Annotated in this window: 99 protein-coding genes and 1 riboswitch (1 of these 100 only partly in view); of the genes, 61 read left to right on the top strand and 38 right to left on the bottom strand. The window is 63.6% G+C overall.

The window, feature by feature from the left end; all coding sequences use genetic code 11:
- Positions 1 to 11 precede the first annotated feature (11 nt).
- Both ASS64_RS04255 and ASS64_RS04250 read right to left on the bottom strand, forming a co-directional pair.
- Positions 12 to 1,283 (bottom strand): phospholipid carrier-dependent glycosyltransferase, encoded by a 1,272-nt coding sequence (locus tag ASS64_RS04255; protein ID WP_067690178.1) that lies wholly within the window; start codon positions 1,281 to 1,283, stop codon positions 12 to 14.
- A 40-nt stretch (positions 1,284 to 1,323) separates the two neighbouring features.
- Positions 1,324 to 1,716 (bottom strand): hypothetical protein, encoded by a 393-nt coding sequence (locus ASS64_RS04250; RefSeq protein ID WP_067690176.1) that lies wholly within the window; start codon positions 1,714 to 1,716, stop codon positions 1,324 to 1,326.
- Positions 1,717 to 1,783: 67 nt separating this feature from the next.
- Here ASS64_RS04250 and ASS64_RS04245 point away from each other — a divergent pair, with 67 nt between their 5' ends.
- The 3 genes from ASS64_RS04245 to ASS64_RS04235 all read left to right on the top strand — a co-directional run bounded on the left by ASS64_RS04245 (position 1,784) and on the right by ASS64_RS04235 (position 5,061).
- The gene (locus tag ASS64_RS04245; protein ID WP_234002314.1) at positions 1,784 to 2,323 is read left to right on the top strand and encodes a TetR/AcrR family transcriptional regulator; all 540 of its coding nucleotides are present in this window, start codon (positions 1,784 to 1,786) and stop codon (positions 2,321 to 2,323) included.
- 40 nt (positions 2,324 to 2,363) lie between these two features.
- Positions 2,364 to 3,569: a PLP-dependent aspartate aminotransferase family protein gene (locus ASS64_RS04240; protein ID WP_067690174.1), complete on the top strand. Its 1,206-nt coding sequence runs from the start codon at positions 2,364 to 2,366 to the stop codon at positions 3,567 to 3,569.
- 145 nt (positions 3,570 to 3,714) lie between these two features.
- A complete protein-coding gene (locus ASS64_RS04235) occupies positions 3,715 to 5,061 on the top strand; it encodes a hypothetical protein (protein ID WP_198147629.1) in 1,347 nt (448 codons plus the stop codon).
- A gap of 84 nt (positions 5,062 to 5,145) precedes the next feature.
- On the opposite strand, the gene ASS64_RS04230 is transcribed toward ASS64_RS04235, so the two are convergent.
- Positions 5,146 to 5,559, bottom strand: coding sequence for a DUF6628 family protein (locus tag ASS64_RS04230; protein ID WP_067690170.1), 414 nt, complete (start codon positions 5,557 to 5,559; stop codon positions 5,146 to 5,148).
- Between the two features lie 93 nt (positions 5,560 to 5,652).
- Positions 5,653 to 5,967 carry an excalibur calcium-binding domain-containing protein gene (locus ASS64_RS04225; RefSeq protein ID WP_067690168.1) on the bottom strand — a complete coding sequence of 105 codons (315 nt, stop codon included), beginning with the start codon at positions 5,965 to 5,967 and terminating at the stop codon, positions 5,653 to 5,655.
- A gap of 54 nt (positions 5,968 to 6,021) precedes the next feature.
- Here ASS64_RS04225 and ASS64_RS04220 point away from each other — a divergent pair, with 54 nt between their 5' ends.
- The gene (locus tag ASS64_RS04220; protein WP_067690166.1) at positions 6,022 to 6,633 is read left to right on the top strand and encodes a 2-hydroxychromene-2-carboxylate isomerase; all 612 of its coding nucleotides are present in this window, start codon (positions 6,022 to 6,024) and stop codon (positions 6,631 to 6,633) included.
- 350 nt (positions 6,634 to 6,983) lie between these two features.
- Positions 6,984 to 7,382: a Co2+/Mg2+ efflux protein ApaG gene (gene apaG, locus ASS64_RS04215; RefSeq protein ID WP_067690444.1), complete on the top strand. Its 399-nt coding sequence runs from the start codon at positions 6,984 to 6,986 to the stop codon at positions 7,380 to 7,382.
- A 3-nt stretch (positions 7,383 to 7,385) separates the two neighbouring features.
- On the opposite strand, the gene ASS64_RS04210 is transcribed toward apaG, so the two are convergent.
- From ASS64_RS04210 to ASS64_RS04200, 3 genes are read right to left on the bottom strand one after another with little or no spacing between them, the layout of a single operon-like run.
- Positions 7,386 to 7,826, bottom strand: coding sequence for a hypothetical protein (locus tag ASS64_RS04210; protein WP_067690163.1), 441 nt, complete (start codon positions 7,824 to 7,826; stop codon positions 7,386 to 7,388).
- A 7-nt stretch (positions 7,827 to 7,833) separates the two neighbouring features.
- Positions 7,834 to 9,366, bottom strand: coding sequence for a Ppx/GppA family phosphatase (locus tag ASS64_RS04205; RefSeq protein WP_067690160.1), 1,533 nt, complete (start codon positions 9,364 to 9,366; stop codon positions 7,834 to 7,836).
- The gene (locus tag ASS64_RS04200; RefSeq protein ID WP_234002313.1) at positions 9,363 to 11,549 is read right to left on the bottom strand and encodes an RNA degradosome polyphosphate kinase; all 2,187 of its coding nucleotides are present in this window, start codon (positions 11,547 to 11,549) and stop codon (positions 9,363 to 9,365) included. The genes ASS64_RS04205 and ASS64_RS04200 overlap by 4 nt, the downstream gene beginning before the upstream one ends.
- A 112-nt stretch (positions 11,550 to 11,661) precedes the next feature.
- On the opposite strand from ASS64_RS04200, the gene ASS64_RS04195 reads away from it, so the two are divergent.
- From ASS64_RS04195 to ASS64_RS04180, 4 genes are all read left to right on the top strand, one after another.
- Entirely contained in the window at positions 11,662 to 12,465 is an 804-nt protein-coding gene (locus ASS64_RS04195; RefSeq protein WP_067690157.1) for a LysR family transcriptional regulator, read from the top strand.
- A gap of 229 nt (positions 12,466 to 12,694) precedes the next feature.
- Positions 12,695 to 14,272 (top strand): pilus assembly protein, encoded by a 1,578-nt coding sequence (locus ASS64_RS04190; RefSeq protein WP_198147628.1) that lies wholly within the window; start codon positions 12,695 to 12,697, stop codon positions 14,270 to 14,272.
- On the top strand, positions 14,269 to 14,892 hold the full coding sequence (locus ASS64_RS04185; protein ID WP_067690151.1) for a TadE/TadG family type IV pilus assembly protein: 624 nt from the start codon (positions 14,269 to 14,271) through the stop codon (positions 14,890 to 14,892). Before ASS64_RS04190 ends, ASS64_RS04185 begins: the two co-directional genes overlap by 4 nt.
- 13 nt (positions 14,893 to 14,905) lie before the next feature.
- On the top strand, positions 14,906 to 15,520 hold the full coding sequence (locus ASS64_RS04180) for a TadE/TadG family type IV pilus assembly protein (protein ID WP_234002312.1): 615 nt from the start codon (positions 14,906 to 14,908) through the stop codon (positions 15,518 to 15,520).
- A gap of 19 nt (positions 15,521 to 15,539) precedes the next feature.
- On the opposite strand, the gene ASS64_RS04175 is transcribed toward ASS64_RS04180, so the two are convergent.
- From ASS64_RS04175 to ASS64_RS04165, 3 genes are all read right to left on the bottom strand, one after another.
- Positions 15,540 to 16,184, bottom strand: a complete 645-nt coding sequence (locus ASS64_RS04175) for a GNAT family N-acetyltransferase (protein WP_234002311.1) — start codon at positions 16,182 to 16,184, stop codon at positions 15,540 to 15,542.
- A gap of 95 nt (positions 16,185 to 16,279) precedes the next feature.
- Positions 16,280 to 16,615 (bottom strand): hypothetical protein, encoded by a 336-nt coding sequence (locus ASS64_RS04170; protein ID WP_157075071.1) that lies wholly within the window; start codon positions 16,613 to 16,615, stop codon positions 16,280 to 16,282.
- Between the two features lie 62 nt (positions 16,616 to 16,677).
- On the bottom strand, positions 16,678 to 17,454 hold the full coding sequence (locus tag ASS64_RS04165; protein WP_234002310.1) for a hypothetical protein: 777 nt from the start codon (positions 17,452 to 17,454) through the stop codon (positions 16,678 to 16,680).
- A 240-nt stretch (positions 17,455 to 17,694) separates the two neighbouring features.
- Between ASS64_RS04165 and ASS64_RS04160 the strand changes: the two genes are divergently transcribed.
- From ASS64_RS04160 to rpmD, 27 genes are all read left to right on the top strand, one after another.
- Complete coding sequence (locus ASS64_RS04160) at positions 17,695 to 18,777, top strand: ATP/GTP-binding protein (protein WP_067690145.1); 1,083 nt, start codon at positions 17,695 to 17,697, stop codon at positions 18,775 to 18,777.
- Positions 18,774 to 19,430: a DUF3226 domain-containing protein gene (locus ASS64_RS04155; RefSeq protein ID WP_067690143.1), complete on the top strand. Its 657-nt coding sequence runs from the start codon at positions 18,774 to 18,776 to the stop codon at positions 19,428 to 19,430. The genes ASS64_RS04160 and ASS64_RS04155 overlap by 4 nt, the downstream gene beginning before the upstream one ends.
- 148 nt (positions 19,431 to 19,578) lie before the next feature.
- Positions 19,579 to 20,205, top strand: a complete 627-nt coding sequence (locus ASS64_RS04150; protein WP_067690141.1) for an SOS response-associated peptidase — start codon at positions 19,579 to 19,581, stop codon at positions 20,203 to 20,205.
- A gap of 463 nt (positions 20,206 to 20,668) precedes the next feature.
- A complete protein-coding gene (rpsL, locus tag ASS64_RS04145; protein WP_006831873.1) occupies positions 20,669 to 21,040 on the top strand; it encodes a 30S ribosomal protein S12 in 372 nt (123 codons plus the stop codon).
- 269 nt (positions 21,041 to 21,309) lie between these two features.
- Positions 21,310 to 21,780 carry a 30S ribosomal protein S7 gene (rpsG, locus tag ASS64_RS04140; RefSeq protein WP_067690140.1) on the top strand — a complete coding sequence of 157 codons (471 nt, stop codon included), beginning with the start codon at positions 21,310 to 21,312 and terminating at the stop codon, positions 21,778 to 21,780.
- Between the two features lie 110 nt (positions 21,781 to 21,890).
- Positions 21,891 to 23,984 carry an elongation factor G gene (gene fusA, locus ASS64_RS04135; protein ID WP_067690138.1) on the top strand — a complete coding sequence of 698 codons (2,094 nt, stop codon included), beginning with the start codon at positions 21,891 to 21,893 and terminating at the stop codon, positions 23,982 to 23,984.
- 95 nt (positions 23,985 to 24,079) lie between these two features.
- Positions 24,080 to 25,255: an elongation factor Tu gene (gene tuf / locus ASS64_RS04130; protein WP_067690137.1), complete on the top strand. Its 1,176-nt coding sequence runs from the start codon at positions 24,080 to 24,082 to the stop codon at positions 25,253 to 25,255.
- 317 nt (positions 25,256 to 25,572) lie between these two features.
- Positions 25,573 to 25,884 (top strand): 30S ribosomal protein S10, encoded by a 312-nt coding sequence (gene rpsJ / locus ASS64_RS04125; RefSeq protein WP_006831877.1) that lies wholly within the window; start codon positions 25,573 to 25,575, stop codon positions 25,882 to 25,884.
- Between the two features lie 279 nt (positions 25,885 to 26,163).
- Positions 26,164 to 27,030: a 50S ribosomal protein L3 gene (gene rplC / locus ASS64_RS04120; RefSeq protein WP_067690135.1), complete on the top strand. Its 867-nt coding sequence runs from the start codon at positions 26,164 to 26,166 to the stop codon at positions 27,028 to 27,030.
- Positions 27,031 to 27,033: 3 nt separating this feature from the next.
- Entirely contained in the window at positions 27,034 to 27,657 is a 624-nt protein-coding gene (gene rplD / locus ASS64_RS04115; protein ID WP_067690133.1) for a 50S ribosomal protein L4, read from the top strand.
- Positions 27,650 to 27,958: a 50S ribosomal protein L23 gene (locus ASS64_RS04110; RefSeq protein ID WP_067690130.1), complete on the top strand. Its 309-nt coding sequence runs from the start codon at positions 27,650 to 27,652 to the stop codon at positions 27,956 to 27,958. The genes rplD and ASS64_RS04110 overlap by 8 nt, the downstream gene beginning before the upstream one ends.
- A 13-nt stretch (positions 27,959 to 27,971) precedes the next feature.
- Positions 27,972 to 28,808, top strand: coding sequence for a 50S ribosomal protein L2 (rplB, locus tag ASS64_RS04105; RefSeq protein ID WP_067690127.1), 837 nt, complete (start codon positions 27,972 to 27,974; stop codon positions 28,806 to 28,808).
- A gap of 6 nt (positions 28,809 to 28,814) precedes the next feature.
- Positions 28,815 to 29,090 (top strand): 30S ribosomal protein S19, encoded by a 276-nt coding sequence (gene rpsS / locus ASS64_RS04100; RefSeq protein WP_067690124.1) that lies wholly within the window; start codon positions 28,815 to 28,817, stop codon positions 29,088 to 29,090.
- Positions 29,090 to 29,467, top strand: a complete 378-nt coding sequence (gene rplV / locus ASS64_RS04095) for a 50S ribosomal protein L22 (RefSeq protein WP_067690121.1) — start codon at positions 29,090 to 29,092, stop codon at positions 29,465 to 29,467. Before rpsS ends, rplV begins: the two co-directional genes overlap by 1 nt.
- Before the next feature lies 1 nt (position 29,468).
- Positions 29,469 to 30,164: a 30S ribosomal protein S3 gene (rpsC, locus tag ASS64_RS04090; RefSeq protein WP_067690118.1), complete on the top strand. Its 696-nt coding sequence runs from the start codon at positions 29,469 to 29,471 to the stop codon at positions 30,162 to 30,164.
- Between the two features lie 21 nt (positions 30,165 to 30,185).
- Positions 30,186 to 30,620, top strand: coding sequence for a 50S ribosomal protein L16 (gene rplP / locus ASS64_RS04085; RefSeq protein WP_067690115.1), 435 nt, complete (start codon positions 30,186 to 30,188; stop codon positions 30,618 to 30,620).
- Positions 30,620 to 30,829: a 50S ribosomal protein L29 gene (gene rpmC / locus ASS64_RS04080; protein ID WP_067690436.1), complete on the top strand. Its 210-nt coding sequence runs from the start codon at positions 30,620 to 30,622 to the stop codon at positions 30,827 to 30,829. The genes rplP and rpmC overlap by 1 nt, the downstream gene beginning before the upstream one ends.
- 10 nt (positions 30,830 to 30,839) lie before the next feature.
- Positions 30,840 to 31,130, top strand: a complete 291-nt coding sequence (gene rpsQ / locus ASS64_RS04075) for a 30S ribosomal protein S17 (protein WP_067690112.1) — start codon at positions 30,840 to 30,842, stop codon at positions 31,128 to 31,130.
- A gap of 65 nt (positions 31,131 to 31,195) precedes the next feature.
- Complete coding sequence (rplN, locus tag ASS64_RS04070) at positions 31,196 to 31,564, top strand: 50S ribosomal protein L14 (protein WP_067464754.1); 369 nt, start codon at positions 31,196 to 31,198, stop codon at positions 31,562 to 31,564.
- Positions 31,564 to 31,884, top strand: coding sequence for a 50S ribosomal protein L24 (rplX, locus tag ASS64_RS04065; protein ID WP_067690109.1), 321 nt, complete (start codon positions 31,564 to 31,566; stop codon positions 31,882 to 31,884). The genes rplN and rplX overlap by 1 nt, the downstream gene beginning before the upstream one ends.
- Positions 31,877 to 32,455 carry a 50S ribosomal protein L5 gene (gene rplE, locus ASS64_RS04060; RefSeq protein WP_067690106.1) on the top strand — a complete coding sequence of 193 codons (579 nt, stop codon included), beginning with the start codon at positions 31,877 to 31,879 and terminating at the stop codon, positions 32,453 to 32,455. Before rplX ends, rplE begins: the two co-directional genes overlap by 8 nt.
- Before the next feature lie 26 nt (positions 32,456 to 32,481).
- Entirely contained in the window at positions 32,482 to 32,787 is a 306-nt protein-coding gene (gene rpsN, locus ASS64_RS04055) for a 30S ribosomal protein S14 (protein WP_067690105.1), read from the top strand.
- Between the two features lie 11 nt (positions 32,788 to 32,798).
- Positions 32,799 to 33,194 carry a 30S ribosomal protein S8 gene (gene rpsH, locus ASS64_RS04050; RefSeq protein WP_067690104.1) on the top strand — a complete coding sequence of 132 codons (396 nt, stop codon included), beginning with the start codon at positions 32,799 to 32,801 and terminating at the stop codon, positions 33,192 to 33,194.
- Positions 33,194 to 33,727 carry a 50S ribosomal protein L6 gene (gene rplF / locus ASS64_RS04045; RefSeq protein ID WP_067690103.1) on the top strand — a complete coding sequence of 178 codons (534 nt, stop codon included), beginning with the start codon at positions 33,194 to 33,196 and terminating at the stop codon, positions 33,725 to 33,727. Before rpsH ends, rplF begins: the two co-directional genes overlap by 1 nt.
- 1 nt (position 33,728) lies before the next feature.
- Positions 33,729 to 34,073, top strand: coding sequence for a 50S ribosomal protein L18 (rplR, locus tag ASS64_RS04040; RefSeq protein WP_067690102.1), 345 nt, complete (start codon positions 33,729 to 33,731; stop codon positions 34,071 to 34,073).
- Positions 34,073 to 34,900 carry a 30S ribosomal protein S5 gene (rpsE, locus tag ASS64_RS16915; protein WP_234002309.1) on the top strand — a complete coding sequence of 276 codons (828 nt, stop codon included), beginning with the start codon at positions 34,073 to 34,075 and terminating at the stop codon, positions 34,898 to 34,900. The genes rplR and rpsE overlap by 1 nt, the downstream gene beginning before the upstream one ends.
- A gap of 5 nt (positions 34,901 to 34,905) precedes the next feature.
- Positions 34,906 to 35,091, top strand: coding sequence for a 50S ribosomal protein L30 (gene rpmD / locus ASS64_RS04030; protein WP_067690099.1), 186 nt, complete (start codon positions 34,906 to 34,908; stop codon positions 35,089 to 35,091).
- Positions 35,092 to 35,163: 72 nt separating this feature from the next.
- On the opposite strand, the gene ASS64_RS04025 is transcribed toward rpmD, so the two are convergent.
- Positions 35,164 to 36,669 (bottom strand): hypothetical protein, encoded by a 1,506-nt coding sequence (locus tag ASS64_RS04025; RefSeq protein ID WP_157075070.1) that lies wholly within the window; start codon positions 36,667 to 36,669, stop codon positions 35,164 to 35,166.
- 189 nt (positions 36,670 to 36,858) lie between these two features.
- Here ASS64_RS04025 and rplO point away from each other — a divergent pair, with 189 nt between their 5' ends.
- From rplO to ASS64_RS03965, 12 genes are all read left to right on the top strand, one after another.
- Positions 36,859 to 37,347, top strand: coding sequence for a 50S ribosomal protein L15 (gene rplO, locus ASS64_RS04020; protein WP_067690097.1), 489 nt, complete (start codon positions 36,859 to 36,861; stop codon positions 37,345 to 37,347).
- Positions 37,348 to 37,454: 107 nt separating this feature from the next.
- Positions 37,455 to 38,819, top strand: coding sequence for a preprotein translocase subunit SecY (gene secY, locus ASS64_RS04015; RefSeq protein ID WP_067690096.1), 1,365 nt, complete (start codon positions 37,455 to 37,457; stop codon positions 38,817 to 38,819).
- 31 nt (positions 38,820 to 38,850) lie between these two features.
- Positions 38,851 to 39,498: an adenylate kinase gene (locus ASS64_RS04010; protein WP_067690095.1), complete on the top strand. Its 648-nt coding sequence runs from the start codon at positions 38,851 to 38,853 to the stop codon at positions 39,496 to 39,498.
- A gap of 68 nt (positions 39,499 to 39,566) precedes the next feature.
- The gene (locus ASS64_RS04005; protein WP_067690094.1) at positions 39,567 to 40,211 is read left to right on the top strand and encodes an SRPBCC family protein; all 645 of its coding nucleotides are present in this window, start codon (positions 39,567 to 39,569) and stop codon (positions 40,209 to 40,211) included.
- Between the two features lie 81 nt (positions 40,212 to 40,292).
- Positions 40,293 to 41,651, top strand: a complete 1,359-nt coding sequence (gdhA, locus tag ASS64_RS04000; protein ID WP_067690093.1) for an NADP-specific glutamate dehydrogenase — start codon at positions 40,293 to 40,295, stop codon at positions 41,649 to 41,651.
- Between the two features lie 283 nt (positions 41,652 to 41,934).
- Positions 41,935 to 42,303: a 30S ribosomal protein S13 gene (gene rpsM / locus ASS64_RS03995; protein WP_067464710.1), complete on the top strand. Its 369-nt coding sequence runs from the start codon at positions 41,935 to 41,937 to the stop codon at positions 42,301 to 42,303.
- 56 nt (positions 42,304 to 42,359) lie between these two features.
- Positions 42,360 to 42,749: a 30S ribosomal protein S11 gene (gene rpsK / locus ASS64_RS03990; RefSeq protein WP_006831904.1), complete on the top strand. Its 390-nt coding sequence runs from the start codon at positions 42,360 to 42,362 to the stop codon at positions 42,747 to 42,749.
- Between the two features lie 109 nt (positions 42,750 to 42,858).
- Complete coding sequence (locus tag ASS64_RS03985) at positions 42,859 to 43,914, top strand: DNA-directed RNA polymerase subunit alpha (RefSeq protein ID WP_067690090.1); 1,056 nt, start codon at positions 42,859 to 42,861, stop codon at positions 43,912 to 43,914.
- Between the two features lie 168 nt (positions 43,915 to 44,082).
- A complete protein-coding gene (gene rplQ, locus ASS64_RS03980) occupies positions 44,083 to 44,502 on the top strand; it encodes a 50S ribosomal protein L17 (RefSeq protein WP_067690089.1) in 420 nt (139 codons plus the stop codon).
- A 155-nt stretch (positions 44,503 to 44,657) separates the two neighbouring features.
- Positions 44,658 to 46,010, top strand: coding sequence for a serine hydrolase (locus ASS64_RS03975; protein ID WP_067690088.1), 1,353 nt, complete (start codon positions 44,658 to 44,660; stop codon positions 46,008 to 46,010).
- Positions 46,011 to 46,143: 133 nt separating this feature from the next.
- Positions 46,144 to 46,740 (top strand): hypothetical protein, encoded by a 597-nt coding sequence (locus tag ASS64_RS03970; protein ID WP_067690087.1) that lies wholly within the window; start codon positions 46,144 to 46,146, stop codon positions 46,738 to 46,740.
- 154 nt (positions 46,741 to 46,894) lie between these two features.
- A complete protein-coding gene (locus tag ASS64_RS03965; protein WP_067690084.1) occupies positions 46,895 to 47,617 on the top strand; it encodes a hypothetical protein in 723 nt (240 codons plus the stop codon).
- Here ASS64_RS03965 and ASS64_RS03960 read toward each other — a convergent pair.
- The 15 genes from ASS64_RS03960 to ASS64_RS03890 form a co-directional block, all read right to left on the bottom strand.
- On the bottom strand, positions 47,614 to 48,234 hold the full coding sequence (locus ASS64_RS03960) for a trimeric intracellular cation channel family protein (protein ID WP_067690083.1): 621 nt from the start codon (positions 48,232 to 48,234) through the stop codon (positions 47,614 to 47,616). The two genes, ASS64_RS03965 and ASS64_RS03960, sit on opposite strands and share 4 nt — an antisense overlap.
- The gene (locus ASS64_RS03955) at positions 48,231 to 48,932 is read right to left on the bottom strand and encodes a PepSY domain-containing protein (protein ID WP_067690081.1); all 702 of its coding nucleotides are present in this window, start codon (positions 48,930 to 48,932) and stop codon (positions 48,231 to 48,233) included. Before ASS64_RS03955 ends, ASS64_RS03960 begins: the two co-directional genes overlap by 4 nt.
- A 15-nt stretch (positions 48,933 to 48,947) precedes the next feature.
- Positions 48,948 to 50,282, bottom strand: coding sequence for an amidase family protein (locus ASS64_RS03950; protein WP_067690076.1), 1,335 nt, complete (start codon positions 50,280 to 50,282; stop codon positions 48,948 to 48,950).
- Positions 50,283 to 50,554: 272 nt separating this feature from the next.
- Positions 50,555 to 51,379 (bottom strand): hypothetical protein, encoded by an 825-nt coding sequence (locus ASS64_RS03945; protein ID WP_067690073.1) that lies wholly within the window; start codon positions 51,377 to 51,379, stop codon positions 50,555 to 50,557.
- Positions 51,380 to 51,425: 46 nt separating this feature from the next.
- Entirely contained in the window at positions 51,426 to 52,844 is a 1,419-nt protein-coding gene (gene lpdA, locus ASS64_RS03940; RefSeq protein ID WP_067690070.1) for a dihydrolipoyl dehydrogenase, read from the bottom strand.
- Positions 52,837 to 53,166, bottom strand: coding sequence for a hypothetical protein (locus ASS64_RS03935; protein ID WP_067690067.1), 330 nt, complete (start codon positions 53,164 to 53,166; stop codon positions 52,837 to 52,839). Before ASS64_RS03935 ends, lpdA begins: the two co-directional genes overlap by 8 nt.
- Before the next feature lie 22 nt (positions 53,167 to 53,188).
- Positions 53,189 to 54,421, bottom strand: a complete 1,233-nt coding sequence (gene odhB / locus ASS64_RS03930; protein ID WP_067690065.1) for a 2-oxoglutarate dehydrogenase complex dihydrolipoyllysine-residue succinyltransferase — start codon at positions 54,419 to 54,421, stop codon at positions 53,189 to 53,191.
- A gap of 28 nt (positions 54,422 to 54,449) precedes the next feature.
- A complete protein-coding gene (locus ASS64_RS03925; protein ID WP_067690062.1) occupies positions 54,450 to 57,281 on the bottom strand; it encodes a 2-oxoglutarate dehydrogenase E1 component in 2,832 nt (943 codons plus the stop codon).
- A gap of 57 nt (positions 57,282 to 57,338) precedes the next feature.
- Complete coding sequence (locus tag ASS64_RS03920) at positions 57,339 to 57,623, bottom strand: GIY-YIG nuclease family protein (protein WP_067690059.1); 285 nt, start codon at positions 57,621 to 57,623, stop codon at positions 57,339 to 57,341.
- Positions 57,624 to 57,724: 101 nt separating this feature from the next.
- A complete protein-coding gene (gene sucD, locus ASS64_RS03915) occupies positions 57,725 to 58,615 on the bottom strand; it encodes a succinate--CoA ligase subunit alpha (RefSeq protein ID WP_067690056.1) in 891 nt (296 codons plus the stop codon).
- Complete coding sequence (locus ASS64_RS03910; RefSeq protein WP_157075069.1) at positions 58,612 to 59,178, bottom strand: hypothetical protein; 567 nt, start codon at positions 59,176 to 59,178, stop codon at positions 58,612 to 58,614. The genes sucD and ASS64_RS03910 overlap by 4 nt, the downstream gene beginning before the upstream one ends.
- A gap of 41 nt (positions 59,179 to 59,219) precedes the next feature.
- On the bottom strand, positions 59,220 to 60,182 hold the full coding sequence (gene mdh / locus ASS64_RS03905) for a malate dehydrogenase (RefSeq protein WP_067690051.1): 963 nt from the start codon (positions 60,180 to 60,182) through the stop codon (positions 59,220 to 59,222).
- A gap of 275 nt (positions 60,183 to 60,457) precedes the next feature.
- Positions 60,458 to 62,308 carry a bifunctional diguanylate cyclase/phosphodiesterase gene (locus tag ASS64_RS03900; protein WP_234002308.1) on the bottom strand — a complete coding sequence of 617 codons (1,851 nt, stop codon included), beginning with the start codon at positions 62,306 to 62,308 and terminating at the stop codon, positions 60,458 to 60,460.
- A gap of 206 nt (positions 62,309 to 62,514) precedes the next feature.
- Positions 62,515 to 62,895 carry a hypothetical protein gene (locus ASS64_RS03895; protein ID WP_234002307.1) on the bottom strand — a complete coding sequence of 127 codons (381 nt, stop codon included), beginning with the start codon at positions 62,893 to 62,895 and terminating at the stop codon, positions 62,515 to 62,517.
- A gap of 78 nt (positions 62,896 to 62,973) precedes the next feature.
- Positions 62,974 to 64,056 (bottom strand): cell wall hydrolase, encoded by a 1,083-nt coding sequence (locus ASS64_RS03890; RefSeq protein ID WP_234002306.1) that lies wholly within the window; start codon positions 64,054 to 64,056, stop codon positions 62,974 to 62,976.
- Between the two features lie 157 nt (positions 64,057 to 64,213).
- A riboswitch (cobalamin riboswitch) is annotated at positions 64,214 to 64,434 on the top strand.
- A gap of 17 nt (positions 64,435 to 64,451) precedes the next feature.
- Here ASS64_RS03890 and ASS64_RS03885 point away from each other — a divergent pair.
- From ASS64_RS03885 to ASS64_RS03870, 4 genes are read left to right on the top strand one after another with little or no spacing between them, the layout of a single operon-like run.
- Positions 64,452 to 66,416, top strand: a complete 1,965-nt coding sequence (locus tag ASS64_RS03885; protein WP_234002305.1) for a TonB-dependent siderophore receptor — start codon at positions 64,452 to 64,454, stop codon at positions 66,414 to 66,416.
- Between the two features lie 8 nt (positions 66,417 to 66,424).
- A complete protein-coding gene (locus ASS64_RS03880) occupies positions 66,425 to 67,240 on the top strand; it encodes an ABC transporter substrate-binding protein (protein WP_067690045.1) in 816 nt (271 codons plus the stop codon).
- On the top strand, positions 67,237 to 68,190 hold the full coding sequence (locus ASS64_RS03875; RefSeq protein WP_067690043.1) for an iron ABC transporter permease: 954 nt from the start codon (positions 67,237 to 67,239) through the stop codon (positions 68,188 to 68,190). Before ASS64_RS03880 ends, ASS64_RS03875 begins: the two co-directional genes overlap by 4 nt.
- Entirely contained in the window at positions 68,187 to 68,915 is a 729-nt protein-coding gene (locus ASS64_RS03870) for an ABC transporter ATP-binding protein (protein WP_067690040.1), read from the top strand. The genes ASS64_RS03875 and ASS64_RS03870 overlap by 4 nt, the downstream gene beginning before the upstream one ends.
- Here ASS64_RS03870 and ASS64_RS03865 read toward each other — a convergent pair whose 3' ends face one another.
- The 5 genes from ASS64_RS03865 to ASS64_RS03845 all read right to left on the bottom strand — a co-directional run bounded on the left by ASS64_RS03865 (position 68,916) and on the right by ASS64_RS03845 (position 75,023).
- Positions 68,916 to 71,075 carry a M3 family metallopeptidase gene (locus tag ASS64_RS03865; RefSeq protein ID WP_067690037.1) on the bottom strand — a complete coding sequence of 720 codons (2,160 nt, stop codon included), beginning with the start codon at positions 71,073 to 71,075 and terminating at the stop codon, positions 68,916 to 68,918.
- Between the two features lie 310 nt (positions 71,076 to 71,385).
- On the bottom strand, positions 71,386 to 72,027 hold the full coding sequence (locus ASS64_RS03860) for a hypothetical protein (protein ID WP_067690425.1): 642 nt from the start codon (positions 72,025 to 72,027) through the stop codon (positions 71,386 to 71,388).
- Complete coding sequence (gene thpR / locus ASS64_RS03855; protein ID WP_067690034.1) at positions 72,024 to 72,569, bottom strand: RNA 2',3'-cyclic phosphodiesterase; 546 nt, start codon at positions 72,567 to 72,569, stop codon at positions 72,024 to 72,026. The genes ASS64_RS03860 and thpR overlap by 4 nt, the downstream gene beginning before the upstream one ends.
- Positions 72,570 to 72,746: 177 nt before the next feature.
- Positions 72,747 to 73,670, bottom strand: coding sequence for a lysozyme (locus ASS64_RS03850; protein WP_234002304.1), 924 nt, complete (start codon positions 73,668 to 73,670; stop codon positions 72,747 to 72,749).
- Positions 73,671 to 73,844: 174 nt separating this feature from the next.
- Entirely contained in the window at positions 73,845 to 75,023 is a 1,179-nt protein-coding gene (locus ASS64_RS03845) for a diguanylate cyclase (RefSeq protein WP_157075067.1), read from the bottom strand.
- Positions 75,024 to 75,181: 158 nt separating this feature from the next.
- Between ASS64_RS03845 and ASS64_RS16615 the strand changes: the two genes are divergently transcribed.
- The 4 genes from ASS64_RS16615 to ASS64_RS03830 all read left to right on the top strand — a co-directional run bounded on the left by ASS64_RS16615 (position 75,182) and on the right by ASS64_RS03830 (position 79,884).
- Entirely contained in the window at positions 75,182 to 75,319 is a 138-nt protein-coding gene (locus ASS64_RS16615) for a hypothetical protein (RefSeq protein WP_157075066.1), read from the top strand.
- Between the two features lie 33 nt (positions 75,320 to 75,352).
- Positions 75,353 to 78,355 (top strand): excinuclease ABC subunit UvrA, encoded by a 3,003-nt coding sequence (uvrA, locus tag ASS64_RS03840; RefSeq protein ID WP_067690026.1) that lies wholly within the window; start codon positions 75,353 to 75,355, stop codon positions 78,353 to 78,355.
- A gap of 125 nt (positions 78,356 to 78,480) precedes the next feature.
- Positions 78,481 to 79,344, top strand: a complete 864-nt coding sequence (locus tag ASS64_RS03835) for a site-specific DNA-methyltransferase (protein ID WP_067690423.1) — start codon at positions 78,481 to 78,483, stop codon at positions 79,342 to 79,344.
- A gap of 3 nt (positions 79,345 to 79,347) precedes the next feature.
- Entirely contained in the window at positions 79,348 to 79,884 is a 537-nt protein-coding gene (locus ASS64_RS03830; protein ID WP_157075065.1) for a hypothetical protein, read from the top strand.
- A gap of 210 nt (positions 79,885 to 80,094) precedes the next feature.
- Here the strand turns inward: ASS64_RS03830 and ASS64_RS16785 are convergent, their stop codons facing one another.
- Positions 80,095 to 80,298, bottom strand: a complete 204-nt coding sequence (locus tag ASS64_RS16785; protein WP_198147627.1) for a hypothetical protein — start codon at positions 80,296 to 80,298, stop codon at positions 80,095 to 80,097.
- Between the two features lie 810 nt (positions 80,299 to 81,108).
- Here ASS64_RS16785 and ASS64_RS03820 point away from each other — a divergent pair.
- The gene (locus ASS64_RS03820) at positions 81,109 to 82,227 is read left to right on the top strand and encodes a hypothetical protein (RefSeq protein WP_067690018.1); all 1,119 of its coding nucleotides are present in this window, start codon (positions 81,109 to 81,111) and stop codon (positions 82,225 to 82,227) included.
- 85 nt (positions 82,228 to 82,312) lie between these two features.
- The gene (locus ASS64_RS03815) at positions 82,313 to 82,765 is read left to right on the top strand and encodes a CHRD domain-containing protein (protein WP_083508152.1); all 453 of its coding nucleotides are present in this window, start codon (positions 82,313 to 82,315) and stop codon (positions 82,763 to 82,765) included.
- Positions 82,766 to 82,778: 13 nt separating this feature from the next.
- Here ASS64_RS03815 and ASS64_RS03810 read toward each other — a convergent pair whose 3' ends face one another.
- Both ASS64_RS03810 and ASS64_RS03805 read right to left on the bottom strand, forming a co-directional pair.
- Entirely contained in the window at positions 82,779 to 83,408 is a 630-nt protein-coding gene (locus ASS64_RS03810; RefSeq protein WP_067690015.1) for a hypothetical protein, read from the bottom strand.
- Positions 83,409 to 83,445: 37 nt separating this feature from the next.
- Positions 83,446 to 84,150 carry a LuxR family transcriptional regulator gene (locus tag ASS64_RS03805; protein ID WP_067690014.1) on the bottom strand — a complete coding sequence of 235 codons (705 nt, stop codon included), beginning with the start codon at positions 84,148 to 84,150 and terminating at the stop codon, positions 83,446 to 83,448.
- On the opposite strand from ASS64_RS03805, the gene ASS64_RS16780 reads away from it, so the two are divergent.
- On the top strand, positions 84,149 to 84,310 hold the full coding sequence (locus ASS64_RS16780; RefSeq protein ID WP_198147626.1) for a hypothetical protein: 162 nt from the start codon (positions 84,149 to 84,151) through the stop codon (positions 84,308 to 84,310). The two genes, ASS64_RS03805 and ASS64_RS16780, sit on opposite strands and share 2 nt — an antisense overlap.
- A gap of 159 nt (positions 84,311 to 84,469) precedes the next feature.
- Complete coding sequence (locus ASS64_RS03800; RefSeq protein WP_067690011.1) at positions 84,470 to 85,102, top strand: response regulator transcription factor; 633 nt, start codon at positions 84,470 to 84,472, stop codon at positions 85,100 to 85,102.
- A 37-nt stretch (positions 85,103 to 85,139) separates the two neighbouring features.
- Here the strand turns inward: ASS64_RS03800 and ASS64_RS03795 are convergent, their stop codons facing one another.
- From ASS64_RS03795 to ASS64_RS03780, 4 genes are all read right to left on the bottom strand, one after another.
- Positions 85,140 to 85,613, bottom strand: a complete 474-nt coding sequence (locus ASS64_RS03795) for a septal ring lytic transglycosylase RlpA family protein (RefSeq protein WP_234002303.1) — start codon at positions 85,611 to 85,613, stop codon at positions 85,140 to 85,142.
- 946 nt (positions 85,614 to 86,559) lie between these two features.
- Positions 86,560 to 87,789 carry an argininosuccinate synthase gene (locus ASS64_RS03790; protein ID WP_234002302.1) on the bottom strand — a complete coding sequence of 410 codons (1,230 nt, stop codon included), beginning with the start codon at positions 87,787 to 87,789 and terminating at the stop codon, positions 86,560 to 86,562.
- A gap of 65 nt (positions 87,790 to 87,854) precedes the next feature.
- Complete coding sequence (locus ASS64_RS03785) at positions 87,855 to 89,102, bottom strand: class I SAM-dependent methyltransferase (RefSeq protein WP_067690009.1); 1,248 nt, start codon at positions 89,100 to 89,102, stop codon at positions 87,855 to 87,857.
- Between the two features lie 12 nt (positions 89,103 to 89,114).
- On the bottom strand, positions 89,115 to 90,452 hold the full coding sequence (locus ASS64_RS03780) for a cyclopropane-fatty-acyl-phospholipid synthase family protein (RefSeq protein WP_067690006.1): 1,338 nt from the start codon (positions 90,450 to 90,452) through the stop codon (positions 89,115 to 89,117).
- A gap of 79 nt (positions 90,453 to 90,531) precedes the next feature.
- Between ASS64_RS03780 and ASS64_RS03775 the strand changes: the two genes are divergently transcribed.
- On the top strand, positions 90,532 to 90,663 hold the start of the coding sequence (locus ASS64_RS03775) for a DUF1801 domain-containing protein (RefSeq protein WP_067690005.1). It continues 306 nt past the right edge of the window; only the first 132 of its 438 coding nucleotides appear in the window; it begins with the start codon at positions 90,532 to 90,534; the stop codon falls past the right edge of the window.

The raw sequence follows: 90,663 nt of genomic DNA, 5'->3' as shown, positions 1-90,663 counted from the left end.
GGGGAGGCCATTCACCTCCAACTGTCCAGCCAGGTCCACACGGCAAAACTATCCGGCCCGACCAGCGGCGCGCCGCTGATGATCGGGTAGAACCAGCCGAACACCAGGACGCTGCCCACCACCGGCGCCAGCGCGGTCTTGCGCCAGCCATTCTGCCACAGCGCATCGCAGGCGAGCGCCAGCGCGGCCAGCAATGCCATGGCGGGCAGGGCATAGTGATAATAGAACTGCACCGGCTTGCTCGCGACGATCCAGAAGCCGAGGCTCACCGCATAGAGCACACTCACGCCCAGCGCGGCCCAGTGGCGGCGGAACATGCCGTGCCAGGCGCACCAGGCCAGCGCGGGCAGGCCCAGCAGCATGGTCAGCGGATTGCCGATCAGCATGATGCCGCGCTGCACGCCCTCGACCGGCTCGTAGAGGTACCAGATCGAGCGGGCGTTCAGCACCCATTGCTCCCAGCTCGACTGGTAGGGGTGGGGCTTGAGCACCTGTTCCTGCTGCGAGAGCATGAACTGGTGGTGGTAGACCAGCCCTTCGGTGATCGGATGGAAGCGGAAGAAGTAGGCCGGCAGGTAGGTTGCGGCATAGACCGCCAGCGGCACCGCGCCGAGCCATAGCGCGGCCTCGACCAGCGTGGTGCCCGGCACCGGCGCGCCCCGGCGGCTGAGGAACAGGCGGCGGCGCCCGGCGGCTGCCCGCGCGAAGAAGAACACGAGGCCTGGCACCATGGCGACCACCAGCGCATTCCACTTCGCGCCCATCGCCAGGCCGAGCGCGATGCCGGTCAGCGCCAGCCGCCAGCGGCCCTGCTCGGGCTGGCGGATCGCGGCGGCGAACTGCCATGCGGCAAGGCTGAGGAAGGCGAGATAGAAGATGTCGAGCATCGCGATGCGCGCGTGGACGAACAGGTGAAAGCCGGTGGCCAGCAACACGCCATAAGCGAGCGTGGCAAAGCGACTGAGCGTACCGAACCACAGTGCGCGCATCCCCGCGAACAGCGCCAGCGTGCCGAACAGCGTCGGCAGCAGGCGCCAGCCCCACGGATTGTCCCCGAAGAGCGCGATGCCGACAGCGATCAGCTGCTTGCCCAGCAGCGGATGCTCGCGATTGGTGAACTCGCCCAGCACCAGCAGCTCGCGCGCGGCGGGGAGGTAATGGACCTCGTCGAAATAGGGTTTCTCGACGACGGTCAGGTGGGGAAGGCAGGCAAGCCAGAAGACCAGCGCCAGCGCGGCGCACCAGCGAATGGGATCCCTCGGTTGCTCGGGCGCGCGGCTCATGGCGCGGCGGTTTAGAAAGCCGCCGCGCCCGCTTCAAGCGCTAAGCTTCCGCGCGCGCACGCTTTTCCAGCCAGAACAGCCGCGCAACCATCGGCAGGAGGGAAATCGATGCCGTCATGCCCACCGCCAGTACCCAGAGAGGGACATTCATGCCCACCGCCCGGGCGCGCGGCACGATGAATACGAGCGCGACGACGACCACGATCACGAGATCGTACCATACCTGCGTGCCCCACAGGTCCTGCGTGTGGTTGGGCAGGAAGCCGAGCACACCGTCCTGTACGATGGGAAAGGCACTGAAGATGATGAAACCGGCGGCAAGCACGGCTGCCATCGACCAGCTTTCTTGCACTCGGCCGCGCAATGCCAGAAGAAGCACGGCAGGCAGCGCTCCGACAGCGCCGAGGACGAAAAGGATTTCAAGCATGGTCATGACGGGCTCCCGATGCGATGTAGCGAGTGCTACAGACCTTCAATGTAGCATGTGCTACATTTAGTCAATGGCCGATCCTCGCCTGTCCCGCGAAACGCTGCTTCCCAAGCTGGCAACCCATGTGCTGGAGCATGGATTGGCAGGGGCCAGCCTGCGCCCGCTCGCCAAGGCTGCCGGCACTAGCGATCGGATGCTGATCTATCACTTCGGATCGAAGGACGGCCTCGTGACGGCGTTGCTCGAACATGTCGCGGGCATGTATTCGGGCGCGCTCGAAATGGCCTATCCCACCGAGCCTGCCACGTCGCGGCGCGACTGTGCGCAGCGCCTGCTGGCGATCGGGCGAGCGCCCATGTTCGCGCCATTCCTGAGGCTGTGGTGGGAAATCGTCGCGGGCGCAGCCCGGGGCGATGCCGCCTTTCGCGCAAGCGCTGCAGCGATGATGGACAGCCAGCTCGACTGGTTTGCCGCTTACCTGCCACCCGACGATCCCGATCCCGCCGCAGGGGCCAAGCTTGTCGCGCTTGCGGTGGAGGGCGCACTGATGTTGGATGCGCTGGGCCTTGGCGATGTCGGCGAAGCGGGACTTGCTGCCTTGGAAGGCTGACCCGCTTGCCGAGCGGGTACGCCGTGCTATCCCGCCCCACATGAAGAAGACCACCGGCACCGACCGCTCGATTACCTCGAAATGGCGCCCCGCGACGCAGGCGGTGCGCGGCGGCACCTGGCGATCCGAGCATGGCGAGACCAGCGAGGCGCTGTTCCTCACCAGCGGCTATACCTATGACGATGCGCAGACGGTGGCCGATCGCTTTGCCGGCGATGCCCCCGGCATGACCTATTCGCGCCTGCAGAATCCGACGGTCGCCATGCTCGAGGAACGCATCGCGCTGATGGAAGGCGCCGAGGCTTGCCGCGCGCAGGCCAGCGGAATGGCGGCGATGACCACCGCGCTGCTGTGCCAGCTGTCGGTGGGCGACCATGTGGTCGGCGCACGCGCCGCTTTCGGCTCGTGCCGCTGGCTGCTCGACCATTTGCTGCCGCGCTTCGGGATCGAAACCACCGTCATCGACAGCGCCGACGACGAAGCCTGGGAAGCCGCGATCCGGCCCAACACCAAGGCGTTCTTCTTCGAAACGCCCGCCAACCCGACGCTCGACGTGGTCGATCTCGCGCATGTCTGCGGGCTTGCGAAGGCGCATGGCATCACCACCGTGGTCGACAATGCCTTTGCCACCAGCGCATTGCAGAAGCCGCTCGATTTCGGCGCGGACGTGGTCGCCTACAGCGCCACCAAGCTGATGGACGGGCAGGGCCGGGTGCTCGCGGGCGCGGTTTGCGGCAGCCGGGAATGGATCGAGGAAGTTTTGCTGCCGTTCCAGCGCAACACCGGGCCCAATTGCGCGCCCTTCAACGCCTGGGTGGTGCTCAAGGGACTGGAGACGCTCGACCTGCGCGCGCGCCGCCAGAGCGAAAATGCGGTCGCGCTGGGCGGCTTCATCGAGCCGCGCGTCCCGAAAATGCTGCACCCCGGCCTGCCGAGCCACCCGCGCCACGCGCTGGCCACCAGCCAGATGGTCGCAACCGGCCCGATCTTCGCCTTCGATGTCGGCGACCGGGCAACCGCCTTCGCCATTCTCGATGCGCTGGAATTGGTCGATATCTCGAACAATATCGGCGATGCGCGCAGCCTGATGTGCCACCCGGCCAGCACCACGCATGCCGGGATGACGCAGGAAGACCGCGACGCGATGGGCGTGACCGAGGGCCTGCTGCGCATCAATGTGGGGCTGGAAGATGTCGAGGATGTGAAGGAAGACCTCGACCGGGCGCTGTCCGCGGCGGGGCTCTAGCGCAGCGAGCAATGGTGAGGTGACGAGCATGGTTTCGCGAAAGAGTATTCGCGATGCTCTATTCGAGGCGGAGAAGGTCTACGCCGATTTGTGGCCGATCATAGCCACATTGAGAGGCGACGGGGAACTCGAGAACCTTTCGGCGTTGCCCAAGTTTCAGGTAAACCTATTCGATGCACTCGCGACGCTTGAAGAGCTCTACAGGTCGCTGAAGCAGGAGGAAAAGCAACGGGTGGCGAGGCGCATGCAGGTCTCACCCAGGTGGTTCATTGCTCGCATGCGCAAGCTCAAGGTCTATCGGCAGCATGTCGTCGATATGATTGATATCGGGCGGGCGCTGGGCGATGCGTTTGCTTGGTGGTTCTACGAGAACGACCGTGAGAAACTGGCCGAGCATACGCGCAAGCAACGCCAGAAGTTGCTCCCGCCTGGAATCGGTCGTGCCGGAGAACGCGCAGTCGTAGAAAACCTGCGCATGTTCGGTGAAAAGATGATGCTGTATCACGGCATCACCGATAGCCTTCGAGTAGGCGATTTTTCGCTGATCGATCTTAGAGCCCGCCGCTGTGTCGGGTTGGTCGAGGCAAAGACGTCGCCGCCTGCCGACGGACGGATCGGCGTGTCGCTCAACATAGTCGCGGAGCAACCATTAGAGCTTCCAGAGGCAGGGCCATCGTCATCAGCCAATGAGGAACGGCCAACCGAACCTGCTGAGAATGCTTCCGAACAAACGATCGATCCACTGTTCATGACTCGGCTACGGCGGCAGATCGAAGAGATGAAGGTCACCTTGCGTGATCCGCAGCAGGTGGACGATATCGACCTGCTGAAATCGGTCGGGCTCCGCGCGTTCAACCATTTCGCCACCATCGATCAGGCAATGCGGGAAATGACACCGGGGAGGGCTGGTTTGGCCAGTACCGACGAGGGTCATCTGTTCGCTGCTGTCCCTATGACTGGCGTCCACCGTTTCGACCCTGCAAGGTCGATGTCGGAGGGAACGATAAATCGCATTTTCGCCGGTTTGGCGGATGAACTGATGGCAGTCATGCTTCCCGACAGGGCGGACAATGCCCTGCATATGTATACGCTCAACGATTGCGTTCGAGGATTTGGTGCACATCGCCTGCCGCTCCAATACTGGCCGCTCGATACGGAGCACGTGCGACGGATCGTTCTGGGCGAGGTCATGCTGGTCGCAGCCTATAATCCGGCGCATTTCCATCGCCGACTCGAAGCCATGGGTTTTGCGCTTGAACTCGACCTGGAAAAACGCCTGACTGCGGCGCGCAAGGTCATCGCCGATCGAGAGTTGCGGCTAGAGGCCTTCAGCTACTTCTACTCCGACCTCGCGACCGGTACGCTCTCGCTGGCCAATATCCAGTACATGTTCGAGCAAATGAGTGAAACGATCGATACGCGTGGCGGCAATCAGCGAGTCGATATCCGACCGGTGATGCATCGCTTCAAGCCGGCCTCGCTCGGTAGCTGAGCATCCCATGGTCGATACAAGGGCGGACGGTTCATTGGCCTCCCTGGACGCCGAGACCGCAAGACTGTGGGGTTGCAGGGTCGCCTAACGCCGCCAGCCGTTGCGGATCGCGATCCGCTCGAGTTCCTCGCCCAGTGCATGCGCGGCGGACATCGCCACGGGGCAGCGTGCATCGTCGGTCAGCACACCATGGACATCGAGACCGGCGCCGCCGATCAGCGCCATCAGCAGGCCTTCATCGCGTGTCATTCCCGCCGCGCAACACGGTGCGAGCAAGATCCGGCGACGCGATGTGCGGGCGAGATCGACCACGAGTGCGCGGGCCAGCAGCAACAATTTGCGGAACTCGCTCCCGGCCGCGTCGAACGCCAACATCGTCGCGCGCGCATCGCTCAGCCCGTGTCCCGCCAGCCTGCGGATGAGCACAAGTCCCAATGTCTGGTGCCGCCGCGCGGGTAGCGGAAGGTCGAGAGTGGTCGAATCATGCGAATGGGCCATGCGATCTCCTTTCCCGCCATGATATGCTACTGCAAATCATTCGCAAGTAAGAATCGAAGAACGCCCTCTCCGATATCTCCTATCTTCTAGGGGCTAGCGTCCGCGATAGGGCTCGCAAGCCACTCCGTCGTTGTCGCGGTCGAGCGCGCGGCGGTAGCCGGGCTGGCCGCGATGGATCGGCGCTGCGCCGGCGGCCCGCGCGGCATCGCAATTCGCAAAATAGACCCCGCCTTCGATCCGCGACGCGGGGGCCTGCTGCGTCGCGCGGCGATTGCGGTGACAATGATAGTCGCCCGTCTTGCGATTGTTGTGACAGCCCTCGGCATTCAATCCGCCCGGATGGGCGAATGCCGGCGAAGGCGGGCTGGCGAGTAGCGCCAGCGGCAAGAGCAGCACGAGGCGTTTCATCCTCGTATCCTTAGCACGAAATCGGTATCGCTCCCAGAAAAGGGAGGCCCATTGATGACCAAGACCATCGAATACATCTTCGATTTCGGCGCGCCGAACGGCTATCTTGCGTGGTATCCGCTCAAGGACATCGTCGCGCGGACCGGGGCGCAGCTCACCGTGACGCCGGTCTTCCTCGGCGGAATGCACAAGCTCACCGGCAATGCCCCGCCGATGATCCGCGATGCCGAAGTCAAGGGCAAGGTCGCCTATGCCGCGCTCGAGTTCCAGCGCTTCCTCGACCGGCATGCGATGGACAGGTTCAGGATGCATCCCGCGCTGCCGTTCAACTCGATCCTGCTCCAGCGCGTCCTGGTCGCCGCGCACGACGAGGCGGAGCGGCACGCGATCGTCGATGCGCTGCTGCCCGCGGTGTGGGAACGCAATATCGATTGCAGCAATGCCGAAGCGGTCGGGCGGGAATTGGCCGAAGCCGGCCTCGACGCCGAACGCCTTCTGGCAGCCACGCAGGACCCCGACGTCAAGACGAAGCTTGCCGAGAACACCGAACACGCCGTGCAGCGCGGCGCCTTCGGTATCCCGACCTTCTACGTCGATGACGAGATGTGGTTCGGCAAGGAACGCCTGGGCCAGCTCGAGGAATATCTCTCGGGCGGCAAGCCCTAGGCGGCGAGGAGCAGCAGCGCGGGATAGGGCAGGGCGAGCGCCAGGGTGGCGATGCAATCGCCGCCGCGATCGCGTTTCAGGCGTCGGATGAAGGCGAATAGCATGTCCCAAGGTCCCCGCTTGCCAAATGTGCCGCCCCGGCAACTCGATGCGACCGACCAGTCGTGTCGGCAGGCCGAATCCGTCGGGGATAGCCTTGCGACAATGCATGGATGGCAGTTAGAATTTTGTCATAATTCGCCGTAAACCCATCTTAACCATTGTTTGAAAGCCCGATTAAACCGTCAGGCAGGGGAAATTTGCCGCGTAGCGCTTGCGCAGCGAGGCTGCGGCTTTAAACTGGACCTGTGATAAAGGAACTCTTCCAGCATGCCGCCATTACCGACGGGATCACCGTCCGGGTGGCGGTCAATTTCCTGCCCGAGCAATCGCGCCCGGATGCGGGCAAGTGGTTCTGGGTCTATCACATCCGTATCGAGAACGGCTCTCACGAGCGCGTCCAGCTGATGACGCGCCACTGGCGCATCACCGATGGCGCGGGCACGGTCAGCCATGTCGATGGTGACGGCGTGGTCGGCGAACAGCCGGTTCTGATGCCCGGGCAGAGCCATGATTATGTTTCCGGCTGCCCGCTCGACACGCCGCATGGGTCGATGGAAGGCTTCTATACCTTCCACGCCGAAGATGGCTCGCCGCTGGAAGTGCGCATCCCCTTCTTCCCGCTCGCGGCGCCTGCCACCGCTGATTGATCGTCAACCGCGCAGCAACCGACGCCAGCGTCGCTGTCGGTGAGCGTAGAAAAAGCGCGCGAAGGCGAGCACGAAGGGCGTGAGGATTCCGGCGGCGACATCGATCCGGTCGGTGTAGTGCGTCCTGCCGCCGGGCGCGGGCCGGATAAAGATCCAGTGATCCCAGGTCTTCGCCAGGTGGCCCGATCCGTTGTCGCGCAGGACCATCCCTTCGGCGCCCTCGGGAAACTCGATCCCGATGGTCTGGCTGCCCAGCGGGATAATGCCGAACAGCCGGAGCGAAGCCCGGTAGCGACCTCCCGCCCACGTCTCGGGAAAAGCGCCGTCATGGGGATGGAAGGCAAGGATCGGCGAGGCGACGAAGTCCAGTGTATCCGACCGGCGAACAAGGTCCCAGACCCGCTGCGGGTCCGCCTCGAACACGCTCGAAACCCGCATTTGCACGGGGGCGCTACTCCTCTTCCTCTTCATCCTCGATACCGGAAAAGTCGAAGCTTCCGATCTTGATCTTCGGCTTGAGGTCGAGCCAGGTTGCGAGGATCTCGAAATCCTGGGTTGCCGGATAATTGGCCAGCGCGGCGCGGCTTTCGTCGAGCCGCAGAACGAGGCTCTTCTTCTTGCGGCGCAATGCGCTGGTGGTGAGCGAGACCCGGCTGCCCCCGCCGAGGCGGCGGGCCAGGCGATAGCCCAGCCCCCAGGTCATGCCCTCGCGCAGATCGTCGTCGCTGGCGAGTTCGCGCAGCTTCTCCGGCAGTTCGGTGCGGCCCATGCTGCCGAACAGGGCGGCGCAGATCATCGCGCGCCCACGCGCGTCGAGGTCGATCCAGCGCTTGCCCAGCGCCCATTCGATCGCATGGCTGACCCTCAGATTGGGCTCCACCCGCTGGAGCGCGCCGGACAGCTGCGCCGCAGCCAGCCGCAACCGCTCGTTCACGCTGCCGTCGCCATCCGCCAGTTCCACCGTCCACGCGACGAGCAGCGTCGCCTCGGTGATCGAGGCATCGCGCGGCTCGGCATAGGCGGTGACCCCGGCCAGCAGCGGGTCGGCCTTCATCTGCGCCGGCTCGAGCCGCTCGTAGAGCAGGCCTTCGCGGATGCCCCAGGAGGAGAACACCAGCTCGTCGGGCTCGATCTCGTCGAGCAGCGGGCGCAGCAGGGCGGCGGCATCGGGCAGGTAATGCGCGCGCATCGGGCTGATCCCGCTGATCTCCATCAGCTTTTCGGGTTTTGCGTCGACCAGCTCCTTGGCCAGGCGCCGCGCGTCGTCCGGAAGCAGCGTGAAGCCGTGCGGATCGGTCAGCGGATAGTCGAAATAGCGCATCGCATAGGCGGCCAGGGCCCGCCAGGTGCCGCCGATCATGTACATCGGCCCGGGATGCGCCGCGGCCCAACCGACCGAGGCTAGATGGTCGTGTACCGCGGCTTCGAAGGCATCTGGCCCGTCGGCGCGCAGCGCGGGAAGGCGCAACGTCCCGAGCGCCAGGCTCGATGCCTCGTGGCACTCGTTATCGGCGACCGATACCAGTTCGAGGCTGCCTCCGCCCAGATCGGCGACCACGCCCTTCGCGCCCGGGAACGCACCCAGCGCGCCCATGGCCGAGGCGCAGGCTTCTTCCTCGCCCGAAAGCAGGCGCGGCTCCAGGCCGAGATCGGCGACACGGCAGAGAAATTCCGCGCCGTTTTCGGCATCGCGCGCCGCCGCCGTGGCGACGGTCTGGACGTCTTCGATTCCCAGATCGCCGATAATCAGCGCATAGCGGGCGAGCGCGGCCAGCGCCTCGTCGGCAGCCTCCTCCGGAATACGCCCGGTTTCAGACAGGTCGCGACCGAGCCGCGCGGCGACCTTCTCGTTCCACACCACTTCGGGGGCGCGCGCGGTGCCTTCGTAGATCACCATGCGCACCGTGTTCGAGCCGATGTCGATCACCGCGCGGGGAGGCTGGATCAGGCGGCGCTGCCATTTGGCCGAACGCGATTTGTTCACTTGCCGGCACCCCGCAGCGTCAGGCGCGGCACTTCATGGTCTTCCAGCGCCGCGCCGCGCCCGGACAGCGAGGGGTTGGCCATGAAATATTCGTGGCAGTTGAAGCCGCCTTCGCCCTGTCGGATGCGCCGATACTGCCCGTCGGGCTCGAGCTCCCAGCTCTGTTCGGTATCGAGAATATTGGCAAGCATGACTTGTCCCAGCACCTGATCGTGGACGGTCTTGTTGGTGATCGGCACCATCACCTCCACGCGGCGCAGCAGATTGCGGCTCATCGCATCGGCGCTGGTGACGTAGACCTTGGCCTGGCGGCTCGGCAGCGCTTTGCCATTGGCGAAGGCCCAGACGCGCGAATGCTCGAGAAAGCGGCCGATGATCGACTTGACGCTGATATTTTCCGAAAGGCCGGGCAGGCCGGCGCGCAGGCTGCAGATGCCGCGGACAACCATGCGGATTTCGACCCCTGCCTGGCTGGCTTCGTAGAGCTTGTCGATCATCGCCTTGTTGGTGATCGAATTGAGCTTCACCCAGATGCCGGCCGGCTTGCCCGCCTCGGCATTGGCGATCTCGCGGTCGATCAGCGCGAACAGCTTTTCCTGCATGCCGTTCGGCGACAGCACGATCCGTTCCAGGTCGTCGGGCTCGATGTAGCCGGTGATGAAGTTGAACATCTTCGCCGCATCGCGCCCCAATGCCGGATCGGCGGTGAAGAAGCTGAGGTCGGTGTAGATCTTGGCGTTGATCGGGTGGTAGTTGCCCGTGCCGAAATGGCAGTAGGTGCGATAGCCGTCTTCCTCGCGGCGCACCACCAGGCTGACCTTGGCGTGGGTCTTCCATTCGGTGAAGCCGTAGATCACCTGCACGCCCGCGCGTTCCAGCTCGCTCGCCCAGTGGATGTTGCGCTCCTCGTCGAAGCGCGCCTTCAATTCGACCACCGCGGTCACCGCCTTGCCCGCCTGCGCCGCCTCGATCAGCGCAGCGATCACCGGCGACTGGTCGCCCGCGCGATAGAGCGTCTGCTTGATCGAGACGACCGCCGGATCGCGCGCCGCCTGGCGCAGGAAATCGACCACCACGTCGAAACTTTCGAACGGGTGGTGGATGACGATGTCTTTCTCGCGGATGGCGGCGAAGCAGTCGCCGTCATGCTCGAGGATGCGCTCGGGATAGCGCGGGCTGAAGGGTTCGAACTTGAGGTCGGGGCGCGGTTCGCTGCAGATCGTGCCGAGATCGGCGAGCCCGAGCATCCCATCGCTCTTGACGATCATCTCCTCATCGACCTCGAGCTGTTCGCGCAGCAGCGCTTCGGCGCCCTCGTCGCATTCCTCGTCGAGTTCGAGCAGCACAACGTGCCCGCGCCGGCGCCGCTGGATCGCGGTGCGGAAAAAGCGCACCAGATCCTCGGCCTCCTCCTCGACCTCGATATCGCTGTCGCGCAGCACGCGGAAGATCCCGTCGCCCAGGATTTTGAAGCCGGGAAACAGCTGGTCCGCAAAGCGCGTCACGAGCTGTTCGATCGTGACATAGACGGCTTTCTGCCCGGGCACGCGGACGAAGCGCGGGGCGCCGCTGGGGATGAGGACCATCTCGATCAGGTCCGCCTTGCGCCGCCCGCGTTTGAGGCGGAAAATCACGCCGATCCCCTTATTGGCAACGAAGGGGAAGGGGTGGCTGGGATCGATCGCCTGCGGCGTGATCAGCGGCAGGATATCGCTTTCGAAATATTCGCCGAGCCACTTTTGCTGGCTCTTCGTCAGATCGTCGATCGCGGCGAGCACGATGCCTTCCTCGGCGAGCAGCCCGCGAAGCGTTTCGAGGCTTTCCTGCTGGCGATCTTCCAGCCTGAGCAACTGCTCGCGGATCGCCGCGAGCTGCTGGCGCGGGCTGGTGCCGTCGATCCCCCGCGTCTCGATACCGCGCTGGACCTGCCCTTCGAGCCCGGCGATGCGGACCATCGTGAACTCGTCGAGATTGCTCGCCGATATCGAGAGGAAACGCAGGCGCTCCAGCAGCGGGTAACGCTCGTTCTCGCTCTCGGCGAGCACGCGGCGGTTGAACGAAAGCCAGCTGAGTTCACGATTGGTGTAGCGATCCGCCGGCGCGACGGGCGCGTCGATTCCGGCGTCGTTTGCCGGGATGCTCGGGGATGCTTCGGCAGTCATGCTGGTGCGGCTTTCGGGCATGGTCCTCGGATATGACGGTTCGGTTACAAGATGCTCTAGCGGCTCGCTAAAGGAAAGGTCTGGCCATCGCATCTTGTTTCCTGCGCGTGCCGCATTTATGTCGCATTGCACCATGAAGCGCACCCATCTGCCTCTCAACGCCCTGCGCGTCTACGATGCCGCTGCCCGGCATCTGTCCTTCACCCGCGCCGCGGACGAGCTTGCGGTAACGCCAGCCGCCGTGGGCCAGCAGATCAGGGCGCTGGAAGATCACCTGGGCACCGTCCTTTTCCGCCGCACCAGCAAGGGGCTGGAACTCACGCAGGAGGGCGCGGCCGGCCTGGACGCCTTGCGTGAAGGATTCCTCAAATTCGAGGAAAGCGTGTCCGCCATGCAGGCAGGGCAGGCTTCCGACAGCTACACCATTGCCTGTCCGCGCGAATTCTATGCGCAGTGGCTCGCACCGCGCCTGGCCAAATTCGGCGAGGAGAACCCGGATATCAAATTCGTGTTCGTCGCCGATGAGAACGCCGATTTCACCGAAGCCAATCTCGATTGCGCGATCCGGCTGGTCGACGGTCCCGGCGATCTCCAGGGTATCGAACTCGACGAAGCCCGCCGGGTTACGGTGGCACGGCCAAAGGATAACGGCGGCGCGCCCGACAAGTGGATCGACTGGGGCCTGCCGTTGCAGGATGGCGTAGCTGCGCATGTCACGGTGTCGAACGCCGGACAGGCTTTGTCTTCGGCACTTGCAGGGCTGGGCAAGGCGATCCTGCCCGAATTGCTGGCCAAGGAATCGATCGACGGCGGCAAGCTCGAAGTGCTCGACGGGCCGGATACCGGTACGCGCGCCTATTGGCTGGTGGCACCGACGCCGCAATGGCGGACCAAGAAGGTCAAGGCCTTGGTTGCGTTTCTATCGCAATCCAAATGACATTCGCGAATTGAGGCGATTTGGCGCGTGGAATCTCCGATCCGCTTGCACGCGGTTTCGGCGTGAGGAGATCCTTTCGGCTCGCTTCGAGCAATTCATGGCATCGATGACTGCGCGGCGGTTTTTCCGGATTTTCGAATTTTAGGAGCCCGTTAACCACACTGGAAAAACTGCCCTTAACGGTGATCCGGCTAGCGCCACCGCACAGGGGGCTATCCGAATGGACCGCATGCTGCGAAGGCTTTGGAAAGACACGAAAGGCAACACGCTGGCGATCTTCGCTGCAGCGCTTTTGCCGCTCGTCGTGGTCATCGGCAGCGGGCTGGACCTCAGCTTCGCCTATATGGCCAAGGCGAAGCTTCAGAATGCCTGCGATGCTGCGGCGCTGGCAGGACGCCAGTCGATGGAAGGCAATACCTGGACAACGGCCAACGAGACCGAAGCGCGCAAATTCTTCGATTTCAACTTCCCCGATGGAACGCTGGGAGCCGAGAATCTGGCTTTCGACATCGACCAGGACCCCGACGACAATTCGCAGATCATCGGCATTGCCAGCGCGGCCATCCCCACCTCGCTTATGCACATTTTCGGCTTCGATACGATCGACATCCAGGCCAATTGCGATGCCAAGCGCGATCTGGGCCACAACGACGTGATGCTGGTTCTCGATACGACCGGGTCGATGACCAATTCCCCCTCGATCGGCGGCAAAACCAAGATCGTGCGCCTGCGCAATGGCGCATCGGGCCTCTATCGCGCGCTGGAAGACAGCGCCAATGGATCGATCACCCGCTTCGGCATCGTGTCCTATTCGCAGACGGTGAATGTCGCGCGCAGCCTGAAGAACCGCGACATCCTGAAAGAGCAATCCTACAATGACGGCACCTTCACATGGTCCGAATGCGACGTGTGGTGGGGCTATCTCTACAATTGCGAAAGCGACGGCGAGGTATACGACACGATAGCCGACACGCCCTATATCGGCTGGAACGGCTCGAAATACGGCACCACGAGCTTCACGCATGTGGGCGAAAAGACAGTCCATATCGACGATACGCAGTGGGCCAGCGCGGGCAATACGACCAACCAGAACCGCCGCGATTTCCGCCAAAGCGGGGATGGATGCATCGAGGAGCGCTCGAGCATCGGGCAGACGGTGAGCCCGGTGACGATACTGCAGACCGTGTCGCAGAACGATATCGACGCCGTTGCCTCGAATGGCAACGACACGACCTATCAGTGGGGCCGCTACGACCCGGAAAGCCAGGAAGGCCAGAGTTCGAGCGCCTGTCCGTCCGAATCGCAGAAACTGGCGATATATGCCTCGGAAAGCGCCTTCAACACGGCGATCGACAATGCGACCGCCAACGTCACCGGCTATACCTATCACGATATCGGCATGCTGTGGGGCGCGCGCTTCCTATCGCCCACGGGCATGTTCGCAGCCGACAATCCGACATCGCATGGCGTGGTCCCGGTCAACCGGCACATCGTCTTCATGACCGATGGCGCATTGGTGACCACGGGCAGTACCTATTCGGCCTATGGTATCGACAATTACCATGACCGGATCGACGGTACGGATAGCTTGCAGAAAAAGCACATCAAGCGGTTTCATTCGATTTGCGACCTGGTGAAATCGACCGGCACCACAATATGGGTGATCGCGCTCGACGTGACCGATACCGAGGATATCGACGATTGCGCGACCAGTTCGGCGCATTTCTACACCTCCGACGGCTCGGATCTGGAGGAAATCTTCGAGAGTATCGGGCGCGGCATCGGAACTCTGAGGCTGACGCGGTGAGGCGGCTACGCGACATAAGGCGCCGTATCTGCGGCGACGAACGCGGTGCGACCATCGTCGAATTCGCGATCGTCTGCGGGCCGATGCTGGTGCTGCTGCTGGGCGGGCTCGAGCTTGGCTACAACAGCTATGTGCGTGCGACCATGCAGGGGGCGCTCAACGATGCGGCGCGTACTGCGGCGGTCGAGTCTCCGGTCATCACCGCGTCCGGCTCGACCATCGAGGAGCAGGTCGAGAACCTGATCAAGGACACGGTCAGGCACGTCGCGCCCACTGCAAAGATCACCGTCACGCAGCAGAGCTATTTCGACTTTTCCGAAATCGGCAATCCGGAAAAGCTGATGACCGATCATAACGGCAACGGCCAGTTCGATGCCGCGGATGGCGATTGCTGGGAAGACGCCAATGGCAATGGCAATTACGACACCGATGCCGGAAAGGCGGGCATGGGCGGAGCGGACGACGTCGTGCTCTACACCGCCAAGATCAGCGCCCCGCGGATCGTGCCGATCCACCACTTCCTGCCTTTCGCCGGGCCGACGATCGACTACACGCTGGAAACCGCGGTGCGCAATCAGCCTTACGACCAGCAGGCAACGGCGGCGGTGGTCTGTGCTTAGGACGCTGCGACCTTTGCGCGCGCTGCGGCGCGATACGCGCGGGCTGGCGCTGACCGAATTCGCCTTCGCCGCGCCGGTCTTCCTCACGCTCGTCCTCACCGGGCTCGAGCTGTCCAACCTCGCGCTCGCGCATTTGCGCGTCAGCCAGATGGCGATGACCGTGGCCGACAATGCCGGGCGCGTGACCACCGGCATCGACGAGGCGAATATCTACGAGGTCTTCACCGGCGCCGAATATGTCGGCAACGGGCTCGACTTCGCCGCCAATGGCCGCGTCGTGCTCTCCAGCCTCGAACACAACGGCCAGACCGGCTCGGACGAGGGGCAGACCATCGTCTGGCAGCGCTGCTGGGGCGATGCCACCACGGTCCAGCCCGCCTATGGCGTGGAAGGCGACGGGGCGGATGACGACAGCCTCGAAAGCGGCCTCGGCTCGGGCACCGACACGATCACCGCGCTGCCCGATACCGCGGTGATGTTCGTCGAGGCGACCTATGCCTACCAGCCGCTGGTCTCGACCGGCTTCTTCACTCCGCCCACGATCCGTTACGAAAGCGCCTTCAACGTGCGCGGGCGGCAGAACAACGCCATCACCAACACGCAAAGCCTCACCGTGATGAGCTGCTGAGCGCTGCCGAGGCGCGCGGTCAGCCCGCCGCCAGCGCATCGAAATAGGCGAATACGTCCGCAACCCCCGGCGGCTCGCATTCCATCCGCAGCCGTTCGAGCGCCGGGCCGATCTCGAGCCGGTATTCCGCCTGCGGCCCGTCCTGCCCAACGTGCTGCGCACCCAGCCGCCGGATGAAGCCGCGCGCGGCATCGTTCTCGGCGAGCACATGCGCGGAAAGCGCCTCCAACCGCCCGCGCGCATCGAGCAGCAGCGTCGCGGTCAGCAGCCGCCCCAGGCCGAGCCCGTGATACTCGTCGACCACGCCCACCGAGAACTCGGCCACCGGGTCGCCCGCATCGGGCCGCATCGCATGGACCACGCCCATCGCGGGCTGCGCCGGGTCCGACAGGTCGATCGCCCCCCAGGCGAGATGCAGCACCCCGTCGACGTCGAGCAGCCGCTCGATCACCCAGTCGGGCGGGCTCGCCCCGCCGGAGAAGAACCGCAAATAGCGCGAACGCGGACTCATCCGCGCGATCCCTTCGCGCAGCCGCCCCTCGTCCTCGGGCGAGACGGTGCGGATGCAGATTGCCCGCCCGTCCTCCAGCCGCGTATTGATCGAGGCCTCGCCGCAGGCGCCCTGCCAGCGCAGGTCTGCGGGAAACTCGTTTTCTTCAGCCATCGAGCCCGGCCTCCTTCAACGCAGCGCGACGCGCCTGCGTGCCACCCGCCATACAGCCTCGCCCGCCGGCATGCGAGCGTGCATCGCGGCGCTGCTCAGCCCCCATCGGGCCCGGTCCGCAGCCAGGCGAGCGCCCCCGGCGCCATTCCCTTGAACTTGGGCCAGCCCCCCGGCGCATCTGCCAACGGCGCGCAGGCGAGCGCGGTGCCTTCGGGCAATTGCCACTTGATCCGGTGGTAGAGCTTCGAGCGCGTCAGCCCCGAGCGCACCAGCCACAGCCCGTCCGCCAGCGGGTGCGCGTCGCCGTGCAGGTCGAGCGGCCCTTCCGGCGCAGCGGCCGGATCGTGCCACAGCAGGTAGAGCGCAGGCGTGGCGGCGGCGTCGTCGGCGTCGGTGTCGTCACCGGGCGGGTCGGTCTCGGCGGATGGCAAGCGCGTGTCTCCTTGCCCGGTCCAGCGCATGGGCGCCGCGCCGGTTCCACGGGGCCTTGCGCTCAGAAGGGCGGGTCCTCCTCCATCTCGGCGAGGATTTCGCGTGCGCGCTCCATCGCGGGACCGGACCAGTCGGGCAACTCGGGACAGCCGTCGGGCCCGCTCGCATCCCACGCGTCCTCGATGGGGCCGGCATTCGCGCCCGCCGCCTGCCGCTGACGCCAGAGCCGGCGGCGCCGGAACACCTGCAGCGCCATCGCGCGCGAGGTCACCTCCGCGCTCATCCGCCGCCGGATTTCGGCGATTTCGGCGCGCGCCTGCCCGGCCAGCTCGTCATAGGCGGGATGCCCCGGCCCCAGCTCCTGCGCCTGCGAGCCGTAGCGCGCGGGCAGGCGGTGCGCGAGGAGGAAGCGCAGCAGCGCATTGTCGGGCTTGTCCCACCAGCCGAGCACTTCGCCGCCCGAGACGATCGGCGTGCGCGTGCCCAGCATGGCGCGCTCCATCGCCATATCCTCCAGCCGCGCCGCCCCGCGCGCGAGCGCCGCGTCCCAGGCAGCCGCAAACCCCTCCGCCCCGGGCCGCGCACGCAGCTTGTAGAGCGCCTCGAGGCTCTTCCCGATCCGCCTGGCGGCGACCTTGACGATTCCGGTCGCGGCGAGCGTGGCGACAAAGCGGCGCTGCAGGTCGGGCGTGATCGAATTGCGGCGCGGGGCCTTGTGGAGGAAGGGAGCGAAGGCGAGGAGGGGATCGTCCTCGTCGGGTTCGTCGCCGACGTAGGCGACGGCGGAGGTGGCCTGACGGGCGATCTTGCGGGAGGGGATAGGGGAGTATGAGGGCATGGCAGGCCACAGGATGCATATTGAGGCGAAGTAGGAAAATGGTTTGGCGCCTTTAGTCGAAATCGAGCGATCATCTGCAGTCTATGTCTCGCGGTGATTGACAAAGAAATGCGCGATTCGATGCCGCTAAGATGAGGATCATTCTGGTTGGAATTGCGGGCGTCAGCTTTCGCGGTGGTTATTGCTAGCCAAGTGGCTTGCTCACAACTAGACTGCAGGGAGGTATATGGGGAAATCGCGATGGCTGCACCGCATTTGAAGAACGTGCAAATCGAAAATTATCGGATTTTCAACCGTTTCTTCATCGATAAATTTCGTCGGCTTAATTTGATTGCGGGCACAAACGGAACGGGCAAAACTACTTTGCTCGAGGCGATTTTTTTTCTTATGGATCGCGGGAATATTATTTCTCTCCTAAGGCCGCTCCAATGGCGCCAGCTTCCGCCAAGCTTAGAATTCGCGCGTGAAACGCTCTTTGGAAGTCTGAACAATGATACGATTCGGCTAGTGGCTGAAACGCGTGAGGGCCGCGCTGAAGTGGAATACAAGTGGGGGCCTCAAAAGCTTCCGGAAAATCAGGTTGTCGAAATAGGAAAGCTAGAAATAGATCGTAGATCTGAAATGGACGCAAAGTCCGAGTCACATGATATTGGGTTTTCTGTTTTGGTAAAATCTGATAATATCGTGAAGATGGCAAGAAATATTATTCCCGATATTGGGGGGATAAAAATTCTTGAGGTTCAGAATGATCTGAAGAAGCTTCCCCCCGCTGTCATGTTGAGTCGGTTTACAATGCATTTTGCAAACGACCTCGCTGAAAGATATAGTAGTATTGCAAGGAGTGGAAAAAAGGAAAAAGTAGTCGAGATTGCTCAGCGTATAAATCCGCAAATACAAGGGGTAGAGCTTTTTCAAGTTGGAAACGCGCCGCTTCTTCACGTTCAGCTTGGGAAGGGTTCAATGGTTCCCGCTTCATTCGCGGGTGATGGGGTGCTTACTATGTTGAGCATCGGCCTTGCGATTATGAATTGTGAAAAAGGTGTCGTAATTTTAGATGAATTCGATGCCGCAATTCATTACTCGCAGTTATCGACGGTGTGGGGCTTCATCGCGGAGATGGCGCGCGAATATGACTGTCAGATTTTCGCAGCGACCCATTCACGAGAGTGTATTGATGCGGCAGTCCAAGGGGTGACCGACAAGAAGTGCCAGAGTGATTTTGCCTACTTCAGGTTGGATCGTGTGGATGAGGAAATCATTCCCACCGCATACGATGCGGATGAGATTATCAGTGCAGCGCAAAATGACTGGGAAATGAGGTGAACTTCGGTCGCGGAAAATTCTTTGGCGAGGCCAAGGGGGGCGTTCTTGATAGCCGCGTTGGCTTATTGGTAGAAGGCAAAGATGATGCGCACCTAGTTGATTTCTTGTTGGATGATCTGGGGGCTGATCCGACTGACGTGAAGTTGGTCTTTTGTGGCGGCACGGGGGAGATGGAGAAATCCATCGCTAGTATAGCTAAGTCTAGGCCATATATTGTTCGCCAACTTAAAAAATTTGGCGTCATAAGAGACGCTGATGTTAACCCAACAGCGACGTGGGAAAGTCTAGGTGACGCTTTTGTCGCTGCTGGGTTGCCGGCAATCCCAAATGGTCAGATTGTGGGCTACGATGAGGGGCGGTCTGCCGGCGCGTTCCTGATACCGGCCTTGGACCAGCCGGGTGCGGTTGAAGAGCTTCTTCTGCAGATTGTCGACGCCGATCCGATCTACAACAGTTTTTTGGGCCCATTTGATGCGGCTAGTGAAGCAGCTGGCGGGCTCGATCGGCGCGCTAAGCGATTGATGCAGATATATCTAGCGACAAAGCACCCTCTGTGCAAAGGTGGAGGCTTAGGTCTGAAGGCTGGGCATTTCGACCAAAATCACGAGACCCTGCATGAGCTTAGGAATTTTCTAGCAGCGTTGATTGCATAGTTTCGCCATTTCCTGTCCCTTGACCCAACCAGCCTCTCGTTAATCCCCCATCGGCCAGATAGATCGGAACATTGTCGGCCATGTCCTAGGCATTTCCATTCTCAGACGCCCCTAGGCACCCCAGCGCCCACACGGTAACCATGCACCCATGTGCAATCTCTACCGCATGAGCAAATCCAATGCCGAAGTCGCGCGCTGGTTCGATGCGATCGAACAGCTTGGTGGCGCCAACTTCGCCGACGACATTTTTCCCGGCACGCCCGGCGCGGTGATCGCCGATGGCGCGCTTATGTCGATGAACTGGGGCTTCCCGCTCCAGCGCAAGGGCGCGAAGGGGCAGGCGCTCAAGCCCAAGCCGGTCAATAATGCGCGTGCCGACAAACTCGATGGCTTCTTCTGGCGCTACAGCTTTACGGAACGCCGCTGCCTGATCCCGGTGACCGCCTGGGCCGAGGCGGAGGGGCCGAAGGGCGGCAAGACGCGCAGTTGGCTGGCGCTGCCCGACGATCCGATCTTCGCAGTCGCGGGGATATGGCGCGACAGCGACGAATGGGGGCGCTGCTATTCGATGGTGATGACCGAGGCTGGCGGGGTCGCGGCGAAGTGCCACGATCGCATGCCGGTGGTGCTCGCTCCCGGCGACTACAATGTGTGGACCGGCGGGGATGCCGAAGCGGCGCGGGCGCTGTGCCGTCCGTGGGAAGGAGAGCTAGCGCTCGACCGCACCGACGAGCCATGGGCGGGCGGGGCGGCGGAGCAGGTTTCGCTGCTCTAGCACCCTTGACCCCGCACCCCCATCCCACTATGTGCGCGGCCATCCGGTGTTGGACCCGCCTCGCGTGATTCCCCCATCGGCCAGATAGAGCTGAACATTGCCGGTCATGTCCCGGGGGCCTGTCGCTTCATGCGTCGAGGCTCTTTTCTATTGCAGCTATCGGATGGGCCCCTGCCTTCGCAGGGGCTGCGCTTCCCGGAAGGGGAGCCTTCCGGGAAGCTTGGGGCAGCCGTCAAAGTAACCCGGTGGCCGTGTGGGCCCGATGGGTGGAGTGTTTCAGCTTAGACGTCATTCCAGCGAAAGCTGGAATCTCGTTCCGCAGGCGCCGACGCTTGTGGATGGCGATCCCAGCTTCCGCTGGGATGACGGGCTAAGCCAGACACACCACCGATCATCCCATTAGTCGTCACCTTCAACGCTTTGGCCCATCCGGGCCGGGCACACGGTGAAGAGAAGAGAATCTATGCCGACGATCAACCAGCTGGTCCGCAAGGGCCGCGTTCCGCAGAAGGCCAAGAGCAAGGTCCCTGCAATGGAGCAGAACCCGCAGAAGCGCGGCGTCTGCACCCGCGTCTACACGACGACCCCGAAGAAGCCGAACTCGGCGCTGCGCAAGGTTGCCAAGGTCCGCCTGACCAACCAGCGCGAAGTCATCTCCTACATCCCGGGCGAAGGCCACAACCTGCAGGAACACAGCGTCGTGCTGATCCGCGGCGGCCGTGTGCGCGACCTTCCCGGCGTGCGCTATCACGTCCTGCGCGGCGTTCTCGACACGCAGGGTGTCAAGGACCGCAAGCAGAGCCGCTCGAAGTACGGCGCCAAGCGGCCCAAATAAGGGGTTTTTGTTGGGTGCGCTGACGACATCCGTCGTCAGCTACGGCACCGGCCCGCTCCCCCACCCGGCCACCCATGGCATTATCCCGTTGGGGTAGCCGGGTGGGGAAGCGGACCGGCACCGAAGCCCAAGAGTTCTAACGCGGGGCCAGCCCTCTCCCCCACCCGGCCACCATGCGAAGGTAGTCTCTGGGTGGCCGGGTGGGGGAGAGGGCTGGAGCCGCAGGGCGCTCACGGAGGTGAGCGACCACTCCGAAGGAGTTAACGAAAATGTCACGTCGTCGTCGTCCCGAGAAGCGGGAAATCCTGCCTGATCCCAAGTTCGGTGATCAGGTCCTGTCGAAGTTCATGAACAACCTCATGCTCGACGGTAAGAAGGCCGTTGCCGAGAAGATCGTCTATGGCGCTCTCGACACGGTCGAAGCCAAGGCCAAGGCCAATCCGGTGGAGGTGTTCCACGCCGCGCTGGACAACATCAAGCCGCAGGTCGAAGTGCGCAGCCGCCGTGTCGGTGGTGCGACCTACCAGGTGCCGGTCGAGGTGCGCCCCGAGCGTGCCCAGGCGCTGGCCATCCGCTGGCTGATCTCGGCCGCACGCGGTCGCCCCGAAACGACCATGTCGGCGCGCCTCTCGGGTGAGCTGATGGATGCGTCGAACAACCGCGGCAATGCGGTCAAGAAGCGCGAAGACACGCACCGCATGGCGGACGCGAACCGCGCCTTCTCGCACTACCGCTGGTAAGGCCTGCCTCGGCGATCGTTTCCGCCTCATCGCGGAACGGTCGCCGGGCGGTCACATTAATGACCCATGGGGCGGCGAAATCGTCACCCCGAACCCACGAGGAATTCAACATGGCCCGCGATTATCCGCTGGAGCGGTACCGCAACATCGGCATCATGGCTCACATCGATGCCGGCAAGACCACCACGACCGAGCGTATCCTCTACTACACCGGCAAGTCCTACAAGATCGGCGAAGTCCACGACGGCGCCGCGACCATGGACTGGATGGAGCAGGAGCAGGAGCGCGGCATCACCATCACGTCGGCGGCGACCACGACCTTCTGGTCGGCCGAAGACGGTGAAGGCCCCAAGCACCGCATCAACATCATCGACACCCCAGGCCACGTCGACTTCACCATCGAAGTCGAACGCAGCTTGCGCGTCCTCGACGGCGCGGTCGCGGTGTTCGATGGCGTTGCCGGCGTCGAACCGCAGTCCGAAACCGTATGGCGCCAGGCCGACAAATACGGTGTCCCCAGGATGTGCTTCATTAATAAATTGGACCGCACCGGCGCCGACTTCTACTACTGCGTGCAGTCGATCATCGACCGCCTCGGCGCGACCCCGCTGGTGCTCTATCTCCCGATCGGTGCCGAAAGCGACCTGCAGGGCGTTGTCGACCTCGTCAACAACCGCGCGATCGTGTGGGAGAACGACGGCCTGGGCGCGACCTTCAACTACGTCGACATTCCTGCCGACCTCACCGACAAGGCGGCCGAATACCGCGAGAAGCTGATCGAGACCGCCGTCGAGCAGGACGACGATGTCATGGAAGCCTATCTCGAAGGTGAAGAGCCGGACGCGGCGACGCTCAAGCGTCTCATTCGCAAGGGCACCATGGAACGCGCCTTCGTGCCCGTGCTGTGCGGTTCGGCGTTCAAGAACAAGGGCGTCCAGCCACTGCTCGACGCGGTGGTCGACTACATGCCGTCGCCGCTCGACGTTCCGGCGATCAAGGGCGTGCTGCCCGACAGCGACGAAGAACAGACCCGTCCGTCCTCCGACGACGAGCCCTTCGCCGCGCTGGCCTTCAAGATCATGAACGACCCGTTCGTCGGCTCGCTCACCTTCACCCGCATCTATTCGGGCAAGCTGTCCAAGGGTTCGGTCCTGAACTCGGTGAAGGACAAGAAGGAAAAGATCGGCCGCATGCTGCTGATGCACTCGAACAATCGCGAGGACATCGATGAAGCATTCGCCGGCGACATCGTCGCGATCGCAGGTCTCAAGGAGACCACGACCGGCGACACGCTGTGCGATCCCTCGAAGCCGATCATCCTCGAGCGCATGGAATTCCCCGAGCCGGTCATCGAGCTGTCGGTCGAACCGAAGACCAAGGCCGACCAGGAAAAGATGGGCGTCGCGCTCAATCGCCTGGCTGCCGAGGACCCCAGCTTCCGCGTCAGCACCGACCACGAATCGGGCCAGACGATCATCAAGGGGATGGGCGAGCTTCACCTCGACATTCTCGTCGATCGCATGAAGCGCGAGTTCAAGGTCGAAGCCAATGTCGGCGCGCCGCAGGTTGCCTATCGCGAATACCTCGGCAAGCCGGTCGACGTCGATTACACCCACAAGAAGCAGTCGGGTGGTTCGGGTCAGTTCGGCCGCGTCAAGGTCAAGGTCACCCCGGGTGAGCGCGGCCAGGGCTTCGTCTTCGAAGACGAGATCAAGGGCGGCAACATTCCGAAGGAATACATCCCGGCGATCGAAAAGGGCTTCCGCGAGCAGGCCGAAAGCGGCCATCTCGTCGGCTTCCCGATCATCGACTTCACCGTCAACCTGTATGACGGCGCATACCATGACGTCGACTCGAGCGCGATCGCGTTCGAAATCGCCGGTCGCGGTGCGATGCGCGAAGTCGCAGACCGTGCGGGCATCAAGCTGCTCGAGCCGATCATGAAGGTCGAGGTCGTGACCCCCGAGGACTACCTCGGCGACGTCATCGGCGATCTCAACTCGCGTCGTGGCCAGATCCAGGGCACCGACAGCCGCGGCAACGCTCAGGCGGTCGACGCCTTCGTGCCGCTGGCGAATATGTTCGGTTACGTGAACGAGCTGCGCTCCTTCACCCAGGGCCGTGCTCAGTACTCGATGCAGTTCAGCCACTATGACGAAGTGCCGGCCAACGTCGCGCAGGAAGTCAAGGAGAAGCTTGCGTAAGCCAGCTTTGAGGTCTAGGGGCGGCGCCTGATTCCGCGGGCGCCGTTTCCTCCCCCGCAGAAATCCCAAATTTTAAGACAGAGGTTATTGGAAAAATGGCGAAGGAAAAGTTCGAGCGCACTAAGCCGCACGTCAACGTTGGCACCATCGGTCACGTCGACCACGGCAAGACCACGCTGACCGCGGCGATCACCAAGGTTCTCGGTTCGGCCGTCGACTTTGCAAACATCGACAAGGCTCCCGAAGAGCGTGAGCGCGGCATCACCATCTCGACCGCACACGTCGAGTACGAAACCGACAACCGCCACTATGCGCACGTCGACTGCCCGGGTCACGCCGACTACGTGAAGAACATGATCACCGGTGCCGCCCAGATGGACGGCGCGATCCTGGTCGTGAACGCAGCCGACGGCCCGATGCCGCAGACCCGCGAGCACATCCTGCTTTCGCGTCAGGTCGGCGTTCCGGCGCTGGTCGTCTACATGAACAAGGTCGACCAGGTCGACGACGAGGAAATCCTCGAGCTCGTCGAACTGGAAGTCCGTGAACTCCTCAGCGAGTACGGCTTCGACGGCGACAACATTCCGATCGTCAAGGGTTCGGCTCTGGCCGCTCTCGAAGGCCGCGATCCGGAAATCGGCGAAAACTCCATCAAGGAACTGATGGAAGCCGTCGACACCACCATCCCGCAGCCCGATCGTCCGGTCGATCAGGACTTCCTGATGCCGATCGAAGACGTGTTCTCGATCTCGGGCCGCGGTACGGTTGTCACCGGCCGTGTCGAAACCGGCGTCGTGAACGTTGGCGACGAAGTCGAAATCGTCGGCATCAAGGACACCACCAAGACGACCGTGACCGGCGTCGAAATGTTCCGCAAGCTGCTCGATCGCGGTGAAGCCGGCGACAACATCGGTGCCCTGATCCGTGGCGTCGGCCGTGACGAAGTCGAGCGTGGCCAGGTTCTGGCGAAGCCGGGTTCGGTTACGCCGCACACCGAGTTCAGCGCCGAAGTCTACGTCCTGTCGAAGGACGAAGGCGGCCGTCACACGCCGTTCTTCGCGAACTACCGTCCGCAGTTCTACTTCCGCACCACCGACGTGACCGGCGAAGTGATCCTTCCCGAAGGCACCGAAATGGTGATGCCGGGCGACAACGTGACGATCAACGTCAAGCTGATCGCTCCGATCGCCATGGACGAAGGTCTACGCTTCGCAATCCGCGAAGGCGGCCGCACCGTCGGCTCGGGCGTCGTTGCGAAGATCACCAAGTAATCTTCGCGCGCAAGCGCACTGAAATCGTGGGCCCGCTCCTCTTCCGCAGAGGGGTGGGCCTTCGCCTTTTAGTGAGGGCATGCAAGCTGCGCTGATGCACGGTTTGTCGCGTCCGGTTCCGTCTCGCAAATTCGGGCGGAATTGAGGGGTTGCCAGATACGCGTCTCACCCGTATATGCGCGCCCACAGACGGGGATTCGTCCCCGGCACACAGTTTCAGTAGGGCCGCCCACTGACGGGAAACCGCAACGTGGGGCCGGCCTTTGTTTTTTGAGGGGCGGAAACGCTCCTTTGGCTCTTTCGCATCGGTGTAGGTAATGGAAGCTCAGAATATCCGCATTCGCCTCAAGGCGTTCGACCATCGCGTTCTCGACCAGGCAACTGGCGAAATCGCAGACACCGCGCGTCGTACGGGTGCTCTTATTCGTGGCCCCATTCCCATGCCGACGCGTATCGAGAAGTTCACCGTGAACCGCGGCCCGCACATCGACAAGAAGTCGCGCGAGCAGTTCGAGGTGCGCACCTACAAGCGGTTGCTCGACATCGTGCAGCCCAACGCCCAGACTGTCGACGCGCTGATGAAGCTCGACCTTGCCGCGGGCGTGAACGTAGAGATCAAGCTCGCTTGATCCGATTCCCCGCGAAGGCGGGGGTTTCAGTCCGCCTGGTAGGACTCTAAACGACCGGGGAGTTCAGAGGTCGCGCCCAGCGGCCTGAGGTTTCTGCCTCCGCAGGAACTCTCGAAGACAAAAGGGATACCGCCGGATCTGATCCGGGCCTGCGTCCCCCGTCTCGCTACCAAGGCATTCTTGCCGCGGTGGCACTCAGCCCGGACGGGGCGACGCATCACAAAACGGGCTGGCAAGCACCTCGGATGGGCCGGGGTGCCTCTGTTTAGGAGTTTTACGATGCGCACTGGCGTTATCGCAAAGAAAGTCGGGATGACCCGCCTCTTCCAGGAGGACGGTCGGCACGTGCCGGTCACCGTTCTCGCGCTGGAAAACTGCCAGGTCACCGCTCACCGCACCGAAGATCGCGATGGTTACTTCGCGGTCCAGGTCGGCTCGGGCGAAGCCAAGCAGAAGAACGTGAACAAGCCGCAGCGCGAAGCTTTCGCCAAGGCCGAAGTTCCGCTGAAGATGAAGGTCGCCGAATTCCGCGTCGACACCGAAGAAGCGCTGCTTCCGGTCGGTGCCCGCATTTCGGCAGAGCACTTCATTGCCGGCCAGAAGGTCGACATCACCGGTCACACCCAGGGTAAGGGCTTTGCCGGCGCCATGAAGCGTTGGGGCTTCGGCGGTCTGCGCGCCACCCACGGTGTCTCGCTCTCGCACCGCTCGCACGGTTCGACGGGTAACCGTCAGGATCCGGGCCGCGTGTTCAAGGGCAAGAAGATGGCCGGTCACATGGGTGATCGCCAGCGCACGCAGCAGAACCTCGAAATCGTGCGCACCGACGCCGATCGCGGCCTGCTCTTCGTCAAGGGTTCGGTCCCGGGTTCGAAGAATGGCTGGCTGCTGGTCAAGGACGCGGTCAAGATCGATCACGGCGAGCTGCCGTTTCCCGGCGTGATGCGTCGCAACGAAGACCAGTTCAAGACCGAAGAGGCCGATGCCGGCCTGGTCGAGAGCGCTGCCGAGCACGAAGTCGGCACGGAAATTTCCGCCGAACAGCAGGAAAAGCTGCTGAAGGAACAGGAAGCCGGTGCCGAAAGCGAAACCACCACCGATACGCCCGCAGCCGACACCGGCTCGGACGAGAACAAGGAGGGCTGATCCGTGAAGGTGAAGGTCCAGAAAATCGACGGCAAGGCGTCGGGCGACATCGAACTGAACGATGACGTGTTCGGTGTCGAGCCGCGTGCCGATATCCTGCATCGCGTTGTCACCTGGCAGCTCGAGAACCGCCGCGGCACCGCCCGCCCGACGCGCGAGCGTTCGGACGTTGCCCGCACCGGCAAGAAGTGGGGTCGCCAGAAGGGCGGCGGCACGGCTCGCCACGGCGACCGCGGCGCCCCGATCTTCGTTGGCGGCGGCAAGGCCCACGGTGCGCGCAAGCGTGACTTCGAGCAGTCGCTCAACAAGAAGGTTCGCGCGCTCGGTCTCAAGATGGCCCTGTCGAGCAAGGCGAAGGACGGCCTCGTCGTCGTCGACAGCCTCGAGCTCAAGGACGCCAAGACCAAGGCTCTCAAGGGTCACTTCGACAAGGCCGGCTGGAACGGCAAGGTCCTCGTGATCGACGGCGAAAGCGTCAACGACGGTTTCAGCAAGGCTGCCCGCAACCTGCCCGGCGTCAACGTGCTGCCGGCCATGGGCGCCAACGTCTACGACATCCTGAAGCACGACACGCTGGTCCTCACCAAGGACGCGGTCGAAAAGCTGGAGGCCCGGTTCAATGGCTAAGAAGCAGGAAGTGGAAGCGCGTCACTACGACGTCGTGCTCGCACCGCACATCACCGAGAAGGCTACGCTGGCGTCGGAAAACAACGCCGTTGTCTTCAAGGTCGCCAACGATGCCACCAAGCCGCAGATCAAGGAAGCGGTCGAGGCGATCTTCGGCGTGAGTGTGACGGGCGTGAATACCATCAACGTGAAGGGCAAGACCAAGCGCTGGAAGGGCAAGCCCTACAAGCGCAACGACCTCAAGAAGGCCGTGGTCACCCTGAAGGACGGCGACTCGATCGACGTCACCAGCGGTATCTGAGGGCAGATAAGAAATGGCACTCAAGAACTACAAACCAACGAGCCCGGGCCGTCGCGGCCTGATCCTCGTCGACAAGTCGGGCCTGTACAAGGGCAAGCCGGTCAAGTCGCTCGTCGAAGGCAAGCGCAAGACCGGTGGCCGCAACAATAAGGGCCACGTCACGTCGCGCGGCATGGCCGGCGGCCACAAGCAGAAGTACCGCTATGTCGACTTCAAGCGTCGCAAGTGGGACGTCGAAGGCACCGTCGAGCGGATCGAATACGATCCCAACCGCACCGCGTTCATCGCGCTGGTGAAGTATGACGACGGCGAGCTGGCCTACATCCTCGCTCCGCAGCGTCTGGCTGTCGGCGACAAGGTCATCGCTGCCGAGAAGGCCGACACCAAGCCGGGCAACGCCATGCTGCTCGGCCAGATGCCGGTCGGTACGATCTGCCACAATGTGGAAATGAAGCCGGGCAAGGGCGGCCAGATCGCCCGCGCCGCAGGTTCCTACGTCCAGCTCGTCGGTCGTGATCGCGGCATGGTCATCGTCAGGCTCAATTCAGGTGAGCAGCGTTACCTGCGCGCCGACTGCATGGGCACCGTCGGTGCCGTGTCGAACCCGGACAACCAGAACCAGAACCTGGGCAAGGCCGGTCGTCGTCGCTGGATGGGCATCAAGCCGCTGACCCGCGGTGTCGCCAAGAACCCGGTCGACCACCCGCACGGTGGTGGTGAAGGCCGCACGAGCGGTGGCCGTCATCCGGTCACTCCGTGGGGCAAGCCGACCAAGGGCGCCCGTACCCGCAAGAACAAGCAGACGGACAAGATGATCATCCGTTCGCGCCACGCGAAGAAGAAGAGGTAATCCGACATGGCTCGTTCCGTTTGGAAAGGTCCGTTCGTCGAGCTCAGCCTTCTGAAGAAGGCCGAGACCGCCCAGGACGCCGGTGGCACCAAGCCGATCAAGACCTGGTCGCGCCGTTCCACCATCCTGCCGCAGTTCGTTGGTCTGACGTTCAACGTCTACAACGGTCACAAGTTCATCCCGGTCTCCGTTTCGGAAGAGATGGTCGGCCACAAGCTCGGTGAATTCGCGCCCACGCGCACCTTCCCGGGCCATGCTGCCGACAAGAAGGGTAAGCGCTGATGAGCAAGCAGAAAGCACCCCGTCGCGTAGCCGACAACGAGGCGCTCGCCGTCGGAACCACGATCCGTGGTTCGGCGCAGAAGCTCAACCTCGTTGCCGAGCTGATCCGCGGCAAGAAGGCCGAAGAGGCGCTCAACATCCTCGCTTTCTCGAAGAAGGCGATGGCGAAGGACGCCACCAAGGTTCTCGCATCGGCGATCGCCAATGCGGAAAACAACCACAACCTCGATGTCGACGCGCTGGTCGTTGCCGAGGCTTCGGTTGGCAAGTCGATTACCATGAAGCGTTTCCACACCCGTGGTCGCGGCAAGTCGACGCGCATCCTGAAGCCGTTCAGCCGCCTGCGCATCGTCGTCCGCGAGCAGGAAGAGGCGTAAGATGGGCCAGAAGAGCAATCCGATCGGTCTGCGCCTGCAGATCAACCGTACCTGGGACAGCCGCTGGTACGCCGAAGGGCGTGACTATGCCAAGCTGCTCAGCGAAGATATCGAAATCCGCAAGCACATCGTCGAGAGCCTGCCGCAGGCAGCCATCTCGAAGGTCGTGATCGAGCGTCCGGCCAAGCTGTGCCGCATCTCGATCTATGCGGCTCGCCCCGGTGTCATCATCGGCAAGAAGGGCGCGGACATCGAGAAGCTGCGGGCCAAGCTGGCGAAGATGACCGAAAGCGAAGTGAAGCTGAACATCGTCGAAATCCGCAAGCCGGAAATCGACGCCAAGCTCGTCGCCCAGGGCATCGCCGATCAGCTGATCCGCCGTGTCGCTTTCCGCCGCGCCATGAAGCGCGCCGTGCAGTCGGCCCTTCGTCTCGGCGCGGAAGGCATCAAGATCGTCTGCGGCGGCCGTCTCGGCGGCGCGGAAATCGCGCGTGTGGAATGGTATCGCGAAGGCCGTGTGCCGCTTCACACCCTGCGCGCCAACGTCGACTATGCGGAAGCCGAAGCGCTGACCGCCTACGGGATCATCGGCATCAAGTGCTGGATCTTCAAGGGCGAGATCATGGCGCATGACCCGACCGCGCAGGACCGCCTCATGATGGAAGCCCAGACCTCGGGCGTCCGTCCGGCGCGCTGATTGCAGGATTAGGAAAGAACCATGCTGCAACCGAAGAAAACCAAGTACCGCAAGGCCTTCAAGGGCAAGATCAAGGGCGACGCCAAAGGCGGCACGACCTTGAACTTCGGCTCCTACGGTCTCAAGGCGCTCGAGCCCGAGCGGATTACCGCTCGCCAGATCGAAGCGGCTCGCCGTGCGATCACCCGTCACATCAAGCGTCAGGGTCGTCTGTGGATCCGCGTGTTCCCCGATGTGCCGGTGTCGAAGAAGCCTGCCGAAGTCCGTCAGGGTAAGGGCAAGGGTTCGGTCGAATATTGGGCCGCTCGCGTGAAGCCGGGCCGCATTCTGTTCGAACTCGACGGCGTCGCCGGCCCGCTGGCTGCCGAAGCATTCGAACGTGCAGCGATGAAGCTGCCGATCAAGACCAAGGTCGTTGCCCGCCTGGGCGACACCGCCCACCTGGGAGGCGAATGATGGCCAAGACCGAAGACCTGCGCCAGAAGTCGGACGACCAGCTGGCCGAAGAATTGACCACGCTGAAGCGCGAGCAGTTCAACCTGCGCTTCCAGTCGGCGACGAACCAGCTCGAAGCGCCGGCCCGCATCCGCGAAGTCCGCCGCACGATCGCCAAGATCAAGACGCTGCAGAACGAGCGTTCGCGCTCGGCCGAAGCGAAGGCTTAAGGAGTAGACCATGCCCAAGCGTATCCTGATCGGGACCGTCACCTCCGACAAGACCGACAAGACCGTGACCGTGCTCGTCGAGCGTAAGGTGAAGCATCCCCTCTACGGGAAGATCATCCGTCGTTCGAAGAAGTACCATGCCCATGACGAGAAGAACGAGTTCACCCTCGGCGACGTCGTGCGCATCGAAGAAACCAAGCCGATCTCCAAGACCAAGACCTGGCAGGTGATCGATCGCGTTACCGCTGGCGGCACGCAGGCTGTCGAGGCCGACCTCGAAGTCGAAGCCGCAGGTAACTGAAGCTAGTTTGACGTAGGAACTGCCGGGCAAACGTCCCGGCAAGCCATTGAGAAGGAACCGGATCGATGATCCAGATGCAATCCAATCTCGACGTCGCGGACAACAGCGGCGCCAAGCGCGTCCAGTGCATCAAGGTACTGGGCGGCTCGAAGCGCCGGACTGCCTCCGTGGGCGACGTGATCGTGGTTTCCGTCAAGGAAGCCCAGCCGCGCACCAAGGTGAAGAAGGGCGATGTCCATCGCGCCGTCATCGTGCGCACGAAGAAGGACGTCCGCCGCCCCGATGGCAGCGTGATCCGCTTCGACAGCAATGCCGCGGTGCTCGTGAACAAGAGCGAAGAGCCGATCGGCACCCGTATCTTCGGACCCGTCGTGCGCGAACTGCGCGGCCGCGGCTTCATGAAGATCATCTCGCTTGCTCCGGAGGTGCTGTAATGGCCGCCGCTAAGATCAAGAAGGGTGACAGCGTCGTCGTCCTGTCCGGCAAGGACAAGGGCAAGACCGGTACCGTCGCGAAGGTCATGCCGAAGGATGGCAAGATCGTCGTTGAAGGCGTGAACGTCGCCGCCCGTCACCGCAAGCCGACCCAGCAGAACCCGCAGGGTGGCATCGACCGCTTCGAAGCGCCGATGGCCATCAGCAAGGTTGCGCTGGCAGATCCGAAGGATGGCAAGCCCACCCGCGTCCGTTTCGAAGAAAAGGACGGCAAGAAGGTGCGCGTTGCCGTGAAATCCGGGGAGACCATCGATGGCTGATTATACGCCCCGCACGAAGCAGCGCTATGACGACCAGATCGTCAAGGCGATGACCGAGAAGTTCGGCTACAAGAACCGTCTCGAAGTCCCGAAGCTGGAAAAGATCACGCTCAACATGGGCGTCGGTGAAGCCAGCCAGGACAAGAAGAAGGTCCAGACAGCTGCCGAGGAAATGGCGCTGATCGCCGGCCAGAAGCCGGTCATCACCAAGGCCAAGAAGTCGATCGCGCAGTTCAAGCTGCGCGAAGGCATGCCGATCGGCTGCAAGGTCACCCTGCGCCGCGACCGCATGTACGAGTTCATGGATCGCCTGGTGACCGTGGCAATGCCGCGCATCCGCGACTTCCGTGGCCTCAACCCGAAGTCGTTCGACGGCCGTGGCAACTACGCCATGGGCCTGAAGGAACAGATCATCTTTCCCGAGATCAGCTACGACCAGATCGACAAGGTCCGGGGGATGGACATCATCGTAACCACGACGGCGAAGACCGACGAAGAGGCGCGCGAACTGCTCCGCCTGTTCGGCTTCCCGTTCCCGGCCGAAGCGTCGGAAGAGAAGGAGGCGGCGTGAGCCGCTAGAAGAGGAACTTAAGTCCAATGGCGAAACTGAGTTCGATCAACAAGAACGAGCGTCGCAAGAAGCTCGTCAAGCAGTATGCGGACAAGTACGCGAAGCTGAAGGCTATCGCGAACGACGAAAGCCTCGATGAGAGCGAGCGTCTTATCGCGCGCCTCAAGATGGCGGAACTGCCGCGCAATGCGAACCCGACCCGGGTGCGCAACCGCTGCTCCACCACCGGCCGCCCGCGCGGCTATTACCGCAAGTTCGGCCTCAACCGCATCGAACTGCGCGACCTCGGCAACAAGGGCCTGATCCCGGGCCTGACCAAGTCGAGCTGGTGAGGTAAAGACAGATGGCTATGACCGATCCCCTGGGTGATATGCTCACCCGCATCCGCAACGGCCAGCGCGCGAAGAAGGACAGCGTCCTTTCGCCCGCCAGCAAGCTGCGTGCGAACGTCCTCGAAGTGCTCCAGCGCGAAGGCTACATCCGTGGCTACAGCGAAGACGCTTCGGCCAAGCACGCACAGCTGCGGATCGAACTGAAATATTTCGAGGGCGAACCTGCGATCAAGCACGTTGCCCGCGTCTCCAAGCCTGGCCGCCGCGTCTATTCGGGTTCGAAGGAGCTCCCGGTTGTGCGCAACGGCCTTGGCATCACCATCGTCTCGACGCCGAAGGGCGTGCTTTCGGACAACGAGGCGCGCACCGAGAACGTCGGCGGCGAAGTGCTGGCGGAGGTGTTCTGATGAGCCGCATCGGCAAAAAGCCGGTGGCGATCCCTAGCGGCGTCACCGCCAATATCGATAATGGCACGCTCAACGTGAAAGGGCCAAAGGGCACCCTCACCATGGGCCTGTCGGACCTGATCGAATACAAGCTTGAAGACGGCGAGATTTCGGTCAAGCCGGCCAACGACACACGCGCTGCCCGCAACCACTGGGGCATGCAGCGCACCATGGTGTCGAACCTGGTCGAAGGCGTGACCGAAGGCTTCACCAAGGTCCTCGAGATCAGCGGTGTCGGTTACCGTGCGCAGGCGCAGGGCAAGAAGCTCAAGCTTCAGCTCGGCTATTCGCACGATGTCGACCTGGACGTGCCGGAAGGCATCGAGGTGAAGACGCCCGATCAGACCACCGTCGAGATCAGCGGTATCGATAAGCAGGCCGTGGGCCAGTTCGCGGCGAACGTCCGCAAGTGGCGTAAGCCCGAGCCCTACAAGGGCAAGGGCATCAAATACCGCGGCGAATATGTCTTCCGCAAGGAAGGGAAGAAGAAGTAAGATGGCAAAGCTCTCTCTCTTTGAACGTCGCCGTCGCCGCGTCCGCACTGCGCTTCGCAACGTGTCGGGTGGCAAGCCCCGCCTGTCGGTGCACCGCACCGGCAAGCACATCTACGCGCAGATCATCGACGATGCTGCCGGCAAGACCGTTGCCGCCGCTTCGACGCTGGGCGCGAAGGGCTCGGGCGCCAATGTCGATGCCGCCAAGAAGGTCGGCAGCGATATCGCCGCTGCTGCCAAGAAGGCCGGCGTGACCACCGTCGTGTTCGATCGCGGCGGCTTCCTGTTCCATGGCCGCGTCAAGGCGCTGGCCGACGCCGCTCGCGAAGGCGGGCTGGAGTTCTGATGATGGCTGACGACAAGAAAACCGAAAACACCGAAGCGGAAACCAAGGTCGAGGAGACCAAGGTTGAAGCGACCGAGGCGAAGGCCGAGACCGAAGCAGCCGTGACCAAGGAAGAGCCGGCAGTAGCCGATACTCCCTCGGAAGCCGCCGCCAACCAGAGCCCTGCTCAGGGTGCCGAAGGGCAGCCGCAGCAGCGCGAAGGTCGTGGCCGCGGTGGCCGCGGCGGCAACGATCGCGGTCGCGGTCGTGGTGGCCGCGACAACCGTCGCGGCAACCGCCGCGAGGAAGAAGACGACGGCATCATCGAGAAGCTCGTCCACATCAATCGTGTCAGCAAGACGGTGAAGGGCGGTAAGCGCTTCGGTTTCGCTGCACTCGTGGTTGTCGGCGACGGCCAGGGCCGTGTCGGCTTCGGCAAGGGCAAGGCCCGCGAAGTTCCCGAGGCGATCAGCAAAGCGACCGCCGCTGCGCGCAAGAAGATGATCCGCGTCGCGCTGAAGGAGGGCCGTACCCTCCATCACGACGGCAAGGGCCACTTCGGTGCCGGCAAGGTCACCGTCCGCACCGCGCCTGCGGGTACCGGTATCATCGCCGGTGGTCCGATGCGTGCCGTGTTCGAGAGCCTCGGCGTCGCCGACGTGGTGACCAAGTCGGTCGGCACCTCGAACCCCTACAACATGATCCGCGCCACTTTCGACGCGCTGCAGGACCAGACTTCGCCGAAGTCGGTTGCCCAGCGTCGCGGCAAGAAGGTCGCCGACCTGCTCGGCCGTGGTGGCGCTTCGGAGGCCGAGGCTGAAGCCGACGCCGCCGCTATCGCGGAGTAAGATCGATGGCCAAAGCGAAAACCATCAAGATCAAGCAGATCGGTTCGCCGATCCGTCGCCCGGAAAGCCAGAAGAAGATTCTGGTCGGCCTGGGCCTCGACAAGATGCACAAGGTCGTCGAACGCCAGGACACCCCCGAGGTGCGCGGCGCGATCGCCAAGATCCCGCATCTGGTAGCGGTGGTCGACTGATCTCGCGCCACCCCAAATGTGAACAGGAAAGCCCCGGCCTCAGCGCCGGGGCTTTTTGTATGTAGCGTTCTGTCATTCGCGGCAGTCGCCCCAGACGGCAATCCTATCGAGCCGGTCCCGCATTGGCATGAGAACCTCGTCGACTTTTCGGCAATTATCACCAACGTATCGCAACACCATACGACGGGTTTCCCAATTGACTGGATATTGGCGGGGCATGGTAGCCAGCACGACGGTGCCCGGTGTGGAGGCGAGGACGTTCTTGACTTCCCGTCGTGTGGAAAGGTGGCTGACATCGCGCTCTATGTCATGGTTGAGGTGGGGAGGGAAAAAGAGGGGGGTCGGAGGTCGGCTTGGTATGGCGTCGTACAATAGGACTGGACCGTCATAGACGAATAGTCCTCGCTCACCGCCGTGCGCGCGGATGCTTTTGGCCATGCGATCAAAGGCGTACTGGGCCATTCGGGTCTGGGCGAAGTCCGTTGGTGGAGTAAGCCAGAAGACAATGGCCAGAGCAGTCGCCGAAGCGAGCGCCGCGGCGATCCAGTTCGACAAAATCGCGCCGGATAGGATTGCGAGTGGCATGAGTATCGGGAGAGCATAATGCGAATAGAAGTTGCGAAGCATAAGCAGTCCGACAAGGGCGGATAATGTCCATATTCCCAAGAGTTTGGCTTCTGGAAGCTTGCGCCATTTGATCCATCCTGCGACCGCTAGAAATGCGAGTGGAGCAATCAGCCGCATCATGAGATGGGCGCGGTCCGCTGCGGTCTGAAAATCATATGCCTTCGATAGATTGGAAACGACCATTGCGTGCCAATAGATATCCCAGTAGCCCACAATCCAGTATCCGGCTGCAATGGCCAGAGACGGTGCTGCGCCGATTAGTGCCCACTTGCCAGCTTGACCGGCCATACTTATCGGGCTTGGGCGGGCAGATCGCCACCAGTTCCAGCTCGCAAAGAGGCCGAGCGCTATCGCCTCGGCTATGACGCTTGTTTTGATGGTAAGCGCCAGCCCTAGCAGCAACATAGATGCCGATGTCGTTCTTGCCGTGCGTGCGAGATCCTCATGCACCGCCGTGCGTGTGAGGAGCAACACGGCTCCGGCGACCAAGGCATTATAGAATATCGGGGTTTGGACCGTATCGCCGCCGAACAGCGGAAGTTGGAGGATATACAGAAGACCCGCGGCTGTGCCGGCAACGTTTCCGAATCGGGCGCTTGTTATCATCGAAAGAATCAATGCGGTCGTGGCCACGAAGGCCATTGCCGCCAATTGAAATGTCGCCGGGTCATGCGACAGTGCGGCGATAGCTGCGAACAGCAGAAAATTGCCGTAAGGTTTGCGATCCCAAACGTCCACGAAGGGGATCGCACCCTGCTGCACTTCAATCCCCGATGCAAAATAGAATGCATCGTCCAGAAAGTAGTCGGGATGGCCCAGCGTAGATGCGCGTATCAGAAGCGTGGTTACAAGAAACAGAGTAAACTGCAGTGCGCATATCCTAGCGCTTAGCGGTTGCCTCACGGGGTTCATCTCGCACCATTGATCAGAGCCGAATTCCGATCGTCCCATCTCTTACCACTATTATAGTTTGGCTATAGATAAACAATAAGATTGGGTGAGATACAGCTAGTCGATGTGATAAAACGTACGGCGCACCAGCCAGGGGGTCGACAAGGTCGTTCAAACCGACTATCGGCGCCGACTTCCCAACAGCGCGATCCCCGTGAAGGGGCGTTAGAAAGCGAAAGCGAGTGCACTATGAAACTGAATGACATCCGCGACAACTCGGGCGCACGCAAGAACCGCATCCGCGTCGGCCGTGGCATCGGCTCGGGCAAGGGCAAGACCGGCGGCCGTGGCCAGAAGGGCCAGAAGAGCCGTTCGGGCGTGGCCATCAAGGGCTTCGAAGGCGGCCAGATGCCGCTGCACATGCGTCTGCCGAAACGTGGTTTCAACAACCCCTTCGGCAAGGACTACGCCGAAGTGAACATCGGCATGGTCCAGAAGTTCATCGACGCCAAGAAGCTCGACGGCAAGAAGGTCGTCGACCACGAAGCGCTGCAGGCCGCCGGCCTCGCGCGTGGTGGCAAGGACGGCGTCCGCCTCCTCGGCAAGGGCGAGATCAAGGCCAAGGTCAGCTTCAAGGTCGCCGGCGCTTCGAAGGGCGCCATCGAGGCGGTCGAAAAGGCTGGCGGCAAGGTCGAAGTGATCGCGCCGAAGCAGGCTGAAAAGGCTGACGCCGAATAATCGGCGGGAAATTCGGGGAGCGGGGTTCGACATTCCGCTCCCCGCTTCCTATCTAGCCTTCCTGTGCCGGGAGGGACCGGCGCCAATTCAGGATTGAACAGATTCCCATGGCATCACGCGCCGACAATATCGCGAGCAATATGAGCCTCGCAAACTTCTCCAAGGCCACCGAGCTGAAGAACCGTATCTGGTTCACTATCGGGGCCCTGATCGTCTTCCGCTTCCTAAGCTTCGTTCCGCTCCCGGGTGTGAATCCGCTGATCCTGAGCGACCTCTACGATCAGACGCGGGGCGGCATTCTCGACCTGTTCAACACGTTTTCGGGCGGCAGCCTTGAGCGCATGAGCCTCATCGCGCTCGGCGTCATGCCCTACATCACCGCCTCGATCGTCGTGCAGCTGGCCGCAGCGCTGCATCCGACGCTGGCCGCGCTCAAGAAAGAAGGCTCTGCCGGGCGGCAGAAGCTCAACCAGTACACCCGCTACGGCACCGTGTTCCTCTGCGCGATCCAGGGCTGGTTCCTGGCTTCGGGCCTGGAAAGCTTCGGCGCGCAGAGCGGCATGCAGGCCGTGGTCGATCCGGGCGTCATGTTCCGCGTGGGCGCGGTCATCAGTCTCGTCGGTGGCACCATGTTCCTGCTGTGGCTGGGCGAGCAGATCACCAGCCGCGGAATCGGCAACGGCGTTTCGCTGATCATCATGGCGGGTATCGTCGCGCAGTTCCCGACTTTCGTCTCGAACCTCGGTTCGGGTTATTCGGAAGGCTCGATCGCCACCGGCATCATCGTGGGCCTGATTGCCATGGTCGTGATCCTGATCCTCGTGATCTGCTTCATGGAGCGTGCGCAGCGCCGTCTGCTGATCCAGTATCCCAAGCGCGCGACCCAGAAGGGCATGATGCAGGCCGATCGCTCGCACCTTCCGCTGAAGCTGAACACCGCCGGCGTCATCCCGCCGATCTTTGCCAGCTCGCTGCTGCTATTGCCGCTCACGATAACCCAGTTCGCCGGCAATACGGTCGACACCGATACCGCCGCGGGCGGAGCTCTGCAGACGACGTTGCAATATCTCCAGCACGGCCAACCTCTCTACATGACGCTGTACGGCCTCGGCATCATCTTCTTCTGTTTCTTCTACACCGCGATCGTCTTCAATCCGGAAGAGACCGCCGAGAACCTGAAGAAGAACGGCGGCTTCATTCCCGGCATCCGTCCGGGCAAGCGGACCGAGGAATATCTCGACTACGTATTGACCCGCATTACCGTGATCGGGGCGATCTATCTCACGGTGGTCTGCGTGCTACCCGAATATATGATTGCGCAGACGGGCGTTCCGCTGTTCCTTGGAGGGACCAGCCTGCTCATCGTCGTCAACGTGACGGTCGATACGATAAGCCAGGTCCAGTCGCATTTGCTGGCGCACCAATATGGCGATCTCATCAAAAAGGCGAAGTTGAAGGGCCGCCTGCGATAAGGCACAGCAGGCGCGAAGGGGACTTTACGCAATGGACATCATCCTCCTGGGCCCTCCGGGCGCTGGCAAGGGAACGCAGGCACAGCGACTGGTCGAGCATCACGGGATGCGCCAGCTTTCGACTGGCGACATGCTGCGCGAAACGCGCAAGGCCGATACCGAGTTGGGCCGCAAGGTAGCGGACATCATGGATACCGGCGGGCTGGTGTCCGACGAGATCGTCTCGGCCATGATCGATGCGAAGCTGGCCGACATGGGCCCCGAGATCGGTGCGATCTTCGACGGGTATCCGCGAACCGCGGCGCAGGCCGACCAGTTGGACGAGATCCTCGCCAAGCACGGTCGCAAGCTCGACCACGTGATCGAGCTCGAGGTGAACGAGGACGCTCTGGTCGAGCGTATCACCGGCCGCTTTACTTGCGCGAATTGCGGCGCTGGCTATCACGATGTCTTCAATCAGCCGGCAAAACCGGGCGTGTGCGACAGGTGTGGCTCGACCGAATTCAAGCGCCGCCCCGACGACAACGAGGAAACCGTGCGCAAGCGGATGCAGGAATATCGCGGCAAGACCGCGCCGATTCTGCCGGGTTACGAAGCACGCGGTATCGTGACGCGGATCGACGGCATGGGCTCGATCGATGAAGTGACCCATGCGATCGACGCGATCCTTTCGCGCTGACGTCGCAGGTGCTTTCAAAGCTTCCTGACTTCGCTTAGGGCTTCTCCCCAATCAGGGAGAGAGGTCTTATGCGTCCAGTAGCCACCGTCCTAGCAGCCGCTGCCGCGCTCGCAGCGGCTCCGCTTTCGGCCAAGGTCGCCGAGACGAGCGCGACCGGCTTCGTCACACAGGACATGGCCGAAGTGGCGGCGAGTCCGTTGGACACATGGCTCGCGCTGACTCGCCCGGGCACATGGTGGAACGACGCGCACACGTGGTCGGGCGATGCCGACAATATGACGCTGACCCCGCAGGCCGGCGGGTGTTTTTGCGAGCGCGTACCCGGAGAAGATCGAGCGGACGGTTTCTCGCTCGACGGCAGCGTGCAGCACATGAGTGTCGTGCAGGCCTATCCGCTCAGAAACCTGCGTATGCGCGGGGGGCTCGGCCCGCTGCAGGGCGAACCGGCCACGGGCGTGCTGACGATCACGCTCGAGGGAATCGAGGGCGGCACGCGGATCCGCTGGGAATATGTCGTGGGCGGCCACATGCGCTACGAGATCGATACGATTTCGAAAGCCGTCGATGGCGTGATGAGCCAACAGCTTGCCGGACTGCGCGATCACCTCGGTGCGCTGGAAAGTGCCGATGCGCCACAGGCGGACGCGGATAATGTCCCGGACGAGGAACCGAGCATCGAGGCGCAGATTGATGCCATGCAGGACACCGAATAGGACAAGCTGAGAAGCACCCGGTTCGCGGGTGCCGCGGTCGCCTGGATCAATCGCCCGATCGGGCAGCAGGGGAGGTGCACCATGGCATCCGTCTATGACAGGCACGTGGATCTTTCGACCTTCATAGAGGGTGTGAAGAAGCGCAATCCGGGACAGGACGAGTTCGTCCAGGCGGTCCAGGAGGTGGCGCAGGACGTCTTCGAATTCATCGAGGACAAGGAGGAATATCACGAGGCGCAGATCCTGCGCCGGATCGCCGAACCCGACCGTGTGGTCAGCTTTCGCGTCTGCTGGGAGGACGACAATCATTGCATCCGCGTCCAGCGCGGGTGGCGGGTGCAGAACAACAATGCGATCGGGCCCTATAAGGGCGGCATTCGCTTCCACCCCACCGTCAACGAAAGCGTGCTCAAGTTCCTCGCTTTCGAGCAGACATTCAAGAATTCGCTCACCGGCCTGCCGATGGGCGGCGGCAAGGGCGGGGCGAACTTCAATCCCAAGGGCAAGAGCGACAGCGAGGTCATGCGCTTCTGCCAGAGCTTCATGACCGAACTGCAGCGCCATATCGGCCCCGATACCGACGTGCCGGCGGGCGACATCGGCGTCGGCAGCCGCGAGATCGGCTATATGTTCGGCCAGTACAAGCGGATCACCAACCGCTGGGAGGGCGTGCTGACCGGCAAGGGCACCGAATATGGCGGCTCGAAGATGCGGCCCGAGGCGACCGGCTACGGCGCGGTCTATTTTCTCCAGAACATGCTCCAGCATGCGGGCCAGGACGTCGAAGGCAAGACTGCGGTCATTTCGGGTTCCGGCAACGTCGCAACGCATGCCGCGGAAAAGCTCGTCAGCCTGGGCGGCAAGGTCGTCACCCTGTCGGACAGCGACGGATTCATCCACGATCCCGACGGGATCGACCAGGAGAAGATCGACTGGGTCAAGCGGCTCAAGAACGAGCGACGCGGCCGGATCAGCGAATATGCCGATCACTTCACCAATGCGACGTTTCACGAGGGCAAGCGTCCATGGAATGTGGACTGCGATCTGGCGCTGCCCTGTGCGACGCAGAACGAGCTCAATGAAGACGAAGCGAAGGCGCTGGTCGACAATGGCTGCATCGCCGTGTCCGAGGGGGCCAACATGCCGACCACGCTCGATGGCGTGAAGGTCTTCCACGATGCCAAGATCATGTACGGTCCGGGTAAGGCGGCCAATGCCGGCGGGGTGGCAGTTTCGGGCCTCGAGATGAGCCAGAATGCCGAGCGCATCAGCTGGAATCACGACCGGCTCGGCGAGATGCTCACCGAGTTGATGGAGGGTATCCACGGAAAATGCGTCGAATATGGCGAGAACGGCGACTACGTCGACTATGTCCGCGGGGCCAATATCGCGGGGTTCAAGAAGGTCGCGGATGCCATGCTTGCCTTCGGCGTGATGTAAGGGTTTTGACCTGGCCGCTCGCAAAGGCTAGAAGGGTTGCATCTTCCGGCGGGCCGCCCATATCGGTGGCCTCGCGCTTTTGCGTGCGCTGGACGGTTGACGCGGCAGGCGAATCCTCCTAAGCGCGCGGTTCATTCGACATTGCGGTGAGTCCGGCAGGCGGCAGCCAATTGTGCGCCATCCGGGCTTTTTGCGTTAGGCAAGCCGCCGGAACCATCGAATGAATGGAGCGATGAGATAGGGAAACCGGACACACCGGCCCCTGTGGAGCATGGAGAAGTAAGTGGCTCGTATTGCCGGGGTCAATATCCCCACCAACAAGCGCGTTATCATCGCGCTCACCTACATTCACGGAATCGGCCGCACCAAGGCCGTCGAAATCGCCGACAAGCTCGGCATCGATCACGCGCGCCGCGTGCAGGACCTGTCCGACGAGGAAGTCCTTCGCATCCGCGAAACGATCGATGCGGATTTCACCGTGGAAGGCGACCTTCGTCGCGAAACCGCGATGAACATCAAGCGGCTCATGGACCTCAAGTCCTATCGCGGCCTGCGTCACCGTGCCGGCCTGCCCGTTCGCGGCCAGCGCACTCACACCAACGCCCGCACCCGCAAGGGCAAGGCCAAGCCGATCGCCGGCAAGAAGAAGTAAGCTTCGGCTCGTCCGTCAGCTTTTCCCTTCTTGATAGACTGTAAGGAAGACACACCATGGCACGCGAACCCGGCCGCGTAAGGCGCCGCGACAAAAAGAACATTTCGAGCGGCGTTGCGCACATCAACGCCAGCTTCAACAACACGATGATCACCATCACCGACGCGCAGGGCAATGCGATCAGCTGGTCCAGCGCCGGCATGATGGGCTTCAAGGGCAGCCGCAAGTCGACTCCCTATGCCGCCCAGGTCGCCGCCGACGATGCAGGCCGCAAGGCAGCAGAGCACGGCGTGCGCACTCTCGAAGTCGAAGTGAAGGGCCCGGGTTCGGGCCGTGAAAGCGCGCTGCGCGGTCTCGCCGCAGTCGGTTTCACGATCACCTCGATCCGCGATGTGACGCCGATCCCGCATAACGGGGTCCGTCCGTCCAAGCGTCGTCGCGTCTGATCCGTACCTGCCTGGCGGCTTGGCTTGCTGAGCCGCCGACACCCTTTCACGGACCGGACGCTCCCATAAAGAGCGCCGGTCCCGCCCGCATCCGAACCAGGGGATTTTCATGTCCGTCAACATCAAGAACTGGCAGGAACTCAAGAAACCCAATGTCCTTGATATCAAGGAATCCGGCGACAAGGCCCGCAAGGCGACCTTCGTGGCCGAACCGCTCGAGCGTGGCTTCGGCCTGACGCTCGGCAATGCGCTGCGCCGCGTGCTCCTGAGCTCGCTTCAGGGCGCCGCGATCACCTCGATCAAGATCGAGAACGTCCTCCACGAATTCAGCAGCCTCGCCGGCGTGCGCGAAGACGTGACCGACATCGTCCTCAACGTGAAGCAGATCGCGCTGAAGATGGAAGGCGAAGGCATGAAGCGCCTGCAGCTTTCCGCAACCGGTCCGGGCGAAGTCAAGGCCGGCGACATCGCCGTTTCGGGCGACATCGAGATCATGAACAAGGATCTCGTGATCTGCCACCTCGACGAAGGCGCCACGCTCAACATGGAGCTGACCGCCGACACCGGTAAGGGCTATCGCCCGGCCGTCATGAACCGTCCGGCCGATGCGCCGATCGGTCTTATCCCGGTCGACAGCCTGTATTCGCCGGTCCGCCAGGTGAGCTACAAGGTCGAGAATGCCCGCGTCGGCCAGGAACTGGACTACGACAAGCTCTCGCTGACCGTCGAAACCGACGGCACCGTCACTCCGGAAGACGCCGTGGCCTATGCCGCGCGCATCCTCCAGGACCAGCTGACGCTGTTCGTCCACTTCGAAGACGGCATCCCGCAGCCGACCTCGGCCATGATCGGCCAGGCCGCGGAGCCGCAGGAAAGCGACACCAACCAGCTCAACCGTTACCTGCTCAAGAAGGTCGACGAGCTGGAACTGTCGGTCCGTTCGGCGAACTGCCTCAAGAACGACAACATCATCTATATCGGCGACCTGGTCCAGAAGACCGAGGCCGAGATGCTCCGCACGCCGAACTTCGGCCGCAAGTCGTTGAACGAGATCAAAGAAGTGCTCTCGTCGATGGGTCTGCGCCTCGGCATGGACATTCCCGGCTGGCCGCCTGAGAACATCGAGGAAATGGCCAAGAAGCTCGAACAGGAACTGCTGGGCTAAGACGATCGGTGAGCCCCGGCGAAGGCTGGGGCCTCCTTCCACCGGCGCTTTGCCGATGGAGGTCCCAGCCTGCGCTGGGACGCATGAATGGGCGAAGGTGACGGCCAAAACGGTCACCGGCTACGGGCTACCTAGAACGGGCCCCTATCGAACGAAGGACAAGATACGATGCGTCACAAGATTTCCGGCCGCAAGCTTCAGCGCAAGACCGGCCACCGCAACGCGATGTTCCGCAACATGGCTGCCGCGCTGATCAAGCACGAGCAGATCATGACCACGCTGCCCAAGGCGAAGGAAATGCGGCCCTACATCGAGAAGCTGATCACGCTGGCAAAGCGTGGCGGCCTGTCGAACCGTCGCCTCGCCATGAGCCGCCTGCAGGACGAAACCCAGCTCAAGAAGCTGTTCGATGTCCTCGCCGAGCGTTACGCCGATCGTGAAGGCGGCTACACCCGCGTGATCAAGGCCGGCTACCGCGGCAGCGACGCCGCCCAGATGGCCGTCATCGAACTTGTGGACCGCGACGAAGACGCCAAGGGCCAGGATTCGGGCCCGGTCATGAACGACGAGGACATGGAAGAAGCGTAAGCGCGTAGCGTCCTCGCGAAGGCGGGGACCTCGGGCCGCAAGCGCCGATCCATATTCCTGAGACCCCCGCCTTCGCGAGGGATCAATAGGGCCGGGAGGGAGACCTTCCGGCCCTTTTGTTTTGCGCGTGGGAGAAGCCGTGGCACAAGGCGCGCATGATCAGACACGCCCTGGCAGCTGCAGCGCTGCTCGCCTCAGCCCCTCTCGCCGCGCAGTCGGCCTCGCAAGACGAAATCGAGGCGCGCTACGACCGTGCTCTCGCGGCAGGCTACAAGGCGCTGTTCCTGTGCAGCGCGATTGCCAATGCCGAACGCAACGGAGCGACGCGGACGCCCGAAAGCGTCGAGGCATGGGAACTGACCGGTATTCAGGCGCCGCTCGACGAGATCGTTGCCGATTTGCCCTACCGGATCCTTCGCGATCCCGACGGAGAGTTGAACCAGGTATCGGTGGAATGGGCTGGCGACATGCCGCCGCGCGTTGCGGTGCACGATTCCCGCCGTGGTTGCCAGCAGATGCCAATCGGCGGGGCGCCGCATCCCATCCGGACCAAGCGACCACATGCCGGGAGCGAGCATATCGCGGTCGTGCCGCCGACCGGGCTACTGGCCGAGAGTCTCTCGCGCGCCTTTGACGGAGCGCATGGTGAAGGCACGCGGACCACTGCGGTATTGGTCCAGCGAGGCGCCAGCACACTCGCCGAGCAATATGCGCCCGATTTCGGGCCCGCCGTACCGCAGCGCACGTGGTCGGTCGCGAAGAGCATCGCTGCGACGTTGGTCGGTGGCGCGGTTCATCACGGGCAGGCGGAGGTGGACCGCAGCGCCGGTCTCGCGGTCGCGCCCAACGACCGCAGGCGAGCAATAACCATCGACCACCTGCTGCGGATGGCCTCGGGCCGATTCTCGGACACGGCGGGCAACCGAACCAATCCACTCTACTACGGTGGGTCGAGCGTGGCGGAGACGGCCATGCACTGGCCGCTGGTCAATGCACCAGGCACCGTGTTCCGCTATGCCAACAACGATACGCTCGCCGCGGTGAAGGCGATCGAGAGCGCGTTCGAAGCACAGTCGCCGGCCCAAGTCTTCGCACGGATCGGAATGCACGACACCGTCGCCGAGACCGACTGGCGCGGCGATTACATCCTCTCCAGCCAGGTCTGGTCGACCGCGCGCGATTTGGCGAGACTCGGGCGGCTCTATCTCGACGATGGCGTGCTGCCCTCGGGCGAGCGCATCCTGCCCGAAGGCTGGGTGGAGTATGTGTCCTCCCCATCCGGGCCGCAGCCCGATGGTCCCTTCGGCTATGGTGCGGGCTTCTGGCTGTTCGACAAGTCCGAGGGCATTCCCCCCGACACATTCGCCGCCATGGGCAATCGCGGGCAATTCATCGTGATCGTCCCGAGCCTGAATACGGTCATCGTCCGCCGAGGCGAGGATCCCGCCGGCCACCGCTTCGATATCGCCGGTTTCACGCGCGATGTGCTTGAAAGCCTTGCAGAATAGATGTTCAGAAAAGTATCCCTTAAACTGAACAATTCCTGTAACCCAAGTTCAGCGTGACCTCACGGCGCCTCGTCTAGAACGCTTCTCACAGCCGGGGCAGTCCCGCCGCGGCCTCGATGAGGAGGACCTCGAGATGAAACTATTTCCCAAGACGTTCGCGAAAGGTGGGATCGCAACGGCTGCAGTCGGCGCGATGGCGCTGGCCGGAGCCACCCCGGCGCAGGCCGGCGACCGCGGCGGCGATGGAATTTCCGTCGGCGACGTTATCGCCGGTGCCGTGATCATCGGTGGCATTGCTGCCATTGCGAGCGCGGCCAGCAAGGATCGCGATTATTACCGCGGCGGGCGCTACTATCGTGATGGTCGCTATTACCGCGACGGGCGCGACTATCGTCGCCATCACTATGCGCGCCGCGGCAATCCGCGCAGGGCCGTCAAGCGCTGCGTCAGGGCGGCACAGCGGGACGCTCGCCGCTATGGCTATCGCTATGCCCAGGTGACCGATATCCGCGATGTAGACGACACGCGCTACGGCTGGCGGGTCAAGGGTCGGATCGTGGTCGAGGGGCAGCGTGGCTATTACAACAGCCGCTATGATCGCCGGGGCCGTTATGACCGCTGGGGCGGCTACGACCGCGGGTACCACGACCGCGATCGCGGCAGGTTCACCTGCTATATCGAGCGTGGCCGCGTCGCAGGGGTCGATTTCCGCGGTATCCGCGGGCTCTAAGCCCCACATTACCCGAACGCCATGGGCGGTTCAGGCAGGATTTAGCCTGGACCGCCTATACGTATGGGATTGTCAGTCATGCGCCTTGGTGGGGGTGCGCCAAACGGGGTAACGGACCATGCCGTCCAAGCAATCGCTCTTAGCCGCGCCGGCCATGTTCGCAGCGCTGTCCCTCACCGCCACTCCGGTCCAGGCCGCCGAACTGCCCGCGCCAAGCGTGCCGCCGGCTGTCCATGTCGCGCCGGCATGGGCTCCCGGCGACGATACTGCAGCCAAACACCGTCGCTACCGCCACTATCGTCATCATCGCCATCGCGGTGTTGGCGCAGGCGATATCCTGGCCGGCATCCTGATCATCGGCGGGATTGCCGCAATCGCCAGCGCCGCCGAGAAGTCGCGCGATCGCTATCCGCGCCGCGAAACGCGGTATCCGCAGCCGCGCCGGGGCGATTATCGCTATGACGACGGGCGCGGGATCGACCGCGCGGTGACGATGTGCGTCGATGAGATCGAGCGCAATGCGCGGGTCGAAACGGTCGATACGGTCAATCGCAACGCACGCGGGTGGAGCGTTACCGGCACGCTTTTCGACGGCCAGGGCTTCACCTGCTCGATCGGAGAGGACGGCCGTATCGAGGCGCTCGATTATGGCCAGGGCAATACGCGCTATGGCGCTGAGGGTTCTACCGCCGGGGCCTATGGGATGGACACAGCGGAAGCGGACCGCCAGCACGGCGACGATGTCTATCGGGCGGCCCGTGCGCGCAGCGAGACGGCTCAACCCGCCTATCCCGGCGGGCCGCTGCCCGGCGAGGACGAGGGCGCAATCGATGCCGATATCGAATACGGCACCGGCTATCAGGGCGCGCCCCGTTAATCGCGGCCGTAGGCGGGCAAGGCGAGATTCCACCTGATCGCGGCGAGCCGCAGGCCATAGCCCGCAGCCGTCGCGCCGACCCAGACCCATTCGCGCATGATCCCGGCAAACTCGCCTAGAACGGTCAGGCTGGCCGAAAGCGCTGCTGCGGTCACATAGAGTTCGGGACGCATCAGGATCGACGGTCGCCCGGCGACGACGTCGCGGATAATCCCGCCCACGCAGCCCGTGATGACGCCCATCAGGGCGGCGGGCACCGGCGGCAGTCCGTATTCGAGCGCCTTGGCGGCGCCCAGCACGGCATAGGCGGCGAGACCCAGCCCGTCGGCGATCGACAGGAAGCGGCCCTCCCACCAGCGCGTGGGTGTGAACCAGGCGAATAGCGCGACGCCCAGGCACACGCCCGCCACCCAGGCATCGTGGATCCAGAACACCGGCGCGCCGATCAGCAGGTCGCGCACCGTGCCACCCCCGACGCCGGTAACCAGCGCGAAGAAGGCCAGCGTGACGAAAGTCTGCTTCTCCTTCGCCGCGACCAGCGCGCCGGTCAGCGCGAAGATCGCCACGCCGGCAAGGTCGAGCCAGTCGAGGACGGGTGTGAGGACCGCCGGGTTCACTTCGGCACGACGCGCGTTTTGCGGCGGCGGAACATCAGGATGCAGCCGAACAGCGCGCCGATCACCGACAATATGGCGAACAGGATCAGGATCGGGTGGCTCGTGTCCTCGCGGGTCTGCAGGTCCATGATATGCAGACCCCAGACGAAGTCGAAGGTGCGCCACCATTGCGTGCGCACGGCCTCGATGCGTCCGGTTTCGGTGCCGACATAGACGTGCGTGCCATCGGCAAGTGCAACCTGCCAGACGGGCATCGGGCGGCGGAAATCGAACGGCACGTCATCGGCGTCGAACCGCGCCGTCCCCGCCACGGCTTCGCCACCGACGATGCCCTCGGCGACGATCAGCCGCGCCTCGACCTCGCTCAGCGGGCCCATGGGGCTGCCATCGGGACGGAAGCGCTGGGTTGTCCCGTCCATATAGGCGATCCGCGTGATCGTCTCGCCGCGTTCGACCTGCGTGGTGACCGAGCGCACCGGCCGGGTGCTTTCGGCGGGCAGCGAGACCGCAATTTCGGTATCGGCGGGCAGCGCGCGTTCAGGCACGTCCATGCGCAGGTGGTTGCCGCGCACTTCTTCGATCGGCTTGGCGACCATGACGAGGCCGGTGACCGTCCACATCAGGATCGGGAAACCGACCAGCCACCCCAGCCAGATATGCCATTTGGCAAAGCGTTGCATGACGCGCTGATTGCCCATTGACGTCGTGGCTCCCTAGCCGTGGAGGATCTGTCCGATCGCTTCTGCCGCGGCGATGCAATCGAGGTCCGCCCACCTGCGCGATATGACCTGCATGCCGCAAGGCAGGCCACCCGTTTCGCCCACAGGCAAGACCGTCGCGGGGAGGTTAGGGAATGTCGCGAGGCCCGCCCAGCACAGCGTGCTGCCACCCGGCTGCTCACCGCCATTGATGGTCACCGTCCCGTCGAAGATGCGGCCTTCGCGATGCGGCACGGCGAGGACGGGCGCGGGCGGGGTGAGCATGAAATCGTAGGTCTCGAACAACTCTGCCCAGGCGTTTTCATTGCGCGCCTGCGTGTCGAGCATGTCGAACCAGTCGGTCGCGCTGGCGCGCTTGCCATTGGGTCCCGGCATTCCGCGCGCCATGGCGACATTGAGCATCCGCATATAGTCGGCCTGTTGGGCCTCGAGGTCGGGGACGAGATCGCTCGTGCGGTCCACTCTCACCCCTGCTTTCTCGATTTCGGCGAGGGCAGCCTCGATGGGTGCCCGCACGGCGTCGTCGGTCGGGCAGGACGGGTGATCGACCAGCGCGAGCAAGCGGCAGTGCTTCAGCGGTTTGTCCGTTGCAGTCAGCGGGATGGTCTGCGTCAGCCCGAGCAGCAGGCGCAGGTCGGCAGCATTGCGGGCCAGCGGACCGGCGATCGACAGCGCGCCGTCATGCGCATCGCGGCCCGCCATCAGCGGATGATCGTGCCCCTGTTTCGACACTAGGCCCCAGCTGCTCTTATGCCCCCAGATACCGCAGAAATGCGCGGGTACGCGAACCGATCCGCCGATATCGGTGCCGTATTCGCAGGGCACCATGCCACTGGCGACTGCGGCGGCCGACCCGCCCGACGAACCGCCGGGCGAGCGCTCGTGATCGTGCGGATTGTTGGTACGGCCATAGACCGGATTGTTCGATTGCCAGTCGGCAAGGTCGGGCGGGATATTGGTCTTGCCGAGGAAGATCGCACCCGCAGCCTTCAGCTGGCGCACGACTTTCGCATCGCGTTGGGCGATGTTGTCGGCATATTCCTCGTGCCCCCAGCAGGTCGGCAGGCCCTCAATGTCGAAGCTTTCCTTGATCGTCATCGGCACGCCGAACAGCGGCTGGTCTTCGCCTCTCTGCTGGTCCGTCATCTGCCTTGCGCGGTCTCGAGCGCGGTCGAAATCGGTGACCACCACGGCATTGATATGCGCATCGAGACGCTCGATCCGGGCAATCACCGCCTCGACCGCTTCGAGCGGCGACAGCTCGCCTTTTCGGATTGCTGCCGCAGTCTCGATTGCGCCCGGTTTTTTCGTCAGCTTCGGATAGCTCATCGACTTCCCCCCTCGGCGGAAGGAATGTCGGACTAGCAGGGCGCGGTCAATCGCACTCTTGGCCGGACCGATTGCGGTCGACTTCTTTGATTCGCATCGACAGAAGCGGATAGCCTGAACGGGAATGTCCCATTTCCTACCCACCGCGGGGTCGAGCTGCTTGTCGACGAAGTGCGCCCTGAATGGGTCGGCCCCGGTCGGCGGGTATCTTCAGGTGCCTTAAAGGGCCATGCGAACTCGTGAAGTGACACCAAGAAACCCGCGATCGATTGTCAGTTTTCTTCCAGACCCGTCGTAGTCGATCGAGCCCCGGCAACTGCCAGTCCGATGGCAAGGCCGAAGCCGAGGATCGGAGCCGCTCCATAGCCGATGAGGATGCTTGGATAATTGGAGACCACCGCCGCGAGCGAAAAGCCGAACAGGCAACCGGCCAGAGTGTGCCGAACCGCCTTTTCCGTGCGGATGCCATGCGCCATCAGAAAGAAGGATGCCAACAGCGCCAGGGCGAGCCCCAGCGCCGCGAGCGGTTGGTCGAAGGCCAGGCTTACCAGCACGCGCTCGACGAAGGGCTGAGCGGGCAATTCTCCTCGCAATCCTGCAACCAGGCTCGCGAAGAACGCGATCCCCGCCACCGGTACCAGCCGCCAGTCGCCGCGCGCATTGTAGAGCCCGACGGCCGCCAGCATTACCGCGAGGCCGGTTGCCGCATCGGGCTGGAGCGAGGCAGCCAACAGCGCAGCGAGCAGGATCGGCGGCGCGAAGTCCTCGTCCCGCGCGGCGAGTACGACGATGGAAGGGACAAACAGCGCGCCCGCATGCAGGGCGAAAGGGCCAAGCGGCAGCCAGCGCGCGATCCCGTTGACGTGCGGCCCGAAGAGGAGTGGCACGAAGAGCAGTGCGATGAGAACGACCGCAAGGATGTGGCGCGCCTTGGCAGTCTGGAGTGCCGGGACCGTGAGAACGAGAGCCGCCGCCAGACCCATCGCCGCCGCATTGATCACCCAATACGCCAGCGGCGCCGCCATCATCCAGAGATACGCGATCCCGGCGAGGACGGGGATTGCGATCGCTATGAGGGCAAGGCTGCGCCCGCGCATTCAGCGGGCCCCGTCGGTTTCGTAGAGGCCCGCCGTCATCGTCACGTTAGATGTGGATCGGCTTGCCCTGGACCGCCATGGCCGCTTCCTTGATCGCTTCGGAATGCGTCGGGTGAGCGTGGCAGGTATAGGCGATGTCCTCGCTGGTGGCGCCGAATTCCATCGCCTGGGCGGCCTGCGCGATCATCGTTCCGGCGACGCTGGCGATGGCCCAGACGCCCAATACGCGGTCGGTCTCGGCCTCGGCGATAACTTTCACGAAGCCGAAGGGCTCATGGTTGGTTTTCGCCCGGCTGTTGGCAAGCATCGGGAACTTGCCGACCTTTACCTTGGTCTTGTCGCCGCCCATCTTCTCGATGGCTTCTTCGGTGGTCAGGCCGACGCCTGCGAATTCGGGCCAGGTGTAGACCACGCCCGGAATGATATCGTGATTGACGATGCCGGTCTGGCCCGCGACATTTTCGGCGCAGGCAATGCCTTCATCTTCGGCCTTGTGCGCGAGCATCGGACCGGGGACGCAATCGCCGATGGCCCAGACGCCGTCGACCGCGGTGCGGAAATCGTGATCGATTTCGATCTGGCCGCGCTGGTTGACCTCAAGCCCGATGTTTTCCAGGCCGAGGCCCTCGGTGTTCGGGCGGCGGCCGATCGAGACCAGCACGCAATCGGCTTCGAGCGTTTCCTCGTCGCCGCCGGCGCTGGGTTCGAGTGTCAGAGTGGCTTTTTTGCCCTTGACGGTGCAGCCGGTGACCTTGGTCGACAGGCGCAGTTCCATGCCCTGCTTCTTGAAGATCTTGGCCGCTTCCTTGCGCACATCGTCGTCCATGCCGGGCAGCAGCTTGTCAAGGAATTCGACCACGACCACTTCCGCGCCGAGCCGGTTCCAGACCGAGCCGAGTTCCAGCCCGATCACGCCGCCGCCGATGACGACCATTTTCTTCGGCACCTTGGGCAGTTCGAGCGCGCCGGTGGAATCGACTACCACATGCTTATCGTTATCGACCTCGACGCCTGGCAGCGGAGTGACCGAGGAACCGGTGGCGATGATCACGTCCTTGGCGGTGACCGTCTCGTCGCCGACCTTGACCGTGTGGGCGTCCTGGAAGGTCGCGAGACCCTTCTTCCAGTCGATCTTGTTCTTCTTGAACAAGAGCTCGATTCCACCTGTCAGCCCCTTCACCGCATCGCGGCGCTGGGCGTGCATTGTCTCGAGATTGAGCTTGGGCGCGACCTCGATGCCCATGTCGGCCATCTTGCCGCTCGATGCGGCGTCGAAGTATTCGGACGCATGCAACATCGCCTTGGAAGGGATGCAACCCACGTTGAGGCAGGTTCCGCCCAGCGTCTCGCGGCTTTCCGCGCATGCGGTCTTCAGCCCCAGCTGCGCCGCGCGGATCGCGGCGACATAGCCACCCGGGCCGGCGCCGATGACGAGGACGTCGTAGTCGTAATTCTGATCAGCCATTGATTGCCTCCGCAGGCTCGCCTGCCGGTTCGCCCGGCTGCGCCTGCACACATGTTTTCAGAACTTCTTCGATGCGATCCCGATTGATTTCGAGCTCGCCATCCGCCGCATCGGCGGAGAATTTGTCGGCGCTGCATTCGCAGGCAGGCGCCACCAGCTCGCTCGCAAATCCATTGTCGCTGGCGATCTGTTCGCATTGCTGGACGAATTGCGTGCGGATCTCGCCCTTGATCGCATCGCCGGCCATTTCGGTGGCGACATCGCATGCGCCGAGCGAGACGGCGGCAAGCGGCAGAGCGAGGAATTGCGGTCGAAACGGCATGGAAAAGCTCCCCGGCGGGTTCCTAGAGGTCGATCAGCATCCGGGTCGGATCTTCGATCGCTTCCTTGATGATCTTGAGGGCGGTCACCGCTTCGCGGCCGTCGATCAGGCGGTGGTCGTAGCTGAGCGCGATATACATCATCGGGCGGATGACGATCTCGCCATCGACCACGACCGGGCGGTCCTCGATCCGGTGTAGGCCGAGCACAGCGCTCTGCGGCGGGTTGATGATCGGGGTCGACATCAGCGATCCGAACACACCGCCATTGGAGATCGTGAAGGTGCCGCCCTTCATGTCTTCCATCGTCAGCGTGCCTTCCTTGGCGCGCTTGCCGAAGTCGGCAATGTCCTTTTCGATGCGGGCGAAGCCCTTGTCCTGGGCATCGCGGATGACCGGGACCACGAGGCCGTTGGGTGCCGACACCGCAACCGAGATATCGACGTAGTCATGATAGACGATCTCGTCGCCCTCGATATAGGCGTTCACCGCCGGCACGTCCTTCAGCGCAAGGCAGGCGGCCTTGGCGAAGAAGCCCATGAAGCCGAGACGGATGTCGTGCTTCTTGGCGAACAAATCCTTGTACTTCGCGCGCGCTTCCATGACGGCCGACATGTCGACGTCGTTGAAGGTGGTGAGCAGCGCGGCGTTTTCCTGCGCGCCCTTCAGCCGCTTGGCGATGGTCTGGCGCATGCGCGTCATCTTGACGCGTTCCTCGCGGCGCTCGCCGGCGCTTGCGGCGGGGGCTGCCGAGCTTGCAGCCGGAGCCGAGCCGCCCGACTTCTTGGCCTGCGCCGCGGCGATTACGTCTTCCTTCGTCAGGCGTCCGTCCTTGCCGGTACCCTTGATGGTCGACGGATCGACCCCGTGTTCGAGCACGGCGCGGCGTACCGCGGGCGAGAGCGTCTGCGAGGCGTCGGAGGAGGCTGCGGATGCCGGCGCGGCAGCGCGCTCGTCCTTGCCCTCTTCGCGCTCTTCCTTGGCGCGGCCGGCTTCGTCGCCCTTGGCGGCGGGTGCGGCGCCTTCCTCGACGATCGCGATCACCGCATCGACCTCGACCGTGTCGCCGACCTCGACCTTGATCTCCTTGATCACACCGGCGACGGGCGAGGGCGCCTCGACCGCTACCTTGTCGGTCTCCAGGCTGATTAGCGGCTCGTCGACCGCGACGGCATCGCCGACGTTCTTGAGCAATTCGCCGACGGTCGCTTCGGTGACCGACTCGCCCAATGTTGGGACTTTGACTTCGGTGGCCATGTGTTGTGGTTCCTTCGGCCTTCTTGGATCAGTTGCAGTCGCTGCGGACTTTGGGGTCGGACCCGTTCAGGCCCAGCGCGATGTTGACGAGAGCTTCCTGCTGCACCTGGTGGCGGCTGGCATAGCCCGTGGCGGGCGAGGCGGCGACTTCGCGCCCGGCGTAGCAGGGGCGCATGCCATCCTTGCCCGCGGCGGTAAGCGATTCCTCGATCAGGCGGTCGACGAAGAACCAGGCTCCATTGTTCTTCGGCTCTTCCTGGCACCAGACCACGGTTTCGAGATTGCTCATGCGTTCGAGGCGCACCGCCAGCGGTTCGCCCGGGAAGGGGTAGATCTGCTCGATCCGCACGATCGAGACGTCTTCCAAGCCAGCTTCGTCGCGGCGCTGCATCAGATCGTAGGCGACCTTGCCGCTGCACAGCACGAGGCGCTTCACCTTCTCGTCGGCAATCTCGGTCATGTCGGACTTGATCCGCATGAAGTGGTGATCGCCCATGAATTCTTCGGCGCTCGATTTGGCCAGCGGATGGCGCAGCAACGACTTGGGCGTCATGATGACCATCGGCTTGCGGAAACTGCGCAGCATCTGGCGGCGAAGCACGTGGAAGTAGTTCGCCGGCGTGGTGATGTTGAGCACCTGGATATTGTCATTCGCGCAAAGCTGCAGGAAGCGTTCGAGGCGGGCAGAGCTGTGCTCGGGACCCTGGCCTTCATAGCCATGCGGCAGCAGCAGCACGAGGCCGTTGGCGCGCAGCCACTTGACCTCGCCTGCGGCGATGAACTGGTCGATCATGATCTGCGCGCCATTGGCGAAATCGCCGAACTGCGCCTCCCACATCACCAGGCTCTTCGGATCGGCCATGGCGAAACCGTACTCGAAGCCGAGCACGCCGTATTCGCTCAAGGGGCTGTCATAGACTTCGAACTTGCCATGCGGCAGCGTGGTCAGCGGGATGTATTTGCGCTCGTCCTTCTGGTCGACCCAGACGGCATGGCGCTGGCTGAAGGTGCCGCGTCCCGAATCCTGGCCCGACAGCCGCACGCCGAAGCCTTCGGTGACGAGGCTCCCGAACGCCAGCGCCTCCGCGGTGGCCCAGTCGAACCCTTTGCCCTTGGCGAACATGTCTTCCTTGGCCTTGAGCACGCGGCCCAGGGTCTTGTGGATCGTAAGGTCGTCGGGAACCGAGGTCAGCGTGCGACCGAGGCTGTCGAACAGCTTCTTCTCGATCGCCGTTTCGACATTGCGGCGCGCGGTTTCGGGATCGGCAGGCTTGTTCATGCCCGACCAGCGGCCCCCGAACCAGTCGGCCTGGTCGGGCTTGTAATCTTTGGCGGCCGCGAATTCCTGTTCGAGCAGTTCGGTGAACTCGGCGGTCAGATCGTCGGCATAGCCTTTTTCGATCACCCCCTCTTCCTCGAGGCGCGCCGTGTAGATCTTGCTCACCTTGGGGTGCTGGCGGATTTCGTCATACATCAGCGGCTGGGTGAACTTGGGCTCGTCGCCCTCATTGTGACCGAAGCGGCGATAGCACCACATGTCGATCACGATGTCGCGGCCGAAGGTCTGGCGGTATTCGATCGCCAGCTTGCAGGCGAAGGTCACCGCTTCGGGATCGTCGCCATTGACGTGGAGGATCGGCGCCTGGACGCCCTTGGCCACATCGCTGGGATAGGGCGACGAACGCGCGAACTGCGGGCTCGTCGTGAAGCCGATCTGGTTGTTGATGACGAAGTGCAGGCAGCCGCCGGTGTTGTAGCCGCGCACGCCCGAGAAGCCGAGGCATTCCCACACGATGCCCTGGCCGGCAAAGGCCGCATCGCCGTGGAGGAGGACGGGCAGGACCTGCTCGTGCTGCTTCAGATCGTCGCGGATCGCCTGCTGCGCCCTGGATTTTCCGAGCACGACGGGGTTCACCGCCTCGAGATGGCTGGGGTTGGGGACCAGCGACATATGCACGTTGATGCCGTCGAATTCGCGGTCGGTGCTGGTGCCGAGATGGTATTTCACATCGCCCGAACCGCCGACATCGTCGGGATTGGCGCTGCCGCCCGAGAATTCGTGGAAGATGACCTTGTAGGGCTTGCCCATCACGTTGGCGAGGACGTTGAGTCGGCCGCGGTGGGCCATGCCGTAGATGATCTCGCGCACGCCGAGCTGGCCGCCATATTTGATCACCGCCTCGAGCGCGGGGATCATCGATTCGCCGCCATCGAGACCGAACCGCTTGGTGCCGACGTATTTCTTGCCGAGGAAGGCTTCGTACTGCTCGCCGCGGATCACCGAGGCGAGGATCGCGCGCTTGCCTTCCGGAGTGAACTGGATCGTGTCCTCGGGCGTCTCGAACTTGTCCTGGAGGAAGCGGCGCTCCTCCGTGTCCGAGATATGCATGTATTCGAGCCCGACATTGCCGCAATAGGTCTCGCGCAGCACGCGGTAGAGTTCGCGCACCGTGACCCATTCGAAACCGAACACGCCGCCGACGTAGACTTCCTTGTCTTCCTGCTCGGCAAAGCCATGCCATTCGAGCGTCAGGTCTTCGGGTACGTCGCGGTTCGACAGGCCGAGCGGGTCGAGATTGGCGGCGAGATGGCCGCGCACACGGTAGAGACGCACCAGCAGCATGGCGCGGATCGAATCGTCGGCGGCCTGCTCGATGGCCTTGGGATCGAGCGCCTTGCCCGCCTTTTCCGCCGCCTGCGCGATGGCCACGCGCATCTGCGTCGGGTCGAGCGCAGCGGTCAGGTCGGCGCCGCTGTCGACCACTTCGGCCAGCCAGTTGGGGTTGCCCCAGCTCGGACCCTGCTGCGGGCCGTCCTGGTCGCCCATCTCGGGCAGGAAATCGTGGCTTTCGTTACCCATCGTTACGTCACTCATGAGCCCCAGCGCAGGCTGGGGCCTCCTTCGGGTTGGCGCGACCTAAAGACGCAGCGCAAGATCGTCCCAATCCGGGTTCATCTCTTCTATGCGCCTTATCTTCCATCCGCGCTTCCATGCTTTCATCCGCCTTTCGACTTCGCGGGCGTCATGAATATTCTCGAACTGCTCGAGCCAGACGAGCCGATGACGCTGATACTTCTTCGTGAAGCTGGAAACCGCGCCGGAGCAATGCTGCTCGATGCGTGTCGCCAAGTCATTGGTTACGCCGATATAGAGCACTCCGTCCTTTCGGTTCGTCAGGATATAGACGAAACCAGTCTTCAACCGTTCCTCCGAACATGATCCCCAACGCAAGGTGGGGACTCCGTCAATCTCCTAAGAGGCCGAGGGAGGTCCCAGCCTGCGCTGGGACTCATGGTCTTTCGTCACGCCATCTCCTTCAGCATCGCATCGAGCGTGGTGCCGAGTTCGCTGGGCGAGGGCGAGACGCGGATGCCCGCAGCCTCCATCGCGGCGATCTTGTCGTCGGCGCCGCCCTGGCCGCCCGAGACGATCGCACCGGCGTGGCCCATGCGGCGGCCCGGAGGCGCGGTGCGGCCGGCGATGAAGCCGACGGTCGGCTTCGAACGCCCCTTGGCGGCTTCCTGCTTGATAAATTCGGCCGCTTCTTCTTCCGCCGAGCCACCGATCTCGCCGATCATGATGATCGACTTGGTGTCCTCGTCGTCGAGGAAGAGGTCGAGCACGTCGATGAAATTGGTGCCGTTCACGGGATCGCCGCCGATGCCGACCGCGGTGGTCTGGCCGAGGCCGACCTGCGTGGTCTGGTGGACGGCTTCATAGGTCAGAGTGCCCGAGCGCGAGACGACGCCGACACTGCCCTTCTTGAAGATGCTGCCGGGCATGATGCCGATCTTGCATTCGCCGGGGGTCAGCACGCCGGGGCAGTTCGGGCCGATCAGGCGCGACTTCGAGCCTTCCAAAGCGCGCTTCACGCGGACCATGTCGAGCACGGGGATGCCTTCGGTGATCGCGACGATCAGTTCCATCTCGGCATCGATCGCCTCGAGGATCGAATCCGCCGCGAAGGGCGGCGGAACGTAAATGCAAGAAGCGGTCGCACCGGTTTCGGCCTTGGCTTCGGACACGGTGTTGTAGACCGGCAGGCCGATATGCGTCGTACCGCCCTTTCCGGGGGTCACGCCAGCGACCATCTGTGTGCCGTAGGCCAGCGCCTGCTGCGTGTGGAAGGTGCCTGTGTCGCCGGTCATCCCCTGGGTGATGACCTTGGTGTTCTTGTTTACGAGGATGCTCATTCAGATGTCTCCGAGAAAACGTATTGTGTCTTTAGGACGAGACCACTTTGCAGAAGCGCGGCGCCCGGATGATCTTGCGGGATGCTGCCAGCAGTCATCTTGATGCGGCCGGACCCGTCAGCACCTCCGGGCCACTCAATCACGTTGAGACCGTTCGCAGAGATATCCGTGATTGGCCGCTCCGAAGAAAGTCGTGCAAGCTCGTCAATGCTCATTGCAGGAGCGTTTGTATCGTAGACAGTGCAAGCGAGAAGATAGCTGTACGGTTCATCAACAAATTGCATTTCTTGGAATGCTGCTAACGCCCTCTCGCCCCTGGCCGACTGCCTCAGTACGTAGAGACCGGTAAGCGTCGCATCTTCTGCGCTGGCTTCTGCGCTCATGATCGCGGTTTCGATTATTCGAGCAGCCGGCTCGTCCGTGTCGGCGTCCGCATTTCTCCAACCATGCGCATCCGGATCGTCGATCACCGAATAGGCAGTGTCGAGTGATCCGCAGGTTCTTTGCCACAGGCCCGCCCATTCCTCGAATGGGTAGTCCTGTGCAGAAGCAGATGCGCTCATTCCGAACACTCCGGATCCAAGGAGGAAGGAGCCAAGAGCCTTCACCCCAGCGAGCTATCCAGACCCTTGCAGGCCTCGAGCAGTTCCTCGACCGCATCGGTCGAGACCTTGAGGTTGCTCTTCTCTTCGTCCGACAGCTCGATCTCGATGACATCCTCGGTGCCGTCCGCGCCGAGCACGGTGGGGACGCCCACGTAGAGGCCGTCGAGGCCATACTTGCCTTCGACGTAGCTGGCGCAGGGCAGGATGCGCTTCTGGTCGCCGAGATAGGCTTCTGCCATGGCAATCGCGCTGGTGGCGGGCGCGTAGTAGGCCGAGCCGTTGCCGAGCAGCTTCACGATCTCGCCGCCGCCAGCGCGGGTGCGCTTGACGATTTCGTCGAGACGATCTTCGGACACGCCCTTGATCTTGGCCATGTCCTTAACCGGGATGCCGTTGATCGTCGAATAAGACAGGACCGGGACCATCGTGTCGCCATGGCCGCCCAGCACGAAGGCGTTCACGTCCTTGACCGACACGTCGAATTCCCAGGCGAGGAAGGTAGCGAAACGCGCGCTGTCGAGCACGCCGGCCATGCCGACGACCTTGTTGTGCGGCAGGCCGCTAAACTCGCGCAGCGCCCAGACCATCGCGTCGAGCGGGTTGGTGATGCAGATCACGAAGGCGTCGGGGCAGTTGTTCTTGATGCCTTCGCCGACCGCTTTCATCACCTTGAGGTTGATGCCGAGCAAATCGTCGCGGCTCATGCCGGGCTTGCGGGGCACGCCGGCGGTGACGATCACCACGTCGGCGCCGGCGATGTCGGCATAGTCGTTCGAACCGGTGATCTTGGCGTCGAAGCCTTCGATCGGACCGCACTGCGACAGGTCGAGCGCCTTGCCCTGCGGCATGCCTTCGGCGATGTCGAACAGGACGATGTCGCCCATTTCCTTCTTCGCCGCGAGGTGGGCGAGGGTGCCTCCGATCATACCGGAGCCGATGAGGGCGATCTTCTTGCGTGCCATGGAGGGTAGCGTCCTTGTTCCTGCCGTGCGGGACAGTGATGATACCCGGACCGTCGCTGGGCCGCGCTACATGTGTCCCGCAAAGGAAGCACGGCACCCGGTCGATTGCGCGTGCGGCCTAGGCTGCCGCGCAGACGAATGCAACCGGCAATCGACCCTGGGAAAGAACTATCTTTGCAAATAGTTCGCAATTGCAATAAATAGGTGAAAACTCGACGTTTGCCTCGCATCGACGCATGGTGCGGCATTCGGTTCCGGGTGCAAGGGGCGCTGCGTCAACCGGCCCGCAGACGGGCCTGCCTGGCAGCGCCAGCGGTCCGCTCCTCGGCCAGCAACTGCGCTGCTATCTCGCTCGGGACCGCGCGGCCGAAATGATAGCCCTGGCCGAGCGTACATCCCGCCGCACGAACCAGCCGGACCTGCTTGCGCGTTTCAATTCCTTCGGCCACGATCTCGATCCCCAGCGTCCGGCCCATCTGCGCCACCGCATAGATGATCGCGTCGCTCTTGCGCCCGGCGCGCGCGCCCGAGACGAAGCTGCGATCGACCTTGATCTTCGAGAACGGCCACTGGCTGATATAGCCGAGCGAGGAATAGCCCGCGCCGAAATCGTCGAGCGCGAAACGCACGCCTGCCCGAGACAATTCCTCGATGAACAGTGCGATGTGCGGACTGTCTTCGAGAAAGAGGTTTTCGGTCACCTCGAGTTCGAGGCGTTCGGGCGGCAGACCCGCTTCGCGGATCGCCCTGAGGATGCCCAGCGCCGAACCGGGCGCCCGGATCTGGAGCGGCGAAAGATTGACCGCCACGCGCACGTCGCTCGGCCAGCTTGCCGCGGCCCGCGCCGCTTCGCCGGTGAGCCAGTTGCCCAGCGAGACGATGGCACCGCAATCCTCGGCAATCGGAATGAACACGTCGGGCCGAATCTCGCCGAGCTTCGGGTGGGTCCAGCGCGCCAGCGCTTCGAAACAGCGAATGCGGCCCGTCGCGAGATCGATGATCGGCTGGTAATGGACGGTCAACTCTTCACGTGTGAGCGCGAGGCGCAGTTCGGCTTCGATTTCGCGGCGCTGGTTGAGGTCGGCGGTCATCGCCCGGTCGAAGAAACGGACCTGGGAACGACCGACCGCCTTGGCCTCGAACAGCGCAAGATCGGCATGGCGCATCAGTTCGTCGGCTGTCGTGCCGTCGTCGGGCGTCAGCGCGATCCCGACCGAGGCATCCATCTCGATCCTCTCCCCCTCGACCCGCATCGCACGCCGCACCTCGCCGAGGATCTGGCTGGCGAGGAGCGAGGCGCCGGGGCGGCTTTCCACGGCGGCGGCAATCACGAATTCGTCGCCGGCAAAGCGGGCGACGGTGCCGCGCCCCTCGACGAGCTTGGACAGCCGCTGGCCGATCGTGGTCAGGACGGCATCGCCGACCTGGTGGCCCTTGAGATCGTTGACTTCCTTGAACCGGTCCAGATCGAGCCAGAAGAGCGCGATCTGGTAAAGCCCTTCGGCCTGCTCCAGCACTTCGGGCAGGCGACGGTTCAATCCGGGCCGGTTGGCAAGACCGGTAACAGGATCGGTCATTGCGATGACTTCCATTTCGGCTGCCAGCGCGGCGCTGCGGTCGGCGGCCTGCAGCGAATCGCGCAAGGCGCGGAAGATTGAAGAAACGATCGAGTACATCGCGGGGAAGAGGAGGGCGATCGTCAGCGCGAGGAAGGCGGCGGCGACCGACCCTTCGAAAAGAGCGGCGATCACGATCGGCGAACACACCAATGTGAGCTGGCCGAAAGCGATCGTGGGGCGCGCCGCATTGTGGGCGCAGATGCCGATACCATAGCCGATCGCATTCGAGATAATCAGGACCTGCGCCATGGGATCGATCTCGAGCGCCACGGCGGAGGCGGCGATGAGACCGAGGACGAGACTGAACGCGAATGCGCCGAGCCTATAGGTCAATTCCAGCTTGACCGGGCTGACATCCTCGGGCCCTTCCGCCGCTCGGCTTGCATTGAGGATGCGGAAAACGGCGATTACGCTGAGCAGCGATGTCAACGCATAGAGCAGCACGATGTCCGAAATGAAGGCGACCGCAGCGCTCGCGAGAGCACAGGTTACCGCACCGATCCCCAACGCTGCCCGGCGACGATATAGTGAACCGACGAGCGCGGTATGCGCTTTTTCGCTGAGCGGGTCCGCCGCGGCCTCGCACGCAAAAAATTGTTTCCATCGCAGGGACTTATTCCGTCCGTCCATACGCGCAACAATAGATCGGATCGATCATCGATTGGTTAACGGGGCGCTCCGAAAGAATAGCAGGTCGGCCGTAGCCCCCTGCCTTAGCGGGCCAGGAACGTCTCGATGGCGATCCTGTCCTCGAGCTGGCCTGCAAGCCGCCGGTCGAGCGTGCGGCACACGCCGAGCCACCAGCGATATCCTTCGCGATCACCGGTGAAATGCGCCTGTTCCGCCTGTTGCCGCGCCGCCCGAGCCGCACCGAGGCCATGTTCCGCGAAATGTCGCAGTGCCGCGCGCATCGTGTTGTCGAAACTCGAGGCCGCGGCCTGCATCTGCACGGCATCGCCATTGTCGTTGGCCGCGCGGGCATGCGCCTTCCGCGCCAGCGCGCGGGCGATCGGCGAATGCGCGGTTGAACGGGCGGCGGCGAAATGGAGGGGCATGCTTCTGACCTCGTGAAGCTCGTGTGCGACGATCTTCACCTAGCGGGTCCGGACTAAGCATCTCTTCCGCGACATGGTTGTGAGAAAGTAAAGAAATCGTCCCCTTGAACGCGAGGATCACCGCTTGCCCGGCTCGGCGATCCACCTGCCGGAATTGGCATATTCTTCCCGGACACTGCCCGATTGCGGCAGATTGTCCGTGTCCGGTGCGGAAGCGCTCGCGCCGACCGGGGCCTGGGTGCTGGATCCGACCGCGATTGCCGCATTCGAAGGGGGCGCGGCGGCACGTACCGGCCCCGGAACTTCGGCCTGGGCACGGCGGATATTGGGCCCGGCGAGCGGCTCGCCGCCGGCATAGGTGTCGGTGAACGCCCCGGCCGTTCCCGCGCCTCCCTTCCAGCGGTAGAAGCGATGCGCGCCGATCGCGCCGATGAAATCGAGGCTCGCAGCCCAATAGGGGTTCACGTAATTGGTGTGGTAATGCGTTGCGAGGCCAATGGGTGCGTAGACCTCGCCCGCCAGCGCGGCGAGCGCGACCGATTGCGCCGCGGCCCAGGCCCTACGCGACGGGGTGCGCCGCATTGACCCGTCGCAAGTAAAGCTGAACTGACAGCCGGTGGTCCGCTCCGATCCCTGGAACACGACCCCGCAGATGCTTGCCGGATAGGCGGGATGCGCCACGCGGTTGAGCACGACCTGCGCGACTGCCTGCTGGCCGGCGTAACTCTCGCTCGCAGCTTCGTAATAGACCGCCATCGACAGGCATTGCAGCGCGCGCGCCTTGTCGAGCCCGCTTCCGGCCTGGCGAAACGCCTGCGCTGCCGCGCCCGCGCCATGGCTCTCGGCGAATTCTACCGTTTCCAGCGTGCCTTCGCTCTCGCGCAGATCGGCCAGATCGGTGGCGAGCCGCGGGGCATCTTCGAGATAATAGAAGGCCGAGCCGGGAAAGCTTTCGCCCGGCGTCTCGAAGGGCATGGCGGTAAGGGCAACGCGTTCGTCTTCCAAGCCCAGGGCCAGCTTGAATTCGGACCATTCGCCTTGCGCCGCAGCGGTCGGAAGCGCAATCGCCGCCGCGAGAATCGCGCCGCGCGCCGCCCATTGCCGCCGATCGGTCGGGCGGGATTTGCGGCGGCGCGACCCTGCCGACGGCGCGCCGCGTGCGCGTCTCGCCTGCCCGGATCCCGCCGTCCTTCTGGTCACTAAGCTTCCTTCCATCGGCGCTGCATTCTAGCCCATTCGCCGCCTGGCCGACAGGCGCATGGGGCCACCATCCCTTTTCGGGACTCTGGCAGGCCGGCCCATAGCACTGCAATGTTTAACGAAGACCCATCTTGTGCATTGCGGCATCGCGGGCTAATCGGGCGCTCGTGTCACGGGTTGGCCTGTTCATGCAGGCCCTAAGAGGGAAGGAGGTGCCCCGAGGCCGCCGCGAGGCGGACAGGGAAATCCTCCGCTGCCCCCGCAACTGTGACCGGGGAGCGATCCCGCCACATGCCACTGGGCCTGCAAGGTCCGGGAAGGCGGCGGGACAGCGTCGATCCGGGAGCCAGGAGACCTGCCTTTGACCGTCGTTCGGCCACGGGCGGGGTGTACCGATGGCAAACGCGGAAGGCGCAATCCCGCACCTTCCCGTCATGGGCGGCATTTCGTCCATGATGGGAGGTTTTGTGCGTAAATATCTGCTTTTTCTATCCGTTTCCCTGTTTCCGTCCGCCGTCCAGGCGCAGGATGCGACCACTCGGGAAGCGACCCCAGACGACACCGAAATCGTCATTGCCGATTATCGCGAGCCGACGATCACCGTGACCGCCAACGGGCTGGGCACTGCGATCGTCACTACGGGCCAGGCCGTGACGATCGTCGATCGCGAGGAGATCGACAGCATCCAGGGTGCCGATCCCGCGCGCTTGCTGCGCCGCACGCCCGGCCTGTCGCTCAGCCGCAACGGCGGGGTCGGCGGCTTCACCGGGGTGAACCTGCGCGGCGCCAATTCGGAACAGCTCCTGGTGCTGGTCGACGGTGTGCGCGTGGCCGATCCGGCAGCGCCCGGTGGCGGGTTCGATTTCGGCAACCTGCTGCTCGGCACCGCATCCAAATTCGACATCCTGCGCGGGTCGAACAGCACGATCTGGGGCTCGGACGCGATCGGCGGGGTGATCGACATCTCCACCCGCGGCGAAACCGGCTTTGCCGGCAATGTCGAATACGGGTCGCGCGACACGCTGTTCACCAGCGCGGCGGGCGGCGTGAGCGGTGAGGGATATTATGCCGGGCTTACCGGTTCCTGGTACCGGACCGACGGCTTCTCCACCGCCGCTTCGGGCACCGAGCGCGACGGGTTCGAGCAGCTCGCGCTGGGCGGCCAGCTCTTCGTCGACGTGACCAGCAATCTCGAACTCTTCGCCCATGCCAACTGGAGCGAGGGCGATCTCGATCTCGACGGCTTCCCGCCGCCTACTTTCGCCTTTGCCGATACGCTCGACACGCAGGAAACGCGCCGCCATTGGGGCGATGTCGGTTTCGCCTGGTACGGCAACGATCTGACGCTGCGGGGTTCCTACAGCCTGTCGGACACTGCGCGCGACAATCTCGATGCCACCGGCTCCACCTCCTTCGCTTCCGACGGCCATTCCGAACGCGTCAGCCTGCGCGGCGAATATCGCGCGATCGGCCCGGTCACCGTCGCCTTCGGGGCGGACAAGGAATGGACCGACTATTCGGCCAGCTTCAGCCCCGATGGCGAGGCCGACATCTTCGGCGCCTATGTCCAGCTCGGCTTCGTCATGGGCCGCTTCGCCGCGCATGTCGGATCGCGCGTCGACGACCACTCGCTGTTCGGCAGCAATGCAAGCTACGGCGCCGACATCTCCTACGGCTTCGGCAGCGACTGGCGCGTGCGCGCGAGCCTGGGCGAAGGGTTCAAGGCGCCGACGCTGTTCCAGCTGCTGTCCAATTTCGGCAATACGGCGCTGCAGCCCGAGGAAAGCACCAGCTTCGACCTCGGCGTTGAGAAGGGCGAGCGGGGGCGCGGCACGCATCTCGCGCTGACCGCCTTTCGCCGCGATAGCGAGGATTTGATCGGCTTCGTCTCCTGCTTCGGCGTGACGGGCGGCATCTGCACCAACCGCCCCTTCGGGACCTACGACAACACGGCCCCTGCGCGCGCGCAGGGGATCGAGGCCGAAGCTGGCTTTGCCATTGCAGAGGGTCTGCGCCTGTCGGGCGTCTACAGCTATGTCGATGCGGAAGACCGCACCACCGGCCTGCAACTCGCACGCCGGGCGAAGCATCTCGCCACGCTGTTCGCCGATTACGAGGCTCCGTTCGGCCTCAAGCTCGGTGCCGATCTGCGGCTGGTCGGGGCGAGCTTCGACAATGCGGCCAATACGACCCGGCTCGACGGCTACGAAGTGTTCGACCTGCGCGCCGCCATGCCGCTTTCCGAAGCGGTCGAGATCTACGGTCGCGTCGAGAATGTGTTCGACAGCGATTACCAGAGCGTCGCGGGCTATAATTCGCCCGGTCGCGGCGCCTTCCTCGGCGTGAGGGCACGGATGTGAAACCCCTGATGTCCGCGTTGCTCCTGCTGCTCGCCGGCTGCGCGGGCGAGGGACCGGCGCGGGTCGGCGGCGAAGGGGGCGGGGGCGAGCGGCCGACCATCGTCAGTCTCAATCCCTGCAGCGACGCGGTGCTCGCCGAGGTCACGGCGCCTGGACAGCTGCTGGCGATCTCGCATTACAGCAAGGATCCGCGCTCCAGCTCGATGGACATGGCCACCGCCGCGCGTTTCCCGGCGACCGGAGGCACGGTGGAGGAAGTGCTCGCGCTCGATCCCGATGTGGTCGTGGCGGGCGGCTTCCTCGCGCCCGCCACGCGTGCGGCCTTCGCCGATCTGGGGATCGAGGTGGTCACATTCGGTATAGCGGGAGATGTTGCGGCAAGCATGCAGCAGGTCCGCGATCTCGCATCGCTTGCGGGGGATCCGGCTGCGGGCGAGCGGCTGGTCGACACGGTCGAAGAAGCGCTTGCCGAGGCGCGGCCTGCCGGTGACGAGCGGATCGAGGTGCTGCTCTGGCAACCGGGCGGGATCGTGGCGGGCGAACAGGCGCTGGTGAGCGATCTTCTCGCGCGGACCGGATTCGAGAACGTCGCTCCCTCTCGCGGGCTTTCGCAGGCCGATTATGTCGCGCTGGAAGACGTGGTCGCCGCGCCGCCGCGGGTCCTCCTCGTCGCCGGAAGTCAGACGGGCCAGCGCCATCCGGTGCTGGACGCCTTGCCCGATATGCGCCGCGAGCATTTCGACACCGGCCTGCTCTATTGCGGCGGGCCGACGATCATCCGCGCAGTCGAGCGGCTTGCCGAAATCCGTGAGGCGGCATCGTGAACCGCGCGACGCTCATCTTGGCAACGCTGCTGCTTCTGGCCCTGCCGGTCTCGCTGCTCGCGGGGCGCGTCTGGCTCGACCCGGCAACGACCCCAAACGCCGCGATCATCCTCGCCGAGCTGCGCCTGCCGCGCGCCATGTTGGCTATCGTGGTCGGCGCGGGGCTGGGAGCGGCGGGGGCGGCGATGCAGGGCTATCTGCGCAATCCGCTCGCCGATCCCGGCCTGTTCGGGATCGCGCCCGGAGCGGCGCTGGGCGCGGTGGCGGCGCTGTGGTTCGGCTATGCAATATCGCCCTGGTTGCTGCCTGCCTTCGCGCTGGTCGGCGCGGGCGGGGCTATGGCGCTGCTGGCCGCGATTGCGGGGCGGACCGGCGGGATCGCGCTGTTCACGCTTGCCGGACTGATGGTGGCGAGCCTTGCCGGGGCGCTTACCGCACTCGCGATCAGCATGGCCCCCAATGCCTTTGCGATGAGCGAGATCGTCCTGTGGCTCAACGGTGCGCTGACCGACCGTAGCTGGCGCGAAGTCTGGCTCGCGGGCCCGCTGGTAATGCTGGGGATAGCGCTGCTGTGGCGCAGCGGGACATCGCTCGACGCGCTCACTTTGGGCGAGCCGGTGGCGCGCTCGCTCGGGGTCGACACCCGCCTCCTGCTCTGGCTGCTGATCGCCGGGGTCGGTCTGACCGTCGGCGCGAGCGTGGCGGTCGCCGGGATCATCGGCTTTGTCGGGTTGATCGTGCCGCACCTCGTGCGCCCGCTGACCGACCGGCGCCCTTCGCAATTGATCGTGCCGAGCGCGCTTGCCGGGGCCTTGCTGGTCCTCGTCGCCGACAGCGTGGTGCGCGTGCTGCCGCTGGTGACCGAACTGCGGCTGGGCATCGCGCTCAGCCTGCTGGGCGCGCCGTTCTTCCTGCTGTTGCTGCTGCGCATGCGCCGGGGGCTGGTATGAGGCTGACCGCGCAAGAGCTGTCGATCGCCGAACGCCTTTCGGGCGTTTCGCTCACGCTGGAACCGGGCAGCATCACCGCCATCTGCGGCCCCAACGGGGCGGGTAAGTCGAGCCTGCTCGAGGCGCTCGCAGGCTTGCTCCATCCCGATAGCGGGGAGGTTGCCATGGAAGGGTCGGCGCTCGATGCAATGCCACCACGAGACCGGGCAATGACTATCGGCTATCTCCCGCAAGCGCATGAAATCGCGTGGGATGTCCCGGTGCGCAGCCTCGTCGAGCTGGGCCGTATGCCGCATGGCGACCGGCGTGCCGAACCGGTCGATGCAGCGCTGGAGGCGCTCGATATCGAACATTTGGCCGGGCGGCGTGCGCAATCGCTGTCGGGCGGCGAAACCGCGCGCGTCCTGCTCGCGCGGGTGCTGGCGGGCGAGCCGCGCTGGATTCTTGCCGACGAACCGCTCGCCGCGCTCGATATCGGCCACCAGCTCGCGCTGCTGCACCATTTGCGGCGCGCGGCGGAAAGCGGTGCGGGCGTGGTGCTCGTTCTGCACGATCTTGCGCATGCGATGAATCATGCCGACCGCGCGATCGTGCTCGATGATGGCCGCATCGCCGCCGACGGCGCATGCGAAGACGCGCTCGACCGGCAGGTGATCGAGCGCGTCTGGAAAGTGCCTGTCCGGTGGATCGGCGAAGCGGGCCACCGGGCACTGGTGAGCGGCTGATTACTCGGCCGCGTTGGCGGGCAGCGCGCCGTCGGACACTTCGCTGTCGGGAGCCTCGTCGCCCGGGATGAGGCCGCGTGCGGCCAGCATCGGGGTGACGTCGGGCTCGCGACCGGCGAAATTTTCGAACATCTTGAAGTAATCCATCGTGCCGCCCTGGCTGAGCACGGTGGCGCGGTAATGATCGCCGTTCTCGCGCGTCATCCCGCCGTTTTCGATGAACCACTTGCGGCTGTCGCGATCGAGCATCTCGGTCCACAGATAGCTGTAGTAACCGGCCGAATAACCCGAGGGCGAGCTGAAGATGTGGTTGAAATAGGTGCTGCGATAGCGCGGCGGCACGAGGTCGATCTCGAGGCCGAGTTCTTCGAGCGAACGGCGTTCGAAGGCATCGACCTTCTCCGGCGTGTCGATCGCGGCGGCCTCTTCGGGCGACAGCGCGCTCCACTTCATGTCGAGCAGCGCGGCTTCGACCACCTCGCCGAAGTCATAGCCCTGGTTGAACTTGGCCGCTTCCTCGATCTTGGCGATCATCTCGTCGGGGATGGTCTCGCCGGTTTCGTAGTGCTTGGCATAGTTCGACAGCACGCTCGGCCAGGTCGCCCACATTTCGTGGACCTGGCTGGGGTATTCGACGAAGTCGCGCGCGGTCGCGGTGCCCGAGAGGCTCTCATAGCGCTGGTTGGCGAAGAAACCGTGCAGCGCGTGGCCGAATTCGTGGAAGGTGGTGTTGACCCAGTCGAAGCTCACCAGCTGAACCTCGCCTTCGGGCGCCTTGGGGATGTTGAGCACGTTGTAGATCACCGGCTTGTTGCCCCACATGTGGCTCTGCGCGACGAAATTGCTCATCCACGCACCGCCGCGCTTGGAGGCGCGCTGGAACGGGTCGAAATAGAACAGGCCGAGTTCGCTGCCGTCGCGGTCGAACACGGTGTAGGTCCACACGTCGGGGTGATACACGGGTATGTCGGTGCGGCGTTCGAAGGTCAGGCCGTAAAGCTCTTCGGCCATGAAGAACACGCCGTCCTCGAGCACCTTGTCGAGCACGAAATATTCCATCACCGCATCTTCATCGAGATCGTAGCGTTCGGCCTTGATCTTGTTGGCGTAGCGATACCAGTCCCATGGCTTCACTTCGTAATCGCCGCCATCGGCGGCGATCGCTGCGTTGAGCATGGCCGCCTCGGCGCGCTGCGTGGCGGCGAGGGCGGGAACCATCTGCTCCATGAAGCCGAGCGCGGTGGCGGGCTTTTCCGCCATCCGGTCCCACATCGCATAGCTCGCCCAGTCGGGCTCGCCGAACAGCGCTGCCTTTTCGGCGCGCAGCGTGGCGATCTTGGCGATCAGCATGCGCGTGTCGACATCCATCTGTCCGTCGGCGCGGTGATAGCTGGCCATGAACAGCTTCTCGCGCGCGGCGCGGTTTTCCATGGTCGGGAGCAGGGGCTGTTGCGTGGTGTTCTGCAGCGCGATGGCGAATTTGCCCGGCTGGCCGTTTTCGGCGGCGAGGTCGGCAGCGGACTGGATGTCACTGTCCGACAGGCCGGCGAGATCTTCGCGGCTGTCGAAGAACACCGGATTGTCGTTCATCGCCGAACGCGCGAGCTGGCTGAATTCGGTGGTCAGCGTCGACAGCTCGGAATTGATCGCCTTGACCCGCTCGCGCTCGGCATCGCTCAGCAGCGCGCCGGCATGGACCATGCCTTCGTAGGTCTCCTCGAGCAGCTTGGCGTCTTCGCGCGTCATCGTCATCGAGGCGCGGTTGTCGTAGACCGCCTTCACGCGGGCGAAGAGTTCGGGATTGAGCGTGATCGAATCGCCATGCGCGGTCAGCTTGGGGCTGATTTCGGTATTGATGTCGTCGAGCCGGTCGGTCGTGTTCGAGCCGGTCAGCGCGAAGAACACGCGCGCCACGCGGGTGAGCATGCGACCCGATTTTTCCAGTGCAACGATGGTGTTTTCGAATGTGGGCGCGGCGGGGTTGTCGATGATCGCCTGAATTTCGCCCTTGTGGATGGCCATGCCGGTCTCGAACGCCGGGAGATAGGCGTCTTCCGAAATCTTGCCGAAGTCCGGTGCCTTGAACGGCAGCGTGCTGTCGTTGGCGAAATAGGCGGCCGCCCATTCGTTCGATTCGCTGGTGTTGGTGTCTTGCGCCATGGCGGGGCTTCCCGTTGCGGTGACAATGGACAAAGCTGCTACGGCGGTGGTGGCCAGAATGCGGGCCTTCATGATGTTCCCCTTAAGGATTGATGCGCCGGACGGTCGCCGGGCGCAGGAATGCGACAATGGGTGCGCGCTTGGACCGCTTCGCGTGCGCGCGCAAGCGCTGCAAAGTCGCCGGTCGGCGCGTTTCCTACATTGGTCGAATGCGGGAGAAACGCATTGTGTTCCGAAGCACTCGTCCTATCGCCGGATCACGAACTCGCCATCGCGCATCACCGCCGCGATCGATCGTGTCGCTGGCCACTTAGCGAGGCTTTTCGTCGAGGGGCACGACATCGCCGTCGTGCCGCTCGGCCTGGTCGCGTGCCGCGGCCAGCGCTTCGTCGAGCGCCTGGCGATTGACGGTCATCAGCCGCGGGCGCCCTCCGTCCTCGTCCACCACCAGCCAGATTGCGCCGAGGCCGAAATAGCCGCCCTGATCCTTGGCGACGCTCATGCCGGACAGGTCGAGCCGCTGCAGCAGGTCGAGCATGGCGGGATCGAAGATTTCGTCGAACACCGCTTCGACCTCGTCGCGATCCTCGATCTCGCGGCGGTTCCCCTGCGCATCGATATAGAGCAGCGGAATGCCGATTTCCTCGAGAATGCGCGCCTTGTTCCCGCTTGCCGCCGCGTCGCGCAGGGCGGCGATCGCGGCGTCGAACTGGCTGGCGCTGGTGCCGGTGGAACAGGAGATCGCGCCGCCATCGACGAAATCGTGCTCGCGGTCGAACTGCGTGCGGCGTTCTTCCTGGCTCGACCAGACCAGCAGCAGGCAATCTTCCGGCTGTGTCGCCGCATCGGCCAGCATCTGCCAGTCCGGCTTGCCATCGGGCGGCTGATCGGGTGCGCAGCCCGCAAGCGAGAGCGAGAACAGCGCCAGCAAGGGAAGGGTTGCGGTCTTCATGGCCATGGTTCGAGTGGATAGCGGACCACAGGCTCGTAAAACGAGCCCTCGGGCCGCAGGAATGCTTCGTAGAGAATATAGTCTTCCACCTGCCAGGGGCCAAGGCGTAGCCCTTGATGGCGCAGGAGAAAGGGATCGAGCGGCCCGGTCGACCGATTGAGCCGCGCAAGCGTGATATGGGGGTGGTATTTGCGGCGTTCGGGCTCGAGCCCCGCGTTCACGCAATACCGCTCGACGCGCCGTTGCAGGCGCTGGAGTTCGGGACTGTTCTCGATCCCCGCCCACAAAGTGTGTGCCCGGCCCTTCTTGGCGAAGGTTCCGACACCACGGACTGTCAGCTCCGGCGACGGGCAGTTCGCCGCGTGCAGGCGCCCGGCCAGCTCGTCCGCCTGGTGGCTGTCGACTTCCCCGATGAAACGCAGTGTCAGGTGCAGCTGGTCCTCGTCCTGCCAGCGTGCGCCGTCGACACCCTCCATCAGATCGATCAGCGCGTCGCGGATGGCGGCGGGTGGGCGGATGCCGATGAAAAGGCGGTGGGACATAGCTTCCGGACGCCGCTCGATCGGCGCATGGCAGGGGATTCAGGCGGCGAGACGCCGGACGCGCCGGCAACGGGCGCCTTCGCTCCGTAAAGCGCTTGGACCGCCTGTTGCAAGCCGATGCCGGCCCCTTTGCCGTGCATCATGGGCGATATGCCGACCGGGTTGCAAACGCACCGTTCAGGCCGAGCTTTGTGCCGCAGCCTCGCGCGGATTTTCGTATGATGCATCCATGAAGATCTTGGCGCGCCGTTCGCTGCGATATTGCAGTCCCTTGGCAAATTTCCCGCCGGCATGCGTATAGTCGAGTTCGTCGGCGATCGCCTCGTAATCGCCGGCATCGATAGCGGCGTTGAGCCGCGGGCTCCGGTCGGGAGAGACATTGCCGAAACCGACATTGTAGACGAGGTCGAGCAGCGCATCGAATTCGTGCTGGTATAATGGAAGGTCACCGACCAGCTGCCGTACGCCCTGTTCGGCTTCGGTGAGGTCGGCTTCAAGGAAGGCGAGGACCTGGCCCTCGCTCACCCGGTCGCCGACACGCAGATTGTCCTCCGGCTCGACCAGGTGGCCCACGCCCACGGTCGGATAGCCCGCGACATCGCGGTAAACCGTATAGCGCACGCCCTCTTCTTCGATCAGCGCCTGTTTGAAGGTGTCGCTGGCCTTGAGCAGGACGGCGGGCTGCCGCACGCTATGGGCGTCGTCGATTACCATTTGCGCCGTATTCAGCGGCTGCACGGGCTTGCGGGCCTTGGGCGGGCCGGTGAAGGCGGTCAGACCCAGCGCGCCGGCACCAAGCATCAGCGTGGCGCGCTTGCGCGTAGACAGCTGCGGCCGGACATCGAATGCCTTTGCTGCGGCTTTTCGCGCCCGACGCAGCTCCCGCCTGTGCTGGCGCTCGCGACGCAGGCGCTTGAGGAAGCTCTTCGGATTGTCGCCCTTCTCGCCGCGCAGCGAGGTATGCGACCAGTCCACTTCGTCGAGGGGACGGTGGAGGTCGTCGAGGAGCGCCTTGAGCTTTGCGCCCGAGCGGTCATTGTGTGCGGGGACCCGATCGGCTCCGCCTGTTTGGTTCGCGTTGTTCGCGGTGTCCTTTTCCATGTGGAGAGGCACCTTTCATTGCGTAATTGGTTCGGGACACCTGGATTGCGACCCGCACATGCGGTTCCATGTGCGCTGGCAAGGTGTCGGACTTGTATATGAAACGGTTCGGGGGAGGGCATCGGTCCCCAATTCGTCGCTGTCGCGGAACGTCCGGACGGCGAATCCTCGTGCTCAGGCGGCGCGACGCACCCTGTTTCGCCCGGTGTTCTTGGCCTCGTAACAGGCAATATCCGCGCGCAGCAGCGCATCGTCCAGACTTTCGCCGAACCGCCAGCCGGTGAGGCCGATGGATGCCGAAATGGCGATGCCCGAATGGCCGGTGAATTGCCCTTCGAGCTCGGTAATCGCGACCCGCAGACGTTCCGCCGCTTCGCTGACGACGGCATCGTCCAGCCCGCGCGCGATCACCAGAAACTCCTCTCCGCCGAGGCGGAATGCCTGGTGTTCTCCCCTGTCGCCCAGCGTCGCGCACCATTCGCGGATCGTATCCGCCGTCGCGATGATTACGTGATCTCCGACTCCATGCCCGAACGTGTCGTTGATCGTCTTGAACCGATCGAGATCGATCGTCAGCAGGTGGCGCGAAAGCGGGCTGCGGTCGCGGCGCGTGTCCTCGAACAGCATGCGGCGATTGAACAGGCCGGTCAGCGGGTCGCGCCAGCTGAGGAATTCGGCATGGGCAAGCGCGTCGGCGAGATCTTCGGAAAGCTGCCGGTTTTCGACCAGCATTTTCGCGGAGCTGTGAATGTGGTGTCCGGTCGAGGAACTGTAGATTCGCACACCGAGGACGGCCAGGGTCAGGACCGCGATCATGCCGGGATCGCCCGAAGCGGGATGGAACAGGATCAGCCCGCTGGCTGTCAGCCAGAAGCTTGCCAGCATGGCGTCGCGAGATGCGGGAAGCGCCGCAAGCGTGACCGATATTAGCGTCACGGCGACGATAACGACGACCTGGATCAGCCCGATCGCCACCATGGAGGCCCCGGGCGGCTGCGGCCACAACATCAGCGCCAGCGTGACGCCGGTCAGCGACATGGCCCCGAACAGGACGGCGCGCGCCGCCTTCACCGGCTTGCGCGTGCGCATGCGCCTTTCGAGTTGCGCGACCGCGCGACGCGTAAACAGGAAGGAGGCAAGGCGCAGGACCAGCAACAGCGCCATAAATGCGGGGTTGGGCAGCATCGCCACGCCGACTGCCAGCAGCCCAAGCCCAATCAGGCTCGAGACAAGCGAGCGACGCTCGCGTTCGAGCATGGCGATAACCGCCTCGCGCTCGATTTCGTAGGAATCGACCGGGGCGCGTGCGAGGACGCCAGCAATATTGCCGTCAAAGTTGTCGTCGATTCGCACCGGTCCCGGCGTCAACCCCCTCTCATCGTTGGAAAAAGGAGCATAGTGCCAATTCGTTAAAGAATCCGCTTATGCGCTCCGTTTTCCGGTGGCGGGGATAGGACGGCGCTGTTTGCCGGCTTCGTGCGTGATCCTGTCGCGCCTTTGCTTGCTGGCCGATGCGCGACAAGACCTCGCAATATCGCGATACGTTCCTAAGTCTGGGGTCGCGCGCCGCAGCGACTGCTGTCGCCTTCCGTATCGGCCCGGTCTTCGGCCTTCCTTCGTTCGAAATTCCGATGCGGAACGTGTCTTGACTTATGTGAACAATTTAGGAACATCGCTCCCCCATGGCTCTCACCAAGATCTCCGTCCGCGGCGCCCGCGAGCATAATCTCAAGGGGGTCGATATCGACCTGCCGCGCGATGCGCTGATCGTGATCACGGGCCTGTCGGGCTCGGGCAAGTCGAGCCTCGCCTTCGACACGATCTATGCCGAGGGGCAGCGGCGCTATGTCGAGAGCCTGAGCGCCTATGCGCGGCAGTTCCTCGAGATGATGCAAAAGCCCGATGTCGAGCATATCGACGGGCTCAGCCCCGCCATCTCGATCGAGCAGAAGACTACCAGCCGCAACCCGCGCTCGACCGTGGCGACGGTGACCGAGATCTACGACTATATGCGTCTGTTGTGGGCGAGGGTGGGGGTGCCCTATTCGCCCGCCACCGGCCTGCCGATCGAGGCGCAGACCGTCTCCAACATGGTCGACCGCGTGATGGCTTTGCCCGAAGGCACGCGGCTCTACCTGCTCGCGCCAGTGGTGCGCGGGCGCAAGGGCGAATACCGCAAGGAACTGGCCGAATGGCAGAAAGCCGGTTTCACCCGCGTGCGGATCGATGGCGAGATGTACCCGATCGAGGAAGCGCCCGCGCTCGACAAGAAATTCAAGCACGACATCGAGGTGGTGGTAGACCGGCTGGCGGTGAAGGAGGGCCTCGAAACGCGGCTGGCCGATAGTTTCGAAACCGCGCTCAAGCTCGCCGATGGGCTGGCCTTTGTCGACCTGGCGGACGGGACGGTGGCGGAGGTCATGGCACGGGCCCCAGCGAAGGCTGGGGCCTCAGGCGGTTCCGGCGCGACCCCGAATGAGGTCCCTGCCTCCGCAGGGACACCTGCCGAAGATGGCGGCAAGATGAAGGGCGCGGGCATTCCCGCCAACCGCATCGTGTTCTCCGAGCGCTTCTCCTGCCCCGTCTCCGGCTTCACCATCGAGGAGGTCGAGCCGCGCCTGTTCTCGTTCAACGCGCCGCAGGGGGCCTGCCCGACCTGCGACGGGATCGGCGAGAAGCAGCTGTTCGATCCGCAGCTGGTCGTGCCGAACGAGGCGCTGTCCTTGAAGAAGGGGGCGGTGGTACCCTGGGCGAAGTCGAACCCGCCATCGCCCTATTACATGCAGGTGCTCGCCAGCCTTGCGAAGGAATACGAGTTCAGCCTCGAGACCCCGTGGGAGGATTTCGACAAGGAAATTCGCGACATCATCCTCTACGGCACCAAGGGCCGCGCCATCCCGCTCACCTTCAAGGACGGGCGCAAGGAATATACCGTCAAGAAGCCGTTCGAGGGCGTGATCGGCAATCTCAACCGCCGCATGCTGCAGACCGAGAGCGCCTGGATGCGCGAGGAGCTGTCGAAGTTCCAGACCGCGCAGCCGTGCGAGACCTGCCACGGCAAGCGGCTCAACGAGAAGGCGCTGGCGGTGAAGATCGGCCAGGGCGACAACGCCACCGACATCGCCACCCCCACCAAGATGAGCGTCGCCGATGCGAAGGCCTGGTTCCTCGCGCTGCCCGATCAGCTGACCGAAACGCAGGGTCAGATCGCCAAGGCCATCCTCAAGGAAATCAACGAGCGGCTGGGCTTCCTCGACAATGTCGGGCTCGATTATCTCAACCTCGACCGCACCTCCGGCACCCTCTCCGGCGGGGAGAGCCAGCGCATCCGCCTCGCATCGCAGATCGGCTCGGGCCTGTCGGGTGTGCTCTACGTGCTCGACGAGCCCAGCATCGGCCTCCATCAACGCGACAACGACCGGCTGCTCGAAACCCTCAAGCGCCTGCGCGATCTGGGCAATACGGTGATCGTGGTCGAGCATGACGAGGACGCGATCCGCGCCGCCGACCATGTGGTCGACCTCGGCCCCGGTGCGGGCGTGCATGGCGGCGAGGTGGTGGCGCAGGGCACGCTCAAACAGGTGCTCAAGAGCAGGAAATCGCTCACCGCAGACTACCTCACCGGCCGCCGCGAAATCGCGGTTCCGGGCGAGCGCCGCACAGGCAACGGGGACCAGCTCACCGTCCACGGCGCGCGGGCGAACAATTTGCGCGACGTCACCGCCTCCATCTCGCTCGGCACCTTCACCTGCATCACCGGCGTTTCCGGCTCGGGCAAGTCGTCCTTCACCATCGACACGCTCTACGCCTCCGCCGCGCGCCAGTTGAACGGTGCGCGCGTGGTCGCGGGCGCGCACGAGAAGGTCACCGGCCTCGAATATTGCGACAAGGTGATCGAGATCGACCAGTCGCCCATCGGCCGCACCCCGCGCTCCAACCCGGCGACCTACACCGGCGCCTTCACCCAAATCCGCGACTGGTTCGCCGGCCTCCCCGAAGCGCAGGCGCGCGGCTACAAACCCGGCCGCTTCAGCTTCAACGTCAAGGGCGGCCGCTGCGAGGCGTGCCAGGGTGACGGGCTGATCAAGATCGAGATGCACTTCCTGCCCGACGTCTACGTCACCTGCGAGGAATGCGGCGGCAAGCGCTACAATCGCGAAACGCTGGAGGTGAAGTTCAAGGGCCTCTCGATCGCCGACGTGCTCGACATGACGATCGAGGATGCGGAAGGCTTCTTCAAGGCCGTCCCCCCGATCCGCGACAAGATGCACATGCTGAACGAGGTGGGGCTGGGCTACGTCAAGGTCGGCCAGCAGGCGACCACGCTGTCGGGCGGCGAGGCGCAGCGGGTGAAACTGGCCAAGGAACTGTCCAAGCGCAGCACCGGCCAGACGCTCTACATCCTCGACGAGCCCACCACGGGCCTCCATTTCGAGGACGTCCGCAAGCTCCTCGAAGTGCTCCACCGGCTGGTGGACCAGGGGAACAGCGTGGTGGTGATCGAGCACAATCTCGACGTGATCAAGACGGCCGACCACATCCTCGACCTCGGGCCGGGCGGCGGCGTGCGCGGCGGGGAGGTTGTTGCGCAGGGGACGCCGGAGGAGGTGGCTGCGGTGGCGGAGAGTTACACAGGGCAGTATCTCAAGCCGATGCTGGAGCGGCAGCGGGAGGCGGCGGAGTAGGTCTAAGCTCAAGAACCAAAACCAACTTGCCAAAAGACTGGTCCGATTTGGTTGAGCTTTGCTCAGGAGAGATGATTCAGCGGATATGTAAGTTCTCTCGATTGACGCCGAGAGAGGATTTGGCGATGAAAATTCCCGTGATACCCGAGGAAAGCGTGGCAAATATTAGTCCAACCTACACCAGCAGTTTGGGAGAGCTCTACGAGGCGGATTGCTTGACTGTATTAAAAGGATTGGATGATGAGGCCGTCGATACTGTCTTCGCCGACCCACCGTTTAATCTGAAAAAGCTTTATGGCACACGGTCAAGCGACGACCTGAGTGAAGAAAGGTATCTTGATTGGTGTCGCGAATGGATTGAAGAATGCAATCGCACGCTTAAGAAGGGCGGGAGCTTTTTTATCTTCAACCTGCCTAAATGGAACTTTCAGCTTGCGATGATCTTAACAAAGTTAGGATTGGATTTTCGACACTGGATAGCCGTCGAGCAAAAGAACTGCCTTCCCATTCAGGGTCGATTGTATCCCGCTCATTATTCTCTTTTGTATTTTACGAAAGGCCGTCCAAAAACATTTCATAAAATTAGGACCCCCATTGAGACGTGCAGACACTGCGATGGTGAGATTCGGGATTATGGTGGGCACCGAAAGGCGATGAATCCCAATGGCGTCAATTTGAAAGACATCTGGACCGACATTCCTCCAGTGAGGCATAGAAAGTTTAAGCCCGCTGGCCGGACTGAAAATGCATTGAGCACGAAGCTGCTCGAGCGGGTCGTAGAGATGTCTACCTTACCGGGCGACCTAGTTCTTGATCCATTCGGGGGAAGCGGGACAACATATGCTGTTTGTGAAAAACTTGAGCGTCGCTGGATAGGGTGTGAGATTGAAGACATATCGCCAATTTTAGCACGACTGACCGAAGAGGTAGAGCATCACAAGAATGACGATTTCGTCGAATACCCTCATCAATCGATAGCTGCTGAGTAATCTGTGCCAAAAATTACCCATGTGGAAGATTACGACGGCTTCTCTGAGCGAGTGAGTAGACTTGGACTTGCGCCGCTAGTGACGGAGGCTGAAACTGCTCTCAGCCAATTCGAACTGCTCCTGCGCGAGACGAAACATGCTAACGGTACGAAGGATTTGCGCATTGCGATTGATGATGGTTTTGAGGCAGCCGGTGATTGGACCAAACTGACAGTGGGTGGGATCGATTGGAGGAAATCCAATCGAAATGGTGGAGCTATTGGCGTGGAAGTGCAGGTTTCTGGTCGCAGCGATTTGCTGGCGGTCGATGTTCTGCACCTCAAGACAGAGATTTCATCCGGACACATCGACGCCGGCATCATAATTGTCCCTGACGATAAAACTTCAAAGTTCTTGACCGATCGCACGCCCAACTTTCGGACCGCGAAGAAACATGTAGAGCTCCATGCATCCGATCTGCCAATCCGCATTATTGCATTTGAGCATGATGGAATTGGGCCGCCGTTAAAGAAAATGCGCACAAATCTGGGTAAGCTGTAAGGACGGCAAGTCAGAAGACCAAATCCGGGAACAGAGGCAATTCCGAGGGAGCCCTGCGGGGACCGTCCTGACAGTATATCTAATTGATCGTAATTTCCGGCGGAACCCCGACTCCCTTGCTGCCCGAAACAGGCGGCGCACGGGGCGACTGGAGGGCGGTCGGCGCTGTCCTACACGTCCCCCGCGGTATAGATAACCCGATTCCCTTTCTCACACGCAGACGAAACGATGCATGCGGCCCTCGAAGCTCTCGCAATCCCACGCATCGTCCTCCACGCCGATCTCCTCGTCGAGGAGGACGACGACCGCGCTCCGCAGACGCAGTTCGTGGCCGAGCGGCAGGTGGCCTTCCTCGAGGCGCTGGCGGTCACCGGCTCCGTGCGCGGGGCGGCGCGGCGGGCGCGGGTTTCGCACCAGACCTGCTACCGCGCTCGGCGCTACACCGACTGAGACCCCCGCCTGCGCGCGGGATCGGGATGGGATTGCGGGGGATCGGGGCGCCCGGTGCCGGTGCTCGCGGGGAGGGGCGTGCGGGTGTCTCGTCCGCGCGCTCGCCGCACCCCTCGGCACTGCATCAATTGATAACGCGCGCGATCGCCCGAACTGCTAGGTCCCGCGCATCGTCGGCCGTATTCCTGGCTTTCCGGCGACCGAGAGAAGCTTCGGCATTGCTCCCGCCTCGTGCAACGGAGTGCCATCATGTCCGCGTGGCTTATCGTTTTCCTCGCCGTGCTCGGCACGCTCGCGTTCGCCGCGTTGCTGGGCGAATGGCTCGCGCGCCGCATGCGCCGTCGCGGCTGACCGCGCGCCGGGGCCTATGCCGCGCCGTGGGACGGCCAGATGTCTTTCCTTCATGGTCGGATCGGTCGCAAGGCTGGGGCGGGAGTAGCGTGCCGTAGGCACTTGGGATCGTAGCAGCCTGGCCCCGGATCAAGTCCGGGGTGGCGCAAGGTGGGGAGGTTTCCGAGTTTTGCGCTGGCGCCGCGCGGCATTCCCGCCTTCGGCTCCACATTCGGATAGTGGGTGAAAGAACCGCGGCGCCCCTCTTAGCCGTCGCCCCGGACCTGATCCGGGGCCGGTGCTTACTCTCGGCCGGTACCTGTGAGCGCAGCAACCCGCCCCCGGATCGGATACGGGGTGACGTATTGGAGCGGTAATCCTGTCCTACACGCCCACGACTGTATAGATGGCCCGGTTCCCTTCCTCACATGCAAGGTGAACCCAATGACCGACATGGCCAATCACCCCATCGTCCTCCACGCCGATCTCTTCGCCGAGGACCCGCGCGCGCCGCAGACGCAATTCGTGCTCGAGCGGCAGATCGCCTTTCTCGAGGCGCTCGCGACCACCGGCTCCGTACGCGCGGCGGCGCGGCGGGTGAAGGTGTCGCACCAGACCTGCTATCGCGCGCGGCGCAATTCGGCCGCCTTCGGGCGCGCGTGGGATGCGGCGCTGGTGGTCGCGCGCGGCGCGGCGGAGGCGAAGCTGGCGGATTACGCGATGAACGGCGTCGAGGAGGAGGTGTGGTATCACGGCGACCTCGTCGGCCATCGCAAGCGTTTTTCCGACCGGCTGCTGCTCGCCCATCTCGCGCGGCTCGACCGGATGCGCAGCGATATGCGGATCGAGGCGCTGGCGGAGGATTTCGACGGCCTGTTGCGCCGGATGCGCCAGGGCGAAGCGATCGATGTGGAAGTGGAAGGTGTCCCCGCCCCGGATCGTGGTCCGGGGCAGGCGGGGGCGGGGACCTCGGGCGGTCGTGCTTCACGGCCCGAGGCCCCTGCCTTCGCAGGGGATCGGGTGGGGGCGGATCGGGGCGGTGATAATTCTTCGCCTGGACGGTGTAACACCCGGTCCATGTCTGGCGAGCCGGACGCCGCCGCGCAGGCCCATCCGCAGGCCGAACCGCGCTGCGACTGTCCGGGCGCGGTGCACGGCTTCGACCGGGGCGAGCGGCACTGGCGGCGCGGGCCGCAGGGATGGGAGCCGATGCCCAATGTCGACGGATCGGGGCCGTGCTGCGAGCACCCCTCCTGGCCCGAGTGCCGCGCTTGCCCGCATTACCCGGCGGTCTCGCGCCTGCTCGCCATGGAGGAAGAACGGCCCGACGATGCGCCCTCCTACGCCGAGCTGACCGGCGATCCGGCGGAGATCGAGGAATGCCAGCTGGCGGCCTTCGAGGCGGAGGACGAGGACTGGTGGCGCTATGGCGAGGACTGGGTGCTGCACACGCGCGATGCGGACGGCATGTGGGTCGCGGAGGAGTGGGATGAGGAAATGGACGGTGCGGACCGGCCGGGCGCGCGCGGGCGCGGGCTCGCGGTTCCAAAATCGGGCGAATAGGCGTATCCTGCCGGTCTGCTGAGGCCGCCGCGAACGGCGCTTCGCCCGGTTCGTCGCGGTCCCCGCGGGATGAAGGGACTGCAGGATGATACGCACAGGCATGCATGGGGCGCGCATGGCGCGGGCTGCGGCGCTGCTCGGCGGCCTCGCCCTGGCCTGCGCATCGCCGGTGGCGGCGCAGGACGACAGCGCGGTGGTCGGCGCCAATCTCTATGGCGAATACGTCGTCGGCAAGGGCGCGGGGGAAGAGGCCAGCGGTGCCATCAACGCGCTGATCGAGCCGGGCGCGGGCCGGATGTGCTACTACCTCGAAGCCTCGGGGCTGGAGGGTATCGACGCCGCGCATATCCACGAGGGCCGCGAAGGCCGGAACGGGCCGGTGGTGGCGACGCTGGAAATGGCGCCGGACGACGAAGTGTGCGTGACGCTCGATCCCGCGCTGGCGCGCAGGATCGCCGCCGATCCGGAGGACTACTACGCCGATATCCACACAAGCGCGCTGCCCGATGGCGCGCTGCGCGGGCAATTGTCGGGGTAGGGGGCGGCGCGGGTCAGAAGGGGATCCACGGCGACACCGCGGCGCTCACCGCGAAGTGGGCGAGGATCAGCACGAGCAGGCCCAGTGCCCAGCGCGCGTGGCTCACGAAGGGCAGCGCGAGCAGGGCCAGCGTGCCGAAGGTGTCCGACCAGTCGGCCAGCGCGAACATCCACGCCGGATCGCGCAGCTCGGACTCCACCGAATAGACCGTGCGGCCCAGTTGGGCGATCAGCCCGATGCCGATCACGCCGAACCAGACGAAGCGACGGTGCGCCATGTAATAGGCGTCGAAATCGGGCCAGGCCTCGGGCGCGTCGGGCCACAGCATCGCGCTGATCAGGTAGTACCAGCCGATCAGCCCGAGCAGCGCGAGGACCGAGAGGAAGTTGAGCGGCACGTTGCCGCGCACGTCGTAGAGGAACAGCCAGAAGGTCGACTGGTGGCACAACACGACGAGCGCGGCGAGCGGGACGAGCCAGCCGATGCGGATCTGCTCGCGGTCGGCTTTGCCGGCCGTGGTGCCACGACCGTGGCGGATGCGGCTGCGCAGCTTGAAGGCGCGTGCGAAGCCCGCCAGCCCCTCGGCCATCGCCAAGCCGAGCAGCAGCAGGAAGAGCTCGAAGGTGATACTGAACTCGCTCATCCCATGCCCCTCCAGCCCCGCGCGGGTGTCTCCGCCGTCAGATGTTGATGATCCCGAACTTGAGCCCCTTGACCGCCGCCGAGGCGCGGTCCGAGACGTCGAGCTTGGTGAAGATGCGCTTGATATGCGTGGCGATCGTCGGCCGTTTGCTGCCGAGGATCATGGCGATCTCCTCATTGCTCTTGCCCTGCGCGATCCAGTGCAGGACCAACACCTCGCGCGGGGCCAGGCGCGGGCGCTCGAGCTCTTCCGCCTCGAGCTGGTCGATCCGCAGATGCGCGGCCTGCGCGATGGCATGGAGGACCGGCACGTCGGCATGGTCCACCCGGTCCTCGTGATCGACCTGGTTGATGCCGAAGGCCGCCAATTGCTGGCGCGGCCCGAAGGTGGGAAAGGCATAGCCGTCGGTCACCCCGTGCTCGCGCGCCTGTTCGATGAAGTAGATCTGCTCGGCGCTCAGCGACTTGTCCGCCGACAGATTGCTCAGGCGGACCGGTCGCCCGGCGCGCGCGACCAGCGCGGGGAAGGGGTCGAGCAGGTTGAGCCCGTCATTGTAGCGTTCGATCCAGGCGTCGGGAAAGCCGAAGCTGACGACATCTGCCTGTCCGGGATGGATGCGCGAGGGCTTGAGGTAGCTCAGCGCATTGAAGCCATGAGTACGATAGAAGGCGCGGGCGATGGTAAAGACCTCATCCTTGGTCATCGCCCCGGCAATCTGCCTGATGGCCCGGCTGTCATCCATGGAACTCGATCCCCATCTGCTTACCTGGACACAACAAACCTTGATCCGTTCGAATGTCATCCATCTGAACTACGCGCAACATTTCGATGCCCGCAGCGCTGTGGAAAGCACGAATGCCGGTAATCGGGCACCGCATCGCGTCAGTTCCCGTCGCGATTAGACGTCGCGTTTCGTCTATACGGATGTCATCCGATCGGACGACGTTCATCTGCATGACTAGGGCTACCACCCCCGTAATAATACTGATTCGACCTATGGCTGGGGAAAACGGGATCAACCTCGGTCAGAGCACTTGACAGGACATGGGGGTCGCACGGTCATGCACGAATCTACGTTCATCGTTGTCGATAGCGATTACAAGAGCCGCCACGAGCTGACGCTGGCGCTAGGCAAGATGGGCTATGTCATACCGGCAGATACTCTGGAGGAGCTGGGGGGGCGCTGGCCCGAGGAAGCCTGGTTGCTGGTGCATGACGAGGGGCTGCAGCTGTCGCGGACGCAGCGCGACATGCGCGAGGCGAACCGCTTCTATCCCCTGGTCGCCTATTCGAAGCAGGCCGGGATCTCGCACATTATGGACGTGCTGAGCGGGGGCGCCGCCGGCTATCTGGAATGGCCGACGCCGGACGAGCGGCTGCACCGTACACTCACCAACATCATGGCCCGCAAGTGGCAGAAATCGACCTCGACGATCGAACAGGCGCGCGCAAAGCAGCGCATCGGCCAGCTTTCCCCGCGCGAGCGCGAGGTGCTGACCGGCGTTTGCGAGGGGTTCTCGAGCAAGGAAGTCGCTCGCACATTGGGGATCAGCCCGCGCACGGTCGAACTGCACCGGGCCAACGTGCTGACCAAGCTGGGCGTGCGCAATGTGGCCGCCGCGGTGCGGCTATCGGTCGAGGCACAGTTCGACACGGACACCACCGAAATCGAGCAGCGCGAATTGGCGTTCTAGGCAGGCGGAGCCGTTTTCGGCTGGGGCTGCGGGCCCACTACTGATCGAGAACGGCCAGTTCGACCATGCCGTGGCCGCGGCGAATCAGGCCGATTTCCGACGCGGCGGCGCGGCTCAGGTCGATCGTCCGGCCATGCGCAAAGGGGCCGCGGTCGTTTATGCGCACGGTCACCGTCTTGCCATTGCCTGGATTGGTCACCTCCACCAGCGTGCCGAAGGGTAGTGTGCGGTGTGCGGCGGTCATCGCATGCATATCGAACCGCTCGCCATTGGCGGTGCGCCGACCGTGAAAACGCTTACCGTAATAGGATGCCACGCCGCGTCCGATCGGAGTCGCCGCGGGCGGCATTTCCACGGGTGCATCGATCGTGGCCATGTCGACCACATGGCCTGCGGGTTCGGGCGCGGGCGGCAGGGCTTCGAACCGCGCGAAGCTTGCCTCGAAACTGGTCTGGGGTGGGGACGTGCGCGCTCGGTCTTCTGGCTGAGCCGCGGTGGCGGGCAGTGCCAAGGCCGCGAGCAAGCATAGGCCGCGAAACGCGCTAGTGACCATGAAACGAACCTCCCGTTGGGTTCGGGCGTTTATACCGGAGCCGATCAGCGAAGTCCCCAGTTCGGGCGGTGCTTGCCCCATTCCTGCCACAGTTCGTCGCGCTTCAGGAACGAATTTCGGCTGATTGGCAATATCTGGAGGGTCTTCGACCGAGCCACCGCAAGCTGTAGGTCTGATCGTAAAAAGCAGCGAGCGCAGGCCCACAGCAAATGGGGCCGGCATCGCTGCCGACCCCACTCTCACCGATGCGTGGTCCTGCCCGAAAGCGGGAACTTGGCATCCGATGTTTTCCCTTCGGCTGCGTCCGAAGACGCCGCTTGAAGGTTCTGTCACCGGCGCTCGCACCGGCATCCGGCTCCACCCTCCAGCCTGCCCGGCAAGGTGCGCCTGGTCCGAAAACCTTCGCTTCCCTTCCCGACCGACCTTCGACGGGCGGCTCCGCGATCGAACCTTCCTTTGGTGGCTGGAGCCTCAAGCGGCGACATCGTCGATCCGGTCCGAAGACCTTCTCCAAACAATGCCTCCTCGGCATCCGAGCCTGGCTGGCCCGATCCATGAAAGACGTACGCTGTGTTCCGTCATCGACCCGCTTGCTTCCGACCGAAGTCTTCATCAAACAGTTCTCGGGAGACACATGGACAGCATCCTCCATGTCTTTCCGGTCTGGAAGTTCTCCGTGATTTTAAGCCGTTAAGCCATCAATCCGGTGGAAATTCCTCGCCGTTCCGATGAGTTGAAGCTGCTCTGGATCGGGCGATTCGGCAAGCGCGCAAAGCTCGAGTTTTCCACTTTCCCCCGAATCCGTTGTGGAGGGGAGTGGATAACTCAACTGCTCGTCGCAAATTTCGAATAGGGGTCGCGCGAGCAGCGCAATATTGCACTGCACAACACTGCCGCAGCGCAACTAACGGTCGCGCTTCGCGAGTAACCGCAGGCGCAGGGCATTGAGCTTGATGAAGCCTTCGGCGTCCTTCTGGTCGTAGGCGCCGGCATCGTCCTCGAAAGTGACATGCGCTTCCGAATAGAGCGAGTTTGCCGACCTGCGGCCAACGACCATCGCGTTGCCCTTGTAGAGCTTGAGCCGGACGGTGCCGCTGACCTTCTCCTGGCTGAGGTCGACCGCCGCCTGCAGCATTTCGCGCTCGGGGCTGAACCAGAGGCCGTTATACACCAGTTCGGCATAGCGCGGCATCAGTTCGTCCTTGAGGTGCGCCGCGCCGCGATCGAGCGTGATCTGCTCGATCCCGCGATGCGCGCGGGCGTAGATCTCGCCGCCGGGGGTCTCGTACATGCCGCGGCTTTTCATGCCGACGAAGCGGTTCTCGACCAGGTCGAGGCGGCCGATGCCGTGCCTGCGGCCGAGCTCGTTGAGCGCGGTCAGCAGCGTTGCCGGGCTCATCGCTTCGCCATTCAGCGCGACGCCGTCGCCGCGCTCGAACGCAATCTCGATATATTCGGGTGTATCGGGCGCATCCTCGGGATGGTCGGTGCGCGAATAGACGTAGTCGGGGGTCTCTTCCCAAGGGTCCTCGAGCACCTTGCCCTCGGACGAGGTGTGGAGGAGGTTCGCATCGGTAGAGAAGGGGCTTTCGCCGCGCTTGTCCTTGGGCACGGCGATCTGGTGCTTCTCGGCCCAGGCGATCAGCGCGGTGCGGCTGGTAAGGTCCCATTCGCGCCACGGGGCGATGACCTTGATATCCGGATCGAGCGCATAGGCCGACAGTTCGAACCGCACCTGGTCGTTGCCCTTGCCGGTCGCGCCGTGGGCCACGGCATCGGCGCCGGTTTCATGCGCGATTTCGACCAGGCGCTTGGAGATCAGCGGGCGCGCGATGCTGGTGCCGAGCAGGTAATCGCCTTCGTACCGGGCATTGGCGCGCATCATCGGGAAGACGTAATCGCGCACGAATTCCTCGCGCAGGTCCTCGATGAAGATGTGCTTGTCGGGAATGCCCATCGCGCGGGCCTTTTCGCGCGCGGGTTCGATCTCCTCGCCCTGGCCCAGATCGGCCGTGAAGGTGACCACTTCCAGCCCGCGTTCCACCTCGAGCCACTTGGCGATGACACTGGTATCGAGACCGCCCGAATAGGCGAGGACGACCTTCTTGATCTCGGGGGCTTTGATCTCTGGCACCGCATTCAACTCCGCTCTGGATTGCCGCGCCCGCTATCAGCCGGACCGCCGGCTCGCAACGGTGATCAGCTTTCCAGCAGCGAAGCCTCGCTAGCCTCGATATAGCCGCGCGTGATTGGCAGCGCGTGGCGGCTGCGAGTGAATTGGATCTGGTAATTGCACATCCCGCCATGCTCGAAAGCCGCGGTCGCACCGGCGAGGTAGAAGGTCCACATCCGAAAGAAGCGTTCGTCATGCATCGCGAGGATCGCCTCGCGATGGGCGAGGCAGTTGGCATACCATGCGCGCAGAGTGTGCGCATAATGCAGCCGCAGCATCTCGATGTCGCTCGCGATCAGGCGGTACTTCTCGCTGGCGGCAAGCGTTTCGCTCAGCGCCGGGATATAGCCGCCGGGGAAGATGTACTTGCGGGTGAAGGCGTCGGTTGTGCCCGGCGTGCCGATCCGCCCGATCGTGTGCAGCAGCATCACCCCGTCCGGCTTCATCAGATTGGCGCAGCACCGGAAGAAGGTCTCGAACTGCGGCCGGCCGACATGTTCGAACATGCCGACCGAGACGATCCGGTCGTAGCGCGTATCGCGCCCGGGCAGGTCGCGATAGTCGACCAGTTCGAAACTGACCTTGTCGGCGACCTCCGCTGCTTCGGCGCGCTCGCGGGCGAGGGCGAGCTGCTCTTCGCTCAGCGTGATCCCGTGGACGCTCACGCCCGCGCGCTGCGCGAGGAAGATCGCCATCCCGCCCCAACCGCAGCCGATATCGAGCACGCGCTGGCCCGGCTCGATCGCGAGCTTGGCGGCGATATGGGCGAGCTTGGCTTCCTGCGCTTCGGCGAGGCTCATGTCGTCGCGCGGCCAGTAGGCGCAGCTATATTGCATATGCTCGGCGTCGAGCATCAGGCGGTAGAAATCGTTGCCGATATCGTAGTGATGCGCGACATTGCGCCGCGCTCCGATCGCATTGTTGACCGCCTCGCGCGCGAAGCCGATCCGGTTGCGCAGCCGCCGCAGCCTGCTCGGGCCGCCGATCGACCCGCCGCGATCCCACGGCGCATTGGCGCGCAGCAGTTCGACCAGCTGCATCACGTCGCCGCGCTCGATGCGCAGCCGGCCATCCATAAACGCCTCGGCCGCGCCGAGCCGCGGGTCGAGCAGGATGTCGCGCGGGACCTTCGCATCGGTCAGCCGGATCGCGATGTCGGGAAAACCGGGGGCGGGCGTGCCGAAAGCTGCCGTATCGCCATCGGCAAAGGCAACCTCGATCCGGCCGCGCGTGACGATCCGCTCGAGGAACTTTCCGAGGAGGCGTTTCGACATGGGCTCGCGCGTTTACTCCGCCGCTTCTCGCAGCGCCGGATCGAACCGCCATTCCGGCACCTCGCCCCGCTCGCGCAGCCGCGCGCTTTCCTCGTGGATGTACTCGCGGGTCATCGGGATCGCGGCGCGGTCTTTCACATATTGCAGCTGCCAGTTGACCAGCGTGCCGTTGCGGAAGCTCTGTTCGGCGCCGGCGAGATAGAACAGCCACATGCGGTAGAACTGCTCGTCATACATCGCGGTGATTTCCTCGCGGTGCATGACGGTGCGCTCGTACCATTCCTTGAGCGTCCAGCAGTAGTGGAAGCGCATCGCCTCGACATCCATCACCTGCCAGCCGAACTTCTCGCTCTGCGTCACCAGCTCGCTCAGCGCGGGGATATAGCCGCCGGGGAAGATGTATTTGCGGGTCCAGGCGTCGGTGAATCCGGGCGGGCCGGCGCGGCCGCAGCAGTGGCTGATCATCACCCCGTCGGGCTTGAGAAGCCGGTGGGTGTGCTCGTAGAATTGCGGGTAGTGGATCGTGCCGACATGTTCGAGCAGGCCGACGCTCGAGATGCGGTCGAATTCGCCCTCGACGTCGCGGTAATCCATCAGCGCGAATTTGACCTTGTCCTCCACGCCCGCCGCCTTCGCGCGCTCCTTGCAGAAGGCGATCTGGTCGGGTGCGAGCGCGACGCCCAGCACCTCGCAATCGTACATCTGGTGGAGATAGAGCGCGAAACCGCCCCAGCCGCAGCCGATATCGAGCACCTGCATCGGCTTGCCGCCATTGTCCTCGGGCCGCTTGAGACAGAGCTTGGCGGCGAGATGCGCCTTCTTGTCCATCTGCGCCTGTTCGAGCGAGGTCGCCGACGGGTCGTCCTCGCGGTAATAGGCCATGGTGTATTGCCGGTCCTCGTCGAGGAAGCGCTCGTAGAGTTCGCGGGTCAGATTGTAGGTGTGCTCGGCATTCTTGCGCGCGCTGCCGCGCAGATTGATCCCGTCGAGCTTCGCCACCGCGCGCTGCAGCGCGGTTTGCAACCGACCCTTGGGCTTGAGCGCGGCATCGCCCAGCCGCTTGGCGTTCATGGTCACGAACAGTACCATGTCACGGATATCGTGTGGCTCTTCGACTTCGAGCCAGCCCCACATGAACGCCTCGCCCGCGCCGAGCTGCGGATAGCGCACGATATGATGGGCGGCCTTGCGGTGCGTCAGCCTGATCCGGATGGGACCCGGCCTGCCGCCGACTTCGGGCGGATAGTCCGCCCCACCGGGACCGTAGCAATACTCTCTCCCGTCGTGGTTGGTGACGGTCAGCCGGCCATGCTGGATCGCCTTGCTCAGAAACTTGTCGAGCAAATACATGTGTTTCTCCACCCCATAGCCAGTTGCTGACAGACTGCGTGCGCGGCGCTAGCCTGTCAATCGCAGAGTGGAGAGGACGATGGCCGAAGCGAAGACCCAGGTTACCGATGTCGATCCGGCCGAATTCATCGCCGCGGTCGAACCCGAGCGCAAACGCAATGAAGCCGAGGAACTCGACGCTCTGTTTCGCCGGGTTACGGGCGAGGAGCCG

This window comes from Erythrobacter sp. AP23, from assembly GCF_001542855.1.
GTDB lineage: Bacteria > Pseudomonadota > Alphaproteobacteria > Sphingomonadales > Sphingomonadaceae > Qipengyuania.
This window is presented reverse-complemented; position numbering and strand designations above follow the sequence as displayed.

Bases quoted from the DNA above. Each gene is read 5' to 3' on its own strand.
- ASS64_RS04255 (WP_067690178.1), bottom strand. From the start codon at position 1,283: ATGAGCCGCGCGCCCGAGCAACCGAGGGATCCCATTCGCTGGTGCGCC.
- ASS64_RS04250 (WP_067690176.1), bottom strand. From the start codon at position 1,716: ATGACCATGCTTGAAATCCTTTTCGTCCTCGGCGCTGTCGGAGCGCTG.
- ASS64_RS04245 (WP_234002314.1), top strand. From the start codon at position 1,784: ATGGCCGATCCTCGCCTGTCCCGCGAAACGCTGCTTCCCAAGCTGGCA.
- ASS64_RS04240 (WP_067690174.1), top strand. From the start codon at position 2,364: ATGAAGAAGACCACCGGCACCGACCGCTCGATTACCTCGAAATGGCGC.
- ASS64_RS04230 (WP_067690170.1), bottom strand. From the start codon at position 5,559: ATGGCCCATTCGCATGATTCGACCACTCTCGACCTTCCGCTACCCGCG.
- ASS64_RS04225 (WP_067690168.1), bottom strand. From the start codon at position 5,967: ATGAAACGCCTCGTGCTGCTCTTGCCGCTGGCGCTACTCGCCAGCCCG.
- ASS64_RS04220 (WP_067690166.1), top strand. From the start codon at position 6,022: ATGACCAAGACCATCGAATACATCTTCGATTTCGGCGCGCCGAACGGC.
- ASS64_RS04200 (WP_234002313.1), bottom strand. From the start codon at position 11,549: ATGCCCGAAAGCCGCACCAGCATGACTGCCGAAGCATCCCCGAGCATC.
- ASS64_RS04195 (WP_067690157.1), top strand. From the start codon at position 11,662: ATGAAGCGCACCCATCTGCCTCTCAACGCCCTGCGCGTCTACGATGCC.
- ASS64_RS04190 (WP_198147628.1), top strand. From the start codon at position 12,695: ATGCTGCGAAGGCTTTGGAAAGACACGAAAGGCAACACGCTGGCGATC.
- ASS64_RS04175 (WP_234002311.1), bottom strand. From the start codon at position 16,184: ATGGCTGAAGAAAACGAGTTTCCCGCAGACCTGCGCTGGCAGGGCGCC.
- ASS64_RS04165 (WP_234002310.1), bottom strand. From the start codon at position 17,454: ATGCCCTCATACTCCCCTATCCCCTCCCGCAAGATCGCCCGTCAGGCC.
- ASS64_RS04160 (WP_067690145.1), top strand. From the start codon at position 17,695: ATGGCTGCACCGCATTTGAAGAACGTGCAAATCGAAAATTATCGGATT.
- ASS64_RS04150 (WP_067690141.1), top strand. From the start codon at position 19,579: ATGTGCAATCTCTACCGCATGAGCAAATCCAATGCCGAAGTCGCGCGC.
- rpsL (WP_006831873.1), top strand. From the start codon at position 20,669: ATGCCGACGATCAACCAGCTGGTCCGCAAGGGCCGCGTTCCGCAGAAG.
- rpsG (WP_067690140.1), top strand. From the start codon at position 21,310: ATGTCACGTCGTCGTCGTCCCGAGAAGCGGGAAATCCTGCCTGATCCC.
- fusA (WP_067690138.1), top strand. From the start codon at position 21,891: ATGGCCCGCGATTATCCGCTGGAGCGGTACCGCAACATCGGCATCATG.
- tuf (WP_067690137.1), top strand. From the start codon at position 24,080: ATGGCGAAGGAAAAGTTCGAGCGCACTAAGCCGCACGTCAACGTTGGC.
- rpsJ (WP_006831877.1), top strand. From the start codon at position 25,573: ATGGAAGCTCAGAATATCCGCATTCGCCTCAAGGCGTTCGACCATCGC.
- rplC (WP_067690135.1), top strand. From the start codon at position 26,164: ATGCGCACTGGCGTTATCGCAAAGAAAGTCGGGATGACCCGCCTCTTC.
- ASS64_RS04110 (WP_067690130.1), top strand. From the start codon at position 27,650: ATGGCTAAGAAGCAGGAAGTGGAAGCGCGTCACTACGACGTCGTGCTC.
- rplB (WP_067690127.1), top strand. From the start codon at position 27,972: ATGGCACTCAAGAACTACAAACCAACGAGCCCGGGCCGTCGCGGCCTG.
- rpsS (WP_067690124.1), top strand. From the start codon at position 28,815: ATGGCTCGTTCCGTTTGGAAAGGTCCGTTCGTCGAGCTCAGCCTTCTG.
- rplV (WP_067690121.1), top strand. From the start codon at position 29,090: ATGAGCAAGCAGAAAGCACCCCGTCGCGTAGCCGACAACGAGGCGCTC.
- rpsC (WP_067690118.1), top strand. From the start codon at position 29,469: ATGGGCCAGAAGAGCAATCCGATCGGTCTGCGCCTGCAGATCAACCGT.
- rplP (WP_067690115.1), top strand. From the start codon at position 30,186: ATGCTGCAACCGAAGAAAACCAAGTACCGCAAGGCCTTCAAGGGCAAG.
- rpmC (WP_067690436.1), top strand. From the start codon at position 30,620: ATGGCCAAGACCGAAGACCTGCGCCAGAAGTCGGACGACCAGCTGGCC.
- rpsQ (WP_067690112.1), top strand. From the start codon at position 30,840: ATGCCCAAGCGTATCCTGATCGGGACCGTCACCTCCGACAAGACCGAC.
- rplN (WP_067464754.1), top strand. From the start codon at position 31,196: ATGATCCAGATGCAATCCAATCTCGACGTCGCGGACAACAGCGGCGCC.
- rplX (WP_067690109.1), top strand. From the start codon at position 31,564: ATGGCCGCCGCTAAGATCAAGAAGGGTGACAGCGTCGTCGTCCTGTCC.
- rplE (WP_067690106.1), top strand. From the start codon at position 31,877: ATGGCTGATTATACGCCCCGCACGAAGCAGCGCTATGACGACCAGATC.
- rpsN (WP_067690105.1), top strand. From the start codon at position 32,482: ATGGCGAAACTGAGTTCGATCAACAAGAACGAGCGTCGCAAGAAGCTC.
- rpsH (WP_067690104.1), top strand. From the start codon at position 32,799: ATGGCTATGACCGATCCCCTGGGTGATATGCTCACCCGCATCCGCAAC.
- rplF (WP_067690103.1), top strand. From the start codon at position 33,194: ATGAGCCGCATCGGCAAAAAGCCGGTGGCGATCCCTAGCGGCGTCACC.
- rplR (WP_067690102.1), top strand. From the start codon at position 33,729: ATGGCAAAGCTCTCTCTCTTTGAACGTCGCCGTCGCCGCGTCCGCACT.
- rpsE (WP_234002309.1), top strand. From the start codon at position 34,073: ATGATGGCTGACGACAAGAAAACCGAAAACACCGAAGCGGAAACCAAG.
- rpmD (WP_067690099.1), top strand. From the start codon at position 34,906: ATGGCCAAAGCGAAAACCATCAAGATCAAGCAGATCGGTTCGCCGATC.
- ASS64_RS04025 (WP_157075070.1), bottom strand. From the start codon at position 36,669: ATGGGACGATCGGAATTCGGCTCTGATCAATGGTGCGAGATGAACCCC.
- rplO (WP_067690097.1), top strand. From the start codon at position 36,859: ATGAAACTGAATGACATCCGCGACAACTCGGGCGCACGCAAGAACCGC.
- secY (WP_067690096.1), top strand. From the start codon at position 37,455: ATGGCATCACGCGCCGACAATATCGCGAGCAATATGAGCCTCGCAAAC.
- ASS64_RS04010 (WP_067690095.1), top strand. From the start codon at position 38,851: ATGGACATCATCCTCCTGGGCCCTCCGGGCGCTGGCAAGGGAACGCAG.
- ASS64_RS04005 (WP_067690094.1), top strand. From the start codon at position 39,567: ATGCGTCCAGTAGCCACCGTCCTAGCAGCCGCTGCCGCGCTCGCAGCG.
- gdhA (WP_067690093.1), top strand. From the start codon at position 40,293: ATGGCATCCGTCTATGACAGGCACGTGGATCTTTCGACCTTCATAGAG.
- rpsK (WP_006831904.1), top strand. From the start codon at position 42,360: ATGGCACGCGAACCCGGCCGCGTAAGGCGCCGCGACAAAAAGAACATT.
- ASS64_RS03985 (WP_067690090.1), top strand. From the start codon at position 42,859: ATGTCCGTCAACATCAAGAACTGGCAGGAACTCAAGAAACCCAATGTC.
- rplQ (WP_067690089.1), top strand. From the start codon at position 44,083: ATGCGTCACAAGATTTCCGGCCGCAAGCTTCAGCGCAAGACCGGCCAC.
- ASS64_RS03975 (WP_067690088.1), top strand. From the start codon at position 44,658: ATGATCAGACACGCCCTGGCAGCTGCAGCGCTGCTCGCCTCAGCCCCT.
- ASS64_RS03970 (WP_067690087.1), top strand. From the start codon at position 46,144: ATGAAACTATTTCCCAAGACGTTCGCGAAAGGTGGGATCGCAACGGCT.
- ASS64_RS03965 (WP_067690084.1), top strand. From the start codon at position 46,895: ATGTTCGCAGCGCTGTCCCTCACCGCCACTCCGGTCCAGGCCGCCGAA.
- ASS64_RS03955 (WP_067690081.1), bottom strand. From the start codon at position 48,932: ATGGGCAATCAGCGCGTCATGCAACGCTTTGCCAAATGGCATATCTGG.
- ASS64_RS03950 (WP_067690076.1), bottom strand. From the start codon at position 50,282: ATGAGCTATCCGAAGCTGACGAAAAAACCGGGCGCAATCGAGACTGCG.
- ASS64_RS03945 (WP_067690073.1), bottom strand. From the start codon at position 51,379: ATGCGCGGGCGCAGCCTTGCCCTCATAGCGATCGCAATCCCCGTCCTC.
- lpdA (WP_067690070.1), bottom strand. From the start codon at position 52,844: ATGGCTGATCAGAATTACGACTACGACGTCCTCGTCATCGGCGCCGGC.
- ASS64_RS03935 (WP_067690067.1), bottom strand. From the start codon at position 53,166: ATGCCGTTTCGACCGCAATTCCTCGCTCTGCCGCTTGCCGCCGTCTCG.
- odhB (WP_067690065.1), bottom strand. From the start codon at position 54,421: ATGGCCACCGAAGTCAAAGTCCCAACATTGGGCGAGTCGGTCACCGAA.
- ASS64_RS03925 (WP_067690062.1), bottom strand. From the start codon at position 57,281: ATGGGTAACGAAAGCCACGATTTCCTGCCCGAGATGGGCGACCAGGAC.
- sucD (WP_067690056.1), bottom strand. From the start codon at position 58,615: ATGAGCATCCTCGTAAACAAGAACACCAAGGTCATCACCCAGGGGATG.
- ASS64_RS03910 (WP_157075069.1), bottom strand. From the start codon at position 59,178: ATGAGCGCATCTGCTTCTGCACAGGACTACCCATTCGAGGAATGGGCG.
- mdh (WP_067690051.1), bottom strand. From the start codon at position 60,182: ATGGCACGCAAGAAGATCGCCCTCATCGGCTCCGGTATGATCGGAGGC.
- ASS64_RS03885 (WP_234002305.1), top strand. From the start codon at position 64,452: ATGGCAAACGCGGAAGGCGCAATCCCGCACCTTCCCGTCATGGGCGGC.
- ASS64_RS03880 (WP_067690045.1), top strand. From the start codon at position 66,425: ATGTCCGCGTTGCTCCTGCTGCTCGCCGGCTGCGCGGGCGAGGGACCG.
- ASS64_RS03870 (WP_067690040.1), top strand. From the start codon at position 68,187: ATGAGGCTGACCGCGCAAGAGCTGTCGATCGCCGAACGCCTTTCGGGC.
- ASS64_RS03865 (WP_067690037.1), bottom strand. From the start codon at position 71,075: ATGGCGCAAGACACCAACACCAGCGAATCGAACGAATGGGCGGCCGCC.
- ASS64_RS03860 (WP_067690425.1), bottom strand. From the start codon at position 72,027: ATGAAGACCGCAACCCTTCCCTTGCTGGCGCTGTTCTCGCTCTCGCTT.
- thpR (WP_067690034.1), bottom strand. From the start codon at position 72,569: ATGTCCCACCGCCTTTTCATCGGCATCCGCCCACCCGCCGCCATCCGC.
- ASS64_RS03850 (WP_234002304.1), bottom strand. From the start codon at position 73,670: ATGGAAAAGGACACCGCGAACAACGCGAACCAAACAGGCGGAGCCGAT.
- ASS64_RS16615 (WP_157075066.1), top strand. From the start codon at position 75,182: ATGCGCGACAAGACCTCGCAATATCGCGATACGTTCCTAAGTCTGGGG.
- uvrA (WP_067690026.1), top strand. From the start codon at position 75,353: ATGGCTCTCACCAAGATCTCCGTCCGCGGCGCCCGCGAGCATAATCTC.
- ASS64_RS03835 (WP_067690423.1), top strand. From the start codon at position 78,481: ATGAAAATTCCCGTGATACCCGAGGAAAGCGTGGCAAATATTAGTCCA.
- ASS64_RS03820 (WP_067690018.1), top strand. From the start codon at position 81,109: ATGACCGACATGGCCAATCACCCCATCGTCCTCCACGCCGATCTCTTC.
- ASS64_RS03815 (WP_083508152.1), top strand. From the start codon at position 82,313: ATGATACGCACAGGCATGCATGGGGCGCGCATGGCGCGGGCTGCGGCG.
- ASS64_RS03810 (WP_067690015.1), bottom strand. From the start codon at position 83,408: ATGAGCGAGTTCAGTATCACCTTCGAGCTCTTCCTGCTGCTGCTCGGC.
- ASS64_RS16780 (WP_198147626.1), top strand. From the start codon at position 84,149: ATGGAACTCGATCCCCATCTGCTTACCTGGACACAACAAACCTTGATC.
- ASS64_RS03805 (WP_067690014.1), bottom strand. From the start codon at position 84,150: ATGGATGACAGCCGGGCCATCAGGCAGATTGCCGGGGCGATGACCAAG.
- ASS64_RS03800 (WP_067690011.1), top strand. From the start codon at position 84,470: ATGCACGAATCTACGTTCATCGTTGTCGATAGCGATTACAAGAGCCGC.
- ASS64_RS03785 (WP_067690009.1), bottom strand. From the start codon at position 89,102: ATGTCGAAACGCCTCCTCGGAAAGTTCCTCGAGCGGATCGTCACGCGC.
- ASS64_RS03780 (WP_067690006.1), bottom strand. From the start codon at position 90,452: ATGTATTTGCTCGACAAGTTTCTGAGCAAGGCGATCCAGCATGGCCGG.